This is a genomic window from Allomuricauda sp. MMSF_3307, from assembly GCF_030733585.1.
GTDB lineage: Bacteria > Bacteroidota > Bacteroidia > Flavobacteriales > Flavobacteriaceae > Flagellimonas.
Map to the genome: position 1 here is coordinate 1 of NZ_JASHIQ010000006.1, position 115,343 is coordinate 115,343.

Sequence of the window (115,343 nt, forward strand, 5' to 3'; positions counted from 1 at the left end):
ATGGTACTGCCACACCAGGTGGGAGAGTAGGTCGCCGCCTTCCTTGAAGCCCCTCACACAACGTGAGGGGCTTTTTTTGTTTTTGGATTCTTAGCATTTAGATCCAACAAGGGACCGTTATCAGCCCATAAAAAAACTCCTCGCAGCACAAGGCCTTGAGGAGTTAGCAAGTTTAGTTGAGATTTATGTGAGTTTTTACACTCGGGGTAAATCACCTTCCCCTTTTAACGGTAAATCGGATGTTCCCATAAGGTATTTGTCCACGTAGTGAGCCGCTTGCCTTCCCTCAGAGATGGCCCAAACAATTAAGGATTGCCCTCTTCTTTGGTCACCGGCCACAAATACGCCAGGAACATTGGTTTTATAATCTGCCGCAGAAGCTTTAATATTGGTTCGTGCATCCATTTCAAGATGAAGTTGGTCGGCTATGGTGGTTTCAGAACCTGTGAAGCCCAAAGCCAATAGCACCAAATCGCACTCCCATTCTTTTTCTGTGCCTTCTACTTCTTTTAATACCGGTCTTTGACCTGGTTGCTTGATCCATTCCACTTCCGCAGTTACCAAGCTTTTCAAATTGCCATCATTATCGGTATTGAATCTTTTGGTAGAAATGCTAAATACACGGTCAGCTCCTTCTTTGTGCGACGAACTTGTTCGTAAACGCATTGGCCAAAAGGGCCAAGGCTGTCCCTTTGGCCGTTCGGTAGTTCCTTTCGGCATAATTTCAAAATTGGTCACAGAAATGGCACCTTGTCTAATGGAAGTTCCGATACAATCCGAACCTGTGTCACCACCACCAATTACGATGACTTTTTTGTCTTTTGCCGAGATTTCTTCTCCTTGATACGGTATTCCGTCCACTTTTCGATTGTTTTGTGGTAAAAAATCCATGGCTTGTACCACTCCCTTGGCATCGGAGCCGGGAATGGGAAGGTTGCGCCTTACCGTGGCCCCACCACAAAGAACAATGGAATCAAAATCTTGTTGAAGTTGTTCGGCCGTAACATCCACACCGACATGAATGCCTGTTTTGAATTCGATGCCTTCTTGTTCCATGATTTCCAATCGTCGGTCGATAATACTTTTCTCCATTTTAAAATCAGGAATCCCATAGCGGAGCAGGCCGCCCGGTTTCTCATCCCTTTCGAATACAGTAACATTATGACCTGCGCGGTTCAATTGTTGTGCTGCCGCCAATCCTGCCGGTCCAGAACCTACTACGGCCACTTTTTTGTCCGTTCGTTTTACAGGGATAATGGGTTTAACCCAACCGTTTTTGAATGCGGTCTCTACAATGTTCTTTTCGATATTCTCAATGGATACCGGGTCTTCATTGATGCCCAATACGCACGATTCTTCACAGGGAGCGGGACACAACCTACCGGTGAATTCCGGGAAATTATTGGTTGAGTGCAGTATCTCAGCAGCTTGCTGCCATTTGCCTTTATAAACGGCGTCGTTAAAATCGGGGATAAGGTTTCCCAGCGGACAGCCACTATGGCAAAATGGGATACCACAATCCATGCAGCGAGCCCCCTGATCTTTTAATTCGGACTCTTTTAGCGGTTTGGTAAACTCCTTATAGTTTTTGATGCGTTCTTCGACAGGGGCATATGCTTCATCCTTTCTGTCAAATTCCATAAATCCTGTAATCTTTCCCATGTCTCCAATTATAAGGTTTGCAATTTTTCTTCTTCCAATCGTATCAGTGCTTGTCGGAATTCTTCCGGGAACACTTTTATGAACTTAGGAAGGCAATTTTCCCAATCTTCAAGAATACGCTGTGCCAATGGACTCAAGGTCGCATTGTAATGGTTCTCTATTAGGTCCTTCAGTTGTTGGATATCGTTATCCTCATCAACCGGAAGCAGATTCAAGTGATCTCCGTTGCAGTTACTTCTAAAGGAATTGTCTTTATCAAATACATAAGCAATTCCACCGCTCATTCCGGCACCAAAATTTCTTCCTACGGAACCTAAGATCACAGCAACACCACCCGTCATATATTCGCAACCGTGGTCACCGATTCCTTCCACGACCGCTTTGGCCCCGGAGTTTCTCACACAGAAACGTTCTCCCGCTTTACCGTTGATGTATGCCTCGCCCGAGGTGGCACCGTAAAGGGTTACGTTTCCAGTGATTACATTTTCTTCGGGTTTTATGGTTGATTTGAACGGAACTTTAATGACCAATTTTGCTCCAGAAAGTCCTTTCCCAAGATAGTCGTTGGTATTTCCATTAACCACCATGGTAAGTCCTTTGGTGGCAAAGGCACCGAAGCTCTGGCCGGCAGAACCGGTAAAATTCAGTTTCAGGGTGTTTTCCGGTAATCCTTCCTCCCCATAGATTTTTGAGATTTCATTGCTGATAATGGCACCAACGGCCCTATCTGTATTTTTGATGGGGAAATCCAATGTGGTTTTCTCCTTACGGAAAAGAGCAGGGTGCGCCTTTCCAATAATATCAAACTCTATGGATTTACTGATGTCGTGTACCTGCTTTTCTGTATTGTACAGTTTTGTTTCCTCGGGGACGTCGATGCGGTACAGAATGGGAGTAAGGTCAATTCCAGCGGCCTTGTAATGTTCAATGGCTTTTTTACGGTCCAGCTTTTGCACTTGGCCCACCATCTCGTTCAAGGTCCTAAAGCCTAGTTTGGCCATGATCTCACGCAATTCTTGAGCTACGAAGTACATATAGTTGACCACGTGTTCTGGCTTGCCTTCAAACTTTTTACGCAGCTCAGGGTTCTGGGTTGCAATTCCTACGGGGCAGGTATTTAAGTGGCAAACACGCATCATAATACAGCCCGAAGCTACGAGGGGCGCTGTGGCAAATCCAAATTCTTCAGCTCCCAACAAGCAGGCGATGGCCACATCCCTTCCCGTTTTTAATTGTCCGTCACATTCCAAAACCACCCTGTTTCGCAAATCGTTCAGCACCAAGGTCTGCTGCGCTTCGGCAATTCCTAGTTCCCAAGGTAAGCCAGCGTGCTTTAAGGAAGTCAATGGCGATGCCCCGGTACCTCCATCGAATCCGGAAATGAGTATGACATCGGCCTTCGCCTTGGCAACCCCGGCTGCTACCGTACCTACACCTACTTCTGAAACCAATTTGACGTTGATACGTGCATCCCGGTTGGCAGATTTTAGGTCGTAGATCAATTGTGACAAATCTTCAATGGAATAAATGTCGTGGTGCGGGGGAGGGGAAATCAATCCTACGTAAGGGGTTGAATTTCGTGTTTTGGCAATCGCCGGATTGACTTTTGGTCCGGGCAATTGCCCACCCTCACCTGGTTTGGCCCCTTGGGCCATTTTTATCTGGATTTCCTGGGCGCTTGTCAAATAGTTGGAGGTGACCCCAAATCGACCCGACGCCACTTGTTTTATGGCACTGTTCTTCCAGTCGCCGGTTTGACTTTTATAGAAACGAGCCGAATCCTCCCCACCTTCACCTGAATTGCTCTTTCCTCCAATCCGGTTCATGGCAACCGCAAGATTTTCATGTGCTTCTTGACTAATACTTCCGTAGGACATCGCCCCCGTTTTGAACCTTTTGACGATTTCCGTCCAAGGCTCCACTTCTTCAATGGGAATGGGGTCGTAGTTCGAAAAATCGAACAGTCCACGGATGGTCATTAGGTTTTTGGATTGCTCATTGACCAATTTGGAATACTCCTTATAAGTTTCCGGCTCGTTGTTGCGTACCGATTTTTGAAGCATGGCGACACTTAATGGATTGAACATGTGCTTCTCACCATTTCTTCTCCAACGGTACTCTCCGCCCACCTCAAGATCTAGATTGGCTGCTATATCCTGCGATAGGAATGCTTTTTTATGGCGTTTGGTAACTTCTTTCTCTATTTCGTACAGTCCGATTCCCTGGATTCGGGTAGGGGTATTGGGGAAATATTTGTCCACCACGGTGGTGTTGATCCCAATACACTCGAACAATTGGGAACCGCGGTATGAGTTAAGGGTAGAGATACCAATTTTGTTCATCACCTTTAGGATACCCTTACCTACGGCCTTGTTGTAATTTTTGACGGCTTCCTCAAAAGTGTAATCGGTGATATTGTTCTCTTCAATTTGTTCCCCAATAATCTCGTTGACCAAGTAAGGATTGATGGCACTTGCACCAAAACCAAAAAGGAGTGCGAAGTGGTGAACTTCCCGAGGCTCGGCCGATTCAATAATGATGCTCAATTTGGAGCGTTTGCCAAACTTACGCAGTCCGCTGTTCACATGCGAACAAGCCAAAAGGGCAGGAATCGCTGCCATTTCGGTGCTGACCATTCTATCCGATAGTATAATAATGTTGGCGTCATCATCAATGGCCTGTATGGCTTGTTGTAGGATGTTATCCAGTGCTTCTTCCAATCCATTGTGTCCTTTTTGGATTTCATATAGCATGGGAATGGAGACTACTTTGTAGTCGGGACTGGCATCGTAGTTTTTGATTTTATCCAAATCTTCCTTGGAGATCACCGGGTTCTGGATTTTCAATTTACGGCAATGCAGTTCCGAAAAGTCGAAAATATTATGGTCGCTCCCCAAGGTCAGGCTAATATCGGTAATCAATTCCTCACGAATACCATCTAAAGGCGGATTGGTTACCTGGGCAAAGAGTTGCTTAAAGTAATTGTAGATCAATTGAGGACGTTCGGACAACACGGCAATGGGTGTATCCGACCCCATGGAGCCTATGGGTTCTTTCCCATTTTCGGCCATTGGCATTATAATGGTGTTGATATCCTCTTGGGTATAGCCAAAAGCAGTTCTTCTGGTTTTAAGCGGAAATTCGCCGAAGAATACGGGACAATCATTATATGGGATATCTTTCAAATGCACCAAATTGTCCTTCAGCCATTTTTTATACGGATGTTTTTTGGCAATACGCTCCTTGATTTCTTCATCGTTCACGATTCTGCCTTCTTCCATGTTTACCAAGAACATTTTACCTGGCTCCAACCTTCCATGGAATTCAATATCTTCTGGCTCGAGCTCTACCACCCCTGTTTCTGAAGACATGATGACATAACCTTTTTTGGTCACGGAGTATCTTGATGGACGAAGACCGTTTCTATCCAGTACCGCACCGATGTAGTTGCCATCGGTAAATGGAATGGAAGCGGGTCCGTCCCATGGCTCCATCAGGCAGGAGTTATATTCGTAAAAGGCGCGCTTGGCCTCGGACATATCTGGGTTCTTCTCCCATGCTTCTGGTACGAGCATCATCATCACCTCCGGTAATGAACGCCCTGTCATCAACAATAACTCCACCACCATGTCCATGCTGGCGGAATCGGATTTTCCGGGCAGCACCACGGGAAGAATCTTTTTGATGTCCTCACCGAACCATTCACTTTCCATCAATTCCTCACGGGAGCGCATGCGTGAGACATTTCCCCGTAGGGTGTTGATTTCTCCATTGTGGCACATATATCTAAAAGGTTGTGCCAAATCCCAGTTTGGGAAGGTGTTGGTGGAAAATCGTTGGTGCACCAAAGCCAATCGGGTCACAACCCTTGGGTCCAACAGGTCTTCGTAATACCTGCTGATGTCCTTGGGAACCAGTAGTCCTTTAAAAATGATGATTTTTGTGGATAAACTGGGAAGGTAGAAAAATTCACTTTCCGACAGTTTACTATTTATAATGGTATGCTCGGTGATTTTCCGTGCAATGAAAAGTTTGAGATTAAATTGGAATTCATCCAAATCCTCACTTTTTCCAACAAAGACTTGCATCACGTAGGGCTCGGTTTCCGCGGCAATTCTTCCGGGAACGGAACGATTGACGGGTACGTGTCGCCATCCTAACAGTTGAAGCCCTTGTTTGGCGATGTTTTCCTCAAAAACTTTGATGCAGAAATCGCGCTGGTTTTCTTTTTGTGGTAGAAATACGTTTCCTACGGCATATTCCCCAGCTTCGGGTAGGTCAAATGCACACGCATCCTTAAAAAAGGCATGGGGGATATCGATAAGAATACCTGCACCATCACCAGTTTTACCATCTGCGCTTACAGCCCCACGGTGTTCCAATTTATCGAGAATCTCTAGGGCCTTATGTATGATGTCATTCGATTTGATGCCCTTTAGGCTACAAATAAAGCCCGCACCGCAATTGTCATGTTCAAATTCTGGTAGATATAAACCTTGTTTCTTCAATCCCATCATTAACGTATTTGCTCAAAAATATCAAAATCAATGAAGAAACAATAAGGTTTTGGTTGATTATCAGATAAATAATCAACGTTATTTCATAAAGGTTAAAAAAAATTCAATTTAGGAAATATAGGAAAGTTAAATTATCATTCTCTCAAATTCGCCGTTCAAATGAAGGTCTTCCCTTTTCGTTGTGATGGGGGTATGGTTCTTTTTTAGAATTTTAAGGAAGATGTCAGTCAAAAAATAGGGTCGAGTTGACGAATGGGTAGTGTTGATAAAAAACAACCCCCTCTTTTGGGAGGGGGTACTGATTTTTAATCGGCTATGATGCTTCTGGAAATAACAATTTTCTGTATTTCAGAAGTGCCTTCGTATATCTGGGTTATTTTTGCGTCACGCATCAATCGCTCTACATGGTAATCCTTTACGTAGCCATTACCTCCGTGTATCTGTACGGCTTCGATAGCGGTTTCCATGGCAACTTCAGAAGCATAAAGCTTGGCCATTGCACCAGAAAGCGTATAATCGTTCCCATTGTCTTTGTCCCAAGCGGATTGATACACCAAATGGCGGGCCGCCTGAATTTTGGTATGCATGTCTGCCAGTTTAAAGGCAATGGCCTGGTGATTGGCAATTTCAGTACCAAATGCTTTCCGTTCTTTGGCATATTTTAGGGCCAATTCGTAGGCTCCCGCCGCAATTCCAAGGGCTTGTGCGGCAATACCTATTCGTCCTCCGGCCAAGGTTTTCATGGCAAACTTAAAGCCAAAGCCGTCTTCTCCGATGCGGTTTTCCTTGGGTACTTTAACATCATTGAACATAAGAGAGTGGGTATCGCTGCCTCGGATTCCCAATTTGTTTTCCTTGGGGCCGATATCAAAACCTTCCATGCCTTTCTCAACAATCAGGGCATTTATACCACGATGTCCCTTGTCCCGGTCCGTTTGGGCGATAACCAAGTAGACTTCGGCTATGTTGCCGTTGGTGATCCAGTTTTTGGTTCCGTTTAGTATATAATGGTCTCCCTTGTCAATGGCCGTTGTTTTTTGTGATGTGGCATCACTTCCCGCTTCAGGCTCCGATAGACAGAATGCTCCGATGATTTCTCCAGTGGCTAAGCGGGTCAAATATTTTTGTTTTTGTTCCTCAGTTCCATAGGTTTCGAGTCCCCAGCAAACCAAAGAATTGTTTACCGACACCATTACAGAGGCGGAGGCATCAATCTTGGATAGTTCTTCCATGGCCAAGACATAGGAAAGGGTTCCAAGGCCGCTTCCTCCATATTTCTCATTCACCATCATCCCCATAAAGCCGAGTTCTCCCATTTTTTGAACAAGTTCCCAAGGAAATGTCTGGGTTTCGTCGCGTTCGATGACCCCTGGCAAAAGTTCGTTTTGGGCAAAATCTTTGGCCGCCTGTTGTATCATTAACTGTTCTTCGGAAAGTGTAAAATCCATAAAACTGAATAATATTTAAAAACTACCTACAAATATAATCTTCCGGTATCAAATTTCTATGGATTGATGTCGATAAATGCGAATTTTTGAATTTTAAGAAAACGTTTTGAGTTCAGGATCTTCGGTTTTAGATATTTTTATACCAATTAGATTATGCGGAAAAATTCATTTTGAATATCTTTAGCCGCACAGATAACTGCTCAAAACATAATTCCTTAATTAAACCAAACTTAACATGGAAACCCTTTTAGTTGTCATTTTTGTAATTGGATATTTGGCAATTACCCTCGAACATAATTTAAAAATAGACAAATTGATTCCTGCTTTGGCCATGATGGCCATCTTGTGGGCGTTGATGGCTTTCGGGATAGACGGCTTCAGTACGTGGTTCGATTCTGGTAACCACTCCCTGTTGGAAAACTTTGGAGCCTTTGGTCACGAAGAGAAAATGGAATTGATGGAGGAGACCCTTTTGCACCATTTGGGAAAGACTTCCGAAATTTTGGTGTTCCTGTTGGGTGCCATGACCATTGTTGAAATCATTGATTACTTTGACGGGTTCGCTACCATAAAATCATTTGTAAAAACAAGGAGCAAGAAAAAAATTCTTTGGATTTTCTCTTTCTTGGCTTTTATCCTTTCTGCTATTATAGACAACCTTACTGCGACCATCGTGCTTATTTCCATTCTTCAAAAGATAGTGAAGGACAGGGAAGTGCGAATCTGGTACGCCGGTCTAATCATTATTGCCGCTAATGCTGGTGGTGCGTGGTCGCCCATCGGTGATGTTACCACGACCATGCTGTGGATCGGGGATAAAGTTTCTACGGCCATGCTCATCGAACATTTGTTAATACCATCATTGGTCTGTATGCTCATCCCATCTTTCATCGCCTCCTTTTTGCCCGCCTTTAAAGGAGAGATAGATATGGAAGAAGAAGATGGCGCTCAATCAAAATTTGGACCTAGAATGCTCTATTTGGGTCTTGGGGCGATCGTTTTTGTACCCATTTTTAAAACCGTGACCCACTTGCCGCCCTATGTAGGAATGATGTTATCTTTGGCTGTAGTCGCAACATTTGCAGAAATCTACAGTAATAAGAAAATCGCTATTTCCAGTTTGGATCAAGAAAGCGATGCCCACGCCTCCCACAGTCCGGTACATAGCGCGTTGACCAAAATTGAATTGCCTAGTATTTTGTTCTTCTTGGGTATTTTGATGGCAGTTGCTGCCTTGGAGTCCTTGGGGCTTCTGTTCAACTTCGCCGAAGGATTGAAGCAAGGTATGCCTTTAATGGGAACGGAAATGGCTGGAACACGGGTGTCCGATTTAGTGGTAATTCTATTAGGTGTCGGATCCGCCATTATTGACAACGTACCTTTGGTGGCAGCAAGTTTGGGAATGTTCTCCGAACCCATGGATGATCAACTGTGGCATTTTATCGCTTACTCCGCTGGAACAGGTGGAAGTATGTTGATCATCGGTTCTGCGGCTGGCGTTGTTGCTATGGGAATGGAGAAAATTGATTTCTTCTGGTACCTCAAAAAAATATCGTGGTTGGCCTTTGTAGGTTTTATCGCTGGAGCAATTTGCTACATGGGTATGCGATATTTGTTCTAAAAGATACTTTAGTTCAAAAATCTCCGTTATACTTGCATAATAAATTGGGGATTTTATATGAATATTTTTCAAGAAGTAACGGAAGGTGCTGAAGCAGCTGCTTCAATTTCCGAGGAAAAAACCTTGTCCGTAATCGACCTTATCGTAAATGGGGGAACAGGAAGCGTTATCATTATCATGGTGCTTTTTGTTCTTCTTTTTGTTGCTATGTACATCTATTTTGAACGGATTTTTGCCATAAAGGCGGCCTCTAAGATAGATAAGAATTTCATGAACCAGATTCGCGACCATATCAGCAATGGTAAACTGGAAGCTGCCACCTTGTTGTGTGCCCAAACGGATTCTCCCGTAGCGCGACTCATCGAAAAAGGGGTTGCGCGAATAGGCAAGCCTTTGGACGACATCAACACCTCTATCGAAAATGCAGGTACCCTTGAGGTGTACAAACTCGAAAAGAATGTGAGTGTTCTGGCCACCGTGGCAGGTGCTGCACCCATGATCGGTTTCTTGGGAACCGTTATCGGTATGATCTTGGCGTTTCACGAGATGGCAAGTAGCGGAGGACAAGCCGAAATGGGCTCTCTAGCATCTGGTATTTACACCGCCATGACCACCACAGTAGCAGGTCTTATCGTGGGTATCATCGCCTATATCGGCTATAACCACTTGGTGAATCGAACCGACAAGGTAGTGCACCAAATGGAAGCCAATGCGGTGGAGTTCCTGGATTTGTTGAACGAACCCATATAAACCCTCTGCCATGAAACTAAAGGGAAGAAATAAGATAAGCCCTGAATTCAGCATGTCGTCCATGACGGACATTGTGTTCCTGTTGTTGGTATTTTTCATGCTGACCTCCAATGCTCCAAATGCGTTGGATTTGTTGTTGCCAAAGGCAAAGGGCAAATCGACCAATACACAGAATGTTTCGGTGACCATCAATAAAGACCTGCAATATTTTGTGAACAACGAGCAGATCAACAAAGAATACATTGAAATTGAATTAAAAAAGGCACTTGAAGGTCAAGAAAAGCCTACCATCATCCTAAGGGCAGAAGAAAACGTGGCCATCAAAGAAGCGGTCAACGTTATGGATATTGCCAACAGGAACAGTTATAAGGTTATCTTGGCAGTGCGGCCAAAATAATGTCCTTTTTAGATACGAGACACAAGAAAAAATCCTTTACGCTCACTACACTTTTGTTGAGCGCATTGCTGCTATTGCTTTTTTATATTGGACTGACCTATCTCGACCCACCCATTGAAAATGGTATCGCTGTTAATTTCGGTACCATGGAATTTGGAAGTGGTGAGGTGCAGCCCACGGAAAGAGTACGTTCCGAACCCAGGGAAGTGGAAAGGCAGCCTGAGGAGCCTCAAGAGCAAGTAGAGCCTGTGCAGCCTGAGCAAACGGTTGTGGAAGAAGCACCCGTGGAAGAGGTACTTACCAGCAACGATGAGGAGACCATCAAAATAAAACAACGAGAGGAAGCACAGCGAAAAGCTGAAGAAGAGGCCAAAAAAGCCAAGGCAGAAGCGGAACGTATTGCCCGTGAAAAACGGGAAGCCGAGGAACGCAAACGACAAGAACAGGAGGCCAAAAAGAAAAGCGTGGATGCTTTGATCGGGGGAATTGGAAAATCGGAAGGAACCACAACAGGCGGTGAAGGTGACGATGACAAAGCTGGGGATAAAGGCCAGCCTGATGGCGACCCATACGCCACTTCGTACTACGGTGCACCTGGAAGCGGTAGTGGTACTGGTGGTTACGGCCTTAATGGTCGATCGTTGGCCAACCAAGGAAAAGTACAACAGGAATGCAATGAGGAAGGTAGAGTAGTGGTAAGGATTGTGGTGGATAGAAATGGAAAGGTAATCCAAGCTCAGCCGGGAGTAAAGGGGACCACCAATAATGCGCCATGCCTTTTGGAACCTGCCCGTAAAACGGCGCTTCTTCATCGTTGGAATTCCGATGCGAATGCACCGGCCCAGCAAATCGGATTTGTGGTCGTCAACTTTAAATTGGGACAGTAGTGACCTATAAGGAGACGTTGGACTGGATGTTCGGACAGCTTCCGATGTACCAGCAAAAAGGTGCAGTAGCCTTGAACGCAAAGCTGGACAACATTATCCATTTTTGTAATGTGTTGGAAAATCCGCAGGATAAATTCAAGAGTATCCATGTGGCGGGTACCAATGGAAAGGGTTCCAGTAGCCATATGTTGGCGTCCATTCTTCAGGAGGCAGGCTACAAGGTCGGACTTTATACTTCGCCCCACCTCAAGGATTTTAGGGAACGTATTAAAATCGATGGAGAGGTAGTCAGTAAAAAATTTGTAAAGGGGTTTATAGCGAAGTACCGATCCTTTTTTGAATACAACAAGCTGTCGTTTTTTGAAATGACCGTTGGGATGGCGTTCAGCTATTTTGAAGAGGAAAAGGTGGACATTGCAGTAATTGAGGTCGGGTTGGGCGGCCGTTTGGACTCTACCAATATCATTACGCCCGAAGTGGCGCTCATTACCAACATAGGAATGGACCACACTCAGTTTTTGGGGGATACCTTGGAAAAAATTGCGTTGGAAAAGGCTGGGGTGATTAAATCAAATGTTCCCGTGGTAATCAGCGAAACCCAAGCTGAGACCAAAATGATCTTTAACCTGATTGCCCATCAGCTCAAATCCAATATTGTGTTTGCCGATGCGGAACCAGTCCTCGGGTACCAAACGGATTTGTTGGGCGATTATCAGCAAAGGAACATTAATGGGGTCGTTGCCTGTATCCATCAACTGAAAAATTTTGAAGTTCCGGAAGCGGCCATTTCAAAAGGCTTACAAAATGTGGTAAAGAACACCGGGCTCATGGGGAGATGGCAGGTGTTGCAACAGCATCCTTTAGTGGTTTGTGATACGGCCCATAACAAGGAAGGACTGCAATTGGTCCTGAAACAGGTGGAAAAACAGTCTTTTGAAAAACTCCATGTGGTATTAGGTTTTGTGAAGGACAAGGATATAAGGTCGGTACTGACCCTTTTTCCAAAAGATGCCCACTATTACTTTGTAAAGCCATCCATCCCTCGCGGTATGGAAGCCGCCCAACTAAGGGAACTAGCAGAAGAACAAGGACTTAAGGGGAAGGTTTGCAAGTCGGTAAACAAGGGTTTGAAGAAGGCATTGAAAAATGCTAACGAACAGGACATGATCTACGTTGGGGGAAGTACTTTTGTGGTGGCTGAAGTAGTGTGATTTTTTTTCATCTTTTTATTTTTTAAATCAAAAACTGTGTTATATTTGCACTCCCATTTAGCAAATTGAATGGGCGCTTAGCTCAGTTGGTTCAGAGCACCTCGTTTACACCGAGGGGGTCGGGGGTTCGAATCCCTCAGCGCCCACTTTTAGAGTTTAAATAAAAACAAAACCTTGCATATCTTATTGATTTGCAAGGTTTTGACGTTTTGGGCCTTTATTTAAATTGGTTTGATTTGATATGTTTTGGTTTGCAATTCGGTTAGTAAATTTTTTTGTGAAAAGTGTTAACCGAATAAGCCTGTAAATTACTATATTACAGCAACTTAGTATTTGACTTTCGTAGGTGATTTTCGTTCAATTTAACACAAAACCTATGAGAACTCGGTCTACATTTTCAATCAGTTTTTGGATAAGCACCGCCCGGAGGAATGACGGAACCGCGAAGATTTATGCACGTATTACCGTTGATTCACAACGAGTTAACATGAGCCTTAAATACACCATTCCTGCAGAAAGTTGGGACCGAAAAGGATCGAGGGTTCTGGGGCGCACAACGGAAGCGCAAGAAATCAACGCCTATCTGATGGAGGTCGAAACCGAACTTTTTCAGTGCTATCGTGAATTACGATCCAAAACAACCCACATTACGCCGCAAATGGTCAAGGCGAAGTATTTTGGGGAGGATGAGAACCAAATGACGTTAACGTCCCTATTTGAATACCATAACCTCCATGGCGCACATAATCTAGGTAAAGCGACCCTGAGCCATTATAAAACCACCCAGAAGTATTTATTGGGATATCTGAAGAAGCACTATAAAAGTGATGATTACAGATTGTCACAGCTCAACCATCAGTTTGTTGTAGGTTTCGAGACCTACTTGCGAAAACTACACCCTATTCACCATCATGGTAGACTTTCGAACAACGGAGCAATGAAGCATATCCAACGTTTGAGAAAGATGGTCAGAATGGCTGTAAACAATGAATGGATAGAAAAATATCCCTTTCAAAAATTTAAGATTAGGATGGAGAAAAAGGAAAGGGATTTTTTGACCTTGGAAGAATTACGAAAAATTCAGGATTTCCAAACCAAAATTGAACGGTTACGAATTGTAAAAGACTTATTTGTTTTTAGTTGCTACACGGGCATTGCCTATTGTGATATAATGAACCTAAATGAGGACAATCTCGTATTGGGTATCGATGGAAAGCATTGGATAAGTACAAAAAGACAAAAGACCAAGAACAGCTTCAAGCTGCCTTTAATGGGACCAGTATTGTCGATTGTGAAGAGATATCACTATCATCCGAAAAGACGCACAGATAAATTATTCCCAAAGATTTCCAATCAAAAATTAAATAGCTATCTGAAAGAGATTGCGGATGCATGCCATATCAATAAACACATAACTTTCCATATGGCCAGGCATACGTTCGCTACTACCATTACATTAAGCAACGGGGTTCCTATTGAAACTGTTTCCAAAATATTGGGACATTCAGAATTGGCCACGACTCAGATTTATGCGCGGGTCTTGGATAAAAAAATCAGTGAGGATATGAGTGGTTTGGAATCAATTCTAGAATCAAAATTCTCAGATTCAATTGATGATAGCGAGAAGTTTGGTAACTCCGTCTTTTAACCAAGAGAACTCATTACAAAGATCCAGGTGCCAAAACTATCGAAGATTTTTAGTCCCAATCTTACCCAGACTTTTGCGCTTGGTTCCTATCGGGTTTTTGTAGTGTTCGAGAAGATAAGGGTTGAGCAAAAAACTGATAGGGCGCAATCTACAACCTGCTTTGGCAAAAGTTTTCTATTTAGCGTCGCCTTGGCGACACTAAGTTGAAAAGCAAGAGGATAGCGCGCTAAAGCGGCGCTATGATTCATTTTCCTTCGGAAAAGCCCTGTTTATAAGGGGTTTTGCAAAGCATTGATTTTAGGAACTATGGTGTTGGTTGTTGCAAAATTGCTTGGAGTGCCTATAAACATTGAACAAAATTGTAACAATTGAGCCCTTTAAACCAAGTATTATGGACGATTTTAGAGCAGTACGGATAAAGAAAAGGACACTTTCCAGATTTAAGGTCTTTTCAAGAAAAGTGGGCAAGAGTTATTCGCATACCTTGGATATGATCATGGACTTTTTTGAGTGGCATGGCTTTTTGCCATCGGAACGGTTTGAAAAAAGCATTGGTCAAGAGATCATTAAAAACAGGAAACGGACGGATGCGGTCATTGCGATCATTAGGGATATTGAAAAGAACCAGACCCTGCCCACCATTGGCATGATGCAGGCTTTGTTTGACCAGGAATTGGACAATGAAGATGATGGGGATGATTTTCTTGACGAAATGATCGAAAGGAATCCACCAAAGCCGTACCCGGTGTTTGATGGAGAGGTCACTGTCCCCAGAATCAAGTATGATCGGTTGGAGGAAAAGGCGGCCTCGCTCCAAGCGGATTTAAAGGATGTCCTTGAAAAGGTAAAGGTGGTCAAGGGAAACTTTGGAAAGAGCTATCTGAAGCTTGAAATAACGGAAGGGCTGTTGGAACGATATAGACGTGAAGCAAACAAGCCTTTGGATTACCTTAAAGGATGAACAGCATGTTTTCAATAGAAAGACAGGATTGCCTCGCTCAGTAGTATTAGTTTGGTAAGTTTTGGGACGCTTGCAGCGCGAAACTTGGTTTCGCTCGCTTTTTTCTGGATTTCGATTTGGTAGCTGGGGATTTTAAGGCACAACTATGATGAAATTTTGGAAATATAAGTAGTTCTATTTATAGGAAGTCCGTATCATGTATTTATCAAAGTAACCCGTTCTGTTTTCATTGAGTTGAACTTCTCTTTAAATGTTTTTTCATTCCAGGATTGAATTTTTTAAAACATATTCCTCAATCCAATTTCTCATTTCTGTTTGTGATAATCCTACCAGGGTACCTGGGTGATAAAGGGTTTTAATAGTTTCTTTGTCAAAAGAATTCAATTCTTCCGCTCTGGCCACGGAACACATGAAGCTAATATTTCCATTGTCGCAATAAGAATTTGATGCATGACCCAGTCCTAGAATATGACCTAGTTCATGGATAAAGAGACTTCTATTTGGTCTACCCAGCCATACACGCCCTCTAGTGATATAATTATTTGAACTCCAATTATATAGTGCATATCCTTCAAAGTTGGTGTCAACAACCAAGTTGTACATATCGGGCCATATTTGTTCAATTGATGATGGCGGACCTAATATTATATGTACATTGGACTGGTTAAGATTTTCAACAGGTAGAATACTTGCTCCATCGGTAATCAGAGTGTTCAGTTCTTCAAGATAGTTCTCTATCCTTAATTGAAGATCGCTGGAAATTTCACCTTCAATGAATACCTTAATTTCATTTTGCCATTTTGTGCTAAGTGAGTTGCCATTTGAGGTTGGAGATAAGTTGAAGGTGGAAAAAATATATTCATTCACAAAATCTCGTTGCAAATTAGTTAACTGATCATAATTGGTTGGAGGTTCATTAACTGTTTCATCTTTGTTGCATGAAAAGGAAAGTATGATCAAACTAAACATGAATACTTGTTGAAAAACTTTGCGTGCTTTCATCATTATTATGTTAAATTCTACAATTATTTGTATTTAGCAAATAGTAATTCTTCGAGATAATTTGTTGGGCCCATAAAAAGGTTAGCTGTTATTCTTTATCGGGAGTGATGAACCTTTTGTAGCCTTACTTTTCTTAGAATATTCCTAAAATTCATAAAATTATAATTAATGGTATCTATTTTTTGGGAAAGGATACAATAAATCTAGATTCTTTGATAATCGGTTGTTTTTTTGAGCTCTTTAATTAAAGCAGAAGGAAGTACTCCGGTTCTTTTTTTGAACGCGGCATTAAAGGACTCCTTACTTTTGAATCCTATTTCATTCGCTATACCTTGGATTGAGTATTTTCTTAATTGTGAATCATTTTGTAGTCTTTCAAGAACATAATCAATTCTTAAATCATTGATATAAGTCGTAAAATTTTTTTGATAATGGACGTTTATGATTTTAGATAAATACGTTGTGTTGGTTTTCAGTTTCTTGGCAAGATTGATAGCCGTACAATCAATTCTTAAATAATACTCTTTTTCCTCCAGCTTATGGAGTCTTTTAATTATCCTTTTTATTTCTTCATCATGTATGTTTAATGCAATCTTTTCCCGCTTTACCACTTGCCTCTGACTCTTAATCTCAGCTACAAGCCTATTTAATTTTTTTTTTTGTCTTTTCTTGAAAAAGAGGATAACACCAATAAAAGAAATCAAGGACCCAGAAATGAACGCTATCAAATAAAAACGCTGTTCGGCCCTTTGCTCACTAAGTACACTGACCTCCTCGTTATACTTGGCCAATTCAGTATTCTTAAGATTCAAATTGACCGAATTGTTTAAATCCATTTGTCCGTTAAGGGATTCCATATGTAAATCAAAGTAATAATCAGATTTTTTTGAGTTACCCAATTGAAGATGGGATTTATATAAATACTTATATAAGTCATTGTGGAACAGACCTAAGCGTTCATTGTTCTTAATCCTTACAGTATCTATGGACTCAAAGGAAGCAATGGCTTTTTTGAAATTACCCTCGTGGTAGCTCACAAGACCCTGGAGATATAATTTCGCATATTCTCGAAAAGGCCTTTTAAACACCTCAGGAATGGAATCTTGAATAATGAGCAACCTTTTATTTGCAGATTCAATGTCATTTTCAAGAAGATTTATTTCCAGTTCATTGACCATATATCTGTATCTGGAAACATCCGAATACCCTCCCTCAATTGTGTCCAAGACAGATTTAGCCATTTGATTATACGTCTTGGCAGCGTCTATTCTATTTACCTGAATATAAATATCGGCTACATCCAGACAAGTGTTCTCATAATTGCCTCCCCATTCCTTATATGCATTATAATCCGGTGTTTTTATGATGCCTTTTAACATCAATAGATTTTTCTTGTAAAAGTCAAGTGCATTGTCAAAATCTCTGGTTAATTTATAATATTCTGCAATGTCGTTATAGTATTTACATTGCCATATTTTACTTCCTATTTCTTGGGCAATTTCCAAAGCGTTAAAAATATTCTCAATTATTCTTGGATCGTCCAAGCCATTCAACATCCTTAGGTAGTTGTTTTTCAAATGGTAACTTTTCAGCAATTCTACTTTGAGATTGTTGGTTTTTGCCACTGAGAAAAGTGTATCGGTATATTCAACGACTTTTAACGTATCGTTGAATCTATAATAGTATGATGTTAAGTTATGGTAACCCTCCCACAGATTTTTCGGGTTACCTTCATTGATGGATTCGGAGATGTAAGCATTGATGAAAACTTTAGTCTTGACACTATCAGAAAAAAAATATTTTCTAATAGAGTCCGTATAATAAATGTCTTCCTTGTGTTCCTCTTGTGACCAAACGAAACAATGCAATGAAAATATGATTGAAAGTTTTAGAACGTTCTTAAGCATCTATAAAGAATAAACTTGATACTGTTTTACAACAATTTTTTTGCCTTTTGGGTTGGTCTAATTTAAAAGTGAGGTGTCTTGCGCTAACAGGAATTTTCAAAAATAACCTTTTCTAACACTTATTTACCAATAAAAAGGGTAAGGATATAAGCCAGCATATGGTTTAAATATATTTGATAAGGTGAGTATAATCCAGCTTTATCTTGATATCAAATAACAAGTGATGGACAGAAATGAAATTTCTTTTATTAGCCATTCATATATCCACAAAACTCACAATAACTTTTTTAAAGACCCAATCAGGCAAGTTCGTGTATTCAAACTCCTTGTGAAAACATAAAGAGCCCAATTTTATAAAAATAAGCGTCCTTATCCCTAAGGAAATCAATTAAACGGCTGTTGGGTCAACATATGTACCTTTCCCACTTACATTATTGAAAACACTAGCAATGATAGCGTTAGGTTATAGCACAAAAAAAAGGAAAAGAATTGATTAACTACTACCATATTTTTAATCTTACAGTCTTGAAAACAACACATAACCGCTAATAGAGGAGTTCTAATAATATTTTGGACTAGTGGCATTGCCATCTATTTCATCCATGACTGATTAGTCCATTGCTTTAATGAGAGGTTGATTCACCTTTCTCTAAAATGACTGATTAGCTTGAGTCGAAAATGCTATTGGATACCCTTAGCATTCCGAATTTGAGAAAGCGAATGCCGAAGTCGTATAGAGATGTTGGCTGTCATGTATTTTGATACTTGATTGTTAACCCATACCCAATAGGAAAATCATGAATAGTTAAATTGGGGTGAGGCGGATGGTCCATCTCTTTTTGCGAAGAATTATTGAGTATTTGAAGCCGGTTTTTAATATGTCATTGATAGACTGAAATAATTTTTATGAAATTGGAATTTCTCCACATGAGTCTAAAATGAGCCCGTCAAGTATATAATTGAACAGGGCATATCTTCAAGTAAAACTTAATAACGTTTTATACTCGAAATTAAACAAGAGGGCTTGTTTTATCTTTTTACAACAAATTATCGGTTTTTATGGCACATCCGATAAAACATTGAATAATCCAAGTTAAACATCCCATTCTTTGTGGTGCAATTGTAAAGGTAGGGTGGTGAGAAGCCTTACTAAAAATCACAGAATAACAATCCATTTAGTTTTGTTTTCATTTATTGATTTTTTGAATTAGCCAAAAAACGGTGTTCTTCCGCCCTCCTTTCTCAATTGTTTATTTCTAACTAAAACCTCAAAATTTATGAAACAGAAACTCAGACTTCTGTCTCTTTTGTTTGTAGTTGCTATAAGTGGGCAAACATTTGGGCAGGAAAAAAACATTACAGGTAATGTAACGGACTCGGCAGGTCTACCCTTACCTGGGGTCAACATTGTGGTTGAAGGTACCTCCACAGGTACCCAAACAGACTTTGATGGAAATTACGCCATCATGGTAAGTCAGGGCCAGACCTTGTTGTTCACCTATATTGGCCAAAAAGTTGAACGGAGATTGGTCGGTGCCAGCAGTGTTATCAACGTTCAAATGGAAGAAGATGCTCAGGCCCTGGAAGAGGTGGTTGTTACCGCCCAAGGTATCAAACGGGAGAAAAAAGCACTAGGATATTCAGTGACCTCTGTTGGAGCTGATCAAATCCAAAACCGGTCCGAAGGGGATGTTGCCAGGGTTCTTAATGGCAAGGCTGCAGGTGTCCAGATTACCTCAGCAGGTGGAACCTCTGGTTCTGGTACCAACGTAACCATTAGGGGTTTCAGTTCCTTTAGCGGCAGTAACCAGGCGCTTTTCATTGTTGATGGAGTGCCTTTCAGTAATGATAATAACTCACCAGGAAGTATCGACGGTAATTCAACAGATGACTTCTTGGATGGTAATCCTGCTCCTTCACGTTTCTTGGACTTGGATCCCAACAACATCGCCAATGTGGAAGTGTTGAAGGGTCTTGCCGCGACCACCTTATACGGTACGTTGGGACGGAACGGGGTTATCCTGATTACAACAAAAGCAGGAGCTGGAGAGCCAGGCCCAAAGAAAACGGAAATTACCGTGAGCCAATCCTTTTTCTCCAACGAGTTCGCATCCATGCCTGATTACCAATCCCAATACGGAAACGGTTTTGACCAATCCTTCGGGTGGTTCTTCAGTAATTGGGGGCCAAGTTTCGATCGTGATGGTGTTTCCGGTTGGGGAAATCAGCCTGCTATTGATGACCAGGGCACCTTGTTGCACCCTTATGCATCTTCTGCATTCTTGAACCCTGATGGACCCAATACAGGTACAAGTGCCTTGGCACAGCAGTTTGCCAACCAAAGGTACGATTGGAAACCTTACAATTCCGTTGAAGAATTCATGCGTCCAGGTAGAACTTTGAACACTTCCGTGAACATTGCAGGAGCTTCAGAGGACGGGAACACTACCTTCAATGCTAACATCGGTTATTTGGACGAGGAAGGATTTACCCCAGGTAACTCCCTTAACCGTTTTAACTTTTCCGTTGGAGGAAAATCCAAGCTTTCCAACAAATTTACGGTCCAAGCTACAGCCAACTATGCAAGGAGTGATGTAAAATCACCTCCTGTTGCTGCCAGTAGGGGTAACGGTACTTTGGGCCTTTCGGTGTTTTCTAACATTTTGTGGACACCGCGAAGTGTGGACCTGATGGGACTGCCTTTTGAGCAGCCCGAGGACGGTTCCAGTATTTATTACCGTAACGGTAACGATATCATCAACCCACGATGGGTGGCCAAGAATGTTACCTATAACAACTTGACCAACAGGTTCAACTTCAATGCTTCCTTGAACTACGAGATCAATGAGAACCTAGGGTTGACCTGGAGGACCGGTCTTGATTACTATAACGAAAGAAACGTGAACTCCTCCAACAGAGGCGGGGTTGAATTTACCGATGCTATTTTCGGGTTCTTAAACACGTACGACAATAACAATACGATTTGGGACCACTATGTTGCTCTAAACGGTAACTACGATATTTCCGAAAAGATCGGTGTGACCTTTATCGCCGGTGCCAATGCCCGTTCCGATTTCTTTGATAGACAGGGGGTTGCCAGTACGGGACAGATCGTGTTCGGTATTAAGAGACACTTCAACTACGAAAACCAGTTGCCCATCCAGTTCTCACAAAAGAGAAACATTGTGGGACTATTGGGCCAGGTGTCCTTTGATTACGACAACATGTTGTTCCTGAACTTGAATACCAGAACGGATTGGGTATCCAACTTGGTGACCGAAAATAGAAGCTTGACCTATCCTGGGGTAAGTGTCTCTTTCTTGCCTACAGCGGCCTTCAGCGGTCTACAGTCCGAAAACGGTCTGAACTACTTGAAACTGAGAGCCGGTTACGCAACTTCTGCCAACTTCCCAACGGGTTACCCAACAGTGAGCGTGGTAGAGCAGACTACCCAAGTTTTCGGTGAAGGTGGTGAGATCACGACCAACCAGGTGGACAACTTTAGGGCAAATCCAGACCTTAAACCAGAGCTTTTGAAAGAGTTCGAGGTGGGTATCGAGTCACGCTTCTGGCAAAATAGGGTTTCTTTTGATTTCACTTACTATGACAGAAGAACGGATGACTTAATCGTAAGCCAACCACTTCCTCCATCCACAGGATTTACCTTGACCCAGTCCAACATCGGACAGATCAGCAATAAAGGTATCGAGGCCGATTTGGGCATAGACATCTTTAGAGGTGGTCAGGATGGTTTCAATTGGAACTCAAGAATGAACTTCTTCGCCAATGAGGAAGTCGTTGAGGAGCAGGAAGAGGATATCATTTTCTACGCTGGAAGTACCGCACTGTTCGTGGGTGCGAACGCTGCCATTAAAGGAGAGTCCTTGGGTACCATTGTGGGTACTGCCGTAGGTCGTGATGCAGATGGTAATTTTCAAGTAAACAACGGTGGTAACTACGTCATCGTGGAGCAGGACAATGAGGGCAATGTGCCAATCATTGGGGATGCGATTCCAGATTACACTATGAACTTCTTCAACAACCTTTCTTATAAGAACTGGAGCCTTGGTTTCCAAATCCAGCATGTGAAAGGTGGGGACGTCATGTCGAGCACCATTGCCTCCCTATTGGGACGTGGTCTGATCACAGAGACCCTGGACAGGGAAAACACCTATATATTGCCAGGTGTGAACCAGACAACTGGGGAGCCCAATAATAGGCAGATCAACAACTCTACGTACTATTTCAACAACTTGTTGTTCGGTCCAGCGGAGTTGAAGGTCTATGATGCATCCGTAATCCGTTTGCAGGAAGTGTCCTTGTCCTACTCCTTCCCCAAGAAGTTCTTGGACAAAACGCCATTTGGAGCACTAACGCTTACCGCACAGGGATTCAATTTATGGTATGATGCCTACAACACTCCTGACGGAGCGAACTTTGATCCCAATGTGGCCGGTATCGGTATCGGAAACGGCCGTGGTTTCGACTTCTTGAACGGACCATCGCAGCGTAGGTATGGATTCACCGTAAGGGCATCGTTCTAATAAAAATTGTTAATGATATAGCATTATGAAAAAATACTTAAAACATATTTCAATGGTTTTGTTCGCGGGCCTCACATTCACCGCCTGTGAAACGACCGATCTGGACTTAAGGGTAAGTCCAAACGATCTTGCTGCCGATCAGGCAGCCCCCAACCTCTTGTTAAATTCCATACAGTTGGCCTATGCCTCCAATATGGATGACATCAGCGATCTGGGAGCAGAACTCACCCGTATCGATTATATGTTCGGTAGGGATTATTTCAACAACTATCCAGGGGACACTTTCAATCAAATATGGGCGCGAACGTACAGTAGTGGTTTAAGCGATGCCAATGATCCCATTGATGGATCAATTTCCATTGGAATGTTTACCAACATTAACACCTTGGAAAGCATTGATGCTGAAAGCGATACCGATTATTCGTTCCATGTGGGAGTGGCCAAAACGCTTCAAGCGCATATGTTGATGCTCTTAGTGGATTATTTGGGCGAGGCGGCTTTTAGCCAATTTGGAAACCCTGATGAATTTCCCGCACCCGCCTTGGATGATGGTGCATCCGTTTATGCTGCAGCTTTAGGGTTGTTGGACGAGGCCGAAGCGCTACTTTCTGGAGAACCTTTGTCCCTTGGGGCCACCGATCTTTTTTACGGTGGAGACACCACCAAGTGGTTGAAATTGGTGAACACCATAAGGTTGAAGGCATATATGACCACAGATGATGCGGCCAATTTCAATGCCGTTATTGCTGGAGGTAATTTCATCGCTACCGCAGATGACGATTTTGAGTTCCAGTACGGGGCCAGCGAACTGCAGCCCGATACACGTCATCCCGACTACGCTCAAGACTATACGCCATCAGGAGCAGGCATTTATCAGTCCAACTGGTTGATGGAGTTGATGTTGAACAATGATGATCCCCGTATCCGTTACTATTTCTACAGGCAGACTGATGCTACTCCAGGAGCTGACGCACCAGCCAACGAAGAGACGTTGGTTTGTTCCTTGGCGGTTCCGCCCCAGCATTATCTGGACGGTGGTTTCACATACTGTAGTGTACCTAATGGTTATTGGGGCAGATCGCACGGAAACGATGAGGGAACCCCTCCAGACAACTTTTTCAGAACTGCCGTTGGGGTATATCCTGCAGCGGGTAGGTTCGATGACAACAGTTTTGGAACTGTTGGTCTGGGAAGAGGTGGTGCCGGTGCCGGTATAGAGCCCATTATCCTATCGTCCTACGTGGATTTCTGGAGGGGAATGATGGCCGCCAACGATGCCGATCGCGCTAGTTTCTTGGAAAGTGGACTCGAAAAATCCATTGCCAAGGTACAATCCTTTGGATCTTTGGACGGTAATGCAGATTTGTCCTTTGAGCCCAATGAAACTTCAGTTACCCAATATATTGATGGCATAGTAGCAGATTTCAATGCGGCCTCCGGGGATGACAAGGAGAACATCTTTGCAGAACAGTACTTTGTTACTTTGTACGGTGGTGCTACCGAGGCCTATAATTACTATAGGAAAACAGGATATCCCACTACCGTTCTGCCAAACTGGGAACTGGATCCAGGACCGTTCCCAAGAACTTTCCTGTACCCGCAGAACGAGGTGATTACCAATCCTTCGCTTACGCAGAAACAAACAATGACGCAGCAGGTATTCTGGGATACCAATCCGGCAAGTCCAACTTTTCCACCTGCCAACTAAAAATTTAAAAGATATAATATGAAAAATTGGTTTAAATATATAACTATACTATTCGCAGGATCAGCACTGTTGGTCACATCTTGCGAGGACAGCGATATGGTCGTTGATCAGGTGGTCGACGGCACCGAAAGGGGTGCTATCTTGAGAACCGTGTCCATTGACCAGAACGAAATCATTTTCGACTTGAACAATCAGGTCCTTATAGATGGGGGTTTTTCTACAACGGTGGAAGTTCAAGATACTGAAGACGGTGGGCTTCTTTCTGAAATTGAAGTGTACGTGGGCTTCCGCGACAATACTTCCGGTGGTGCCGACAGCAAGGCCGAAGTATTACTTGAGACAATACCAGCTTCTGAGGGTGTTACTGGCGAGTTTGGATTCCCCCGTTTTACATTCTCCGCTGGGTTCGAAGAATTGCAGTCAGCCCTCGGATTACCAGGAGACGCATTTTTTGGTGGCGACACATTCACTGTTCGCTTTGAATTGGTTCTTACGGATGGAAGAAGATATTCCTTTGAAGATAACACAGGGACATTGACAGGGTCATTCTTCAGCTCGCCGTTTCTTTACAATGCGAACGTAGTTTGTTTTGTCCCAGATGGATACTTTGAAGGGGAATATTCCATTACCCAAACCACTGGTTCCGCCCCGTTTGGAATTGGAGACGCATTTACCCAGCCCACCGTAACTGTTGAAGCTCCATCCATGACTTCGAGGACTATTGCTTTCAGTTATGATCCGGGAGGATTTGAATCTTCGTATGAGTTTACATTTGACTTGATCTGTGGCGAGATACAGAACTTTTCAGGTGCAATTACTTCCGGGAGTTTAGGATGTGATGGAACTAGTATAGGACAGACCGGAATTGCAAACGTGGAATATGATGTAAATGATGATTCTTCATTTACTATTGTGATAGAAGATTTCAATCCTTCAGGTGGATGTGGGGCAGCATACGAGGCTTCTTTGACATTTACAAAGCTTTAAATAGAATTGAAGGTTTGGTATTCACAGATAAAAGCGCTCTTGATGTTATCATTAAGAGCGCTTTTTTTAACTAAGGCTAGATTATGCTATTAATAACAACTATTCTATAATGTTCCAGAACTAACGAACCGGTACTCATGCATAATATTGGGTTTTCATTGATAAAGGACAGCAAATTTGATATGAATTAAAGCGACGTGATTCACTTGAACATATTTTTTCATCAATGAATAATCTTTACTCATTTTTTCAATCATGATAGGAATAGGTCACAAGTAGTTGTATACAAAAACTTTAGAATTTCAGCATCTTTTCAAAAACGATAATTATGAAAAACACACTATTAATCCTACTAGCATTAGGAATTTCATATTCTTGTAAAAATGGCGTTGATTCTAACCCCAATACTGAATTGATTGGAAAATGGAAATTGATAGAAGTTTATGTTGACCCAGGAGATGGAAGCGGTACATTCAGCTCTGTTAAAAGTAATAAAACCATAACGTTTAAAAATGACCGTACAATAACCTCAAATGGAAATTTGTGCGATATGTCAATTAATTCAGACAGTCAAACTTCAGGAACTTACTCAAACGCTCGAATGAGTTTTAATTCTGCTGATTGTAACAATCCTACCTATGATTTTACATTTGAACAGAATGGTAATGTTTTGATCATAAATTATCCTTGCTTTGAAGCTTGTCAAGCGAAATATATAAAGGAATAAAAACAGTGTGTAACCATGGCTCCTTTAAGTAATTGGGGTGATAAAACTTAATAGAACGTACTCGTTTTAAATCTAACAGTTTTAATCATGGAAACTCTATATGTGAGAATAGCGTTTCTTTGTGAGAGGATCAAAATAGTTTTACCTCAAGGATTAATTTGTATATAAATTAGTGAAGACTAAAATTTAAAACATAAAGAAACACTGGAAAATTTGTAATCCGACTCACCTTAAATCGATAAAATGAGGTAATATGGTTTTGGGACTAACAAAGTAGTTAGGATGAGATTCTGGAAGCTGTGAACGCCCAAAATGAATAGTTAGTCCCCGTCTGTAAAAACAGGTCTTATAACAAAGGCCCTTACAGTTTAAAATAAATCTATGAACAAATCAACAAGAATACTGCTGATTGCCATTGGAACATTATGTATTTTGGCCGGAGTTATTTCGTATCTGAAAAGAAATGATGTATCTGAGGTCATATCTGCCTTTGTGATTGGGAGTTCTATTTTAGGAGCTGTTTTTATGGACAAACGAGAATGATCATTTTAGAATATCACGGCAATGTTCTTCATTTTTATTTGACAACAAAGCATTTGATTGCATCGATAAATAAATGGGGTTACGACAAGATTTTTCAAATCACGTGTTGTCAAGCTTCTGATGATTTACAGGGTTCAAGTTTTTGGGGAACTTTCCAAACTTTTAACAAATGAAAGGCATGCCAAAGAATACTCGATTCGATTAAGCCATAGATATCTAAAGGGAAAAAAGGGGTGTAAGCTGAAGTACGTCAGAAATAGGTATTAGTTTAATTTCATTCTGACAGCGTTATGAACAAATAACAAAAATCAGTATTCGAGAAGAATGTACTTAATCAGTTTATGTCCATACTAGAACCAGTATATTTAGCCTCAAGAAACATCAATAAGAAATGTGCATACCCTTTGCACAATTGGAGTCTTACCATTCCACAACTTTATAAGGACTATCTCATAAAGTGTGTAAATAGAAAATTAGCGGGGGCATGCCCCCGCTAATTTTTTGTCTAATTTTAAATATTTTCACATTATGAAGAAAGAAGAATTGTTCAACGACGATTTCCTGAAGCAGTTCAAATCGGGAGACGAGCTCAACGGTTTTCTCAAGGAACTCCAGAAACGCGGCATCGAGAAGATGCTGGAAGGGGAACTGGACGGCCACTTGGATTACGAGAGGCACCAGCGCTCATCCAATGCCAACAAGCGCAACGGACACTCCAAAAAGAAAGTGAGGACCTCCTTCGGGGAGTCCGAGATATCCGTTCCCAGGGACAGGGATGCCAGTTTCAACCCCATGGTCGTCCCCAAACGGGGCAACATGGTGGACGGCATCGAGAACATCATCGTGTCCCTATATGCCAAGGGCATGTCGGTCAGCGACATAGAGGAGCAGATACGGGAGGCCTACGGCTTTGAGGTATCCACTTCCACCATATCGAGGATCACCGAAAAGGTGGCGGAAGATATCGTTGCCTGGCAGAACCGCCCCTTGGAACCGGTCTATCTGATCGTGTGGATGGACGGTATCGTCTTCAAGGTCAGGGAATCCTCCAAGGTAATCAACAAGACCGTCTACGTGGCCGTGGGCCTGCGAAGGGACGGTAAAAAAGAAGTGCTCGGCCTATGGCTGGGCAAGAACGAATCGGCCGCCTTCTGGATGTCGGTGCTCACCGATATGAAGGCCCGTGGCACCGAGGACATCCTGATCACCGCCACCGACAACCTGAACGGGTTTACCGACACCATCAAAAACGTCTTCCCCGAGTCCAGGACCCAGATATGCGTGGTGCACCAGATACGCAATGCCTGTCGCTATGTGGTATGGAAGGACAAGAAGGCCTTCACCGCGGACATGAAGGGCATCTACAATGCACCCAACGAGAAAGCGGCAAAGGCCGCCCTAGGGGACTTCGCCAAAAAATGGGAGGGCAAGTACTCCTATGCCATAAAGAGCTGGAGGGACAACTGGGAGGACCTTACCGTGTTCTACGAATTCCCCGTCGAGATACGGAAGATCATATATACCACCAACCTTATAGAGAACCTGAACGGGAAGATCAGGAAGTACACAAAGAACAAGCTTTCCTTCCCCACCGACGATGCGGTGATGAAATCCGTATATTTGGCCACAAGGGAGGCCACAAAGAAGTGGTCCATGCCCATAAGGAACTGGGGAATCATCCTGAACCAGTTCCTAACGATCTATGAAAAAAGGGTCAGACTCTAACAAAGTCCAACCCCCGTTATTTTCAACTTACACACTTATTGGGATAGTGTCACTTTATATTACATTTGGCTAGAGCATGCTCCTAACGTTAAATGCAAATTTCTTTGGGCTACTCCAAAACAACTTGAATTAACAAAAGGAGTGTAATTTACAATCCACTAAATAGTTTATAAATAAGCTTCTTCATGAATTTTGTTAACTGTACTGGAACTAATAGTTAACTGTTTTTTATGAGTACTAATTTGCTTCTTCATTACGCAAATATTCTGCTGATTTTCACATCGATATTTTTTGCATTCTTCTTACTTTATGTAAAATCAAGCAATAAGATCGGGAACATCCTTCTTTCCATTTTTCTAATAATAAGAACTATAGACATACTTCCATCTACTTTTTCTTTTTTGGAATTAACCCCAGTTATTGATGTCTTAAGAATGGATATTGGTGCATTTTTTCAAGCCCCATTACTATTTTTATTTACATTATCAATAATCTATTCAGATTTTAAGCTTTCATCAAAACATCTTGTTTTATTAATTCCATTTCTTGTTAATACAGTAATATTATTTCCTAGATTTTATTTGGAAAATGAAGGTGAACAGCTTTTATTCTATAATAATTACACAAATAAGTGGGAAGGTAAATTATCCTATGTTCTGGCTCATTTTCAAAATATAGTCTATATCATCGTTACCTTTGTTTTGCTCCACAGGTACAAAAAATTATTATTAGAAAACTATTCCAAGAGTACGGAGACAAATTATAGCTGGCTGTTTCAAATGAATATGATTTGTCTGCTTTTGTTCATTTTTGCACTGGTAAAAAACATATATCGTTTTGGAAGTCATTTTGGTTTTATCTCAACCTTGAGACTTTCAACTTCTATAATAATGCTAGGATTTACTTGCTGGTTAATTTTTAAAGCATTGAATGCCCCTAAATTATTTAGGGGCATTTCTTCAAATTTGCAACTGGCGTCTGCATTACCTTCAAACCATGCTAATCCTGAATTGGGATATTTTTATGATGTAAAAGCAGAACTTAAAAAATTTATGTTGGAGAAGGAACCTTATTTAGATCCTGATTTAACAATAAAGAGTCTTGCCCATCAAATGAAAATGGAACAAAGAGAACTGTCTGTTTTGATAAACACCGAACTTAATATGAATTTCTATGAGTTCATCAATCTATATCGTATAGACAAAGCGAAAGCATTATTAAAAGATGAGAAATTTTTAAAGCTCACAATCCTTGAAATATTATATCAAGTAGGATATAACTCCAAATCCTCATTTAATACTGCTTTCAAAAAGACAACAGGAATTACACCCTCGGCATACCGAAAAAAGTTCCATAAAAAAGAGTTCGAATAAATTATTCGGTCGTTTAATCCAGTTTTATAATTGTTTTTTGCTATAAACTTTCCTTAACAATTATGAAGCTTTACAAATCAGTTGAACTAGTTTTTTTTGTATTAATCTCATTTACCTGCTGCGCTCAAGAGCAAAAACAAGAGATTAGTGGTAATTCCAATTTAGAAATAAGCGGCAAGAAAATATCTGAGATTTTATCATTTTTTCCTCCCGATGAACCTGGAGGAACTTTCCTCGTTACACAAAATGGAGAGCATATAGCTTCCGCGGCAATTGGCAAGAGCAACCTTGAATTGGGTGCAGATATGCGGCTGGATAATGTTCTCAACATAGCATCCGTAACGAAGCCTTTTACCGCAGTGGCAATTTTCACTTTAATTGAAAAGGGGAAACTTTCCTTAAAAGATAAGGTCACAAATATTGTCCCGGGTTTTCCAAAAGAGGGAAAAGACATTACAATAGGGCATTTGTTATCTCATAGCTCTGGAATGGAATATAAGAATGATGAAGAGCAACGAAACGACTTTAAAAGAGCAATAAAACAAAGAGAGGGAATCGACTCCAATTTTGTACAAAAATATTTCACGGAGGAAAAGTTTAATGCTGTACCTGGGTATAAATTTGATTATAACAACGTTGCCTATCAACTACTTGGATATATCATAGAAATTATTTCAGGAAAAACATACGGAGACTATCTGAACGAAATATTTTTTGAACCCTTAAACATGAAAAACACTATGTTGGAGAGTTCAATAAAAGTTATTGAAAATAGAGCAACTGGCTACGATTCTTTTAATGGAAACAATTATCAAATTAGAAAAGTACATAGTGATGATTCCTATTTTTATTCGGCTGGTGGACTTATGTCAAATGTTGAAGATTTATCTATTTGGTATGAAGCCCTAATGGATTATAAAATAATAAGTAAACTTAATCTAGAAAAACTAACTACGCCTGTTAGGTACAATGATGGCACTTACGCAGGGAATGGGTATGGGTTTTTCACAGGGAATTTAAATGGGCATGATTATGTTCTTCATGATGGGCTAGGTTGGGGCTACGGCTCGATAATATTATATTTTCCAGAATCAAAACTTTTTATCGCACATTTAAGAAATTGTGGTTATTGTAGATATGATATGGGGTTATCTTATAGTGCGCCAATCAGAATCGCATCAGCGATATTAAAATCAGAGTATTTGAATAAGAAGTATCCCCCAAAGACAATTTTGCAAGAATATGTTGGTAAATATCAATCTCCCCTCGCCAAGGAAAGTAAAACTATAATCGAAAAGGACAATATGCTTTATTGCAAAAGTAATAGATTTGGATTATTACCATTGATGTGTATTGAAGAGAACATTTTTTTTGTAGAAAGAAATAATGAAACAATTACTTTTAAAAAGGATTCCAAGAATGATATTGAATTGATTTCTAATAGGGGGATTCCAATCATCTTCAATAAATTTTAATAAATAAAAAAACCAAATTATGAATAAAACCAATACTTGGACCTAGTGTGAAACCTGAATGACTACATTGCCCCTTTTATGCCCTTGATCAACGTAGTTGTGGGCCTTTACCATTTCATCGAATTGGTATACCCTGTCTATCACAGAAATGATTTCTTTTCTCTCCGCCATTTTTTTGATTTGATTGAGATGCTTATCGGTTTCTTTGGTCATCATCTTAACGGAAACAAAACAACCGCTGCGTTTAAGGATTTTTTGAACTTTACTTCTTTTCAGTTTTCCTACGGCATCAAATATAATATCAAACTTGTGCGGAAATAAGGCCACATCTTCTTTTAAGTAGTCAATCATGTATTGGGCACCTAGGCTTTTTACCATAGGTATGTTTGCCCCACTGCATACCCCTGTTACCTGTGCATTATAATAGCTGGCCAACTGAACCGCATAGGTTCCAACACTTCCGGAAGCTCCGTATACCAAAATGTTCTGTTTAGAGGATATATTTGCTTTTTTCAATAAAAAAAGGGCGGTCATCGCCCCAATAGGAAGTGCAGCAGATTCAAGATGACTTAAATTTAAAGGTTTTTTAGCAACAACACCATGTTTCCAATTTTGAGAAATACAAACATACTCGGCGTATGAACCTTCCTTGAGCATTGTGGTTGTTCCAAACACCTCATCACCTAACTTAAACGCATCTACCTTTTTCCCCACTTTTTCGACAATTCCCGAAAACTCATGTCCCAAGGTTTTCTTTTTTGGTCGAAATAGACCAAACACAATTCTGGCGGGAAGCCAATAAAGTATTGGAAAGTCCGAACTCCTGAGTCGGACATCTCCGGCACAAACTGAGGTGCATTTTACCTTAATTAGTATTTCGTTGGGCTTTGGTTTTGGTTTTTCGAGTTTTGCTAGTTTGAGGACTTCGGGGGGGGCCATAGCCCTTATAAATATATGCTTTCAAGTCTATTCTATTTCAGTTGTTAAAGTTAGCTCTCGCAATACGATAGCTTTTGATAAATATGTTCCTGTGCAACCTTCTTTTAAATAAAATGAGTTGGTTTTTGTATAACATAACCCTTGTACGCCCAAGAAAAAAGGAAGTGTTTTTACCATTAGAAGTATACACAACGTACGTTAACACTGAGCAAAGTCAAATCAAGCTCAAATCAAATTTTCTAAATTATTAATTTATAATCAATAATAGTTGAGACCCTCTGTAAATGTAAACACAAAAGCTTTCCTTCCTGACTGACGATGCGGTGATGAAATCCGTATATTTATCAACAAGGGAGGCCACCAAGAAATGGTCCATGCCCATCAGGAACTGGGGCATAATTTTAAACCAGTTCCTTACGATGTATGAAAAAAGGGTAAGGCTATAGTAAAGTCAACCCCCCGTTATTTTCAACTTACACACTTACTGTGATAGTGTATAAAAAGACTTGTTTTTTGACTCACTTCTTTGTTGTGCACTCTGTTTTATTTATTCCTCTTGCGTTTTTCGACAAACAAAAATCTGTTTTTCCGATTTGTCATTAAATGGTTCTTGTTCAAAATTTCCAAACTTATGTTGAATTGTAAACCCAAACCATTTCAAATAGGCATTTAATTCTTGAGGAAAATACATTCTCATATCCAATTTTTGTGTTGAATGAAATTTTTCGTTAATAAAGTAATGCCACTCAATTCGATTAATTTGAGTTTTGCTTTCATACTTCATAGTTTGTTCAATGATTACATTTCGCTCATCTATTGTTTTATATTCAGCAATTTTATTCCTCGTTTTTTCAGCTTCCGTTATGTATTGGATATTCGGGTTGTAACAGTCAAAAATAAAAAATCCATCATCTTTTAAATGCTTGTTAACCACTTTCAATGTATCAAACAGGTCTTGATTTTGATATAAATGATGAATAGAGTTAAATGGAATAAAAACTACGTCATATTTGTTAGTTAAATCCAAAGTTCTCACATCTGCTTCAATAAAATGAATTTCCAATTTTTCATTTTTTGCTTTTGTTTTAGCTTGTTCCAACATTGACTTTGAGTTATCAACTCCAACGATTTTAAACCCGTCTTTTGCCAAGGGTATTGTTAATCTACCAGAACCACAACAAAGCTCGAGAATTTCAGCATTTTCAACTTTTGACATCCAATCTTTGTAAAATTGCAAATCAGAAAGAAAGGTGTTCAGGCCGTCATATATGTTAGCATCATAAATTAAATCGCCAACTTGATATTCAATATTTGTTGTGTTTTCCAAATTTTAGTTTATTAGTTTTTGATAATGAATTCTACATGAGTCAATTTTTCAACAATATGTTTTTCTTATATAGTGCATAAGGTTGTTGTATGACGTTTTTATTCAACTTTTATTTTTAGCCATTCTTCATAAGTGACAACTCGTTTTTCTTCATCAGATTTAGTCTCTCCAGGGAGTATTCCTATGAATTCAAGATAATGTCCATCTGGGTCGCTAAAATATATAGAGATCGCTGGCACCCAACAAAAAACCATAGGCTTTTCATTGTCGTCTTGTAAAAAATTCCAGAAGTTTAAGTTGTGTGATTTTAAAAAATCAATAGATTCAGTTATTACCCATTCAGGGTCACATTCAAAAGCGAAATGTCTCAAGTCTATTTCCTCCTTTGGTTTTTCCCATAATCCGAGCATGGCTTGTTTATCTTCTCCAATCCAGAAAAAAGCCGCTCTTCTTTCAGCTTCAAATCGGCATTGTTTTAATCCAAGAATTTTATTATAAAATTCTACGGATTTTTCTAAATTTTCAACGTACAAATGTGTTTCGTATAGTCCCTTAATCATGTCAATTTTGTTAAAGTATTAAATTGGGTTTTTAAATTAGGAAATTATTTTTTTGGTAAAATTTCTGAACTTACATAAAACTCTGCTAGATGCCTTGGCATTTTAAAAATTCTCATTAAATCGCAAACGCCATCTTCATCATTACAGACCCAAGTCCCGTCGTGGTCAACGTAGCCTAATTCTTCTACATCTATTGTAATGGGGATTAATTCGCCATAATCATCATAATAACATTCAAACAAGGCCTCATCAGCTCTGATGCGTTTATCATAATAGTACTTTGATGTGCCATTTCAATAAGGCGTTTCATGCACTACATCTTCTGTAAAGCTGGACCTGATAACGTTTTTATCAGAATCAAAAACTTCGTTACGTATTGATTTTAGCTCATTATTGTCGTAATGGTATAATTTTTCATGTCTAAATACTCCTAAATATTCTCGTACACCAATTACAACCTTTACGTTTTCAAACCCTAACCGATCAAGTATGGCTTTACGACTTTGATGATTTTCAACAAAAATCACATACTCATCCAGCTTATCATTTAAATAGAACTCTCGAATTTTATATGTTCCTTCAAGTTCTTTTGGGTTTATGAAGTACTCGTCTGTTTTTAGCACAATTTCCTTAATTACAGTGTCTTGCTCATTCTTGTAAATTATTCTTTTCATCAATTTCCCATTTTAAATGGACAGATTTATGGTATTTGTTAGTTCTTCTGTTAGCGTTTAGTAGTTAATATTTTATTCCAAAAAAAGTAAATTACAGCAAAGCCTACACCTGTATTTAGAAGTAGTAGCATGGCTAACACTACATCAGATGAAATGTAAACAGCGAGATGTGGTTTAATTAATACTGTAACTCCAATACTGAATACAAAGGAAATAATACTTGTAATTATTCTTTTTTTCATGCCATTTATTTATGATTTAAAACGTCATTCAACAGTTTCCAAACCACTATTTACTTTCTTAAATACAACAGGCTCTTTCTGAGAATACAGTTTTAAATTTGAAATTACGCCATTTAAGTCGTTACAAAATTCTACAGTAAACTCAGGATTAAACTCACCGACAAAATCTTCGGTGCCTTTTAGGTAAAATGAATTAAAGTTTAAATGCGCCAATTGAAATCTGTAGGTTGGAAAAACGGCAAATAGCTTATTTTGCTCAAAAACAACGTCAATTTCACCATATCCCTCAGCGTAGTATTTACCAACGAATTCTTTCAATGCATTAATGGGTTTTTTAGCATTGTTCAATTCCAAATCTTCTGTTATAGATTGGTAAATATCATCTACCTTCACAGGAAAGTCAAAATCCGGAAGATTCATCAATTTTCTGGAAATGTAATCTGAAATGGCATAAGGCAAAAGTGAGCTTTTTTGGTTTGTTAACACAACAACGCCAATACCTTCAAATGGATACAGGTCCATAACAGAGCTAAACCCCATTGTATTTCCTCCATGACGGACTCTGTAAATGCCATTCCAAGCTCTTAGTCGCCAACCATAGCCTTCCCCATATAAAAATGCATCTTTTTCGTATACCTCGCTTTTTATGTTTTGAAGGCTCGTTGCCTTTCTGACATATTCTTTAGGAAGGACTTGATAGTCTTTAAAAACACCATGATTTAACCATGCTATCATCCAATTGGATAAATCTTTTGCAGAGCTTTTTATGGCGCCGGCAGGTGCGTAAGAATAGTAATTTTCATAAGGTACGTTTAGAATTTTGTCTTCAAACATGGCATAGCCTTTTGCATAATTATTCGACTTTAGCATGTCATCTACTGTAGTGTAAGACGAATGCATTTGAAGCGGTTTAAAAAAGGCTTCTTTTATGTTATCGTCCCAGCTATTTTGAGTTACCTGTTCAACAATGGTTCCTGCTATGGTATAACCGATATTGCTATATAGATAACTATTTTTAATTTCACCTTGTGGCTTTAGGTATTTCAATCGTTGAACAGTCTTTAGCTTGTCGTTTTCCGGAAACATAACAATAGAAGCGCCATGATTTCCAATACCACTTCTGTGACTTAATAGGTCGCCAATGGTAATAAGGTTATTCATTTTTTCATTATAAAACTGAAAATGAGGTATGTATAAAGCAGGTTTGTCAGACAAAGACAGTTGTTGGGAAGATTCAAGGAACCCTAATAACCCGGCTGTAAAAGCTTTTGTCATAGACGCGATGTGAAACGCTGTGTTTTCGTCTGCAAGCAGTTTATTCTCCAAATCCCGATATCCAAAACCCTTAGAATAAATCAGCTCATTACCTTTGACCACTGCGACCGATAATCCAACAGCTTTGTATTGGTGCATCAGTCGATTTATTTCATCGTCAATCCCATTTAAATTATGGTTCTCCTTTTGCCCATAACCTACTAAACTTACGAGTAATACAAGTACAAACAATCTAAAGTTCATTTTGATTTTATTTTGAATTGGCCACAAAAATGAAAAATTGATTGTTGAAAAGTGTCCGACAAAAAAAAGTCGAACCATTTTTACCTTGATTTAAGAGGTTGCGCAGTCTTTTCTATATTGGGTAGGGGTACTCCCAGTCGCCTTTTTAAATGCTGTATAAAATGATGATTTTGAATTAAAGCCTACTTGGTAAAGTATTTCAAGGATTGTCTTGTCTGCACATTCGGGATTTGCTAAAATTGATTTTGCTTCATTGATCCGATATGTGTTGACAAAATCAAAAAAATGCTTTCCCAAATAATGATTGATCAAAATTGAGAGTTCTTTTTCTGGCATCTGTAATTGGTTAGCCAACCTCTCGAGATTAAGTTCATAATCCATGTAGGGCTTTTGGTTTTCCATAAAGACTTTAAGACGTATAAGTTGCTCCTCATACTTGCCAGAATCTGGATGAACCAAGTTTTTGTTTAATTCAGATTTTATAGGCTTAAGGGTAGATTTAATTCCAGTGAAAAGATCTGGGTTATGAAGCGCCCTTAAAGTAAACCAGGTGATAATGACAAGAACATATAAGCCTATCCAAATATCCATATTAATTTGGTTATTGGTTGTGTCCCCAAAAGTTTTGGCTACCACAAAAACATGGCCCACGGTCGATAACACTGCAAATTGAAAGAGCCATTTGAATATCTTGGAATCTGGTCGAGCATAGTTTTCATAATAGATATCACGGTGCCTTTTTAGTGTAATAAAAATAGCTCCCATGTAAAAAAACCATTGCACCTCTCCAAATATCTCATAGACCTTTACGCTGGATTCCGAGAAATCGGTTACATGGAAAAGCAAAACAAAGGCTATAAAGGGTACTGCATGTAGTGTGTGGACAACTCTAAACTTCAGGTCGAAATAACACACGGACAAAGCATAGAAGTAAAACAATGGCATTTGGAGCAGGGCAGATGCCATTTTCAAGTTAACCAAAACGGGGAATTGGGAAATATAGTCCCATATAAAAAAGCCTGTAAAATCAAATGCCATGACCAGTAGCATTGAACCCAAAAGGTAATTGGAAGTTTTTGCCCTACTTTTTACTGTAAAAAGGAAAAATGAAAGCAGGAGTATCAAAAAAAACGAAATCCTACCCAAACTACCAACAATATCAATACTATTTTCCAAGATATTTGCTTTACCTAAATCTTCTGGATTTAGAGGTATATTTATCGCCTATTTTGTTAGTTTGTTTTAGGCTTTTTTGAAAATCCAAAAAACGTTAACCCATTTTGGGTCCATTTGGTGATTCTGCAGATTCGAACACCCACCAATTCGCTTTTTAACCTACAAATATAAGGAATCGGGCACCTTTATTTTAATTGAAATGCTTGGTCTTTAAGAATTGAAATCTCTAGTATTGTCCTTCACTTCCTTGTGGACAAAGAACAGGTTTTTGGGCTTTCATCATTTTTCACTGTTCTTATTAACACGTGGCCTTAAATAAATGTATTTCCTGTCCTTTGCAAAAAACAGATTGAACCTGGTTAAGATATCAGCCCCTAAAATGTTCATTTTTTGGTTTCCTATCCCTCCATCAAAGAACCCGATATTTATGTCCATATATCTTGTATCTAATCTTGTTTGGATATAACTAATACTAGCGATTCGCTCAATGTATTCTTGCACTTGAATGGATGACTATCTTATGAACTTTAAAGAAGTATACTGAACAAGCTAAAGCCAATTTTAAGACTATTTACCGTCAATAAGGCGAAGAGTATAGTCCATAACACGATCATCATTGTTAAGGTAGTCCGTAATATTTTCGGTCACATAATGGTCCGGCATGATTCCCCTCTCATCTGGAAAGCTATCTGCTGAGGAGATGTGGGTATATCTGCCAACATAGTAGAAAACTTCTGTGTTTGTTAGTTTGTAAGGTCTCTGGCCTCCAGTACAAAAATGATTGCCTCCCAACTCTTCTCCAATTATGGTGGCCAGCTTTCGTTGCTTAACAAAAGACAATATATGTCCAGTGGTCGATCCCCCTTCACCATCTATCAAGAAATACGTATTCCCCTTAAAACGATTGTCATTAGGCGTAAAGGTCTGACCAGCCACATTGGAACCTTCCGACACCTTTTTATAGACGAACGGTTTGTCAACCAAATGCTGTAAAAGGTAAACGCCTGTGTTACCTGGGCCGCCGCCATTACTGCGCATATCCACAATTAGATGTTCTATCTTTTGTTCGTTGATTTTTCGAAAACTATCATCAATAAACTTTTTATAAATAGCAAATCGATTTCCGTAATAAGCTCCAGTATTTATGATTGTCAAAACTGCAGTATTAGATTCAAGGAAATCCAAGCATAAGTCTTTACTGTCGCATAAGTTGGTTGCGTAATGTCTCTTTGCCGGTTCATATCTAGGAAGTTGATTTAGCTCTACCGCAGTTTTACCCCCTTTAAAGCTAACCAAATATGTCGGTGGAAATCCTAAGGCATATGCTATATAAGCCGTTCCGTATGAGTTATAATTATACTTTTTACTGGTTTCAATATGACCTTGAGAAGAAATATGCCGATAAATTTCTTCCTGAAGTTTTTCCGCACTTGCACCATTTATTGTTAGAATTTCGGCACCTGCAGTAACATCAGTATTTATCAAAGGGTCTGTGACAAAAAGCTTTTTGCCTATAAATCTTGTTTCCAAAGGAAATCGAAGTTCGACCGGTAGCATTTCAGATTCTTGATTGAAATATCCCAATCCAGAATGTATACAATTAATATTTGCAACCAATTCACTGCAATGCCAGATAAATTCCCCATAAGTTGTTTCATTTGTTATTAGGTCTTTTTTTTGTTCCAAAACACGCCAAAAATCGGCTTTGGACATAAATTTGTATGGATGGGGATTAGCAGTGGTCAGTTTTAATGCGAGCTCATCCAAATCTTCTAAGTACTCATTTTTGCTATATTTTTTATAAAATTTATTACGGTCCCTATTCTCGTTTTCGATACTTACAATCACCCTATCTGCATTGTCATTATCCGGATTAAGCGCTAAGGATTTCTTATAATTTTTTAAGGCTAGATTTTGATTGCCGTTAATCAAATAAGCCTCTCCCAGGCTATCATATGCATTTGCCGATGTTGGAAACTCCGAAACCAAAAGAGTGAAAATTTTTATCGCATCCTCGACACGACCATCATTTAATAATCGGTACCCTAAATTGTTCAGTTCGTTTTCGTCTTCAAAATTATAATCTTCAGGACTATTGGTTTTGAGTTCATGATAATATGAAATCGCTGCATCTATATCATCATAATGAGATTCAACGAGCACATGGTTAATTGAATTTTGGTCTTGTGACTTGCAACTAAGTGCCATTAAACAAATGATTAGAAAAATAAGAGGTTTAATATTGTGCATTAGATTTAAATTTTTTTGGACAATGATATAGTCTTTTTCAATAATTTTTCTCCACAACATGGACAATTAAGTACTGATTTTGAAATAAGAACAAAATCAAGACTGTGGAATATTGACTTGTCACCTTTTAAAACAAGATTTTTAAGGCCTGTGTTCATTTAAATTTTTGAATATAAAAATCAATGGGATTAAAGCTTGCAACCAAATATTGTAATTTTTGGAGCGATATTGATATTCACCGTGATTATAAAAACCATACCATTTCCCATTTTCCATTTCTTATTAGGGACTTGTGGACACACTGTAGTATTGATTTTTTTTAATTTACCCATGAAAAGAAAAAATATTCAATCAAGTATTTGCTGATAATGCAACCAGATGTATGACCTAATGTTTCATAGAAAAACTGGGAATGTATCTGTTGAAGTAATTCCTTAAGAAGATATACTTAGCCAGCTAATCTTCGAAATTTTGCAGGAGTTGTACCTATTTGACTTTTGAAAGCCTTGTAAAATGCGGATTTCGAATTAAAGCCAGACAAGTTGCCGATGGCTTCAATAGTGTAGTGTTGGTTTGTTAGCATCAATGTCTTTGCCTCTTCAACCCTATAGGCATTAATAAACTCTGTAAAGTTTTGACCCAAATTCTCGTTGAGCAACCGCGATAAGTTATGAGGTGTGCTGTCCAATTTTTCGGCAAGGTCTGCGACTTTCAGAAAAGGATCTGTATATAACTTTTCCCTTTTCATTAGAGCATTCAGTTTTGCCACAAACTCCTTCGATTCCCTCGAATCATGCCTTGTTTTTCTGATATTTCGCTTAGTAAAAACCTTTGTAATCATTTTTCTCTTTAGTTGAAAAAAGAGCAAAAAAGCGTAAAACAAACCAGAAAAGATAATTGAACCGGCAATAAAGTATTCAAATTCAATAATTGAAAGACATAGCCATACCATCAAGTTTGCTATCAGAAAATATAATAGCCAATTCTTCAAAAATGTTCTCCTTTTACCCTGTAAGGAGGGATTGACTGCTACATAGACTGACAACAGAATGTAAATAAGCCATTGTATATTGATGATGGGTAAAATAGTTGTTTTATTCAATTCAGGGTAATTTCGAAAAGGGAACATAACGATTAAGAAGATAACTATGCAGCACCATACGATAAGATGGGACTTCCAAATCTTTCTCCAACGAGAAAAGGGAACTGCTATTGCCGCAACGTAATTAAAAAGAGTAGGACCAATAAAAAGAAAAAAAGCTGGTCCTGATTGTAGGAACCATATTGGCTCATTGGTAGAGAAAGAATAAAACAACGACTTAAGAACCCTTAAACTCAAAATTAAGAGGTAAATACCAAAAAATCTGTTGACATAAGTTGCGTATGACTTACTGAAGAGGAAATAGAACGCCAAAATAAAGCTGTTAAAAAGGCCAACAGCACCAAAGAAGAATAAGATTTGATATACGTAATTCACCGAATCAAATATAGAATATTACTTTAAACTGCAGGGTTCCTTCCGATGGTCCAGATAGCTTGGCTCTACTAATTCAGAAACAAATCGGTATGTGAATTGGGCGAAAGCTTGTCAAGTTTATGATATTCGCTCATAATCAATGGCTTATTATTAGTCCGAGGCAAATAAAAATGTTATTCGATTCTCAATTGATCACATGACTCGGTATAAGGAAGTTTAAGTTTCCGTGATTATTTCAAATTGGCAATAGACTATAGTTATTGATAAAAATCTATTGTTTATAGAGCATGGTTTGAGAGATACTTTTTGAGAACACCTAGTTAATAGTACAAATTGATCAATGTGTGTCCTAGCTAGATAAGGTTTTAACGGAGCTCCAAATCTTTAAAATAAAAAAAACTTCATAGTTGTAACCTTATCCTCTCGAGAACCATCATAGATATAGAACTTTAAGAATATAAACCATGGATAATTTTATGATCGGGCCAGGTATAGTATTAGTGGCCCTATTTGTAGCAGCAGGATACACTGTTTATTTTTTTGTAAAAGCCTCACATTTGGAGCGGATGGCCAAAATAGAAAAAGGTATTGATACCAACCTTCCCGCTAATAAACGCTATTTAGAACTAAAAATGGGAATGCTTATGGTGGGTATTTCATTTGGTTTACTGTTAGCATACTTCGTTGAGAAAACATTCAAAATGGATGAAGTGGTCTTTTACCCATCCTTTATGCTTCTATTTGGCGGCTTAAGTCTGATTGCCTCCTTTTTTTGGTCGAAGCGTATGGAGAAAAACAAATAGTTCTCCATGGATGCTCATTACATAAATGAGGTTTTAAATGGGAACACCAATGCTTTTAGTTATTTCATAAGAACCTACCAGAACAAAGCCTTTGGGGTGGCCATTGCAATCGTAAAGGATAAAGATAATGCAAAGGATATTGTACAGGACAGTTTTATTACAGCCTATTCCTCATTGTCGAACTTTCGCAACGAAGCAAAATTCTCCACTTGGTTATATCGCATAGTCGTGAATAAAGCCTTGTTGTTTGTAAATCGGGAAAAGCGAATGGATGAGGTACTACTTGAATATTCCTTATCCAATAAGGACGAAGCAACGATGAATAATGCCTTAGTCCAAATGGAAAAAGAGGAAATAAAAAAACTGATATCGAGGATATTCAAAAAGATATCTCCCAAAGAGGCATTAATCCTGCAATTATTTTATATCGACGACCTTACCATTACTGAAATTGAAGCCATAACAGCGTACACCAAGTCCAATATTAAGGTCCTGCTACACCGTGGGAGAGCCAGCTTTTATAATAAACTAATGGATCAAAGAACTAAAGAATTTTATAAAAATGGAGACTGAAGACAACTTAAAGAAAATCTTGGGAAAACTAGACTTGGTAAACGACCCTATTGACATTGAAAGGGATGTTTTAAAGGCAATAACCGAGAACGAAATTTCAAAAAACAAAATAGCGGACTATAAGTCTAGAGGAGTTAAGGCCTTGAAAATATCTGCGTTTTTAATCATACTTCTTGGAATGCTATTGAGCATGTCAAGCAGTCTGCGTTCACTTGAACACTCAATCGCCACATACTCCTCCGTCATTTTAGTATTGATTATCCTTTTTATTCAGCTTGAAATAGGAGGAACAAAAGTATTCGATAACCAGTAAAACAATTCAAAATGAAAAAAACACTATTATATATCAGTATAATACTACTTTGTAGTTGTAGTACAGGCTCTGAAAACCAAACAGCCAAAAAAATTAAAGACATTGAAGACAAATTGGAGACCATGTCCAAACAGGTGGGATATAGCGGTACTGTTTTAATTGCAGAGAGTGAAGAAATAGTGCTTGAAAAGGCTTATGGATTTGCAAATTTAGCTCATCAAGTACCCAACAAGATAAATACCAAGTTTGGAATTGCATCCATGGGTAAAATGTTTACGGCGGTTGCCATCATGCAATTAATGGAACAGAAAAAGCTAAATCTTCAAAATAGAGTAGGGGAATTACTGCCTGATTACCCTAATGTCACTGTTAGAGATAGTGTTACCGTAGAACAGCTACTTGTCCATACATCGGGACTAACGGATTTTTTCAATGAAAAATTTGAATATCGTGCCAAACACACTGTACGAACAATCGATGACTATTTCAATCTGTTTAAGGAAGATGACTTGCTGTTTTCCCCGGGGAGCCAATTTAGCTACAGTAATGCTGGTTATATCGTCCTAGGGATGATCATTGAAAATCTAACTGGGGAGACCTACTATGATTACGTAAAAAAGAACATTTTCGATAAAGCTGGAATGAAAAATACAGGTAACTACGAAACCGATAAATCTATCGAAAATCTTGCTGAAGGATATATTAAGAAAGATGTTGATGGTATCTGGACCATTAGCACTTATATGAAGGGGGCTAGAGGCAGTTCTGCGGGAGGAGCCTATTCTACTGCAGGAGATTTGTTAAAGTTTGCACTCGCATTAAAGAACCACAAGCTATTAACGGAAGAAAGCCTAAACTTGATGATTTCTGATCATAATAAGCATGGTTATGGCTATGGTTTTAGTCTTAATGAGTTCAATGGTATAGAAGTTTACGGTCACAATGGGGGAGCCCATGGCGTGTCAGGGGAATTGGATATTTACCGTGATATGGACTACATCGTAGTCACACTTTCCAATAAGGGGGCATTAGATGGATGGGTAGATGTCAGAAGTATGATACGCGAAGTACTTGCCGGGTCGACTGAGGAAACGAATAGATATTTAGGCTCCAAAGAGTTAATCGATATCTATGAATCAGAAGGTTTTGATGCTGCCATGGCTAAGCTAAAGAGTATGGAAGGTAATATTTCTGATAAATATCTGATGGACGCTGCCAACAAATATCGTGAAGCCAAGGATTATCAGAAAGCCATTGATTTACTCGAAATTCTCGTTACCGGAATTCCCGATTCGTGGTATTGTTTCAGTATTCTTGCGGATACCTACCTAGAGGCTGGGAATAAAACAAAGGCCATAGAGAATTACCACAAAAGTTTGGAACTGGATTCAAACAATCAATGGGCAATAGAAAAATTGGAGACGCTTGAATAAATAAAGCCCTGAATTGATTTTTTTTATTCCAAATACGAGGGAAAACAACCTTTTATAAAAGAAACGTGTTTGAACGACTCAATTGATATTAATTTCCAATAAGCCTGTTCAACTCCGAGCAAAGACTCTCCATTATTGTTGGACATTTAATAAACACTGCAACAAAAAGTATTTAGATGTATTTCTATAAATACACCTAAAACTTGTAACCTTCTTGGAATGGAATTAATCATAAGAGCATAACCATAATTATAAGAACTATGACTGAGAATATCAATGGACTTAAAAATATTTTTCTTTTGCTGATGACAGCAACATTTTGGATGTTCGCTACAAAACTGAATAATTCAATAGGAAAGCTGATGACAAAGGACACAAAAGACATCAGAGTTCCTAAGGCAGCCCTTCTATTTACCCTCATGATGTTCGCTTCTTTGGTATCCATACAGGCACAAATATCGTCCGGACAAATCGACAGTATTGTGAATACGGCCATGGGCACAATGGATAATACTGTGGGTTTTGCAATTGGTGTGGTCAAGGATGGCCAAATTGTCCATGTAAAAGGTTATGGGGCAACATCGGTCGATTCTAAAACTGCTGTTACGGCCGATACTCCCTTTGGTATTGCTTCCAACTCCAAAGCCTTTACTTCAGCAGCTTTGGCAATTTTGGTGGACCAGGGAAAAATAAATTGGGAAGATAAGGTCATCGACTACATCCCGGAATTCAAAATGTACAATGATTATGTCACCAACAATTTCAATGTACAGGACCTTTTGACCCACCGCAGTGGCCTGGGCCTGGGTGCAGGAGATCTAATGATTTTTCCGGAAGGCTCTAATTTTACTATTGACGATGTATTGTCCGCCTTCCAATACTTTGAGCCCACTACGGCCTTTAGAACCCAGTTTGACTATGATAATCTGTTATACCTGATAGCTGGAGAGCTTACGGCGAGGGTAACGGGGAAAACTTGGGAGACATTTGTAGCAGAGGAGATTTTGGAGCCCTTGGAAATGACAAATGCATATGCGAGTTATGATTCGGCCATAAAAAATACGAATGTGGCGGTAGCTCATGCTTTCGATGGTCAATCGGTAAATCCCATTCACCAAGCTACAACTGATATGGCCACCAATACGAGTCAAAAAATGAACGGCGCGGCCGGTGGCGTATGGGCAAGCGCCAACGACATGTGCAAATGGATGTTGATGCATTTGAACGAGGGAAAGTATGGCTCGAATTTGAATAAAACCCTATTCTCCGAGGCGCAACAACAGGAAATGTGGCGCATGCATACCCCGATCAACAAACAGCAAGACCCAAGGTCTCCTTTTAAGGTTCATTTTTCAGGGTATGGTTTGGGATGGTTTTTATCAGATTTCAATGGGTTTTTCAAAGTGGAACACTCAGGGCTGATTGCGGGCATGTCTTCAGAGGTCACGCTGATACCTGAACTTGAATTGGGAATCGTGGTTTTGAACAATTCGGAAGGTGCAGGTTTCTTAAACGGATTGATGGGCTTTATACTGTTGGATGAATATTTGAAATTAGAATCGGGCATCAATTGGTTGGAAATGGCCAAAGGTGTGCAACAGGGAGGACAGCAAATGGGGGACCCGGATGCTGAAAAAGTATGGGCTCAGGTCAAAGCGAAACAAGAAATTGAGGTTGAAAAGGAAAACTATGTTGGAATTTATGAAGACGACTGGTTTGGAAAGGTCGAAATTTTCGATAAGGATGGAGAATTATGGTTCAAGTCCTATAAGTCACCCAGATTAAACGGTAAAATGCAACTCTATGATGAAAATACTTTTGCCATACGATGGGAGTATCAAGATATGAAGGCCGATGCTTTTGCCCTATTTTCAATGGATGAAAACGGAAAGGCCCAAGCGATTAAAATGAAAGGTATTTCTAGGTTTATTGATTTTAGTTTTGACTTTCAGGATTTGGATTTGAGAAGGATTTCTCGAAAAAAATAGAGTTCCAATAGAAACAGGTGTGTATTGCTTATACTAAAAAGCCACATCAATCAGGGATTTATGTAGCTTTTTCTTATTTTCCCCAAGGAATTATATCGGCAGATTCACATTAAACTTTCCTGCCAACGAATTACATAAGGTTCTATTCAGCAATGTTTTCACAAATCAGTAGTCGTGCTTAAATAGCCGTATAAATGTTTGTTTTGGTCTTTGAATAACCTACGAATCGTCGGAATCAGGAGATTCCTGATAAGTCAATATCACAAAAATGCATAAGTTGAGTTTTATTAAGAGCATGGGATTGAATTCTTTAAGTAATACTGTACAAAAAGTCCTTCTTTTCGTATTACTTCTTTCCTACATTTCTATATTTTCACAGTTACAAGACAGTAAGAACTCGCCTTATCGAGACTCAATTGTTAAATATTGGCATACTGATAGTACAAGGGCCAAGTTTTTTATCGAAGAATACATTTCCATTTCAAGACAGCATAATGAAGCAAAACAGCTTTTTAAGGCCTATCATGCTATGGCTGCCTTCTACTTCGAACGGATGGATACCTTAAAAATCATCGAATGTACTGACACTTTAATGGCAATAGCAAAAAGGAACAATTTAAAGATTGAAATCCTCAAGGCCTATCATTTAAAAAACAATACCTTGATTATGACCGAAGGATTCGGGAACCAGGCAATATTTGATAATATTTACAAGGCCTTAAAAATTAGCAGACAGTTGAAAAGTACAGTTTGGGAATGTAAGTTTTATGATGATTTAGCGGAATACTATGAAATATCTGGCGACTTTGAACAAGCCGTAAATTACCATAAAAAGAATTTGCTTTTATTGCAAAGGATATCGAATTCGGAAGATTACGCAAAGTACAAGATATGGGGTGGAAGCATTGAAAAAACCTACTTGGAACTTTCTGACATTTATATTGACTTGAAAGATGTAGATGCGGCCATAAACTATATGCACTTGGCCAAAAACGTTTTAGACTCCACAGAAGGAAATTATCATGATGATTATCGTCTAAGAAATAAGATTAATGAACTGGAAATCAATTTACTAGATAACAAAACTAAACTGGCAAAAGGAAACCTAAGAGAAGCGTTAAAATTGATTCCTGAGCACTACAAGCAAGCTTTTAGTGACTATACTAAGAATTATTACTATGGATTAATTAGCTATCAAGAGGAAAACTTTCATAAAGCCATCGATTATCTGAGTGCCATTGACTCGTTACGAATCAATTCCGAAGAACGAATGGGTCTTTTCCGCAATGATTATTACAAAATCCTCTACAAATCATATTTAAAGGTGAACGATTTGGAAAAGGCAGACTACTATTTTGAAAAACATTTAGCCTCGATTCAGGGTCAAATGGATATCAACAACAAGGTAAACTCGAATTTTAAGGAATTGGAAGTATCCCAATATAACGAGGAAGTGAAAGCCTTAAAGAAAGAAGGTTCGAAACAGCGTTTTGTTTTATTATCCCTTTCGTTTACTACATTGCTGCTGACTGTTTTAGCGGTAATTCTATTTAAAAGAAAGCAAAAAAAAGAAAAAGAAAAGTTGGACTTACTCTTAGAACAGATTTCAAGTAAGAGGACACAAAAAAAATCAATGTCGTATTCTCTGAGAATAAACGATAGTGAGATGGACAGAATTATATCTGAGATCAACAAACTTGAAGATGACAAATATTATCTTAAAAATGACTGTACGCTTTCAAATCTTGCAAAGAAATTAAAAACAAACACGACCTATTTGTCAAAAATATTTAATACTCACTACCAAAAGAGATTCAACACCTATATAAATGACCTGAGAATTGATTTTATTATCGATAAATTAAATAGGGATAGCCAATTTAGGAATTATACTATTAAATCCTTGGCAAATGAGGTTGGTTTTAAAAGTAAAGAATCATTTAACGCAGCGTTCAAAAAACGAACAGGTGTTCTTCCATCTGCCCTAATAAAGAAACTGTCGACAGATTAAGACGAGCATTCTGTTGGTTTTGGAATATCCTTGCATCTAAACACAATTTTCTTCGACAGAAGGGAGTCAAGTAATCTTTAATATAAAAGATCATTCCTAAACACTTCATGTAAGCATTATTTGTTTGATTTTCAAACCATTAGTGTTGCTTAAATTTATGAAAATGAGTGCCTAACTTTTTTACTTTATAGATTTTTATTGGTTATTGAGGCAAAGGAACTATTAAATCGAGATGTTTTCATGGATTTTATGGATGTGATGAGTCGTTGTGTTCTAAAAAAATAGACCCTTTGGTTGAATTAAAAATTGAAAATCAGGGTGAGGCTATTTTTTTAGCTGATCTTTTGGAGATTTACTTAACCGAGCAATTGGCATTCACCAATATTGATTTGCCAAAAAATACAATTTGTAGCAAATCATTTGTAATGTAAGTGCAAAAGATTTTCAAATGTCTAGAATGACAATTGTAGTAATCGATACTAGGTATGGAAACTTTGGTAAATTGATTTAAGCCCGGCTGTTGGTTTAATAGTTTGTTAATTAAATTATTCTGTAGGTGTATTGTCCATATGATAAGAACCTAGTTAAGAAAGAGTCGAATGGATAGCATGTATCTCAACATTTTACTTTTATTTATTGCCTCCGTTTTGGTGTCCATTTTGTTAGTGTTGACATTGTTGTTGGTGAGGGTCTATAGGGGGTCTGTAATGGATAAAAATTCAAATTCCAAACCACAGCCACGAAAAACCATCTTGGAATCTAACAACATGTATAGCCGAAACGGTATTTCCAAGAATGTCGCAAGTGAATTTAAAGACATCATTATTGAAAAAATGAAAGTAGGTGAGCATTATATCAACCCTGATTTTAAACTCAGGGACTTAGCTAAATTGGTTTCATTATCTAAACACCAAACTTCCCTTGTTTTGAATCAAGAACTTCAAATGGATTTCAATTCTTTCATAAATAGTTTAAGAATTGAAAAGGCCAAAGAAGTTCTTGCCAACAATAAAAGGATACAAATTGGCGAGGTGATGTACCAAGTAGGATTCAATAACTCAACAACATTCAATCGAGCTTTTAAAAAAAACACTAATCTTACACCTAGAGAATTTGTGGCTCTTGTAGAAAAACAGAAATTGAGGGAAGAGGGGAAAAAAGTACCGGATTTTCGAATTGCAAGAAACAACTTTAAGATTGCAGAGGAGTGCTAATCAATTATCTCTTTTTAAGAAAGGCAATTAGAATTTTATGGAAGCATTCGTCAGCCTTACTTTTAAACCGTTAAAAATCCGTTCCAAAAGTATCTAAAAGCAATTTGATAACATTCTTGTTCTCTTTCGCATTATTTGTGAATTCACCTTATTTAAACTCCAGAACGTCATTATGTTTAACGGAATGTCAGTAACAAGCTAAATCACTCATATAGAAATGAAAAAAGATTTCACTATTGAAAATTGTGACAAGGATGATATAAAGAAAATCATTGACGGAATTAATGAATACAACTTGAGTAAAGTTCCAGCAGTTGCTGACGTCTGGACTCCTTTGGAGTTTGTAGCTAAGAATGGTAAAGGAATCGAAATTGGCGGAATATTGGCTGGTATTGGATATTGGAATGGTCTTGAGATAAAAATTCTATGGGTAAAAGAGCAGTACCGAAAAAAGGGAATAGGAACTAAAATTTTAAAACACGTAGAAAAAATAGCCACTGACAAAGGAGCAAAAATTTCAATATTGGATACGTTTGATTTCCAAGCTGAGATTTTTTATCTTAAAAATGGATATAAACCAATCGGTGAGATAAAAGGTTTTCCAAAGGGGCATAGACGAATATATTTCTCGAAAAATTTACAAGTAAATTAAGCCAGTTGCTAACAATGTATTTAACCTGCTGGGGCAGTCATGAATTCAAGATTTTTGCTTTCTTTTGGTAAGTTTGTTCAAGCCAAAAGAAAGTGCATCGACCTCGCCCACAAATGATATATGCAATATGTTTGGATGGGTTTTGAAAGTCTCTGTCCCTTTCCAAGTTGGTGCCTTTTTCCTTTTAGTGATTATAGCCTTTCTAAAAATCTATGGATTTTATATTGACGGTTATTCGAGGGGGGGTGTTTAATTTTTATTGTTTAATTTTGAATTACACGAAAGGCGAATGCGTTAAGTGGTCTGTAATTCGGTTAGCAGTTAAAGCATAAGCAAGGATAAACTCTGTAAATATAAGGGTTAACAGGGAAGGTTCGAATCCCTCAGCGCCCACCTAGTAAAAAACCTTCGATTTTTCGAAGGTTTTTTTGTTTTAAGACCTGGCCAAGGATTTTTTCTTTACTCTTTTAAGACTCGCTAATGATTCTCTTTCCTTTGTAGAAGCCCATATTGAGTCGGTTTGTTAAAAATTGATTTTTATGGGCAATTCCATTTTGTTGAAAAAATAATGAAGTAACGGCATTTGTAGTGGCATTTGCCTCGCTCGGTAGTATTAGTTAAGGGGAAGCTTTCAGCGCGAAAACTTTGTTTTACTTGCTTTCTTATCGATTTCAGATTTTTGATTAGGTTTTTTAAAGGCGCCGTTTAATTGAACTTTCAGTATAAAACGAGTTAAGAGTTTACTTTTTCGGTACGCTTAATTGGCTTACCATTTAGATCTTTTTTTACCCCTAAGATGAAGTTTGGTTTATCATGACCAATTGACCACTATTCCATCCTTTTACCGAAAATTGAATTTTTAATAAATAGAAAATTCCTACATTTATAAAAATTAAAACAAGCAATTCCGACAGTAACTTGTTATATGCATTTATACTCAAACAGGTTGACGTAAATAGCTCATGATATACCACCTTTCATTAAAGCCGAATTGAAAATTTAAATCAATAAAAATCTTAATGGCAGGAAATATAAGACCGAGTTGTGCCATGATTCGGATAGGCAACCACTATGTTTTTAGCTGAATATTCACCATAATCAATTAAATCTTTAAATCGAATGCGCAATACCATCCTTTTAACATGTATCTTCTTATTTTTCCAAACCATTCATTCCCAGTATGAAAATGGCTATATCGTAACCGCAAATGGGGAAAACAAATTTGGATTAATCAAAAACCAAAATTGGAACAATAACCCTGAAAGAATATACTTTAAAACAAATCCGGAAACACCTGAACAAGTTATAGAAATATCAAGACTCACCAAATTTGGCATAGGAAACGATATCAAGTTCGTCATTAGCGAAGTGGACTTGGATTTGAGTTCAGATAAAATTGGTAACCTGACCAGAGATAAAAAGCCAATATTTGAAAAAAAATCCATAGCACTTAGAAAATTGATCGAGGGCACGATTTCTTTGTTTGAGTATCAATTTTCAAATGGAACCAGATTTTATGTTAAAAAGGCGGATGGAGATTTTGAAGCATTGGTTTTTAAAAAGTATTTGGTGTCGGGAAATCGTGTTGGTATCAATGAGCACTATAAACAACAATTGAGTCTTTTGTTTTCTGATAAGAGTAGTGAACTGCAAAAGGATTTGGAACGATTGAGCTATTCAAGAAAATCACTCTCCAAAATAATCTCTAAGTACAACCTATTGAGCAATTCCAACAGCATTAGTTACACCGAGAAAATAAGGAGTAAGGCCAAGTTGCACATTACCGTATTCGGGGGTTTGGAACAAACCAGTGTGAGTTATCAATTTCCCAATGTTGCCACATTAAATCCTTCATTTGACGACATATCAAGATCAATATTGGGAGCAGAGTTGGAATTATTGGTGTTAAACAACAAGTTGGGCATATTTTCCGGTTATAGTATCAAGTCAGAGGTTTCAGAATCTGTAGTCATCCAAACTTCAGTGGAAGACATTACCCAAACAGCTACGCTTTCTTTTAACAATAACACGGTCTTTTTTGGTGCTAGAGGCTATATTCCAACAGTTAAAAATTTAAATCTGGTTATTAATGCAGGGATTACAGTAGAAACTGTGAACAACTTTTCATTAACCTTTGATTTATCATTAATTGAGGAGAATTTTAAAAGGAATAGCGGATCAGAATTTTTTGGAATTGGATTAGAGTATAAAAAGGTGTTTGCAGAAGCGCGCTTTTTCAGTAACAGAATGTTCGCGGAAAATGTTTCGAACAGTGTTTCTGTTGACAATTCAAACGTGAATTTTAGGCTGGGATATAAAATACTTTGATGTTGAGCCCTATGATGGAATGTCAATCAGTGGGCAGTGTGTATCAAATTTTAATCAACAACCATACAATATCTAATATCAATGCGAAAACTATTTTTTCTTTCCCTACTAATAACCATTTCTTGCAATAATAATGATAGTGAATCAAGCCCGGTGGATATGGGGTTTATAGAAAGCTTTGTCAATCAGGATAGTGAAATTTTAATTGAACCCATTTCAAAATTCAATCTTGATTATGAAATTTCTTCCGCGACCTCTCGGGGTTACATATTTGAACCAATGTTTGATATGGAAATCACGGATATTGGCGGTATTATGGCTGCCACAGGTAGTTATGAGATTGAACTTTTTCAACTTGAGGGGGATTCAAGCTACATAAGAGACCTTTCTCCACTATATACTTTCAATATATCAATCACTAAGGTTGGGGAATTCCAGTTCCAATCATTAAATAATGCATTGGTACTTGAGGCAAATAAAAGATATTTACTTAAATATTTTGATGAAAATCATGACTCAGTATATGATATTCTAGTTCCTGAAAAATATAAGGGTGAGTTCTTTGTTCAACCACAAAAAATAGGTGACCTAAATTTGGAATATGTGTATTATGCATATCATATATCTTCGGAATTGACTGGGGGGAATGAATTCGTGCAGGAGGGAGTCTTCTCGAATAATAAATTATTCTTACGAGGCGTACCTGACTTTAAGTATCAAATAAAAAAATAATTCCACCAAGTAAAAACCTTCGATTTTTCGAAGGTTTTTTTGTTTTTAGACCTGACCAAAAATTCTCCTATTTCTTCAAACTGCTTTTGCGAACTAAGGTATTTTCAAAACCTAAAGCACTGGTTTATTCCTTACATTTACTGTAAAAGATTTGCTAGAGGTGTTGTCTACAGGAAAAGAATGCTCTCCGAAACACCAGGACATCAAGGATTTTAAATGACAGACCAACAATATGACGTTATTATCGTAGGAGGTGGTTTGGCCGGGTTGACCAGTGCCATTCACTTGGCAAAACATCAGTTTCGGGTACTGATTATCGAAAAAGACAGTTTTCCCAAGCATAAGGTCTGCGGGGAGTATATTTCCAATGAAGTTTTGCCCTATCTAAACTATCTTGGTTTTGATCCCTTTCAATTCGGTGCCCAGCGCATTACCGACTTTGAGCTCACTACACACAACAATAAAGTGATTAAGGCAAAATTACCGTTGGGCGGATTCGGTATCAGTAGGTACGAAATGGATCATCAGCTATATCGACTAGCGGTTCAGCAAGGTGTTTCGGTGGTCCAAGACACAGTGGTCGATGTCCTTTTTAAGGATGATATATTTCAGGTTCAAACCAAAAAGGGTCAAAGTTTCACTTCAAAAATCACCTTGGGCACCTTTGGCAAGCGGTCCAATCTGGATATAAAGTTCCAACGTGCGTTCATCCAAGAAAAATCTCCATATTTGGCCGTGAAAACCCATGTGTCAGGAGATTTTCCGAACAATAAGGTGGCACTGCATAACTTTAAGGGAGGCTATTGCGGTGTTTCCAAGGTGGAGAAGAATCACATCAACCTTTGTTATATCACTAGTTACGTCGCTTTCAAAACCTACAAAGATATCGATGACTTCCAAGATCAGGTCTTATTTCAAAACAAGGCGCTCAAGGAGGTTTTTCAACATTCAACCCCCGAATTTGAACAACCCCTGACCATTAGCCAAATTTCTTTTGCGACCAAAAACCCCATCGAAAACCATATGATCATGTGCGGTGATTCGGCAGGTATGATTCATCCGCTATGCGGCAACGGCATGGCCATGGCCATCCGGAGTGCACAATTGGCATCTGATCTTATTATTCCCTATCTTCAAAAGAAAATTGCAACAAGGTCCGCATTGGAGCGAGCGTATGCCAAGGCATGGAAAAGAACATTCCGTTTTAGGTTAAAAGTTGGGCATTTTATTGCCTATTTGTTCAGACAGGATTGGCTCGCACCAAAAATACTCTTAGTTTTAAGAGCCGTACCTTTTTTGCTCCCGTCAATCATTAGGATGACACACGGAAAACCGATGAAAACTCAATGAGCCTGTTTGTAGATACCACTTCGAGGAGCAATGACGCAGAATTAATGGACGATTTTTCCATGAAGGGCGAATTGCTCCGTGATACCTTGGATAAGCTCGGCACCATAAATAAATGGTTGGGCGGCAATCGTGTGACCTTGAATGGTCTTCGCCAACTATTGGAACATCAACCCAAGGAAAAGGTGTACACCATTGTTGACATAGGATGCAGTCATGGAGATATTTTGAGGTTGATAGCGGATTATGGGCGAAAGCATGACTACTCCTTCCGGCTGATCGGGATTGATGCCAATCAAGATGCGATTGATTATGCGAAGGAATTATCGGAGGCTTATAATGAACTGTCGTTTAGGAAGCTGGACGTTTTTTCCGAAGCGTTCCAAGCCATGGAGTACGATATTGTCCTCTCCACCCTCTTTCTGCACCATTTGGATGAGACCGAAATTCGATCGCTGTTGCAGCTGATGTCCACCAAGGCTAAATTAGGGGTGGTCGTTAACGACCTGCATCGAAATCGATTGGCGTATGGCTTGTTCAAATTATTGGGAACGGTAATATCGAACCACATGATCGTGCAGGACGGATTGACGTCCATTTTGCGGGCCTTCAAGCGCAAGGAAATCGAACAGATATCAGATCAACTCAATCTAAACTCAAAAATTAGTTGGAAATGGGCTTTCCGCTACCAATGGCTAATTAAACCCTAAATGGCAGTAAAAATAACATCCGTTGCAAAGCAACTACCAAAATATAGCAGGGAAACCAAGGACATTTTACCATACGTTGAACTTTGGCTCGAAGGACAGGAGGAGCGTTTTAAACGGAAAGTCCTTAAGATCTTTGAGAACGCCGCGGTGGATAAGCGCTATTCCATTATGGCGCCCGAAGAGGTTTTTTTAAAGACCTCGTTCGAAGAAAAAAACGACATTTATGTGCGAGAATCCATAAAATTGGCAGAAAAGAGCTTGTTGAAGGCGTTGGACAAGGCCCAATTAAAGCCAACGGATTTGGACTACATCATCACGGTGAGCTGCACGGGCATTATGATTCCCTCTTTGGATGCTTATTTGATCAATCGTTTAAAACTGAAACAGGATATTGTTCGGCTGCCTGTGACCGAAATGGGATGCGCTGCGGGAATTTCTGGGATTTTGTACGCCAAGAATTTTTTAAAGGCCAATCCCAACAAGCGGGCCGCAGTAATTGCTGTGGAATCCCCGACAGCAACCTTTCAATTGGATGATTATTCGATGGCCAATATTGTAAGCGCGGCCATCTTTGGTGATGGATGTGCCAGTGTCATTCTGTCCTCCCATGAAAATGAGGAAGGGCCAGAAATCAAGGATGAGGCGATGTATCATTTTTTTGATGCAGAGCATATGATGGGATTTAAACTTCGGAACACGGGCCTACAAATGGTTTTGGACCCATCCGTTCCACAGACCATTACGGATCATTTCCCAAAGATCATTCATCCTTTTTTGGAACAAAACGGACTGACCATTGAACATATTGATCATTTGGTGTTTCACCCCGGGGGAAAAAAGATAGTCCAAACCGTAGAAGATCTGTTCGGTGCCTTGGGGAAAAATATCGATGACACCAAAGAGGTTTTGAGATTGTACGGAAATATGAGCAGTGCCACGGTACTGTATGTGTTGGAACGATTTATGGACAGAAAATTGCCCAAAGGGGACAAGGGCATCATGCTGAGTTTTGGACCTGGGTTTTCTGCGCAACGAATTTTATTGGAGTGGTAAGATGAAAGAATTTACAGATACAAATTATTGGGCTTTAATCCTCGGAGGCAGTAGCGGACTGGGGTTGGCAACGGCAAAGAAATTAGCCCAACACGGCATGAACATCTGCATTGTGTACCGTGGTCCCCGAATACAGGAGGAAGCCATTCAAAAGGAATTTGAAACAATAGTGCAGGAAGGTGTTCAATTCAAGGCCTTTAACTCGGATGCCTTTAATCCGCAGAAAAGGGAGACCTTGATCCAAGATTTGAAAACGGTTTTGGGGACTCAACAAAAAATTCGTGTTATGGTGCACAGTGTGGCCAAGGGCAACCTCAAACCCATGGTGTCAAAAGGGGAACCGGAGCTTAAGCACGATGATTTTACCTTGACCATCCAAGCGATGGGGATAAGTTTGTACGATTGGACCAAATCGATTTTTGAGGCTGATTTGTTTGCCACTGACGCCCGAATCATCAGTTTTACCAGCGAAGGCAATTCCAAAGCCTGGCGTAGCTATGCGGCCGTTTCGGCAGCCAAGGTTACCCTCGAGGCCATTAGTAGAAATATGGCGTTGGAGTTTGCACCCTTCGGTATCAAGGTCAACTGTATTCAAGCAGGGGTTACGGACACCACTTCCTTGCGCATGATTCCCGGGAGCGATCAAATCATAAAACATACCTTAAAACGAAATCCGAATAAACGGTTGACCACTCCTGAAGATGTGGCTAATGCAGTGTATTTATTAACGAAAGACGAAGCCGCTTGGATCACGGGAACGGTGATTCCTGTGGATGGTGGCGAACATTTGGTGTAACATGGAGGCGGAAGAAATCATAGCATTATTGCCATATCAATCCCCATTTTTGTTTGTGGACGGGATTACGGCCATTTCTGAACATTACATCACGGGGCACTATACCTTTAAAAAGGATGAATTCTTCTATAAAGGCCATTTTAAGAACAACCCCATTACTCCAGGAGTGATTATTACGGAGTGTATGGCGCAAATAGGTTTGGTTTGTTTGGGAGTGTATTTGATTAAGGATGAATTGGGCAATGAACAAAAACCACAAATTGCCTTAACCTCCCATCAAATGGATTTTTATTTACCCGTATTGCCCGGACAAAAGGTTGTTGTACACTCGGAAAAGGAGGTGTTTCGTTTCAACAAGTTAAAATGTAAGGTAAAAATGCTGAACGAGAAGGAGGAGCTTGTCGCAAGAGGTATAATTTCAGGAATGTTGAAGGTATGAAGCATCGCGTTGTCATCACAGGATTGGGAGTAGTTGCACCAAACGGTGTTGGTATTCCACAGTTCACGGAAGCGATTAAAAATGGAACTTCCGGTATCTCATTCCATCCACAATTAAAAGAACTCAACTTTTCTTGCCAAATTGGAGGCATCCCACATATCACTGAGGAATTGAAATCCGATTATTTTACGGAATTGCAGCTAAGGGGCTTTAATAGTTCTGGTATTTTATATGGTTGCATTGCAGGTGTGGATGCATGGAAAGATGCTGGATTGGAGGTTCACCCAGCAAGCGAACTGGATTATGGCTCTGGGCTCATTTTTGGAACGGGAACATCGGGTGTGGATAAATTTAGGGAGGCCATTTACCAATTGGATGACGGAAATGTAAGACGATTGGGCAGTACCGTGGTGCTGCAGACCATGGGCAGTGGCGTTAGTGCGTATTTGGGAGGTATGATGGGGCTGGGAAATCAGGTCACTACCAACTCGTCGGCGTGTACTACGGGAACCGAAGCAGTTTTAATGGGATACGACCGTATTGCCCACGGAAGGGCCAAGCGCATGCTGGTAGGCAGTTGCAGCGACCATGGGCCTTACGTTTGGGGAGGTTTTGATGCCATGCGGGTGATGACCTACAAGCATAATGATGAACCGGAAAAAGGTTCCAGGCCCATGAGTGGCTCGGCATCCGGTTTTGTGCCCGGAAGTGGGGCAGGGGCACTGGTGTTGGAATCTTTGGAATCTGCAATGGAACGTGGTGCAACGATTTATGCTGAAGTTCTGGGGGGTGAGGTCAACTCAGGAGGGCAACGCCAAGGGGGGACGTTAACGGCACCCAATGCAGAAGCCGTGCAACGCTGCATAAAAAACGCCCTTGCTCATTCGGAGGTAAACCCAAATGAAGTGGATGCCATCAACGGACATCTTACCGCCACTGCTAAAGACCCTTTGGAAATTGAAAACTGGACCAAGGCATTGGGTAGAAAGGGTGAGGATTTTCCCTTTATCAATTCCACCAAATCCTTGATCGGGCATTGCTTGGCCGCGGCAGGCGCTATTGAATGTGTGGCCAGTATCCTTCAGATAAAGGAACAGTTTTTGGCGCCGAACATCAATTGTGACGACCTCCACGAGGATATCAAGGGAATGATTGCCACTTCCAAAGTGCCTACCCAAACCCTACATCACAAAGTTGAGGTGGTGGCCAAGGCCAGTTTTGGTTTTGGCGATGTAAATGCCTGTGTTTTATTTAAGCGATTTATACCTTAACTTACCGATTAAAAAGCTATGGACAGAGAACAACTCATTATCAAATTAAAACCCATCATTAAGCCATATATCCAAGATGAAGAAGCTTTCAAGAACTTGTCCGAGGATACAGATTTTGTGAATGATCTTAAAATCAACTCGGCCAATTTAGTGGACATTATCTTGGATATTGAGGACGAATTTGATATCCGGTTGGAAAACGAGGATATGGAACAAATGCTGGATGTAAAGTCGGCCATGAACATTGTCACCTCCAAAATAGGGAAGTAATGGTGGGCAACGACCTTGTTGATTTAAATGAAGCGCGGCGCACTTCTAATTGGCAACGTCCTCGATACTTGGACAAAATCTTTACCTCAAACGAACAGGGATACATTAAGGGTGCCGAAAATCCCTTTCTAATGGTCTGGCGGTTATGGAGTATGAAAGAGGCTGCCTATAAACTATATACCCAAATATATCCCAGCCGATTCTACAATCCTTTGGGGTTCGAATGCGAGGTCACCTATCAGTCGGGATTGGTCAAATTCAAGGACTTTCTATGTTATGTTGAAACCAAGGAGACACTCCATTACATTCTCTCCGAAGCGAGGTTGAATCCACAAAGCTTAGGATCTGCCATCATAAAGTTCAAATGTACGGGACAAAGGGAGCAAAGTGAAGAACTAAAGACAAGGCTCCTCCATGGTGTTGATGATTCCTATCAACTAAAAAAGAACAAAATGGGAGTTCCGTCATTGACCAATGGGAAACAACTACTTTCTGTAAGCCTTACCCATCATGGAAGTTATGGGGCTTTTGTTATCGACCATTGTTTCAGAAATGGCGATGAAAGCATAGGAAATGAGGCTATCTAAAAGCAGTTTACCTGTCAGTTCGAGCGCCCGCCTGCGGCAGGCAGGCAGTCAAGGATTTAAGGTTTATGTGTTGATAATCAAAATCTTACTCTGCAATCTACCAAACAAAGTTCAAATATTACCGCATTTTAGATAGCCTCATGAGTCTTTAAATGGAAATGGATTCCCCAATATCAGGCAGCATCAGTTTTTTGCCCTTCTTGTCGAAATGTTCCACGGCCTTGGTTTTGTCAATTTTGATGGGAGGAAAGGTATCGTAGTGGCATCCGATAATTTGATTGCATTGGACAAAATTACTGGCAATGGTTGCATCTTCGTATCCCATGGTAAAATTATCGCCAATGGGCAAGATAGCGATGTTCAGTTTGGGACAGGTCATGGGTATCAATTCCATATCCTTGGTCAAGGCCGTATCGCCCGCATGGTAGATGCAATGGGAGTCATCATAGAGCACAAAACCGCCAGGATTTCCACCGTTGCTTCCGTCGGGCAGCATGCTCGAATGGATAGCGCTTACATATTTTACCGTTCCAAAATCGAAGGCATACTTTCCGCCATGGTTCATTCCATGTCCGTCAATCCCCTTTTCCGCGAACCAGCTGACCACTTCAAAGTTGGAAACCAACTTCGCCTTTGGGTTGTTCTTTGCAATGGTCTCCACATCGAGTACATGGTCTTGGTGCCCATGGGTCACAAAAATATAATCGACCTTTAAGCTGTTGATGTCAATTTCCTTGGCCATTTCGTTGCCAGAGATAAAGGGGTCGAACAGAATTGTTTTTCCGTTCATTTCAATTAAAAAGGAAGCATGGCCCAAATAGGTGATTTTCATATGATTTTATTTTTAGATATTGTTTGATGTGTTTAAGCCTCAAAAATTTTAGCGATTTGCCTAAAGTTAGGAATTACGCGTCTCAATTTCAATGCAAAATGAAACAGATTGCTACTCTTGAAGAATTTTTTGGCTCCCTAATTTGGATTGCAGAAAAAGGGTTTAACTTTGCAGCATGATTGCGACAATTTGCAGAAAAGCCCATTTTAACGCTGCCCATAGGCTCCACAATCCCAAGTGGAGCAAGGAAAAGAACATAGAAGTGTTCGGGAAATGCAACAGCCCAAGCTTTCACGGTCATAATTTTGACCTTGAGGTACGAATTAAGGGTGAAGTGGACCCCGATACTGGTTTTGTTATGGATTTGGCTGATTTGGGTGCTTTGATCAAGGATGAGGTAGAGGAGCGTTTTGATCACAAAAACTTGAACGAGGATTGCCCAGAGTTTGAAAATTTGCTCCCGACCACGGAATATTTCGTTAAAGTAATCTACGATATTCTAAAGCCGAAGCTTAAAAAAGGGCAATTGTTGCATATTACCCTGCATGAGACATCAAAGAACTCCGCAGAGTATGGAGATTGGGATTAATTTCCGATATTGCAGCCCGATTTTAATGGGATATTAGCTCAGTTGGTTTAGAGCGCTGCCTTGACAGGGCAGAGGTCACTGGTTCGAATCCAGTATATCCCACTTTTCTTTTCTATAGCAAATCCAATACTCGCTCCAAAGCCATTCCCCTAGAACCTTTTATCAAAACGGCTCCTTTTTCCAAAGGATTTCTTTGGAGATACTTTTTTAAATCATCAAAAGAAGGGAATGTGGGCAGCGACGTTTCGGTGGCATGAAAATTTTCGCCCACCAAATACGCTTGATCAAACTGGAATTTCTCTACCATATCCGCAATCGTCTGATGTTCTTCCTTCGCGGTATTGCCCAATTCGAACATGTCCCCCAAAATAAGGACTTTTTTGTCCGCGGCCATCAACACAAAATTCTCCAATGCAGCTTTCATGCTTGTGGGATTGGCGTTATAGGCATCCAACACAATATCATAACCGTTTTTGGATAGGATTTGCGAGCGATTGTTTTGAGGGGAATAGAGTTCCAGGGCCTGTTTGATAGCTTCCAAGGGAACATTGAAATATTTTCCGATCAGAATGGCGGCACAGCAATTGGTGAAATTATACTTGCCGATGAGTTGGGTCTGTATGGGCATGCCCTCTACTTGGATGGATACGTAGGGGTTTGCGCCCAGATATTGTATGTTGTAATAGGTGGGGTCGGTTGTGCTGAAACCAATTTTTTTGGTATAGTGTTGTAGTTTTTCTTTCTGGATGGGGTCGTCGGCATTGAGAAAAATGAATTTATTGTCGGCCATTAAATGGGCGTAAAGCTCGCTTTTTCCCCGAATCACCCCTTCCACGCCGCCAAAACCTTCAAGATGGGCCTTGCCAAAATTGGTGATATACCCAAAATCGGGCTGTGCGATACTGCTCAATAGTTCGATTTCTCCTTGGTGATTGGCCCCCATCTCCACAATGGCGATTTCGGTGTCGTTTTGAATGGAAAGCAAGGTCAAGGGAACCCCAATGTGATTGTTGAGGTTGCCTTTGGTGGCAACGGTTCTGTATTTTTTGGAGAGCACGGCATTGATAAGCTCCTTGGTAGTGGTCTTCCCATTACTGCCCGTCAACGATAAAATCTTCGCCTTGGACTGTTTCCTGTGGAATTGGGCCAGTTGCTGCAATGTGTTCAATACATCATCAAAAACGATGCATCGGTCACCGGCGAAGGATTCTTCGTCAATGACAACGTAAGCGGCTCCCTTTTTAAGAGCTTCCTGCGCAAAGGCGTTACCGTTAAAATTTGGGCCTTTTAAGGCAAAAAACAGACAGTTTTCGGTGATTTTCCGTGTGTCCGTACAAATTGTGGGATGCTCCAAAAATAGAGCGTGTAACTCTTCCAATGTCATAAATCGAAGATAAAAAAAAAGCCCCGACCTTTTGGGCCGGGGCTTTTAAAATGATCTCATAATTTATCTTGCCTTCTTGTGACGTACTGTTTTGTTGGATCTTGATTTTGATCCCACTCTGGACATGGCACATCTAAAGCCAATATCGTCGGTTGCCATATACTGTGGCAAATATCTACGTTGTGCAGGATCTAACCAGTAGGCCCTGTCTCTCCAAGAACCACCTTTGTACACGCGAACCTCGTTGTTGATCAGTGAAGTCCTGTAGTTGGATTCATCATATTGACGAACCAATTCACCATCTTCGTTACGTTCTACCTTGTGTTTAGGGGCATCGTACATTCTTTGGTTGTCGTCCTCATCCGCAAAACGGCTAAAGAATCTGGAGGAACCTGGGTCACCATCCCTAAATCCACGGTTATCGCTCTTATCGAAATTGGTTCTCAAATAAGTTTCCTCCTCAGTTACCGGTACTTCCTTGATTTCTCCGGGAAGGTTGATGGCTACAATTTTTCCGTTGGGCAGTGTATCGTAAACAATTTTGTCTTCCAAGATTTCAACTTTTCCATCTTCACCGATTGCCTTTTTCATGAAGACGTTACCGCGGTAATAGTTGAAATCGCTGATTTCGTCATCCACAATAGGACGATAGACGTCGGCCACCCACTCGTTTACGTTTCCGGCCATGTCGTACAATCCAAAATCGTTGGGCTTGTATGATTTTACTTGCGCAGTAATGTCGGCGCCGTCATCGGACCATCCTGCAATACCGCCGTAATCTCCTTTTCCTTGTTTGAAGTTGGCCAATTGGTCTCCACGACCTACGCGTTGTCCATTACGGGTGTAGTCACCTTCCCAAGGATATTTTTTTCTACCTCTATAGTTGTTGTACTCCCTGGTCCCCACAAGTGCTTGTGCGGCATATTCCCATTCCGTTTCCGTAGGAAGTCTATATTCTGGCATAATCACACCGCTGCTTCTTTTGGCAAAGGTGTTGATGGAATCTCTTTTTTGTTTTCCTTGCAAGGAATCAATTTGACCACCATAAACAGATTCTGGATTGTTCAGGTAAGCCTCTGTACTAAAGGTGCCATTGATTTCGCCGTTCAATACTTTGTATTTGGCATCTTCGGCAAGGTATCCTTCCCTTTCCAACATCACCTCGTTCACCCTATCGGTTCTCCATTCGGCATATTGGGTCGCTTGAACCCAGTTTACGCCCACTACAGGATATTCCGCATAGGCAGGGTGCCTTAGGTAGTTATTGGTCATGGTTTCGTTAAAGCCCAATCGGTTTCTCCATACCAAAGTGTCAGGAAGAGCTCCTTCATAAATATTGGCATATGTTGGATTGTCGGGAGGGTAAACCTCTTTCAAATAATCCAAGTACTCCAAATACATTACGTTGGTAACCTCGGTTTCGTCCATATAAAAAGATTGGACGTGCTGTTGCGTCGGTGTATTGTTCCAATCATGCATTACATCATCTTGGACTTTACCTTTGGTGAACGTTCCACCCTCTACAAATACGGTCCCTGGAGGCGTTTCTTGCTCCTTGAAGTCAGAATTGTATTGAAATCCGCCTTCTTTGGCATTGATTTTCCATCCAGTGGCTCTGGAAACATTCTTGGATGAAGAAGAGTTTTTACAACTGGAAAAACCTCCCATTACAACGGCGCAAGAAAGTACAACTTTGATTAAGTGTTTTTTCATAATTTGGGCTTAAGTACTTTAAAACCTGTGCTTTTCAATTCAGGTAATTTAGTCTTGTTTTGATTTTTTTAAACCTTCGATGGCATTAGAACGATGTTTTCACCATTATATTTTGTGCTCATCAAATATTTCTGGCCATGCCTCATTTCTGAACATGCCACATCTTTGTAACGGTGTTTGTCACTAATTAGTATGGAAAGGATGCTTTTTAACGGATTGGAAAAGTTGCAGGTGTGGTTTATTACCTTTTAACCAAAATACTGATGTTTTGGACGATTAACATTAAAATTATGTATCGAGATATAAGATTTTTGTCAAAACACCGTTTAATTTGTACTGTTTCAAAAACTTTAATTGAAACGAGGACTAGACGAATTGCTAAAATTTTAGAATGAAAAAGTTATTAATCGTGGTTGCTTTCCTTGTAATTGCACCACAGCTTAGCGCTCAACAAGAAAGAGCAATCACCACAGCTGTTCCCTTTTTGACCATTGCGGCTGATGCAAGGGCCTCTGGTATGGGAGATATGGGTGTTGCCACTTCTTTCGATGTGTATTCCCAACAATGGAACCCTGCCAAATATGCATTTGCTGACCGTAAAATGGGAATCGGGGCCAGTTATACCCCGTATTTGGAAAGTATCGTGAACGATGTTTCCTTGTTGAACGCCAACTTTTACAACAAATTGAACGATCGAAGCGCATTTGCCTTTGGCTTGCGCTATTTTGGTTTGGGTGAAATCGAACTACGACAAACCTTTGACCAAACAGCGACCATTGTTAAGCCCAACGAATTTGCGTTGGACGGTTCGTACGCCCTAAAATTGAGCCAATCCTTTTCCATGGCCGTAGCTGGACGTTTTATCAGTTCTAATTTAAGGTTTCAGGACGGTACGCAAGACTCTCAAGCTGCCAATTCTTTTGCGGTTGACGTGGCCGGTTTTTACCGTTCCCCAGAAATCGCATATCAAAACTTTGATGGCCGTTGGAGAGCAGGTTTCAATATTTCCAATTTGGGTGGTTCCATCCAATACGATGAGGGCGGACAGGAGAACTTTTTGCCCACCAACCTTAAATTTGGAGGCGGCTTCGATTTTATTTTCGATCAAGACAATATATTGGCCATCAACACGGAGTTTAACAAACTATTGGTGCCGACGCCAAGGGATTTCAATGGTGACGGACAAATTACCATTGAGGACAATGATGAATACCAACAAATCGGATTCTTTAGTGGAATTTTTGAGTCGTTTGGGGACGCGCCCGGTGGATTCAGCGAAGAGTTGAAGGAAGTAACATGGGCTCTGGGAGCTGAGTACCGCTTTAGGGAAGCTTTTATGTTGCGTAGTGGTTATTTTAACGAGAGCGAGGAAAAAGGTTCAAGAAAATTCTTTACGCTTGGGGCCGGATTTAAGTACAAAACAGCACAAATCGACCTTTCCTATCTCTTCTCCACCTCACAAGTTAGAAACCCATTGGAAAACACCTTGCGATTCTCGCTTAGGTTCGATATCGGTGAGGAGTTTTACAACGACTAAAAGCATAGCAAAATACATAACATAAGAAAACCTGTCCTCGGACAGGTTTTCTTATTTTTGGAATACACGCGACAGTACATGAAAAAAAAGAAAATTGCTTTTGATCTGCTCATCTTCGATACGCTATCAGACTTGTCACAAAACGACCAAAAATTGTTAAAGGATGCCATAACGGCCCGCTCCGATGCCTACGCACCCTATTCCAAGTTCAAGGTTGGCGCGGCAGTACTTTTGGAAAATGGCGAAGTCGTTATAGGCAATAATCAGGAAAATGCTTCCTATCCTTCGGGACTTTGTGCGGAAAGGGTAGCGGTTTTTCAGGCAGGCGCCAGATATCCAGGAGTTCCAATTCTAGCAATAGCCATCAGTACATTGCCCTCGCTGAAAGCGGATGCGATTCCTGCTGCGCCTTGCGGTAACTGTAGGCAATCCATTGTCGAATACGAGCAGAGGCAACAGTCGCCCATATCCCTCATTATGGGCTCGGAAAAAGGCCCCATTTACAAATGTAGCTCCATGGGCGATATACTGCCCTTGGTCTTCGATGGCTCATTTTTGAATGATTCTTAATTCAAATCTTTTTCCAAAACAGATATATATGTATTTTTGCTGTCCCCGACCACAGGGGAAATTCATTTAATACTACTGTAGATGAAAAAAATCACCAAAGAAGTTTACCTTAAATGGTATGAGGACATGTTTTTCTGGAGGAAATTCGAGGATAAACTTGCCGCTGTGTATATTCAACAAAAAGTAAGAGGGTTTCTTCACCTGTACAATGGTCAGGAAGCCGTTTTGGCAGGTGCGCTTCATGCCATGGACCTTGAAAAGGACCGTATGATCACTGCTTATCGAAACCACGTCCAGCCGATAGGTATGGGAGTGGACCCAAGAAAAGTTATGGCGGAACTGTATGGAAAAGTAACAGGTACTTCCAAAGGAATGGGAGGTTCCATGCACATATTCTCCAAAGAACACCGCTTTTATGGTGGACACGGTATCGTAGGGGGACAAATCCCTCTAGGAGCCGGTTTGGCGTTTGCCGACAAATATTTTAAAAGGGATTCTGTAACCCTTTGTTATATGGGTGATGGTGCTGTAAGACAGGGTTCGCTGCACGAAGCCTTTAACTTGGCCATGTTGTGGCAATTGCCCGTAGTATTTGTGTGTGAGAACAATGGTTATGCTATGGGAACTTCAGTAGCGCGTACATCACACTCCACAGATATCTGGAAATTGGGTCTTGGTTATGAGATGCCATGTGGACCTGTGGACGGAATGGACCCTGCCATTGTGGCCAAGGAAATGGATAAAGCCATTGAGCGTGCCAGAACAGGGGGCGGTCCAACCTTCTTGGAGATGAAAACCTACAGGTATCGCGGTCACTCCATGTCGGATGCGCAGCATTACAGAACAAAAGAAGAAGTAGAAGAGTATAAAAAGATAGACCCAATCACTCAGGTAAAAGACGTCATCCTTGAGAAAGGTTATGCCACCGAAGACGACCTTAAGAAGATTGACAAGAAGGTGAAGGATTTGGTGAAAGAGTGCGAGAAATTTGCCGAAGAGTCGGACTTCCCTCCATTGGAGCAATTGTACGACACGGTTTACGAGCAAGAGGACTATCCATTTTTACAACATAAATTATAATTAGATGGCAGAAGTAATCAACATGCCTAGATTGAGCGATACCATGGAAGAAGGAACCGTGGCGAAATGGCTCAAGAACGTAGGGGACAAAGTCGAAGAAGGGGATATTTTGGCCGAAATCGAAACCGATAAGGCCACTATGGAATTTGAATCTTTCCATCAAGGAACATTACTCCATATCGGAATACAGGAAGGAGAAGGAGCCCCGGTTGATTCACTTTTGGCCATTATTGGAGAAGAAGGAGAAGATATTTCCGGTCTGTTGAATGGTAGTGCAGAGGGTGGTTCAAGCGCATCCGAAGAAGAAAAGGATGCCGAGCCCGAAGCAGAAGAGAGTTTAGCTGACGACAATAGCGACGAGGCCGCCGAGATTCCTGATGGAGTGGAAATCGTGACCATGCCCCGTTTGAGTGATACCATGGAAGAAGGAACCGTGGCCAGCTGGTTGAAAAATGTAGGGGACAAAGTCGAAGAAGGCGATATTTTGGCCGAAATCGAAACGGATAAGGCGACCATGGAGTTCGAATCGTTTTACGCAGGAACTTTGTTGCACATCGGAATCCAAGAGGGCGAAGGAGCTCCGGTCGATTCACTTTTGGCCATAATTGGCCCAGAAGGAACCGATGTGGATGCCGTGCTGAAAGCTCAATCATCCGGTGGTGCCAAGAGCAAGCCTAAAAAAGAGGCTTCCAAGGAAGAAGAAGCATTAACAACTGAGGATTCTTCTCAAAAAGAAGCAACGACAACTACCGCACATGACGGTCAGCGCATATTTGCCTCACCTTTGGCCAAAAAGATTGCCGATGAGAAAGGCATCAACCTGGCCGATGTAAAAGGTACGGGCGATAATGGTAGAATTGTCAAAAAAGATATAGAAAACTTCAAGCCTTCGGCACAGCCAGCTGCACCAGCTACATCCGATAAAGCCGCAGAAACTGCTGCGCCGGTAGCTCCAGTGAACTTGCCTGTGGGAGAGGAAAGTGTGGAAGAAGTGAAAAACTCCACCATGCGCAAGGTGATAGCCAAGCGTTTGGGCGAGTCCAAATTTACGGCGCCACATTACTATCTTACCATCGAGGTGGATATGGACAATGCAAAAGCATCCCGTGCGCAAATCAATAATTTGCCGGATACCAAGGTTTCGTTCAACGATATGGTATTGAAAGCATGTGCCATGGCCCTTAAAAAGCACCCTCAAGTAAACACGACTTGGAATGGCGACACTACCATTTACAAGCATCATGTGCACATGGGCGTAGCCGTAGCCGTGGATGAAGGTTTGGTGGTTCCCGTAATCAAGTTTGCAGACCAGATGACCTTGAGTCAATTGGGAAGTTCCGTAAAAGATTTGGCAGGTAGGGCAAGAAGCAAGAAAATCAAGCCAGAAGAAATGGAAGGAAGTACCTTCACGGTTTCTAATTTAGGTATGTTTGGCATTCAGGAGTTTACTTCCATTATCAATCAGCCTAACTCGGCCATTTTATCTGTCGGAGCCATTGTAGAGAAACCCGTTGTGAAAAATGGGGAAATCGTCGTGGGAAGTACCATGAAAGTTACTTTGGCCTGTGACCACAGAACCGTTGATGGTGCTACTGGAGCCCAGTTCCTTGAAACTTTGAGGGCATACTTGGAAAATCCAGTGACCATGTTGGCATAGACATTCCATAACTTATACATAGAAAGCATCCTTTTCGGGATGCTTTTTTTATCTTTAGAATATTCAAAAAACAACAGGAATGAAACTATTGTATTCTATTTTTGCCGCACTGATCATGGTAAGTTGCGGCTCTGGTCAAATGACCCAAACCCCTTTTGCTCCAACTACTGCCGAACGTATTGGTGAAATGATGAACTACTTGGCAAGCAACGACCTTAAGGGTAGGGAAGCGGGAAGCGAAGGCATTGAAATGGCAGCTGTTTATATCGAGAATTACTTCAAGTCGTACGGACTTACCCCTTATTTTGAAAGTTACAGGGACACCCTTTCCAATTTTCAAAAGCCATCTTATAATCTAGTGGGTATGATAGAGGGTAATGATCCGGAGTTAAAAGATGAATTTATTTTGATTGGCGCGCACTATGACCATATTGGAGTTGTAAATCCCGAAAATGGTGACGCCATAGCCAATGGGGCCAACGACAATACCTCTGGAACCATTAGTGTTTTGGAAATGGCCCGTTATTTTGGGACACAGAAAACCAATAAGCGCAGCCTTATTTTTGTCCTGTTCAGTGCCGAAGAAAAAGGCTTGTTGGGATCAAAGCATTTGGCCAAGAAGCTGAAAGAAGAGGGGTTGAATCTCTACACCATGCTCAATTTTGAAATGACAGGGGTGCCCATGCAGGACAAAGATTATTTAATGTACATCACAGGATATGAAATGTCCAATTTGGCAGAGGTCAGTAACACCTATGCCGGAGAAAATCTGGTTGGGTTTCTGCCCACTGCAAAGGAGTTCAATCTGTATCAGCGGTCGGATAATTTTCCGTTTCATCAAGAGTTTGGTGTGCCTTCGCATACCTTCTGCACGTTTGATTTCACCAATTTCGCTTATTACCACAAACCGGGGGATGAAGCGGGGTTAATGGATTTTGAACACATGTCTACTGTGGTGAACAAAACCATTCCGGTCATAGAAAAAATAGCCAACGCAGCCAATCAAGAAATTAAGTTAAACTAAGTTTAAAGTATCACATCGAGCTTCTGGCGGATGTATGGGCAGACAGGTAAGGTGTGAAGGTTTTTACAGATTCAGGATTTCTCGGGAATCATAAATGCAATAACATATGGCCAATATCATAATAACAGGAACGAGTAGGGGAATAGGATTTGAACTGGTTAAGCTTTTTGCGCGGGAAGGACATCAAGTGTTGGCCTTGTCCCGTAATGAAGCACCGGTAAAGAAGCTCAATTTGCCCAATGTGGACTCCTTTCCCTTTGATTTGGGCAATCCAAAGGACTATCAAAAGCTATTGGGCTTTTTGGAAGATTGGCATGTGGTGGACGTACTAATTAATAATGCAGGCAGCTTGCTGAACAAGCCATTTTCTGAAACGACTAGGGAAGAATTTGAAAGGGTTTACAAAGTAAATGTCTTTGGTGTGGCCGAAATGACAAGAGCCGTTTTGCCTATGATGGGTCAGGAAGGGCATGTGGTAACGGTGAGCTCCATGGGTGGCGTGCAGGGCAGCATGAAGTTTCCGGGACTATCCGCATACAGTTCCAGCAAAGGGGCCGTGATTACGCTAACCGAACTGTTGGCCGAGGAGTACAAAGAAACCGGACCCAGTTTTAATGTGTTGGCCTTGGGCGCGGTACAGACCGAAATGTTGGAGGAAGCCTTTCCAGGGTACAAAGCCCCTGTCACCGCCTTAGAGATGGCGACCTACATCAAGGATTTTGCATTGACAGGGCAAAAACTCTACAACGGCAAGTTGTTGCAGGTAAGCAATAGTACGCCGTAGGGATTGATTACTGTGCTTTTCAACAGACGGGCACCCAGAATTCATTTTCCAAAATGAATTCTTTAAATGAAACGGGTTTAGGTCGATCACCTTTAGATTTAATCTCAAACTTTCCTTTTTCCTTGTTCCATTTCATCATAACTGACGTAAAATCTAAATCTGAATAAACATCGTACGCATTTTTTAGTAGGAGTAGCGTTTCGGTTAGTTTATTCAATGATTTGATGCGATTTGAAGAAGCCTTCCCGAGAACATTTTGTTCGATGTATGTTCTGTCGTTTGGGTTGATACTGTCATAGTCTTTGTTCAATAAATGTTTTAAAGTTTTGTCATCATTGATTTTAGTCACCATGTGCTTTAGATTTTGAATGAATACCGGAGCGATGGCGTTTTTTTCCTTCCCTAGATTGTATTCTGAATAATTATAAGTAATCAAGGAATTTTCCTCTGGTTTTAAAATCCCAAAGGGAATTAGTTTTAAGGTGAATTTGGTGTCAGTTCCAAATCTTGGTATCTCCACATCCAAGAAAAAAACAGCATACTTGGATTTTATGAGTGCTGGACTTTTGGTAAAAACACGAATATCAAAACTATCAGGTAGGATCAAGGCCAAATCTTTGTTGGATGAGATTGACTTTCGCCAGTCACAAGAGGATTCTTCTTTTTGGAGGAAGGTGTATCCTCCATGAATGTCCCGGTAAGCCCCAACAGTTGAGCTGCAAGTACATCCGCAAGTAGGGTAGCTGCCCCATATTTTTAAGTATCCGTTTTTGGAGTCATCAATCTTGTTAAAATCAAGTTTTTCACCATTGTCGGTGTCATCAAGTAAGGCTTGACAATCTTTAACCCGTTCCCACAATTGATGGGATAACGATTCTCCCTGAGCGGATACCCACGTAGAACCTAAGACCATAAGGCTGCATATCAAGAACCTCATTTTTCTTATTTTCTTCCAATCCTCCCGATCATCTTTCATAAGCTTTTTTTGATTGCTCAGTTTGTTTTGCTCAAAAAGTTCCTTCCTTTTCAAGTACAACCAAAAAATCCTTGCATACTTTTCGGTCGGGGGTGCATCAGTGTCAAGATTTTGGCAAAACTCCTCCTGTTTTTTGGTCAGTGGTGTCAAAGTGCCATCGTAAAGGGCATTCATCCATGCACCGAACTCATTTAATATTTCGTATTCTTCGGGTGTTAAAACCGGTCGCATAAAAGAGCACTCAATTTTTAACTTTCTGAAGGCCATATGATCTTTTACAGTATTCATAGGTGTCTATTTTTTAAGATTTGGGTTAAAACGTTCTAAAGATGTTAAATTTGGACCAAAGTTTAGGTGCCCAATTGACGGATGCCCGTTTTCAATTGACGAATGATGGAAATGACCCTTCAAAAATATCTTCCAGAGCTTGCAGTGACTCCTTGTTTTGAATTGATCAAAACCCATGGGGTGCACTTGAAAATTGTGAATCATCGGGTTACACGGCACGGGGATTACCGCAGATTGCCCAACGGACTGCACCTAATTACCGTTAATGCTTCACTCAACAAATATCGATTCTTGATTACGCTCGTCCACGAAATCGCGCATTTGGTGGCCTTTGAAAGTTACGGTCGTCGAATAAAACCGCACGGAATGGAGTGGAAGCGTACCTTTCAGCATTTAATGGTGCCCTTTATTCGACCAGAAGTATTTCCGTCACAATTGTTGCCCATCATAGCGAACCATTTTAAAAACCCAAAGGCGAGCAGTAGCACGGATGCAAGGCTCTCGATTGCGTTAAAAGCTTTTGATGAGCAGGAACGGGAACATCATTATGTGTATGAGTTGCCAACAGGAAGTGTTTTTAGGTTGTACAATGGTCGATTATTCAAAAAAGGGAACAAAAAAGTAAAGCGATACGAATGCGTGGAATTGTCCACCGGCAGAGTATATTTGTTTCAACCGAATGCCGAAGTGGAGTTGGTTGAATAAACCATCCGTAATGAAAAATCAAAATGGATTCCTGCCTGCGCAGGAATGGAAGAACATATACAAATGAACAAGAATTATTACGCCGTATTGATGGCCGGGGGAGTGGGTTCCCGGTTTTGGCCCGTGAGTACATCTGCCAACCCTAAGCAGTTTCACGATATGTTGGGAACGGGAAAAACCTTGATTCAAAAGACCTTTGATCGTTTGAACCGATTTATTCCAACTGAAAACATTTTAATCCTCACCAATGAGCTTTACAACGATTTGGTATTGGAGCAATTGCCCATGGTGAAACAGGATCAAGTGGTGTTGGAACCTGCCATGCGCAATACCGCACCCTGCATCTTGTATGCATCACTCAAGATTCAGAAAATGAATCCTAATGCCGTTATGATCGTGGCTCCAAGCGATCATTGGATAGAGGATGAGGGGGCTTTTGAAAATGACGTGATTGCCTGCTTTGATAAATGCCAACAGGAACAAGCGCTATGCACCTTGGGCATACAGCCAACCTTCCCCAATACCGGCTTTGGCTACATCGAATTTGAAAAAGGAAGTGACGACAACCTGAAAAAGGTGTCTCAGTTCCGTGAAAAACCAGATTATGAAACTGCAAAGGAATTCTTGGCGCAAGGAAACTTTTTGTGGAATGCCGGAATTTTTATGTGGAGCGTGGAAACCATCGTGAATGCTTTCAAGAAATATCAGCCCGATCAATATGCATTGTTTGAAAAAGGGATTTCTACCTACAACACAGCAAAGGAGACGGCCTTTATTCAAGAAAACTATGCCAAGGCAGAAAACATATCCATAGATTACGCTATCTTGGAACAATCCAAATCTATTTACACTTTGCCTGCCACCTTCGATTGGAACGATCTGGGGACTTGGGGCGCATTGTATGATAAATTGGATAAGGACCCAAATGAGAATGCAGTCGTGAATGCCAAAGTACTTTTGGAAAACGCCAAGGGCAATATGATTCGTACGCCTAAGGATAAAGTGGTCGTAGTGGATGGTCTGGAAGATTATATCATTGTGGATAAAGAAGATGTACTTTTGATTTATCCAAAGGATAAACAACAGGATATAAAAAAGGTGTTGAACCAGGTAAAGGGTTCGTTTGGGGACCAGTTTGCATAATACATGAGTGAAGATCAAAAACCAGTGGACACCTCTCCTGGTCAGGATAGCGGGGATGAGGTAAAAAAGGATTTTAAGGGACTGTTGGGGAGTGTACGCAAGTTCCTCTCCGATTTATTGGAAATCCGCTCCAATACGGATGCGGCAGCCACCAAGGAATCCATTATAGCGGATATCCCTTTTAAAGGGCATACCTCTTGGATTTTGGTGTGTTCCATTTTTATTGCATCCATTGGGTTGAATGCCAACTCTACCGCAGTGGTAATTGGAGCGATGCTTATCTCCCCATTGATGGGTCCCATTTTGGGGATGGGCATGTCGTTGGCCATCAATGACATCGATACGTTGCGGCGATCGCTTAAAAACTTTACGGTCATGGTCACCTTAAGTGTCATCACCGCATTTTTGTTTTTCTACCTTTTTCCTTTAAGGGATGAATCCTCCGAGTTGCTCGCCCGTACCAAGCCCGATATTCGGGATGTACTCATTGCATTTTTTGGTGGACTTGCCCTGGTGATTGCACGTGCTAAAAAGGGTACCATCGCGAGTGTTATTTTCGGTGTGGCGATTGCTACGGCCCTGATGCCCCCGCTCTGTACGGTCGGTTTTGGATTGGCCATTGGGAAGCCATGGTATGCTGCAGGGGCCATGTATCTGTTTATCATCAACACCATATTTATAGGTTTGGCCACTTTCTTGGTCATCAAGTTTTTACGGTTTCCCATGGTACGCTATGCCAATTCTCATCGGAGAAGGCTTATCGCACGTTTGGCCTCCATTACTGGTATTTTGGTGATGATTCCCGCTGGGTTCACTTTCTATAATGTGTTCCAAGAATCCCTTTTTATGAAACAGGCCCAAAGTTTTTTGCAGGAAACCGTGGAAATTTATCAATTTGAGGGTGCTGGAAGGTATGTGGACAATCTGACCAAATTGGAATATGTGGATGATGGAACTTCGTTGATTGAAGTGGTATTTATGGGGGATGAGGCCGTTCCGGAGAATGTCGTCAACACTTGGCGCACACAAAAAAACCAGTACAATAGGCTCAAGGATGCCGAGTTGCACATTATTCAAGGGGGGAAGGACGATTCTGAGGAGAAGTTCAACTACGTGAGCGAACTGTACGAAAAGAACAAGGCCGAACTCTTGAACAAGGATGAACAGATCAGGTTATTGGAGGAAGAATTGGCCAGCTTGACCAAGAACGCTGGCAAACAGATTCCATTTCAGAATATTAGCGCGGAGGCCAAGGCCAACTATCAAAATATTGAGTCCTTGGGATTTTCCTACCAGCTACGTACCGATTTCAAAAAGGTGGATACTATTCCGGTTTTTGAAGTGGATTGGAAGAACGGCGTCAGTGCTTCCCAAAAGCAGGCCGACACCAAAAAGATGTTAGCTTGGCTAAAACTTCGTTTGCAGGATAGCACCTTGGTCATCAAAGAGGCCAACTGATTTGTTTTGATACCTTCAAACTAGTTACGCTCTTCAATGTACATCTGCCGTACCTTTTTAAACAGCTCGGAAGAGTAAACGAAGTTTGTCACGGCCTCATTATCCGTCTTGAAAATTTCCTTGTTCGTGCCTTCCCATTCCTTAAGGCCATTTTTTAGGAAAATAATCTTTTCCCCGATTTCCATCACAGAGTTCATATCGTGTGTATTGATCACGGTAGTGATGTCGTATTCTTGGGTGATTTCTTGGATAAGGTTATCAATCAGCATGGCCGTTTTGGGGTCAAGTCCAGAATTGGGCTCATCGCAGAACAGATATTTGGGGTTCATTACAATGGCACGGGCTATGGCCACCCTTTTTTGCATTCCCCCGGAAATTTCCGCAGGATATCGTTTATGGGCATCAACCAGATTGACCCGTTTCAGCACAAAATCCACACGATCTTGTTTTTCGGACTGCGATTGATTGGTGAACATATCCAAAGGGAACATCACGTTGCCTTCCACCGTCATGGAATCAAAAAGGGCACTGCCTTGGAAAACCATGCCCATTTCTTGCCTCAAATTTCTTCGTTCCTTTATGGAAAGTTCGGAATAGCAATTGCCGTTGTAGTAAATATTGCCTTCATCGGGCTCAAAAAGGCCTAGCAGACATTTGATAAAAACGGTTTTACCCGATCCACTCTGTCCAATGATCAAGTTGGTCTTCCCTTTTTCGAACTCTGTGGAAATACCTTTTAATACGTGGTTGTCCCCGAAGGATTTGTGTATGTTTTCTACCTGTATCATTAGCCCAGCAACAATTGCGTTAGTACATAATTCGCTATAATGATCACCACACTGGTCCATACAAAGGAGGTGGTACTGGCTTTTCCAACCTCAAGTGCACCCCCTGTCATGTAAAATCCATGGTAGGAGGGTACCGTTGCTATCACAAAGGCAAACACGACCGATTTGATGAATGCATAGGTCACGTGGTACGAATCAAAATCCATTTGTAGTCCCTGTATAAAATCCCCACTTGGTGCAAAACCACCAAATACTGCGGCGACCCATCCGCCCAAAATACCCACAAACATGGAAATAGCAACCGCGAAGGGGTACATCATCGTGGCAATAATTTTTGGAAAAACAAGGTAGTTCAATGAGTTGATGCCCATAACCTCTAGGGCGTCAATCTGTTCGGTAACCCGCATGGTTCCAATACTAGAGGTGATGTAGGAGCCCACTTTACCGGCCATGATGATGGAGGTAAAGGTCGGGGCAAATTCCAAAATAACCGATTGCCTGGTCGCAAATCCTATCAAACTTTTTGGAAGTAGGGGATTGTTCAGGTTGAGTGCGGTCTGTATGGTAACAACACCTCCAATAAAAAAGGAGATGAAGATGATGATGCCCATGGCCCCAAAAATCAACTCATCAATTTCCTTGAGGATCAAGGTCTTCATGATGCGCCACTTGGTAGGTTTTTTAAATACTTCCCAAACCATGATGAAGTATTTTCCAATCGCTGCTAGGTATTTCATGCGTTTAATGGACTTGAGGTGATAAAAATAAGAATATTGTGGAGCATTTAACCTTCATTTAAATTTTTAAACGGCAGAAATCAATAGTTTTGTCCTTATTTGAATAAATCCTTTTATGAGAACGACCAACCTTATCCTTTCCGTTTTGGCTTTGAGTATGATCAGTCTAACCTATGGCCAACGAAGAAAAAATACTGCCCCAGAACCGCAACCTGCTCCAATTGCACATCAGCCTAAATTGGTGGTCGGTATTGTGGTGGACCAAATGCGCTACGATTATCTCACCCGTTTTTGGAATCAATATGGGGAGGGCGGTTTTAAACGGTTGGTAAACGAAGGTTTCAATTGTAAAAACAACCATTTTAACTATGCGCCTACCAGTACGGGGCCTGGACATACCTCTGTTTACACGGGAACGACCCCCGCGGTACATGGGATTATCGGTAACGATTGGTTCGACAAGGAATTGGGAAAAGACGTCTATTGTGCAGGCGATGATGCCTATGAATCTGTGGGTACTACATCGGATTTGGGAAAAATGTCGCCGCACCGAATGTTGACCACCACCATTACCGATCAATTGCGGTTACATACCCAGATGCGTGGGAAGGTAATCGGTGTTGCCTTGAAGGATAGAGGGGCCATACTGCCTGCAGGACATACCGCCAATGCGGCCTATTGGTTTGAAGGAGGTGAAACCGGAAATTGGATTACCAGTTCCTATTATATGGATGAATTGCCACAATGGGTAGCCGATTTTAACGCTTCCGATAAGGTTGAGGCATACAAAAAGCCTTGGACTACCCTAAAACCGATTGAAACTTATGTTGAAAGTGGACTGGATGCCAACAATTATGAAGGATTGCAGAAGGGTGAAACCAGTAATGCCTTTCCACATGATTTACCGGCCATTTGGGACCAAAACGGTCAGTTCGATTTGATCAGGAGAAGCCCCTATGGAAATAGCATCACGGCCGATTTTGCCTTGGCCGCTTTGGAAGGAGAGGATTTGGGAGCGGATACCATAACCGATTTCTTGGCCATCAGTTTTTCAAGCACGGATTATGTAGGTCACTTTTTTGGAGTGAATTCCAAAGAAATCCAGGATACCTACATTAGACTAGACCAAGATTTGGAAAGAATTTTATCGACTTTGGACGAAAAAGTGGGCAAAGGTGAATACACCGTTTTTCTGACCGCCGATCACGCGGCGATTCACGTTCCTTCTTTTTTGATGGATGCAAAGATTCCCGCCGGATATTTGGATATGGGCGGCATGCGTGAAAAGTTCAATACATTTCTTCAATACACTTATGGGACCACCGATGTGGTGAGAGATCTATCCAATTATCAATTGTTTTTGGACCATACCATTCTGGCCAATTTGGATATCGATCTGGATGATGCCCAAGAGGCCATCGCCAAAGAACTACTTTCTTATGAGGGAATTGCCCAGGTATATACAGGGCATCAAATGTGGGAGAATGAGTATACCAAGGGGATTCCATACATTTTGCAAAATGGGTATAACCAAAAACGTTCCGGGGATGTGCTCTTGGTGCCCAATGTAGGCTTTATCTCTTACAGCCGAACAGGTTCCACCCATGGTTCCCCACAGATTTATGATACCCATGTCCCCCTTTTATTATATGGGAAAGGCATTCAACAGGGAAGTACGGTAAACCGCACGGAGATTTCCGATATAGCCCCTACCATTGCCACTTTATTGGGAATCGCTTTCCCAAATGGTACAACTGGGCAACCTATTGGCGAGGTGTTGAAATTTAACTAAAAACGGTAAAGGAATCCATTATTTTCTATCCACAATCAATTTTTTGACAATTCTTTCGCCCATTTCATCATAATAGATGAGGAAGTAGATGCCATTGGCAAGTGACTGGATATTTAGTTGATTCGTGTTAAACTTACGCAATACAAGTCTTTTGTTGACATCATAGATTTCGACCAAGAATTGATATTTGTCCCACTTTTCAATATAAATGAAATCATTTGCTGGATTGGGGTAAATGTATAGGTAGTCTTTAGCGTTTCCTGCTGATACAGATGTTTCAGGTTTTGTTGGGGTAACCTCAATCAAGCCATCACAGTTTTCGTCCACATCATTGTCGAAGATTTCTTCTGCATTTGGATTGATGTTGGCGTTGTTGTCATCGCAGTCCTCCGCATTGTTGAATCCATCCCCATCCAAATCATCATCCAAAGTGGCGGGGTCGCAATCATCGTCAAGGCCGTTGTAAGGAACCTCTTCAGCGTTGGGATTAACACCGGCATTGTTGTCGTCACAGTCCTGTGCATTGTTGAATCCGTCTCCATCCAAATCATCATCAGGTGTCGCAGGGTTACAATCGTCGTCGATTCCGTTGTAAGGTATCTCGTTGGTACCCGGATTGATGTCAACATTGTTATCGTCACAGTCATCCATGTTGTTGAAACCATCTCCATCGAAGTCATCATTTAGTGTGGCAGGGTTGCAGTCATTGTCGATACCGTTGTATGGAATCTCTTCGGCGTTGGGATTAACACTGGCATTTTCATCGTCACAGTCCTGCGCATTGTTGAATCCGTCTCCATCCAAATCGTCATCTGGTGTCGCAGGGTTACAATCGTCATCCATGCCATTGTATGGAATCTCTTCGGCATTTGGATTGATATTGGAATTGTTGTCATCGCAATCCTCCACGTTGCTGAAACCATCTCCATCGAGGTCATCATCAGGTGTGGCAGGGTTGCAGTCATCGTCGATACCGTTGTATGGAATCTCGTTTGAGCCTGGGTTGATATTGGCATTGTTGTCATCGCAATCCTCCACGTTGCTGAAACCATCTCCATCGAGGTCATCATCTAGAGTGGCGGGATTACAGTCGTCGTCGATTCCGTTGTAGGGTATCTCGTTGGTACCCGGATTGATGTCAACATTGTTATCGTCACAGTCATCCATGTTGTTGAAACCATCTCCATCGAGGTCATCATCGGGGGTCACGGGGTTACAATCGTCGTCGATGCCATTGTAGGGTATCTCGTCAGCATTTGGATTGATATTGGCATTGTTGTCATCGCAATCCTCCACGTTGTTGAATCCGTCTCCATCTAAATCATCATCAGGTGTCGTAGGGTTACAATCGTCGTCGATTCCGTTGTAGGGTATCTCGTCTGAGTTGGGGTTGACATCAGCATTTTCATCGTCACAGTCCTGCGCATTGTTGAATCCGTCTCCATCCAAATCGTCATCTGGTGTCGCAGGGTTACAATCGTCATCCATGCCATTGTATGGAATCTCTTCGGCATTTGGATTGATATTGGAATTGTTGTCATCGCAATCCTCCACGTTGCTGAAACCATCTCCATCGAGGTCATCATCAGGTGTGGCAGGGTTGCAATCGTCGTCGATGTCATTGTAGGGTATCTCGTCGGCATTTGGATTGATATTGGCATTGTTGTCATCGCAATCCTCCACGTTGTTGAATCCGTCTCCATCCAAATCATCATCAGGTGTCGTAGGGTTACAATCGTCGTCGATTCCGTTGTAGGGTATCTCGTCTGAGTTGGGGTTGACATCAGCATTTTCATCGTCACAGTCCTGCGCATTGTTGAATCCGTCTCCATCCAAATCGTCATCTGGTGTCGCAGGGTTACAATCGTCATCCATGCCATTGTATGGAATCTCTTCGGCATTTGGATTGATATTGGAATTATTGTCATCGCAATCCTCCACGTTGCTGAAACCATCTCCATCGAGGTCATCATCTGGTGTGGCAGGGTCACAATCGTCATCGATACCGTTGTATGGAATCTCGTTTGTGTTAGGATTGATGTTGGCATTAAAATCATCACAGTCCAAATTGGACAGGACACCATCACCATCAAAGTCGATAACACCAAACCCATAATGTAAGCTGAGATATTCTATAAGGCTAGTAGCCACAGCATCAACAAAAAGAGCACTGCTTTCAGCATCAAAGCGCACATCTTGATTGATTTCAATCTGTATGCCATCAATATTTCCGGAATTTAATCGTGACCCATGTATCCATACATTATACCCACCATTAAAATAAGGTTCACCTTCCTTCGGAAAGGGGTCTGCAGCACTTGGTACGGTGGGGAAGCCTTTATCATGAAACAAATTTCCTAAACTTAGTCCTCCCCTTATGAGCTGTACATGGGTCATTTCACCGACTTTCTCATAAACCAAGGTTTTGATACTGTTGCGATTCATAAAGGTAGTAGTGTTCAAAACCTCGTCCGCTTGACGAAGTTCATGCCCGGTTAGGGTATAACCTAGTTCAACCCTTTCAATATCGTGGGCATGTCCATGGATGTCGATAAAAAGACCTCTGCCAAAGTCTTGGATAATCTTGTTCTTGGCATCCGCAATATAAGCGTGGTAATTGTCAAAAGCTTCTTGAATGATAGGGTTGTTGTCGTTGTCATCCTCATTCTTATTGCGGTTGGCATCAAACTTTATTCGAGCTAATCGATTGATGACCACAAAAGGGTAATGCCCTGTTTTGTTAAAGTAGGCTTGAGCCATTGCCCTTCCCATTTCTTGGGTGTCAGTGTCGTTGCCATATACACAATTGGGACAAGATCTATCTGGAATTTCATCCGGTTTTAAATCACCGTCATGAGGGATGGAAAGAATTACTGGATGATTTCCATAAATATATTCTATATAATTGTTACCATTTGGGAAATAACTCTGTCCCGGTATTTGCGCATGGGAATACCAGTTTACACCGATAAGCGCTAAAGCGAACGGTAAGACCTTTGTAATGTGATGAAACCATTTCATAGCATAACCTTTTTTTAGAACTATATAGGCGTTCTATGTATTGAACAACTACTTTTTTGGGTTATGCTGAATACTGATTTAAAGATACAATGGTTTGAATATAAAATGTGCAGTGAATTGACGGATGGGCCTTTTGAATTGACGGATGAGCCCTAAAATGGGGTTGTGTAGTTGGATTTGATGACCACTGTAAAAATATTCGATGGATTAAATAGGTAATTAACTACGAATAAGCAACTTATAGTCGGAGGTTGACTATTGGATTTTGGACCAAATTCCTTTCCATCGATATGTTCTGATGAATTTGCCTTCTTTTTTGGAAACATATTTCCCCTGTCCCTGGATTAAGGCCTTTAAAAAACCCCATACCGCTTGGAGGTATAAATTGGGACTTTTGGCCTGCCAAGCCATTTTTAAGACTGCAATTTTGGTCAGTAAAAGCCCATATCTCATCCGATACATCGCTTCTCCTTTGGATTGATAGTTTTTGCTGCTATACCCATGGCCTGTGGGCCGTAGATGTTTCACCTTGAGTTCGGGCAGGGTTACGGTATCAAAATCATGGTATCGGGCCAAAAGTGTGTCGACTGTGTCCCATCCCACCCCTGGACGTAAACCACCAATCTTTTGGAAACAGGCTTTGTGATACAGTTTAATGGGGCCTCGGATATGGTTTTTGTTGGCAATGTCCTCATACTTCCATTGGTCCCCATTTTGAACGAACAATAATCCCGAACACATCCCTAGTTTCCAATTGGCCTGAAACTGGTTCACCATGTTGTCAAAATAGTTGGGAGGAAGTACGATATCGGCATCTAACTTGCCAATGAGATCATAGGCCGAAACGTGTTTCAATCCAAAATTAAAGGTATCCACCACCTTTTTGCCCGGAATGTGCTCATCCGTCGATTTGCGTTGAAGGGCTTTTATCCATTCGTGCCTTTTGGCATAGTCCTGTGCAATGGCAAAGGTTGTATCGGAAGAATTATCGTCCACCACAATTAATTCATTGGGCAGATAGGTCTGATTCACAAAGGAATCGAGGCACTCCTCCAAGAAAGCTGCTTCGTTGTGGGCCGGGATGATAATACTGATGCGCATGGGCTAAAATCTCAAAAGCTAAACGGGAACTCACCAATTAGGTTGTGCTTCGCTCGGCGTACACAATATAATATCGATTGGTAAAAAAGCGAAGTAGGGGACGAAAGCCCAACTTTTTCGTGGGATTGGTCCATTTGGCGGAGTCCTTTATTGTCCAACCCGCTTTTTCCAAAAGCCAATCAAACTGCCAATCTTCAAATTCATGGTAATGACGGTCCCAAGGGTCTGTTTTACTGCGATAGGCAGGGGAAAACCATAAACGCATCGGAATACTGGCGACCAATTTGTTGGCTTTTATCTCTTTCAAAATATTGAAGGGAGCGACCAAATGCTCAAAAATTTCAAAGGCGGTTACCACATCCGCATCCGAATTCGCGGCTTTTTTAAAATCGATATCCAAATCCTCACCTTTGGTGTTGGTTACTTGGTATCCGTTGGATTTCATGATTTCTGAAAAGGGGTTCTCAACACCTAAATCCAAAATGGTTTCGGAAGGGTCGATGTGCTTTTTCAAAAAGGCTAAAGTATGTCTGTAGCGCTTATTGGGAAAGTTGTTTTCGTACATGGGCTAAAATTCCAAAAAACAAATAACAAATCCCAACTAAGTTTGCGTTTAGTGAGATGCTATTAAGGCAATTTGGTTCATTTTAAGCACTTGAAGCGGGATTTCAATATCTGTAAACAATCGCATTTACGTTCATGCCAGCCCCAACGCTTGCAAAGATGACCACATCTCCTTTTTCCACATGATGGTTCGGAAGTTTGCCTTTCAACACCAGGTCAAATAGTGTTGGTACCGTGGCTACGGAACTGTTTCCCAAATCCTGTATGCTCATGGGCATCACGTTTTCGGGTATTTCCTTACCATATATTTTGTAGAACCTTTTAATAATGGCCTCATCCATTTTTTCGTTGGCTTGATGGATAAAAATTTTCTTTACCTCATCGATACTTACTCCGCTGTCATCCAAACAAGCTGCCATGGCCTTGGGCACGTTAATACAGGCAAACTCGTATATTTTCCTGCCTTGCATTTTGATGTATCGCGTGTCTTCAGAGGCCTCTGGACTATTGGATTTGTCGAAATACAGATAATAGGCTTCTTCGTTGGCGTAAGTGACGGATGCGTGTGACAGGATTTCGCCGTGTGGCGGATTGGCCTCTACGATGGCAGCACCGGCGCCATCAGAAAAGATCATACTATCCCTGTCATGATGGTCCACGACCCTCGAAAGGGTTTCTCCTCCAATGACCAGACATTTTTTGGCCATGCCACTTTTAATGAAAGCATTGGCATGAATCAGCCCCTCTATCCAACCGGGACAGCCAAAAATAAGGTCGTAGGCTACGCATTTTGGGTTCTGTATGCGCAATAAGTGTTTCACCCTTGTGGCCAAACTGGGCAAGGTGTCTCCTTGTATTTTACCATGGGTAAGGTCGCCAAAGTTGTGGGCGAAGATAATGTAGTCCAACTCCTCCTTATCCACTCCAGCGTTGGAAATAGCTTCCTCAGCGGCCAAGTAGCCGAGGTCGGATGTTTTTAGCTCGGGTTTGGCATACCTGCGGTTGGCGATTCCGGTAATGGCTTGAAATTTTTCGATGATTACATTGTTCTGTTGCTCAAATGCAGTTCCATCCGTCTCCATGAATTGATGATGCAAGAAATCTTCATTCTTGGTCACGATGGACGGGATATAACTTCCAATGCCTGTAATACCGATTTTCATGAGTTGTTGAGGTTTTAATGAATACAAGTTAATGTATGCTACAATCAATTACTATGCATGCATAGTATATTTTACAATATCCAAAAGATAACCCATATCTCGCTGGATACGAAAAAAGCCTTGGTCTATTTTTAAGATCAAGGCTTTTTATCAAGGTTTATAATGGTTTTTACGCTTCTACGTAATCTTCAATGGGTGCACAAGTGCACATTAAATTACGATCCCCAAACGCTTCATCTGTCCTTCTGATGCTCGGCCAAAATTTGTTTTCGGCCACATAAGGCAGCGGGAAAGCGGCCTTTTCGCGACTATAAGGATGGCTCCAAGAGTCGCTGGTCAGCATGGCGAGGGTATGCGGAGCGTTTTTGAGTACGTTGTCCGTCTCGTTGGCAGAAACTTCGTCAATTTCCGCTCGGATGGACAAGAGTGCATCACAAAAACGATCCAATTCGGCCAAACTTTCGCTTTCGGTCGGTTCTATCATCATAGTTCCGGCCACAGGGAAAGAAACTGTAGGGGCATGAAAACCATAATCGATAAGCCGTTTGGCGATATCCGTTACTTCAATGCCATTCGCTTTAAAAGGTCTACAGTCGATGATCATTTCGTGGGCAGCGCGTCCGCGCTCACCCGTATAGAGCACATCAAACTTACCTTTTAGGCGGTCTTTGATGTAATTGGCATTCAAAATTGCGGCTTCTGTTGCTTTGGTAAGTCCTTCACCACCCAACATTTTGATGTATCCGTACGAGATCAGGCATACCAAGGAACTTCCCCAAGGTGCTGCGGATATGGCTGTAATCGCTTTTTCCCCTCCTGTTTTGATCACAGGGTTGGTGGGCAAAAAGGGCTTTAACTGCTCGGCCACACAAATGGGACCTACGCCTGGGCCACCACCTCCGTGAGGAATGGCAAAGGTTTTGTGCAGGTTAAGGTGACATACATCGGCCCCAATGGTCGCTGGATTGGTGAGTCCAACCTGAGCGTTCATGTTGGCACCGTCCATATAGACTTGTCCACCATTGTCGTGGATGAGTTTGGTGATTTGCCTAATGGATGACTCAAAAACACCATGCGTGGACGGGTATGTGACCATCAAAGCAGCAAGATTATCGGCATATTTGTTGGCTTTTTCTTCCAAATCCGCCATGTCGATGTTTCCTTTCTCATCGGTTTTGGTCACCACTACTTGCATGCCTGCCATTACGGCCGACGCTGGATTGGTTCCATGCGCCGAGGATGGAATCAAACAAATGTTTCGATGCCCTTCCCCTCGGGATTCATGATAAGCACGTATTACCATAAGTCCGGCATATTCGCCCTGTGCCCCTGAGTTGGGTTGCAGGGAAGTAGCCGCAAAACCGGTGATGACATTCAATTGTTCTTCCAATGATGTAAGCACTTCTTGATAGCCTTGGGCCTGATCAATAGGCGCAAAGGGATGAATATTGCCCCATTCTGGCCAGCTTAATGGCAACATTTCGGAAGCAGCGTTCAGCTTCATGGTACAACTGCCCAAAGAAATCATGGAGTGGTTCAACGCCAAATCCTTTCGCTCCAATTTTTTGATGTAGCGCATCAACTCTGTTTCCGAATGATAGGAATTAAAGACTTCGTGCTGCATAAATGGAGCCTGTCTTTGCAGAGATTGTGGTATCGATTTTTCGGAAGAAGTGTTATCGATTTGTGCGTGGAAATCTTTGCTCGATTCATTTCCGTTTGGTGTAGCCTCCTTATAACTCGAAAAAACCTTGATTAATTTTAGCATATCATCATTTGAGATAGCTTCATTAAAGGAGATGGACACATGATTATGGTCAATGTAGTTTAAATTGATCTCGACATGTTCCGCAATTTTTCTGAGTATATCAACATTATCAATCTTAACTTTCAAAGTGTCAAAAAAGCCAGTATTAAGCTGATTAAGGCCCAAATGTTTTAAAACCTTATCGAAGGCCCTTGCCTTTTGGTGAACACTATTGGCAATATATTTTAAACCATCCGGTCCATGGAATACAGCATACATTCCAGCCATTACGGCCAAGAGCACCTGAGCCGTACAAATGTTGGAGGTTGCCTTGTCCCTTTTAATGTGCTGCTCCCTTGTTTGGAGCGCCATCCGCAGGGCCGGGTTGCCATCGGTGTCTTTGGTAATTCCGATGATCCTACCGGGAATATTTCGCTTATAGGCTTCTTTAGTGGCGAAGAAGGCCGCGTGTGGTCCACCATAACCCAATGGGATTCCGAAACGTTGTGTGGTCCCCACTACGGCATCCACCCCCCATTCCCCTGGAGGAGTGAGCATCACCAAACTCAGGATATCTGCGGCAACGGCCACTTTAATGTCCTTGGCTTTGGCTTTCTCCACGAAAGATGCATAGTCATTTACCTGACCGTGCTTCCCGGGATATTGCAAGAGCGCAGCGTAAAAATCCGATGAAAAATCGAACGCTTCGTGGTCTCCAATAACCAATTCAATGCCCAAAGGAATCGCACGTGTTTCCAACAAGCTCAGGGTTTGGGGAAGTATCTCTTCAGAAACAAAGAATTTTACCGCACCATCCTTTTTCTGTTGGCGGCTACGAAGCTCGAACAACATGCTCATCGCTTCGGCAGCTGCGGTACTTTCGTCCAAAAGCGAAGCATTGGCAATTTCCATACCTGTCAGGTCGGCGACCATGGTCTGGAAGTTCAGGAGGGCCTCCAATCTACCTTGGGCAATCTCGGCCTGGTATGGCGTATAGGCGGTATACCATCCTGGATTTTCAAGAATATTTCTTTTGATGACCGAAGGTGTTAGCGACTCATGATACCCTAGACCAATGTAACTCTTAAAAACCTTGTTCTTTTTGGCCAACGCATGCAGATGGTTCAGGAACTCGTGTTCGCTGATGCCTTGCGGAAGGTCCAATGGTTTTTTAAGCTTGATGTCATCGGGAATGGTCTCGTAAATGAGCTGTTCCACACTTTCCACCCCAATGGTTTCGAGCATGTGGGGCAAGTCTCTTTCTGTGATGCCAATGTGCCTGGCAGCAAAAACCTCTGTGTTCATGTTCAATCCAATAAAGTGCACAAAATTAGGGATTAATTCGATGAAAATGGTCAATTTTGATGGTGGATGGCGCAAAGTTGTTAACCACCAATTAACCTAGGGCCAACGGATTGGGATTTTACCGCATGAGAACCTTAAAAGCACTGTTTGATTTTTATTTGGATGCCAGTATTCACGTGGCCATAGCAGTGATTTCCTTGACAGGTGTTACCTTTTATTTGTTGGACAGTTCGTTGGATTTACATCTGTTGGGATTCATTTTTTGCAGTGTGATCGTTTGCTATAATTTTATCAAGTACGGGGTAGAGGCCTATAAATACCTTATTGTGTCCAATGCCTATCACAGGATTATCCAAATCTTCAGTTTTGTGTGCTTTGTATTTGCCCTTTATTTTTTGTTCCATTTGGATAGTAACATTTGGTGGGCTACGGCCGTTTTGGGTGTCTTGTCCGCCCTTTACGCAGTACCTCTTTTGCCGAGGGCCAAGAATTTACGGAACTTGGCCGGACTAAAAATCTACATCGTGGCCTTTGTATGGGCAGGTTTCTCTGTTTTGTTGCCCGTTCTAGATGCCAATGTACCGTTGGACTGGGATTTCTCGGTCACCTTCATTCAAAGAATGATATTGGTTTTGGTATTGATTCTGCCTTTTGAAATCCGAGATCTGCAATGGGATGATCGCAGTTTGAGAACCTTGCCCCAGGTTTTGGGCGAGCGAGCCACACGACGTTTGGGAATGGGCCTTACGCTTATCTTCTTTTTGCTTACCTTTTTGAAGGATACACTGCATCCTTTGGAGGCGGAGCTGCAATCCGTGATCTGTGTGATACTTTTGGTGATGTTGGCTTCGCATCAGCGGATGAAATCCAAGTACTTTGTAATGTTTTGGGTGGAAGCCATCCCTATTTTTTGGTTTTGCCTATTTTGGTGGGCAGAACGCTTTGTGGCCTAAATTTTTTCTTCGAGGTCCCTTTTCATTTTCTTTTTGTCCTCGTCAGATAGCATGGTAAGTCCGGCCTTATCGCACAATGAGGTAAGTTCACTGTTCTTTTTGGAGTACAATTGGCAGGTTTTGCAATAGAGCAAATGCACGCGCAGTTTAATGATATCCCACCAACTTGCCTCTTTATATTGGGATTTGTCACAAATACTAGATGCCTCTTTACACGAAATCTTCATACCTAAAACCAGTTTTCATTTAAACAACCCATAAGTGCCGTTCTCGCCCTGTGGATCATCACCCAGAGGTTGGACGGATTTATGTCCAGTTCATTACACACATCTTCGGTACTCATCCCTTGGATTGTTTTCAATTTGAAGACCAATGCCTGTTTTTGGGGCAGTTTGGTGATACAATCCTGTATGGCCAGTCCCAATTCCTCATTCTCAAGGATATTGTCGCCATCCTTGCTAAAAGGATCGGCTACTTGCTGCTCCAGCCAATCGCCTTCGGCATCCGAATCGGAGCTGTAGTTGATGCGTACCTCGGCCTTGCCCTTTTTTGAATTTATCTTTCGGTAATGATCGATTACTTTTCGCTTAAGGATGGAAACCAACCAAGTGCGTTCCGCAGCGTCCCCTTTGAAGTTTTTGGCCGAGTTCAAACCTGCAAAAAAGGTTTCCTGTACCAAATCCTTTGCGATTTCTGCATCGCTTACGCGCGAGACCGCATAGTTGAACAGGTAATCCGCGTATTGGTCTACCCAGTTGTCCGGTTGAAGTTTATGTTTGGCCATTTTCGTATCGAATTACCAAATGTAATGGTTTTTGGATACCAAATCCATGTTTGGCTGGAATTAGACGTATAAAAGGTCTCAGTCTAACAGCCAAGTAAAGGTTTAACATAGGTTTTTGATTTATCCGCTACAAACACTTCACAATTTGGCTATGATTTCCTTGATGTCCTTGGAGTTCAATGGCTTGATCAAATAATCTGAGATTTCCTCGAACCGTTTGGCCTTTTTAATGTCCTTGGGATCCATGGAAGAGGAAACCATATACACCTTGATGGACTTTTTTAAACTGGGAAGCAGCTCCGCAAACTCCTCCATGAACTGAAAACCGTCCATAACAGGCATGTTGATGTCCAGAAAAATGATATCCGGTAGCTTATCCTGTTCATTCTGATGGACAACAATGTATTCCAACGCTTCTGCACCATCGGCAAAGGTACTCGTGGATTGGACTGCCGGAATGCTTCTCAGCGTTACTTTGATCGTAAATTGATAGATATCATCATCATCGACCACAAAGACATTGACTGGTTTCATAATCATCAACAGTTATAGATTAATAAAAAAAGAAGTGCCTTTGCCTTCTTCGCTCTTGGCCCAAATTTTACCGCCCATGGCATCCACTTGGGCCTTTGTTATAAATAACCCAACACCTTTGGCATCATCATTTCTGTGGAAAACCTTGCTGAAGCCAAACAATTTGTGCCCGTTCTTTTTAAGATTGATTCCCGAACCGTTGTCCCTAAATTCCAGTTGCACCGTTCCATCGATCATTTTGGATTGAACAACTATTTCGGGAGCGCGGTCTTTTGCCTTGTATTTTAAGGAATTACTGATGAGGTTGATGAAAATACTTTCCAAATAGACCTTGTTGTACATCACGGTAGGAGCCTCGGAAAAATCAGAGGTAATAACCGCTTCGGTCTTTAAAATCTCGGCCGCGAGCATTTCTTTTGTCCGTTCCAGGGTTTTATCAAAATGACATTTTTCAAGGGCTTGTTGCGAACTTTTTTTAATGAGCAAGGACTCCACAAGGGTGTCCAAGGTCCATGTGAGATGGTTGGTCACCGATTCTATTTTTTCGATGATCATCTCCTTGGTTTCGGAATCGCTTTCCGTTTTGTAAATGTCGAGCAGCGCACTAAGGTTGCTGACGGGCGACCTCAAATTGTGCGATGTGATTTGATTGAACTCTTCCAACTGCCGATTTTGTGCTTTTAGTCGCTTGGCCGATTCCTTTAGACTCTTATTGGTTTCCAAAATTCGGTGAGCGGCCTGTTTTTGAACCGTAATATCTCGGAGCGCAATGGATACCAGAAGTCCTTCTGAGGTTTCCAGAGGGCTGAGTGTAACTTGGACTGGGATTTGAAAACCTGATTTGTTGTGTACGAAAAAATCCAGATCGGCAGGAAGCCCGGTATGTTTGGGGGCTTTAAAGAAGTTTACGGCATAGTATTCCATGGTATCCCAAAGTCGGTTGGGAACAAGAACGGTGACATGCTTGTCAATAAGTTCTGATGATTTGTAGCCGAACATTTTCTCTGCCTGCTTGTTGATCAATTGGATAATACCGTTTCGATCTACAATGACCATGGTGTCCGGGGCAGAGTCCAATAGCCCCCTAAACTTGATTTCCGACATGCGCTGCTCGGTAATATCTTGGGTGGTACCGATCATTTTAATGACCTCGCCTTGCGGATTCATGATAAGTTCACCAATCAGCTCTACGGTCCGTATGCTGCCATCTTTATGTACGATACGGTGCATGAATTTTCGAAACCGTTTCTCGGCGATAAACTCTTGGGCATTTTCCCGAAACTCTTTCCGGTCATCGGGGTGTATCGCTTCGATAACGCGCTCAAAATGGATAGGAGTCCCTATTTCCAACCCAAAAATGCGATAAAGGTTGTCGGACCACAGGATATTGTCGGCCACGATATCCCATTCCCAATAACCAATTTGAGCCAGTTGTTCCGCTAAATTGAGTTGTTGGATTTTTTTGGTAAGCTCTATCTTGGTCTGTTTTCTTTCTGTAATATCTTGAAGAAAACCGAATAGTTTTACACAAACCCCATTTTCCATTTTTGGTTGCCCAACATTACGGACATACTTGATGTTGCCTTTGGCGGTTACCACCTCCATGTCCAAATCATAAGGCTCTCCCTTTGCGATGGCATTTTGCATGGCATCACGGGCCATATCCCTGTAGTGCCCTTCATTAAAAAAGGAGGCAAGATTATCCAAGGACGGGACAAAGTCGTCGGGAACTTCGGTGATGTCGCGGGTAACATCGCTCCAATAAATTTGATTGGTGGCGACGTTCAGCTCATAGATACCGATTTTGGCTAGTTTGATGGTTTCCGCAAACAAACTGTCTGTTCCAAAATCCTCAATGTCCCAATTTTTCATATACTTCGGGGTTGGTTATAACAAAGCAAGCCTTGATTATTTATGGGAACTTTCAAGCTTTATGGGTCAGGTAATGCAATTTTCTTAAAAAGATACTAAATTTCCCTCACTTTCCTAATGGTAATTCCAAATTGTGGTCATCTACCTTTTTATTTGGCTAGCAATCCTGCCCGCTCCAACAAGGCATCAATGCTTGGTTCGGCTCCCCTAAATTTTATGTACAGTTCCATCGGGTTTTCGGTGCCTCCTTTGGAAAGCACGAACTCCTTGAACTTATTGGCAACCGTTTTACTGAAAATTCCATTTTCCTTAAAGTAGGCAAAAGCGTCCGCATCCAATACCTCTGCCCACTTGTAACTGTAGTAGCCGGATGAATACCCACCTTGAAAAATATGGGCGAATGATGTGCTCATGCACGTTTCCGGTGTTTTTGGGAACAGATCGGTGCTTTCGAACGCGGCATCTTCAAAGGCTTTTACATCTGTTATGTTTGATGGGTCGCCGCCATGCCAGGCCATGTCCAGCAATCCAAAGCTCAATTGGCGAACAGTGGCCATCCCTTCTTGGAATGTGGCGGATTCCTTTATTTTCTCCACCAGTTCCATAGGAATCAATTCACCGGTTTCGTAGTGATGGGCAAAGAGTTCCAAGGCTTCTTTTTCGTAGCACCAATTTTCCATCACCTGACTTGGCAACTCCACAAAGTCCCAGTACACAGACGTTCCCGATAGGCTAGGATAGGTGGTGTTGGCCAACATGCCGTGCAGCGCATGTCCGAATTCATGGAATAGCGTGGTGACCTCGTTGAAGGTAAGCAATGATGGTTTTGAGCTGGTTGGCTTGGTAAAATTACAGACATTGGAAATATGTGGCCTGTTGTTTTTACCATGGAATATGTATTGTGGTTTGTAACTGGTCATCCAAGCGCCACCTCGTTTTCCTGGCCTTGGGTGGAAATCGGCATAAAACAGGGAGATAAAGTTTCCATTTTCGTACACTTCAAAGGTTTTTACTTCTTGGTGATACTTGTCTACATGGTCTACTTCCTTGAAGGTGAGTCCAAAGAGATTTTCCGCAACCTTGAAAACCCCGTTGATTACATTTTCGAGCTTGAAATAGGGTTTTAGCTTTTCATCGTCCAAATTGAAGAGTTTTTGTTTCAACTTTTCGGAATAGTAGGCACTGTCCCATTTTTCCAAACGGTCGATATGGTCCAACTCCTTGGCAAAGGCTTCCAGTTCGGCAAACTCACGTTCTGCGGCAGGTTTGGCTTTTTCCAATAGTTCGTTGAGAAATTCCTGTACTTTTTCGGGGGTTTCCGCCATACGCTCTTCAAGCACAAAGTGGGCATGGGTGGTATATCCCAATAAATTGGCTCTTTCGTGGCGTAGGTTCACGATTCGCTTTACATTCTCCTGATTGTCCAGCTCGTCACCGTGAAACCCTTTGCTTCCGAAGGCCATGGACAGTTTCTTTCGCAACTCCCTGTTTTTGGCATATTTCATAAAAGGGATGTAGCTTGGGTAGTCCAAAGTGATCAACCAACCCTCTTTGCCCTTGGATTCTGCCAGTTGGGCAGCAGCTTCCTTGGTGCCATCCGGAAGTCCGTCCACATCCTTTTCATCCGTAAGCAACATTTCGTATTTGTTGGTCTCCGCCAAAACATTTTCACCAAAGGTGAGTTTCAGTTTGGCAAGCTCCGTATCGATTTCCCGAAGGCGTTTTTTGTTCTCTTCGGTTAAATTGGCCCCGTTCCGGCTAAAATTTTTGTACTTCTTTTCAAGTAGTGTCCGTTGCTCTGTGGTCAGGTCCAACGAATCACGTTGCTCATAAACCGTTTTGATGCGTGCAAAAAGACCTTCGTTCAAGGTAATGTCATTGCTGAATTCGGATAGCCATGGCGATACCTCTTGCGCTATTTTCTGGATTTCTTCGTTGGTCTCTGCCGAGTTTAGGTTAAAAAAGATACTAGAAATACGGTCGAGTTGATATCCAGCAAAATCCAAAGCTTCCAAAGTATTTTCAAAAGTGGGGCCTTCTGTATTGGCTACGATGGCATCGATTTCTTTTTTGGCATCTTCGATGGCTTGAAGAAAGGCCGGTTTAAAATGTTCGTTCTTTATTTTGGAAAATGGTGCCTCATCAAAAGGCTCCAATAATGGATTGTTCATAGTTGTTGTTCTACTCTTTGTTCTTTAAATAGGTTACGGCCCAATCGCTTATCAAAAATCCAAATCCGATGATGGAGGATAATCCCGCAACGGTGAGGGCAGCGAAGCTTTTTGCTTTGGCACCGCTTGTCATTTTGTTCATGGCGGCCATGGCTTCATCGGAATACTCGTTCAAATCCACAAAACCATTGCCGTTCAGATCATATTTTTGGGCATAACTGGAAATAAATTGCCAGCGTATTTCCACATAGATCAATATGGCTGCATATAGGAAGAAAACCAAAAGACCACTTTTCCAAAGTCCTTTGATATAGGGGTTGCTTACTTTTTTCAGCGTGAAGCCAAAAAAGGCTACGGCACAAATCCCTACCAAAATGCCAATTTGGTTGAAGTTCATGAGCTATGGGTTGCTACTTAGTAATTTTTCTGTACCTCTTCGGCACCTTTGATTACTTTCTCCTTGAGTCCCTCTTTGTAGGCGATAATGTTTTCCATAATCTGGCTGTTGGAGCTTCCTATGATCTGTGCGGCGAGGATTCCAGCGTTTTTTGCACCGTTCAAGGCTACTGTGGCCACGGGAACTCCACCGGGCATTTGTAGGATGGATAACACGGAATCCCAGCCATCTATGGAATTACTGCTTTTTACGGGAACGCCTATAACTGGCAATGGCGATAAGGATGCCACCATTCCGGGCAGGTGAGCAGCCCCACCGGCACCGGCAATAATGGCCGAATAGCCATTGGTGTGCGCGCTTTTGCTAAAACTGAACAGTTTTTCGGGGGTGCGGTGGGCAGATACGATGTCTACATCCACTTGTACTCCCAATTCCTTCAATATATCGATGGCGTCTTGCATAACGGGAAGGTCGCTTGTGCTTCCCATGATTACGGCTACTTTGCTCATATCTTATTTGCTTATCACTTTTATGGTTTCCTTTACTTGCTGAGCCACTTCCCTGGCCCTGGCCATATTCTCGTCCACGATGGTTACGTGACCCATTTTGCGGAAAGGACGGGTCTGTTTTTTACCGTAAATGTGCGGGGTTACTCCATCCATTTCCAATATTTTTTCAATGTTTTCGTAGACCACATCACCGGTATGGCCTTCGGCTCCCACCAAATTAACCATAATTCCGGCGACTTTACTGTCCGTTTTTCCTAGTGGCAAGCCTAAAATGGCCCTGATGTGCTGTTCAAATTGGTTGGTGTAGCCTGCTTCAATACTGTAATGGCCACTGTTGTGCGGTCTTGGGGCCGATTCGTTCACCAAAATTTGGTCGTCTTGGGTCTGGAACATTTCTACGGCCAATAGGCCAACGTGTTTCATGTGCTCCGAAACTTTTAATGCGATCTCCCTAGCTTTTTGGGCCACTTCGTCATCAATCCGAGCGGGACAGATTACGTATTCCACTTGATTTGCCTCTGGATGAAACTCCATTTCCACCACAGGGTACGTTACGACCTCACCTTTGGTGTTTCGTGCCACGATAACGGCCAATTCGTTTTTAAAGTCGATCATTTGCTCGGCAATGCACTCCACATTGGGTAGGTCTTTTAGATCTTCCATGGTTCGAACAACCTTAACCCCTTGGCCATCATAGCCAAATTGGGCACTTTTCCATACAAAGGGCAAGGAAAGCCCTCCGTTCAGAATACTGTCCTCAATTTCGGAGGTGTAGGCAAATCGGGTGAAAGGTGCCGTTGGGATACCATGGTCCGTATAAAACAATTTTTGTACGGCCTTATTCTGTATGGTTCTCAAGGTTTTTGTGGGGGGGTAGACCTTGATTCCCTCGTGTTCCAATTTTTCAAGTGCGTTTACGTTGACGTTTTCAATTTCGATGGTCAGCACGTCTACATCCTTACCAAAGGCATAAACGGCATCAAAATCCATCAAACTGCCCTGTACAAATTCATTGCAGGCTATTTTGCAGGGTGCTTCGGCCGAGGCATCCATAACTTTGGTCTGTACGTCCCATTTCCGGGTTTCGTAGAGCATCATTTTGCCCAATTGTCCGCCACCTAAAATTCCCAGTTTAAAGTCAGAAGAGAAAAATTGCATCGATCTGTATATTGAATGTGGGCAAAAATACATGAAATCCACGAGGGTATAAAAGATGTAGGGGCTTAGGAGTGCTAAAAATAGTATCTTTGCCAACCTGACCATAACTTGAGAACATTGATCAAACTCCACGACAAGAATTTTAAGCCGTATTTAAAGGAAGAGCAAATCCTTGCTGCCATTGATAAAATGGCCAAGGAGATTGCGGCCGATTACAAGGATGAAACACCCTTGTTTGTGGGTGTGCTCAATGGTGCCTTTATGTTTGTGTCCGATTTTTTGAAGGCCTATCAACACCCATGCGAAGTTTCCTTTGTGCGGTTGAGTTCCTATCAGGGACTTACCTCAACGGGCATTGTGGAAACGCTGTTGGATGTGCCCGATGAACTGGAAGGAAAGAGTGTCATTATTTTGGAAGATGTGGTGGATACGGGACGAACCTTGAAACAGTTGGTTCATCTCTTTTCCAACAAGAATGTAAAGGAGTTCAAAATCGGGACCCTTTTTTATAAATCGGATATTTACAACGGGGAATACGCCATCGATTATGTGGGTCTGGAAATCCCCGATCACTTTATAGTGGGATATGGACTGGATTACAATGAACTGGGCCGTAACCTTAGAGAAGTTTACCAATTAAATCAAACAGATATGATCAACCTAGTGCTTTTTGGAAAGCCAGGAGCAGGAAAAGGAACCCAAGCAGGTTTCCTTAAGGAAAAGTACAATCTAAAACACATTTCCACGGGGGATGTGTTCCGTTTCAATATTAAAAATGGGACCGAACTCGGTACCTTGGCAAAATCCTATATCGATAAAGGAGAATTGGTGCCAGATGAGGTGACCATCGATATGCTCAAGGACGAGGTGGAGAAAAACCCGGATGCGGCAGGTTTTATTTTTGATGGCTTCCCGCGAACTGCGGCCCAGGCACAGGCGTTGGACAATTTCTTGGAGTCCAAGGACATGAAAGTAAACGCAACCATTGCCCTGGAAGCAGAGGATGATATTTTGGTGGAACGTTTATTGGAACGTGGCAAGAGCAGCGGACGCTCCGATGATCAGGACGAGAGCAAGATCCGCAACCGTTTTGATGAATACAATGAAAAAACGGCACCGCTCAAAGCCTACTACGAAGCACAGGGAAAATTCCACTCCGTAAATGGAATAGGGGATATCCAAGATATTACCGAACGTTTGAGCAAGGTAATCGACTCCCTGTAGTTGATTTCCACAACGATTTTTTAGTTTAGCATATGACCGAAGGAAATTTTGTCGATTATGTAAAGGTGCACATTGCTTCCGGAAACGGGGGGAAGGGTTCTGCACATTTACGTCGCGAAAAATATGTGGCCAAAGGAGGCCCGGATGGAGGTGATGGTGGTCGAGGAGGTCATGTCATAATCAAAGGGAACAAAAACTTGTGGACCTTGGTCCATTTTAAGTTCCAAAAACATTTTAAGGCCGGTCACGGAGAGCATGGCAGCAAAAGCCGAAGCACTGGGGCCGATGGTGAGGATGTGTACTTGGAAGTGCCGTTGGGTACCGTGGTACGCGATACCGAAACCAACGAAATCCTTTTTGAGATTACCGAGGACGGTGAGGAGAAGGTGGTGCTCGAAGGCGGTATGGGCGGATTGGGAAACTGGCATTTTAAGAGTGCCACCAATCAAACCCCGAGATACGCACAGCCCGGAATCAAAGGGCAGGAAGGTCACCTCACTTTGGAATTGAAGGTGTTGGCCGATGTTGGTCTGGTGGGCTTTCCCAACGCTGGAAAATCCACGTTACTTTCGGTAATGACCTCTGCCAAACCAAAAATTGCCAATTACGAATTTACTACCCTAAAGCCCAACTTGGGCATTGTGGAATATCGGGACTTCCAAAGTTTTGTGATGGCCGATATTCCCGGAATCATCGAAGGGGCGGCCGAAGGCAAAGGCCTTGGACACTATTTTCTGCGGCATATTGAGCGCAATGCCACCTTGTTGTTCTTGATTCCGGCCGACAGCAAGGACATCAGCCAAGAATACAATATCCTTTTGGACGAGCTGAGACGGTACAATCCTGAATTGCTGGACAAGGAACGTTTAGTGGCCGTATCCAAGTGCGATATGTTGGACCAAGAACTCATCGAGGAAATGGACGCCGACATGAAGGACGATTTTAAGGATGTTCCCTACATGTTCATCTCTTCCGTTAGCGGTTTGGGGATTCAGCAGCTCAAGGATAGGCTTTGGAAGCTGTTGAACGAATAATATCGTTTCTTCGGGGACTTCATCAATTTATTGATTATTTTTAGGAGAACCCAAAAGTCTTAAGATGCGAACTGTTCTACCCATAATGTTGGTGCTTTTATTGGCATCCTGTAGCTCTGTCAGGGTGAATTATGATTACGACAAAACCATCGATTTTTCAGGATACACGACCTACAATTACTACCCGGATATGAAATCGGGCCTAAGCCAGTTGGACGAAAGACGATTGCTACGAGCCTTGGATTCCACTTTAAAATCGCGAGGATATCGTTTGGCCGAAGAGCCCGAGCTGTTCGTTAATATCATTAGCGATGAGTACAGGGGCGCTCCCAACAACAATGTTGGTGTGGGCATTGGCGGTACGGGACGAAACGTAGGTGGGGGTATTTCTGTTGGATTGCCTCTGGGCGGGTCCAATTGGAAACGCAGCATTCAGTTTGACTTGGTGGATGCCCAGCGTGATGCCCTTATTTGGCAAGCGACTTCAGAAAGCGGGCTCCGCGACAATGCATCGCCCAGTGTTCGTGAAGAACAGCTCCGAGCGGTAGTGAAGAAGGTGTTTTCCAAGTTCCCTCCAAAAGTGAAATAGAACAAAATCAGCTATTTACGATTTTTTTAAGACCCATTTACAGGGTTTTTACCGTTCGGTGGGTCAAAATGACCACTTGTCATAAATCATTTCTACAAACAAGGATGGTCCATTACTTTAGCATCATCAAAACATCTTAAAACCGAACAATCATGATAGCACTTGCCAAATTGATCATAACACTTTTAGTTAGTATCATTCTATAATCCGCGAGGACCTCGCATCAAAACATCACTATGAAAAAGTTTACAACACATCAGAAAGTAGTCTTCATCATTGGAATCGTAGGCGTTGTCACTGCCTTTATCGGCAAGGTAAATGGTTGGGAATACATGGAGTTTTTCCCCATTTTCTACGCAAGCACGAGTATGATTTGGATTTCATTCATTTCCAACAAAAAATCGTGCCGCAAAGCTTTGAAAAGCAAGGAGGCACAAAACTCCTAACTACTCCGCACCAATCTAGTTTAATGTATATTTGAGCCATTCGTGCTCTAAAGGATGGAATTAAGTTCGCGCAAACGCAATATTGCATTTTGGACCCTACAATTATTGGGATGGGGGTTTATTAATGCCATTTCAATTTTGGTTCCTCACAACCTTAGTTGGGAACTGACCGTTTTTTCGGTCGTTGTGGGTATTTTTATCGGAGTATTCAGCACCTCTATACTACGATGGTATCTCAAAAAAAATGTTCATTTTGATTCTTTTGGAGGGAAGGAAGTCCTCAAAATCATAGTATCCATTTTGTTGGCCGCTCTATTATTTGGGCTATTGAATTTCTTGTCTGGATACCTCTACTTTAAGTTTGGTCCGGAACTGACAGAAACCGAACTGAAGATGTTTGAAGGATATGACAAGATTTTGATCCAAGTGTTGAACTCTTTGTTTTTGGTAGGAGCATGGACCATAACTTACTTGGTCATCAAATTGCTCTTAAAACTGAATCAGAACCGAATAGAACGTTTGGAGCTGAACACCACCCTGAAACAGGCGCAACTAAATACGCTAAAAGGACAAATCAACCCCCATTTTATGTTCAATAGCCTCAACAACATCCGGGGCTTGATGCTCGAGGATGTGGACCGCTCTCGGGAAATGCTGACCAAACTCTCCGAAATCCTTCGGTATTCGTTGACGAAGAACAACGTCAACGACATCCCCGTTCGGGAGGAGGTGGAAGTGGTGGACAATTATATCGACCTGTCCAAAATCCAGTTTGAGGACCGTTTGGAGTTTGTAAAACAGATTGAAGAGAACACCCTGGACCTACGGATTCCTCCAATGATCATTCAATTGTTGATCGAAAACGCCGCCAAACACGGTATTTCCAATCTAAAGCATGGTGGACGGATTGTTTTGTCTATTTTTAGAAAGGATGAACGGCTACATATTGAAGTGCGGAACACGGGAAAACTTCAGATGACCCAAGATTCCACCCAATTGGGCTTGAAGAATATTGAACAACGATTAAAATTATTGTATGCAGATCAGGCATCCTTTACCTTGAAAGAAATCTCCGATGAGGTTGTGGCAGAAATCAAAATCCCCATGGAATGAACATTAGGGCAATGATAGTGGAAGACTCCAGATTGGCCCGGAACGAGCTAAAGGAACTCATCAAACTACATGATGATTTGGAGCTCGTTGGGGAGGCGGCCAATGTGGACGATGGGGTGGAACTGATAGAAAAGGAAACTCCCGACCTATTGTTTTTGGATATCAATATGCCCGAAAAAAATGGCTTTGATCTCTTGGAGCTCTTGGATGAAGTTCCCATTACCGTGTTTACCACGGCCTATGATGAGTATGCCATTAAATCCTTTGAGTACAATGCGTTGGATTACTTGCTGAAACCCGTGAGCAATAAACGTTTTGATATGGCTTTGGAAAAGGTGCGTGAAAAATTGGCCTCCAAAACCACGGAATCGACCACGGCTAAAAGGCTCACGGCAAACAGTCAGATTTTCATCAAAGATGGAGAGTCGTGCTGGTTGGTGAAGATTGGAGATATTTCCATGTTCGAAATCGTTGGGAATTATACGCGGGTGTTCTTTGAGGACAAAAAGCCCATGCTCTACAAATCGCTCAACCAGGTGGAGGAAAAACTACCGGAGGATGCTTTTTTTAGGGCGAATCGGCAACAGATTGTCAACACGGACTATATTGAAAATGTGGTGCCATGGTTCAATGGCAAGTTGAAACTCACCATGAAGAATGGGGAAGAGGTAGAGGTTTCCCGCAGGCAATCCTACATTTTTAAGGATAAAATGAGTTTGTAAAAAAAGCCTCTGGTAAAACCAAAGGCTTCGAAAACGTTTAGGCCCTCAACAGGTCTTTGTACCTATCCTTATATCCTACCAATACCAAGATATTGAGGATCAACAGTCCCAAAGCGGGTCCGATGTTGCCCATATCCAGAGTGGCATGAAAAAGCACGGCATTCACGGATACACTCATCAGCACCAAGGCCATTAAGGCACCATACTTGTTGAAAATAAGCGCAAGTCCCGCTAAAATTTCCACAATGGCCACCAATTGGATGGTGTAGGTGGAGGATAGCCCCCCAAAATAGTTCATCGCCGGTTCGGACATTTCACCTCCAGCGGGAATAAAATTGAGAAATTTGTTCAATCCGAATATGAGGACAAAAAGCCCCAAGAGGATACGGATTCCCAAAAACACTTTAGAGTTCATAGGGTTAATGATTTATTGGTTACTACATAAAAGTACCTAAAAAACAAATAGCTATGATTTTCTTGGTCAAGTTATTTTGCTGAAAATGAGTGGGTTTGGAGTGGTTTTAGTGTTCCGCCAGCAATCGGGATATGGGGTTCCTGTAAGAACGACTACCTGTTCCGATGCCAAGAAGGTGTCTAAATAGCCAAAACCCTTTGAGTTGTAAATTCGTTTTAGGGGTACTCGTTCTTCCATGTTGCTGCGAACATCTTTTGGGGCGCCACCCTTATTTCCATTTTTTTGGAGTTTGGTTGTGCCGTAGGTGCGTTTCACCTCCCATATTTTCCCAAAATCGGGAACAGACCTACTAACATGATTATATTCTTTTTAGGCAAAAAAGTAGTATGTTTATTACAAATATGTAGGGATATAAGGAATTGTCTTTGTATCCAGTAGTTGGGCTTCATGCAAAAATGACCTCTTACATTAAATGAAAATTTATCTGACTGACCAAAAAAAGAACTTTGAACGACATCTCAACGACTTGAGAACAAAGTCTGTCATGGAGTACGATAAAAATCGGTTGACTAAGAAAATCTCAATAATTGAAATCGAAACAGAAAAGATTGACTTTCATGCCCTTTTTGACTATAAAATCTTTCCCGTGAACATCATGACTCATTTGACAGAGTGGAAATTGAATAATAGAGAAATGAAAGTCGGAGACACAATTGTTCAACAAGTATACATTCCACCGACAAGGATTTTCTCACAAAAAATTGTTTTCGGAGTTAGAATTAGTGAAATCATTGACGAACCTTCAAAAAAGGGTTTTAGCTATGAGACATTAGACGGACACGTTGAAAAAGGAGTTTCGACTTTCACCTTAGAACAGACAAACGAAAAGACCGTTTTCAAAATCATGACCTATTCAGCCCCAGGAAATTTTTTGACCCGAGCATTAGGACCAATTTTTTCGAGACCATATCAGAAGTACTCGACCGAAGAAGCATTGAAAAATGTAAAACGACAAATAGAAAAAAGCACGAAAGCCCAACAACGGCTATAGCAAATGCGGGCTGACTGCTTAAAAATAAAGATATTACAACTAAATAAGTTTACGGTAGGCGGACAAGAAAACGGTTTCAAAAACCCGCACTTGCCATAGCCAAACCGTTGATGGCAATATCCCTTCGGGAACGCAAAACCATGCACGCCCTGCGCTCCCCTTTTGCTGATTGCGATTGGGTATAGCTTGGAAAAATTACCAATTTTTGGTAATTTCGGATAAAAGTGTGAGTTATGAGTAAAAACACATCCATATCCCTTGGAAATTATTTTGACCAATTTGTGAGTAACCAAGTTTCAGCCGGAAGGTATAAAAACGTAAGTGAAGTAATCAGGGCCGGACTTCGACTATTAGAGCATGAAGAAAGTAAAGCTCTTGCTTTGAGAAATGCAATACAGGAAGGAATTGACAGCGGAATTGCTCACGATTTTGACCCAGAAAAACATCTTCAGGAATTAAAGGCCAGACGTAAAAAGAATGGCTAAATATGAACTGACCCATAAAGCAGTTGAGGATTTAACTCGAATTTGGGAATACACAACTGAAAAGTGGTCTGAGCAACAAGCTGATAGCTATTATAACCTACTATTAAACAGTTGCCAAGACATTGCAAACAATCCTGAGTTGGGAAAAAACTACGATGATATCACCAAAGACTTATTCGGGCTTAAAACAAGTCGACATATCATTTTTTATCGAAAACGAATCAACCAACCGATTGAGATTACGAGAATTTTACACGGACAAATGGATTTGAAAAACAGAATAACTGAATAGAAATACTACGCCCAACAATGCATCCTTTGAAAGGCCCTATGGGTCCTTACTTTACAACGATTTTAGGAGTCCGCCATCAATCGGGATATTGGTTCCCGTGATAAAGGCCGCCTGTTCCGATGCCAAGAAGGCAACCAAATAGCCATATTCCTTTGGGTCGCCAATCCGTTTTACGGGTACTTGCTCTTCCATATTGGAGCGGACTTCATCCGGGGAAACACCCATTTTTTCCGCTTTTTTGGAGTTCAGTTGCGCAATCCGGTCCGTATCAAAATAACCTGTTAGAGTGCTGTTTACCGTAATGCCGTCTTTGGCCACATCGTAAGCCAAACTCTTGGCCCATGTGACCACTGCTGCTCTAATGGTATTGGAAAGCGCCAAGTAGTTCAGCGGTTCCTTAACTGATATGGAAGCAATGTTAATGATGCGCCCCCAATGTTGCTCCTGCATGTGTTTTAGGGCCAGTTCCGTAGTGTACACCACCGACTTGAACAGTAAATCGAAGGCATTTTGATAATCATCCACTTTCTTTTCCAGCGCACCGCCGCCTTCGGGCCCCTGCGTATTGTTGACCAAAATATCCACCGTATTGGTCTCGAAATACGCCCTTATTTTGGCTTTATAGGCTTCAAAATCGGTAAAATCCACCGAAAGGAATTGGTGTTGTTGTCCTTGGGAGCTGTCCATTTCCTCAATGAGCTCCTGCATCCGCCCTTCGCTGCGCGCCATCAGTGTCACACTCGCGCCACTGGCAGCCAATTGTTTTGCTATGGCTGCGCCAATCCCTTTGCTGCTTCCGCCAACAAGGGCCTTTTTTCCTTGGAGTGAAATATTCATCGGTACTCTTCTCTTACGGGACTAAAAATATCCATTAGTTTACAGGGTGTCAACGCCTTTCCGCTATGGGGCACATTGGATGGGATAATGACCACATCACCCGGGTGGTAGGTGCCTGTTTTTCCATTCAAGGTAAACTCAAAAGTGCCCTCTACTACGTGCATGATCTGTTCGTGGTCGTGCTGATGTTCGGGCACCTCCGCATGTTGGTCCACATCCCAAAATACCCAGCTCATCCGTTCGCCATGAACTAATTTTCCGTGGTATCCGGGCATGATTTCCCTTGGTTCAATTTCTGATAGGTTCATTTGTTTCTGATTTTAGGACCAATATAAAGATTAATAGGCAGCCTCCCTATTTGCAATGGCATCGGCAATGGTTATTTTTGCGGTTCAAAACACAAAAGATGCAGGTACATTTTATTGGAATGGGGGAGGTCAATATGTTTAATTTGGCCGTGGCCCTGCATAAAAATGGAACAGTGGTAACGGGCAGCGACGAGGTTTTTGACGAATCCCTAAAGACCATGATGGAGGAACAAGGATTATTGTCCAAGGGTGATGGCTGGTTTTCCGATAGTATCCATGCCCAATTGGATGCCGTAGTGATAGGTTCCAAGGTACAGGTGGACAACCCAGAAATGGTTAAGGCGCAAGAACTGGGCCTGCCCTTATTCTCTTTCCCTGATTTTCTTTATGAACAGGCCAAATACAAAACACGGGTGGTGATTGCCGGTTCTCAACATCATGGCACCGTCACCAAAATGATTCTGCATGCATTGGAATATAATGATGTGGCGGTGGATTATGTGACCGAAACTTCCAGCGGTATACATCTTAGCAAAGAGAATGATTTTATCCTGATCGAGGCAAATAATCAGGTATCGTCTTCCTTGGATGCCACGCCCCAATTCCAGAAATACATTCCGAACATTGCCTTATTGAGCGATATCGCCACCTCAGAAGCGGTTGATTCAGAGCAATTTGCCTATTTTGTGGATAGTGTGGTCAAAGGGGGGAGTATTACTTACAACGATGAGGATGTGGTGGTAAAGGAACTGGTCGAAACCTCGGAGAATCCCATTCGTAAATTTCCCTACGCCACTCCAGCCTATCAAGAGGAAGATGGTGAAATCTTTCTGGAAACGCCTGATGGCGAGTTGCCCCTGGAAATTTCTGGTCTTGATAATCTTAGAAGCATGGCAGGTGCCAAATGGATTTGCCAACAGATGGGGGTGGATGAGGTCGAGTTTTATGAGGCCATGTCCACGTTTCAATAACCATCAGACTCCAAACTGTCGCAAATGGTGGTCTAGGTGTTTGTACTGCATCTGTCCCCACTGTTCTGCTGTAAAGGAACCGAACGCTGGGTGTGGATCCCATTCTTTTTTATCCTTTTCTTGGTGAAAATCACTTATAAGGCCAACCAAAATCTCCTTTTCTGCAGCGAAATCCTTATCACCTTCCACCTTAAAGCTTTTGGCGGTCGGCAGATTTTGTTTCCACGGCTTATCGTTGTACAGGCTTTTCTTGAAAAATTTGCCCATTACCTTCAGCATCAGGCTGGGTTTGTTCTTCGGATTGTGCCTTCCCAATCCTATTTTTAAGGGATACTGGCAATGGTGCAGCATTTGGCCCACTTGCATTTTTCCCCACTGCCGTTCCGAAGATTCCGATAGCTGGTCGATTCGCGATAAAATTTCTTCGTAGGCTTCCGTGTTGAAAATCGATTTCATATCCAAGGATTTATATTGAAATTTACATAAAATTATTCTCCTATCTTTAGACCATGCAAGAAAAACTAGCTTCCTTTTCCATAAAAAACTGGGCCGACGACGACAGGCCGCGGGAGAAATTGGTACAGAAAGGGAGTTTTGTGCTTTCCGATGCCGAACTGATAGCCATCTTGATCGGTTCCGGTAGTAGGGATGAGAGTGCAGTGGAGCTTTCCAAACGTATTTTGGCTTCGGTGGACAATAATTTGAACGAGCTGGGCAAACTTTCCGTCAACCAATTGATGCGCTTTAAGGGCATTGGTGAAGCCAAGGCCGTAAGTATCGCGGCAGCCTTGGAAGTCGGAAGACGCAGACGACTGGAGGATACCTCAAAAATTGTCAAGATACAGAGTAGCCATGATGTTTTTGAACTGCTATATCCATTGATCGGCGAGCTTCCGCACGAAGAGTTCTGGATTGTATATCTCAACAATTCCAACAAGGTCATCCATAAATCGCAATTGAGCAAAGGGGGCATTACAGGAACTTTGGTCGATGTGCGATTGGTGCTGAAACAAGCCTTGGAGCTTGGCGCAGTGGGAATCATTTTGGCGCACAACCATCCTTCGGGAACCTTAAAACCCAGTGCTGCCGACAAAAAAATCACACAAAAACTAAAAACAGCTTCCGAAGCTTTGGATATTCAAGTGTTGGACCATCTCATCTTGGCCCAAAATGAATACCTCAGTTTTGCGGATAAAGGAATTTTGTAGCCTATGTTGTTGATATTCACCCATAAGGTAACCAATCGTTTGACCTATACGGCCAAGCACCTCTTTGAGCGGATCTTGGGAGTGGAAATGGGATTTACCACAAAGGTGGAGGACTTCATCAAGCACAATGGTCCAAAAATGACCTATTCCAAACAACCGTTACAGAACGAATTTTTTATCCGAAGTAATGATCTGTTGTTTGAACAAGGTATCAATGATTTGGAAATCAAGGTATCTGACTGGGATGGGATTCCCTGTTTTTTTGCTTCTGGAGAGAAAAGTACCGTCCCTTTTGATATTTTTTCGGCCAGCTTTTTCCTTTTGAGCCGGTATGAGGAATATTTGCCCCATGTCAAGGATAGTGTGGGCCGTTTTCCTGTGAAGGAGAGCATTGCCTACCAGCACGATTTTTTGGAACTTCCCGTGGTCGACCTTTGGGCGTATAAGCTTTTGGAAGCACTTCAAGATCGTTTTCCCGATCTGGAGACCAAGGAGAAGTCATACAGTTTTACCTCCATTATCAATGTGACCACATCGCATGCCTATGCCATGCGGGGCATATCACGAACATTGGGCGGTTTTTTGTTGGATTTGGGCAATTTTCGGTTTCGTGAGGTTTGGGAACGCTTTTCCGTGTTGCTGCGGATCAAAAAAGACCCTTACGATAATTTCTTTGATCTGGTGGAAATCCATAAGAAATTCCCCATCAAAACCATGTTCTTCTTTCAATTTGCCAAGCATTCGGCGCATGACAAGAACGTTGCCACCACCAATAACAGGTTTCGCTACCTGATTAAATCCATTGCCGACTATAGTATCGTATCGCTGAGCACTTCCTTTGTGTCCACATCCGACAAGAATGTGCTTCGGGAAGAGAAAAAGCAATTGGGCAACTTGATCAATAGGCCCATAAGCTACGCACGGCTTCGTTATAACAAGGTAAATGTTCCTGCGACCTACCGCAATTTGGTGGAAACCGAGTTTACCGATGATTTTTCCATGGGATATACCCACGAAATCGGGTTTAGGGCAGGTACCTGTACCCCATTTTATTTTTATGACATCAATACCGAGGTGCGACAACCGATAAAAATCCATCCCTTTGCCATGCATGATTATGCATTGGTCAAGTACAAGACCAAGGAAGAGGTTTTTGAGAAAATGGACCGGGTGTATCGTTTGGTAAAACAGGTGAAGGGAGATTTTGTTTTGGTTTTTTCCAACGAACTGTTGGGAGGAAAACAACCTTTGGATTGGATGCAACTGTATCAATCCATGTTAAAGCGTTACTATGTTTGAGCACCCCATCACCGATATCTTTTTTGACTTGGACCATACCCTTTGGGATTTTGAGAAAAACTCTGCACTTACCTTTGCCAAGATTTTGGTGGACAATAAGGTAGATATTGATTTGGATGGATTTTTGGAAGTGTATGCTCCCATCAACCTACAAATGTGGGCACTCTACCGCAATAATGGAATCAGCAAGTCCGAGCTGAGGTACCAGCGGTTGAAGCAGACTTTTGATACCCTACATGTTCAAGTTTCGGACGAGGTCATCCATGTGTTGGCGCACGATTATATTGCGCATTTGTCCTCCTATACCCATTTGCTGCCCAACACGGTTCAAACCTTGGATTATCTTTTTCCCAAATACAAGTTGCACATCATTACCAATGGTTTTCAAGAAGTGCAGGAAAAAAAGTTAAAGGGAAGTCAAATCCATCATTATTTTCAAAAAATTGTCGATTCCGAAATGGCGGGCGTCAAAAAGCCAGACCCCTATATTTTTGAACTGGCCTTGGAAATGGCAGAGGTCAATCCCAAAAACTCTCTGATGATAGGGGACAACCTGGAAGCGGATATTTTGGGAGCAAAGGCCATGGGGATGCAGGTATTGCACTATAATTTTCACAAAGAGCCCGATCATGGTGAATCCATCATCATTAACGATTTGATTGAAATAAAAAGCATTTTATAGAGTTATATGTAAGTGGTTAACCGCATTATTTGACACTAGAAAATGCTTTCAGCTATGAAAAGATTGCTCTATGGCGTAGTTCTGCTCGCGGGTTTCCTTTGCGTACCAACTTCTTGTACCGAGGAACAGGACTTCAGTCAAATCGATGATTTGTCCATTACCCCTGTCTTGGCATCAGGACTCTTTTATCTGGAATCCGATGAGGCCACCATTAATTCGGGAAGTTCCGGAGGCCCTTTTTATACGCGGGAGGTCATTTTTGAAGCCTTCAGCCAAGACTACGTGGCAGAGCGTTTACTGGAGGGAACCATCACCTACGAGATGGAGAATACCACCAGCAAGCCCGTTCGAGTATTGATCGAGTTTTTGAATGCAGGCGGAACTGTTTTGGATATGGAAGTACTCGATATATCGGCAGAACCTTCAGGTTTGGTTACAAGGGATGTGTTCTATGGACCAGGGGGGAAGAGTTTGGATATTCTCGTCAACACAGAGCGCTTACGAATTTCTGCGCTTAATTTGGGTGACACCTCCAGTACTTCCCCAGTGGATGATCCCAAAATCATTTTAAGATCAGGGGCCGAATTTTTATTTGAGTTAAAATGAGAATAGTGTCCCGAATACTTTTTTTTGTACTGCTGTGCAACCTCATGGCTACAGCTCAGAACAAACAATTGCTTTACGATTTCAATGAAATTCCGCAGTCCTTGATGGTGAATCCCGGGGTGAAGACATCCCAAAAATGGCATGCTGGCTTGCCTGTGTTGTCAGGTCTAGCTTTTCAAGCAGCCACAAGCGGCGTTACCGTCAATGATTTGTTCGCCAACGATGGGGTAGACTTTACCACCAAGGTGAGGGAACGCCTCTTGGATGTGATGAGCGACAGGGACGATTTTAGTTCCACTAGTCAAATAGAGGGCATTACCGTAGGTTTTAGGGGACGCAACAGACCGGATACCTACTATTCCTTTGGAATGTACGGGGAAATGGACATCATTTCCTATTGGCCCAAGGATTTGGCCATCTTGGCGTTCGAGGGCAACGGAGGGAACAATATTGGACGAAGTTTTGATCTTGGAGATTTGAATCTTAGGGGAGAAATGGTCAATGTCTTCCATTTTGGTATCAACAAAAAAATAGACAACAGCCTCACGATAGGAGGAAGGGCCAAAATCTACTCCAGTATCTTCCAGTTTCAATCCATTCGTAACTCCGGTTCCTTTGTTACCAGACCTGGACAGAACAATGTTTACGAAAGTGCCATCAGTGCCGACATGCAGTTGCAAACAGCCGGTATAAGAGGTTTTTATGATATTGCTGAAGAAGATACCGGAACAACACAACGGGATGTGGCCAGTTTGTTTACCGAAAGGGTACTTTTTGGTGGCAATTTGGGGCTAGGACTCGATTTTGGCTTCAGTTACAATCTGAATCCACAGACCACTATTACCGGAAGTATCTTGGATGTCGGATTTATTAGCAACACCAAGGATGTTTGGAACTACACCCTAAGCGGCAATACGACTACCGAGGGAATCACTGTCTTTCTCCCAGACGACATCGACGATGTGAACAATGATCTTTGGCAAGAACTTCTGGACGAGATTGAGGAGGCCTTGCCTTATGGAGAGAATGATTCGGGCTATATCTCGTGGAGACCCGTAAAGGTATACGGGTCAGTCCGCTACGATTTTGGCGAGGGCGGACGTAGTTCGGTATTCGACAATTGCGGATGTGGCGTTAATGTTGGGGGCGGAAGCAATAGAGACTATTACAGGAATAGCGTAGGCGGCCAGTTGTTTATGATCAAACGGCCCAAGGGGGTACAAGCCGCACTAACCGGGTTTTATCAACGGCGATTTGGCAGGGTACTTTCTTTGAAAACTACCTACACTATCGATAAATATACCTTTACCAACCTTGGTTTGGGCGCCAATCTACAGCTAGGCCCGGTCAACTTTTATGTCTTGGCGGACAATCTATTGAGCTATTCCAATATTGCCGATAGCCACTATGCTTCTTTACAGTTCGGATTTAATATTATATCTTGGAACAATAATTGAGTATAGTTCTGTATGAAATCGAAAGTCACATACATTTTATGGTTAGCCTTGATGTTCGGAGGTGCAGTAAATGCACAGCTGAATGATTACAAATACATTATTGTTCCCAAAAAATTTGAGGAGTTCAGGTCCGAAAATCAATATCAGACCAGCACCCTGATCAAGTATTATTTTGAGGAAAATGGATTTAACGCCATCTATGATGATGAAATGCCCGTGGATCTGGCTGCGGATAAGTGCTTGGGTCTAACAGCGGACTTGATTGATGAATCCACCATGTTCTCTACAAAACTGTCCATTGCACTTATAGATTGTAAAAATCAAGAAGTGTTCCGATCGCTGGAAGCAAAAAACCGTATAAAGGAGTACAAGGAGGCGTACCGGGATGCCATCCAGAATACCTTTGTCTCATTTACAGGATTGAACTATGCCTATGAGCCCAAAGAAGAAGTTGAGGAGCCCGCAACCATAGTGGTAAGTTTTCGCGATGATGTAAAATCAGTGAAGGAGGAATCCACGGAACACGTATTGGAGCAAAAAGCAACTACTGAAGAGCAAGTGTATAAAAGCATTGAACCAAAACCTACGGACATCGTCAGGGAAACAAGCCCCAGTATAGCCGAAGAAAATGTTGATCTTCCAGAAGGCATGTTATATGCACAGCCCATAGCAAATGGATATCAGCTGGTGGATAGCACGCCCAAAGTGGTGCTCCGACTGGAATCCACTTCAATGGATAAGGTGTTCATCACGACCTATCAGGGTAACAATGCCGTAGTTTTTGAAAAGGACGGAAAGTGGTTGATGGAGTATTCCGATAATGGGCAAAAGGTCCAGAAAGAACTGCAGATCAAATTTTAAAGATCGTACTTGTCCTTCCATCTCTTTTTTAGGAAATCCCGCATGGCATTTTCCCTTGGATTATTACCTGGCCTGTAAAACGTAGTACCCGAAATCTCATCGGGCAGAAACTCAAAGTCCACAAAATTATTTTCATGATTGTGCGCATAATCGTAGCCTTTGCCATAACCCAAGTCCTTCATTAATTTGGTCGGAGCATTTCGGATGGCCATGGGTACGGAAAGATCGCCGGTCTGTCGAACGGTCTGTTGTGCCTCGTTGATGGCCATGTAACTGGCATTGCTCTTTGGGGAACTTGCCAAATAGGTCGCACACTGGCTCAGGATAATCCGCGCTTCAGGAAAACCGATGGTGGTAACGGACTGGAAGGTGGTGTTGGCCAATACCAAGGCCGTAGGGTTGGCGTTCCCGATGTCTTCCGAAGCCAAAATGATCATCCTTCTGGCAATGAATTTCACATCCTCGCCACCCTCTATCATTCTGGCCAACCAATATACCGCCGCATTGGGGTCACTGCCCCGGATACTTTTGATAAAGGCAGAGATGATATCATAATGCTGTTCGCCGGTTTTATCGTAGAGCACCGTATTCTTTTGAACTTTGCTCAACACCAGATCATTGGTGATGCTGATCTTGGCTCCACTTTCTGAATTGATCAAAAGCTCGAAAATATTGAGCAATTTTCGGCCATCTCCGCCCGAAAGTCGCAATAGGGCCTCTGTTTCCTTAAGTTCAATCTGTTTTTTGGATAGTTGGACATCTGTTTGGATAGCACGCTCCAAAAGGGCTACCAGATCCTCTTTTCCGAACGGATTTAGGGTGTAGACCTGACATCTCGACAAAAGTGCCGGGATGACTTCAAAACTTGGGTTCTCCGTAGTGGCACCAATAAGGGTTACCCATCCCTTTTCCACGGCGCCCAGCAGCGAATCTTGTTGGGATTTGCTGAACCGATGGATCTCGTCAATAAAAAGAATGGGATTTTTTGAGGTGAACAGGCCACCACTCTGCTTTGCCTTCTCGATGACCTCGCGTACATCTTTTACCCCGCTGCTAATAGCGCTCAAAGTGTAAAATGGACGTTGGCTCTCGGAGGCAATAATGTTGGCCAAGGTGGTTTTGCCCGTTCCCGGTGGCCCCCAAAAAATAAGAGATGGGATAATACCGTTCTTGATTTGGTTGGTAAGCGCACCTTCCTTGCCCACTAGATGTTGTTGACTGATGTAGTCCTCCAAGGTTTTGGGACGTATGCGTTCTGCCAAAGGTTCGTTCATACCTCAAAAATAGTATAAATTTGATGGTATCATGTGCTTGTATTACAAAGGATTTTACGGCGGTACCTGACAAATTGTAACAGTGTATGGGTATGGCCGGATGTTTGATTTAGGGTTGATATGCATTCAGATTCATTTAAATTTTCCAATGCGGTAGTGCTGGCGCCACTGGTGGCCATTCTCTCTATTTGGGTCGTGTTCTGGGTCGAGGTCCAATTGGGCATCAACCTGAACGATTATGGAATCTATCCCAGAAGACTGTCTGGTCTTAGAGGGGTATTTTTTAGTCCGTTTATCCACAGCTCTATTGAACATCTGTACAACAATACCATTCCGTTGGCGGTATTGACCGCTTTTCTGTTTTATTTTTATCAGAGTGCGGCTTTAAGGGTGCTTTTATTTGGAACCTTGCTCTCAGGTTTGCTCACTTGGGCCATTGCCCGTCCATCTTACCATATCGGTGCCAGTGGGGTTATCTATCTTTTGGCCAGTTTTATTTTTTTTAAGGGCATTTTGGCCAAAAATTATAGGCTCGTGGCTTTGTCCTTGGTTGTTGTCTTTATTTACGGGAGTATGATCTGGTATATTTTTCCGGTAAAAGATGGCATTTCGTGGGAAGGACATTTATCGGGATTTGTGACGGGGCTCGTGTTTGCCTTGGTGACCAAGGTCAGGGTTCCTGAAGTGCGCAAATATGCTTGGGAACACGATGATTACAATGAAGCCGATGACCCCTTTCTACAACATTTTGACGAGCACGGTAATTTTATTGAAACCAAACCCGAAGAGACCGAGCAAAACATTGAAATCAAATACCATTACAAGGCTTCGGATGAGGATTAATGGCACATTCGGAATTAAAATATTAGAGACAATGATAGCCCTGTTGGAACCTTTTTCGTGACGTCGGTTGTTGCTGAATCCTTCATCAGGACTCTTATACTTGTGCAGTAATACCTAGATTGTTATTTGTCGATTTTATTGCGATATTTTTTATTTATCGTACCAAGAGGTTTTATGTACGGCAAGTGGACCATTGTTGGTGGTGTTTACCAGAATTGTCTCATCGTTTGTATTGGTGATCAACTCGATGCTCTTAACATTTCCTTCCATAAAAAGCCCCGAATTCTGATGAGGTACGTTGATGTAGCCATCGATACCATTTGAAAGTAAGATTACACCCGATAGGGCGTCCAATCGTGGCGTTTCCACCTCTGTTTCGTAAATGTTTCCTACGGCGACGATATCCTCGTAACCATCGTTATTAAGGTCTGCCACTGCACAATTCAAAATAGGAATGGTTTGACCAGAAATGGGGAGCCGTTGTTTTTCAAAAACAAGATCGCCTTTGTTGATTAACACTATGGATTGGAGCTCGGTTGCACTGCTTTCATATGAAGAGCTTAATTTTTCCCCATAAATATCCACCAGGCTGGCATTGGCGAATTCGGAATATGTTTCAAATTTTTCTTTGATAAACGGCATTTGCTGGGAAGAACATTCTCTACCACGAACAGGTACGTAGGTTCCCTTATATTTTTTGCTCAGCACTATATCGGTGGTACCATTTTCATCAAAATCTGTAGCATACACCTTGAACGGTTTTTCTTTGGATGCTTTAAACTTGATGTTGAGGCCAACATTTCCTACTACATAATCCGGAAGGTTATCGTTGTTGACATCGGTTTCTGTTACGGAGAACCACCATCCTTTTTCACTGAGCATTGCATCTTCTTTTGCCATATTTGTAAAGGTGCCTTGATGGTTAACGAAAACACCGATGCCGGTCCATTCACCCACTGCTATGAAATCGGGCCATCCATCGTTATTTACATCTGTGGTCTGAATATCATTGACTATACCAAAGTCTTGGAATTCGGGTGCCACCTCTTGAGTGACATCTACCAATTCACCATCTCTGTTTTCAAATAGCACTGAAGCTTGTGGTATAGGATATTGTTTGGGAACCACTCGGTTTCCAACTAGAATATCGTTGTCTCCATCTTGGTCGAAGTCGATAATGCTCACGGACTTTCCATTCTTAGGAAATGCAGAGAGTGATTCGCTTTGCAGTTTAGAGAATTGCCCTTTTCCGTCGTTTATGTAGATTCTATCCATGTGATAGGAAGAATACTCGGCGAATTCATTTCCACCACTTACCACAAAAAGATCTAAATCGGTGTCACCATCAAAATCAAAAAAGATGGACTCCATATCCTCATGGTGTGCATCCTTTTGAAGTGCGGGTGAGTTTATATTGACAAATCCCTCGCTTGACTGAATATAAAGTTGTCCAGGCTGTCCTGCAGCACCTCCTACATGGATGTCCTCCAGCCCATCTCCGTTAATGTCACCTT

The 115,343-nt window shown here is 41.6% G+C and carries 101 protein-coding genes, 2 tRNA genes and 1 pseudogene (1 of these 104 running past the window's edge); 66 read left to right on the top strand and 38 right to left on the bottom strand.

Annotated elements, in window-relative coordinates:
- Window positions 1-195 precede the first annotated feature (195 nt).
- From RBB12_RS14110 to RBB12_RS14120, 3 genes are all read right to left on the bottom strand, one after another.
- Entirely contained in the window at window positions 196-1,662 is a 1,467-nt protein-coding gene (locus tag RBB12_RS14110) for a glutamate synthase subunit beta (protein ID WP_306014665.1), read from the bottom strand.
- An 8-nt stretch (window positions 1,663-1,670) separates the two neighbouring features.
- Window positions 1,671-6,176 carry a glutamate synthase large subunit gene (gltB, locus tag RBB12_RS14115; RefSeq protein ID WP_306014664.1) on the bottom strand — a complete coding sequence of 1,502 codons (4,506 nt, stop codon included), beginning with the start codon at window positions 6,174-6,176 and terminating at the stop codon, window positions 1,671-1,673.
- 308 nt (window positions 6,177-6,484) lie between these two features.
- Window positions 6,485-7,627: an acyl-CoA dehydrogenase gene (locus RBB12_RS14120; RefSeq protein WP_179384554.1), complete on the bottom strand. Its 1,143-nt coding sequence runs from the start codon at window positions 7,625-7,627 to the stop codon at window positions 6,485-6,487.
- Window positions 7,628-7,862: 235 nt separating this feature from the next.
- On the opposite strand from RBB12_RS14120, the gene nhaD reads away from it, so the two are divergent.
- The 9 genes from nhaD (at window position 7,863) to RBB12_RS14160 (ending at window position 15,102) form a co-directional block, all read left to right on the top strand.
- Window positions 7,863-9,248, top strand: a complete 1,386-nt coding sequence (nhaD, locus tag RBB12_RS14125) for a sodium:proton antiporter NhaD (protein WP_306014663.1) — start codon at window positions 7,863-7,865, stop codon at window positions 9,246-9,248.
- Window positions 9,249-9,305: 57 nt separating this feature from the next.
- Entirely contained in the window at window positions 9,306-9,998 is a 693-nt protein-coding gene (locus RBB12_RS14130; RefSeq protein WP_127140661.1) for a MotA/TolQ/ExbB proton channel family protein, read from the top strand.
- 10 nt (window positions 9,999-10,008) lie between these two features.
- Window positions 10,009-10,395: an ExbD/TolR family protein gene (locus RBB12_RS14135; RefSeq protein ID WP_127140660.1), complete on the top strand. Its 387-nt coding sequence runs from the start codon at window positions 10,009-10,011 to the stop codon at window positions 10,393-10,395.
- The gene (locus tag RBB12_RS14140; protein ID WP_306014662.1) at window positions 10,395-11,282 is read left to right on the top strand and encodes an energy transducer TonB; all 888 of its coding nucleotides are present in this window, start codon (window positions 10,395-10,397) and stop codon (window positions 11,280-11,282) included. Before RBB12_RS14135 ends, RBB12_RS14140 begins: the two co-directional genes overlap by 1 nt.
- Window positions 11,282-12,493, top strand: coding sequence for a bifunctional folylpolyglutamate synthase/dihydrofolate synthase (locus RBB12_RS14145; RefSeq protein ID WP_306014661.1), 1,212 nt, complete (start codon window positions 11,282-11,284; stop codon window positions 12,491-12,493). The genes RBB12_RS14140 and RBB12_RS14145 overlap by 1 nt, the downstream gene beginning before the upstream one ends.
- Before the next feature lie 71 nt (window positions 12,494-12,564).
- A tRNA-Val gene (locus tag RBB12_RS14150) sits at window positions 12,565-12,639 on the top strand.
- A gap of 230 nt (window positions 12,640-12,869) precedes the next feature.
- Window positions 12,870-14,141, top strand: a complete 1,272-nt coding sequence (locus RBB12_RS14155) for a site-specific integrase (RefSeq protein WP_306014660.1) — start codon at window positions 12,870-12,872, stop codon at window positions 14,139-14,141.
- Between the two features lie 246 nt (window positions 14,142-14,387).
- Complete coding sequence (locus tag RBB12_RS16135; protein ID WP_409557914.1) at window positions 14,388-14,513, top strand: hypothetical protein; 126 nt, start codon at window positions 14,388-14,390, stop codon at window positions 14,511-14,513.
- 19 nt (window positions 14,514-14,532) lie between these two features.
- On the top strand, window positions 14,533-15,102 hold the full coding sequence (locus RBB12_RS14160; RefSeq protein WP_306014659.1) for a BfmA/BtgA family mobilization protein: 570 nt from the start codon (window positions 14,533-14,535) through the stop codon (window positions 15,100-15,102).
- A gap of 258 nt (window positions 15,103-15,360) precedes the next feature.
- Here RBB12_RS14160 and RBB12_RS14165 read toward each other — a convergent pair whose 3' ends face one another.
- Together RBB12_RS14165 and RBB12_RS14170 are read right to left on the bottom strand one after the other, a co-directional pair.
- Complete coding sequence (locus RBB12_RS14165; RefSeq protein WP_306014658.1) at window positions 15,361-16,104, bottom strand: hypothetical protein; 744 nt, start codon at window positions 16,102-16,104, stop codon at window positions 15,361-15,363.
- Window positions 16,105-16,307: 203 nt separating this feature from the next.
- Window positions 16,308-18,011, bottom strand: coding sequence for an AraC family transcriptional regulator (locus RBB12_RS14170; protein ID WP_306026681.1), 1,704 nt, complete (start codon window positions 18,009-18,011; stop codon window positions 16,308-16,310).
- 1,277 nt (window positions 18,012-19,288) lie between these two features.
- Between RBB12_RS14170 and RBB12_RS14175 the strand changes: the two genes are divergently transcribed.
- The 8 genes from RBB12_RS14175 (at window position 19,289) to RBB12_RS14210 (ending at window position 31,093) form a co-directional block, all read left to right on the top strand.
- A complete protein-coding gene (locus RBB12_RS14175) occupies window positions 19,289-22,555 on the top strand; it encodes a SusC/RagA family TonB-linked outer membrane protein (protein WP_306014656.1) in 3,267 nt (1,088 codons plus the stop codon).
- 52 nt (window positions 22,556-22,607) lie between these two features.
- The gene (locus tag RBB12_RS14180) at window positions 22,608-24,263 is read left to right on the top strand and encodes a SusD/RagB family nutrient-binding outer membrane lipoprotein (RefSeq protein ID WP_306014655.1); all 1,656 of its coding nucleotides are present in this window, start codon (window positions 22,608-22,610) and stop codon (window positions 24,261-24,263) included.
- 18 nt (window positions 24,264-24,281) lie between these two features.
- On the top strand, window positions 24,282-25,250 hold the full coding sequence (locus RBB12_RS14185; RefSeq protein ID WP_306014654.1) for a hypothetical protein: 969 nt from the start codon (window positions 24,282-24,284) through the stop codon (window positions 25,248-25,250).
- 328 nt (window positions 25,251-25,578) lie between these two features.
- Entirely contained in the window at window positions 25,579-25,977 is a 399-nt protein-coding gene (locus RBB12_RS14190; RefSeq protein ID WP_306014653.1) for a lipocalin family protein, read from the top strand.
- A gap of 381 nt (window positions 25,978-26,358) precedes the next feature.
- Window positions 26,359-26,520: a hypothetical protein gene (locus RBB12_RS14195; RefSeq protein ID WP_306014652.1), complete on the top strand. Its 162-nt coding sequence runs from the start codon at window positions 26,359-26,361 to the stop codon at window positions 26,518-26,520.
- 528 nt (window positions 26,521-27,048) lie between these two features.
- Window positions 27,049-28,245 carry an IS256 family transposase gene (locus tag RBB12_RS14200; protein ID WP_306014651.1) on the top strand — a complete coding sequence of 399 codons (1,197 nt, stop codon included), beginning with the start codon at window positions 27,049-27,051 and terminating at the stop codon, window positions 28,243-28,245.
- Window positions 28,246-28,475: 230 nt separating this feature from the next.
- Window positions 28,476-29,618 carry an AraC family transcriptional regulator gene (locus RBB12_RS14205; RefSeq protein WP_306014650.1) on the top strand — a complete coding sequence of 381 codons (1,143 nt, stop codon included), beginning with the start codon at window positions 28,476-28,478 and terminating at the stop codon, window positions 29,616-29,618.
- Window positions 29,619-29,680: 62 nt separating this feature from the next.
- Window positions 29,681-31,093 carry a serine hydrolase domain-containing protein gene (locus RBB12_RS14210; RefSeq protein WP_306014649.1) on the top strand — a complete coding sequence of 471 codons (1,413 nt, stop codon included), beginning with the start codon at window positions 29,681-29,683 and terminating at the stop codon, window positions 31,091-31,093.
- A gap of 42 nt (window positions 31,094-31,135) precedes the next feature.
- Here RBB12_RS14210 and RBB12_RS14215 read toward each other — a convergent pair whose 3' ends face one another.
- On the bottom strand, window positions 31,136-32,032 hold the full coding sequence (locus RBB12_RS14215; RefSeq protein WP_306014648.1) for an NAD(P)-dependent alcohol dehydrogenase: 897 nt from the start codon (window positions 32,030-32,032) through the stop codon (window positions 31,136-31,138).
- 296 nt (window positions 32,033-32,328) lie between these two features.
- On the opposite strand from RBB12_RS14215, the pseudogene RBB12_RS14220 reads away from it, so the two are divergent.
- Window positions 32,329-32,478 (top strand): annotated as a pseudogene (locus tag RBB12_RS14220) (IS256 family transposase); the annotation flags it as partial.
- A 101-nt stretch (window positions 32,479-32,579) separates the two neighbouring features.
- Here the strand turns inward: RBB12_RS14220 and RBB12_RS14225 are convergent.
- From RBB12_RS14225 to RBB12_RS14255, 7 genes are all read right to left on the bottom strand, one after another.
- Complete coding sequence (locus RBB12_RS14225; protein WP_306014647.1) at window positions 32,580-33,359, bottom strand: class I SAM-dependent methyltransferase; 780 nt, start codon at window positions 33,357-33,359, stop codon at window positions 32,580-32,582.
- A 98-nt stretch (window positions 33,360-33,457) separates the two neighbouring features.
- A complete protein-coding gene (locus tag RBB12_RS14230) occupies window positions 33,458-33,919 on the bottom strand; it encodes a VOC family protein (RefSeq protein WP_306014646.1) in 462 nt (153 codons plus the stop codon).
- A gap of 293 nt (window positions 33,920-34,212) precedes the next feature.
- A complete protein-coding gene (locus RBB12_RS14235) occupies window positions 34,213-34,593 on the bottom strand; it encodes a hypothetical protein (RefSeq protein WP_306014645.1) in 381 nt (126 codons plus the stop codon).
- Between the two features lie 266 nt (window positions 34,594-34,859).
- Window positions 34,860-36,353, bottom strand: a complete 1,494-nt coding sequence (locus RBB12_RS14240; protein WP_306014644.1) for a serine hydrolase domain-containing protein — start codon at window positions 36,351-36,353, stop codon at window positions 34,860-34,862.
- A gap of 90 nt (window positions 36,354-36,443) precedes the next feature.
- The gene (locus tag RBB12_RS14245) at window positions 36,444-37,529 is read right to left on the bottom strand and encodes an AraC family transcriptional regulator (protein ID WP_306014643.1); all 1,086 of its coding nucleotides are present in this window, start codon (window positions 37,527-37,529) and stop codon (window positions 36,444-36,446) included.
- Window positions 37,530-38,096: 567 nt separating this feature from the next.
- Window positions 38,097-39,779, bottom strand: a complete 1,683-nt coding sequence (locus RBB12_RS14250; RefSeq protein ID WP_306026677.1) for a S41 family peptidase — start codon at window positions 39,777-39,779, stop codon at window positions 38,097-38,099.
- 448 nt (window positions 39,780-40,227) lie between these two features.
- The gene (locus RBB12_RS14255; RefSeq protein WP_306014642.1) at window positions 40,228-40,881 is read right to left on the bottom strand and encodes an AraC family transcriptional regulator; all 654 of its coding nucleotides are present in this window, start codon (window positions 40,879-40,881) and stop codon (window positions 40,228-40,230) included.
- Window positions 40,882-41,720: 839 nt separating this feature from the next.
- On the opposite strand from RBB12_RS14255, the gene RBB12_RS14260 reads away from it, so the two are divergent.
- The 18 genes from RBB12_RS14260 (at window position 41,721) to RBB12_RS14345 (ending at window position 59,776) form a co-directional block, all read left to right on the top strand.
- Window positions 41,721-42,059: a DUF6249 domain-containing protein gene (locus RBB12_RS14260; RefSeq protein WP_306014641.1), complete on the top strand. Its 339-nt coding sequence runs from the start codon at window positions 41,721-41,723 to the stop codon at window positions 42,057-42,059.
- Window positions 42,060-42,065: 6 nt separating this feature from the next.
- On the top strand, window positions 42,066-42,632 hold the full coding sequence (locus RBB12_RS14265; RefSeq protein ID WP_306014640.1) for an RNA polymerase sigma factor: 567 nt from the start codon (window positions 42,066-42,068) through the stop codon (window positions 42,630-42,632).
- The gene (locus tag RBB12_RS14270; protein WP_306014639.1) at window positions 42,622-42,945 is read left to right on the top strand and encodes a hypothetical protein; all 324 of its coding nucleotides are present in this window, start codon (window positions 42,622-42,624) and stop codon (window positions 42,943-42,945) included. The genes RBB12_RS14265 and RBB12_RS14270 overlap by 11 nt, the downstream gene beginning before the upstream one ends.
- An 11-nt stretch (window positions 42,946-42,956) precedes the next feature.
- On the top strand, window positions 42,957-44,378 hold the full coding sequence (locus RBB12_RS14275) for a serine hydrolase (protein ID WP_306014638.1): 1,422 nt from the start codon (window positions 42,957-42,959) through the stop codon (window positions 44,376-44,378).
- Between the two features lie 362 nt (window positions 44,379-44,740).
- On the top strand, window positions 44,741-46,366 hold the full coding sequence (locus RBB12_RS14280) for a serine hydrolase (protein WP_306014637.1): 1,626 nt from the start codon (window positions 44,741-44,743) through the stop codon (window positions 46,364-46,366).
- Window positions 46,367-46,634: 268 nt separating this feature from the next.
- Window positions 46,635-48,377: a helix-turn-helix domain-containing protein gene (locus RBB12_RS14285; RefSeq protein ID WP_306026676.1), complete on the top strand. Its 1,743-nt coding sequence runs from the start codon at window positions 46,635-46,637 to the stop codon at window positions 48,375-48,377.
- Window positions 48,378-49,084: 707 nt separating this feature from the next.
- Window positions 49,085-49,591: an AraC family transcriptional regulator gene (locus RBB12_RS14290; protein WP_306014635.1), complete on the top strand. Its 507-nt coding sequence runs from the start codon at window positions 49,085-49,087 to the stop codon at window positions 49,589-49,591.
- Window positions 49,592-49,808: 217 nt separating this feature from the next.
- Window positions 49,809-50,243: a GNAT family N-acetyltransferase gene (locus tag RBB12_RS14295; RefSeq protein WP_306014634.1), complete on the top strand. Its 435-nt coding sequence runs from the start codon at window positions 49,809-49,811 to the stop codon at window positions 50,241-50,243.
- Between the two features lie 1,119 nt (window positions 50,244-51,362).
- Window positions 51,363-52,571 (top strand): hypothetical protein, encoded by a 1,209-nt coding sequence (locus tag RBB12_RS14300; RefSeq protein WP_306014633.1) that lies wholly within the window; start codon window positions 51,363-51,365, stop codon window positions 52,569-52,571.
- Window positions 52,572-52,652: 81 nt separating this feature from the next.
- Window positions 52,653-53,303, top strand: coding sequence for a hypothetical protein (locus tag RBB12_RS14305; protein ID WP_306014632.1), 651 nt, complete (start codon window positions 52,653-52,655; stop codon window positions 53,301-53,303).
- Between the two features lie 216 nt (window positions 53,304-53,519).
- Window positions 53,520-54,653 (top strand): NAD(P)/FAD-dependent oxidoreductase, encoded by a 1,134-nt coding sequence (locus tag RBB12_RS14310; RefSeq protein WP_306014631.1) that lies wholly within the window; start codon window positions 53,520-53,522, stop codon window positions 54,651-54,653.
- On the top strand, window positions 54,650-55,360 hold the full coding sequence (locus tag RBB12_RS14315) for a methyltransferase domain-containing protein (protein ID WP_306014630.1): 711 nt from the start codon (window positions 54,650-54,652) through the stop codon (window positions 55,358-55,360). The genes RBB12_RS14310 and RBB12_RS14315 overlap by 4 nt, the downstream gene beginning before the upstream one ends.
- The gene (locus RBB12_RS14320) at window positions 55,361-56,413 is read left to right on the top strand and encodes a type III polyketide synthase (protein WP_306014629.1); all 1,053 of its coding nucleotides are present in this window, start codon (window positions 55,361-55,363) and stop codon (window positions 56,411-56,413) included. It abuts the gene before it with no gap.
- A 1-nt stretch (window position 56,414) separates the two neighbouring features.
- A complete protein-coding gene (locus RBB12_RS14325; RefSeq protein ID WP_306014628.1) occupies window positions 56,415-57,209 on the top strand; it encodes an enoyl-ACP reductase in 795 nt (264 codons plus the stop codon).
- 1 nt (window position 57,210) lies between these two features.
- Window positions 57,211-57,648 (top strand): 3-hydroxyacyl-ACP dehydratase FabZ family protein, encoded by a 438-nt coding sequence (locus tag RBB12_RS14330; RefSeq protein ID WP_306014627.1) that lies wholly within the window; start codon window positions 57,211-57,213, stop codon window positions 57,646-57,648.
- On the top strand, window positions 57,645-58,919 hold the full coding sequence (locus RBB12_RS14335; RefSeq protein ID WP_306014626.1) for a beta-ketoacyl-[acyl-carrier-protein] synthase family protein: 1,275 nt from the start codon (window positions 57,645-57,647) through the stop codon (window positions 58,917-58,919). The genes RBB12_RS14330 and RBB12_RS14335 overlap by 4 nt, the downstream gene beginning before the upstream one ends.
- 18 nt (window positions 58,920-58,937) lie before the next feature.
- On the top strand, window positions 58,938-59,189 hold the full coding sequence (locus RBB12_RS14340) for an acyl carrier protein (protein WP_306014625.1): 252 nt from the start codon (window positions 58,938-58,940) through the stop codon (window positions 59,187-59,189).
- Complete coding sequence (locus RBB12_RS14345; protein ID WP_306014624.1) at window positions 59,189-59,776, top strand: 4'-phosphopantetheinyl transferase superfamily protein; 588 nt, start codon at window positions 59,189-59,191, stop codon at window positions 59,774-59,776. Before RBB12_RS14340 ends, RBB12_RS14345 begins: the two co-directional genes overlap by 1 nt.
- 148 nt (window positions 59,777-59,924) lie before the next feature.
- On the opposite strand, the gene RBB12_RS14350 is transcribed toward RBB12_RS14345, so the two are convergent.
- Complete coding sequence (locus tag RBB12_RS14350; RefSeq protein ID WP_306014623.1) at window positions 59,925-60,608, bottom strand: metal-dependent hydrolase; 684 nt, start codon at window positions 60,606-60,608, stop codon at window positions 59,925-59,927.
- 175 nt (window positions 60,609-60,783) lie between these two features.
- Here RBB12_RS14350 and RBB12_RS14355 point away from each other — a divergent pair, with 175 nt between their 5' ends.
- Together RBB12_RS14355 and RBB12_RS14360 are read left to right on the top strand one after the other, a co-directional pair.
- Window positions 60,784-61,197, top strand: coding sequence for a 6-carboxytetrahydropterin synthase (locus RBB12_RS14355; RefSeq protein WP_179384539.1), 414 nt, complete (start codon window positions 60,784-60,786; stop codon window positions 61,195-61,197).
- Between the two features lie 27 nt (window positions 61,198-61,224).
- A tRNA-Val gene (locus tag RBB12_RS14360) sits at window positions 61,225-61,299 on the top strand.
- A 10-nt stretch (window positions 61,300-61,309) separates the two neighbouring features.
- Here RBB12_RS14360 and murF read toward each other — a convergent pair.
- Window positions 61,310-62,581 carry a UDP-N-acetylmuramoyl-tripeptide--D-alanyl-D-alanine ligase gene (murF, locus tag RBB12_RS14365; protein WP_306014622.1) on the bottom strand — a complete coding sequence of 424 codons (1,272 nt, stop codon included), beginning with the start codon at window positions 62,579-62,581 and terminating at the stop codon, window positions 61,310-61,312.
- Between the two features lie 63 nt (window positions 62,582-62,644).
- Window positions 62,645-64,294: a gliding motility lipoprotein GldJ gene (gene gldJ, locus RBB12_RS14370; RefSeq protein WP_293282694.1), complete on the bottom strand. Its 1,650-nt coding sequence runs from the start codon at window positions 64,292-64,294 to the stop codon at window positions 62,645-62,647.
- 391 nt (window positions 64,295-64,685) lie between these two features.
- Between gldJ and porV the strand changes: the two genes are divergently transcribed.
- The 6 genes from porV to RBB12_RS14400 all read left to right on the top strand — a co-directional run bounded on the left by porV (window position 64,686) and on the right by RBB12_RS14400 (window position 70,946).
- Window positions 64,686-65,831: a type IX secretion system outer membrane channel protein PorV gene (gene porV / locus RBB12_RS14375; protein ID WP_306014621.1), complete on the top strand. Its 1,146-nt coding sequence runs from the start codon at window positions 64,686-64,688 to the stop codon at window positions 65,829-65,831.
- A gap of 78 nt (window positions 65,832-65,909) precedes the next feature.
- The gene (locus RBB12_RS14380) at window positions 65,910-66,401 is read left to right on the top strand and encodes a cytidine deaminase (protein WP_306014620.1); all 492 of its coding nucleotides are present in this window, start codon (window positions 65,910-65,912) and stop codon (window positions 66,399-66,401) included.
- An 81-nt stretch (window positions 66,402-66,482) separates the two neighbouring features.
- Entirely contained in the window at window positions 66,483-67,481 is a 999-nt protein-coding gene (pdhA, locus tag RBB12_RS14385) for a pyruvate dehydrogenase (acetyl-transferring) E1 component subunit alpha (protein WP_127140643.1), read from the top strand.
- A gap of 4 nt (window positions 67,482-67,485) precedes the next feature.
- Entirely contained in the window at window positions 67,486-69,138 is a 1,653-nt protein-coding gene (locus RBB12_RS14390) for a pyruvate dehydrogenase complex dihydrolipoamide acetyltransferase (protein ID WP_306014619.1), read from the top strand.
- 79 nt (window positions 69,139-69,217) lie between these two features.
- A complete protein-coding gene (locus tag RBB12_RS14395; RefSeq protein WP_306014618.1) occupies window positions 69,218-70,162 on the top strand; it encodes a M28 family metallopeptidase in 945 nt (314 codons plus the stop codon).
- Between the two features lie 106 nt (window positions 70,163-70,268).
- Entirely contained in the window at window positions 70,269-70,946 is a 678-nt protein-coding gene (locus RBB12_RS14400) for an SDR family NAD(P)-dependent oxidoreductase (RefSeq protein WP_306014617.1), read from the top strand.
- A gap of 19 nt (window positions 70,947-70,965) precedes the next feature.
- Here the strand turns inward: RBB12_RS14400 and maoP are convergent, their stop codons facing one another.
- Window positions 70,966-72,210: a DUF413 domain-containing protein gene (gene maoP / locus RBB12_RS14405; RefSeq protein ID WP_306014616.1), complete on the bottom strand. Its 1,245-nt coding sequence runs from the start codon at window positions 72,208-72,210 to the stop codon at window positions 70,966-70,968.
- 105 nt (window positions 72,211-72,315) lie between these two features.
- Between maoP and RBB12_RS14410 the strand changes: the two genes are divergently transcribed.
- From RBB12_RS14410 to RBB12_RS14420, 3 genes are all read left to right on the top strand, one after another.
- Window positions 72,316-72,915 (top strand): SprT-like domain-containing protein, encoded by a 600-nt coding sequence (locus tag RBB12_RS14410; RefSeq protein WP_306014615.1) that lies wholly within the window; start codon window positions 72,316-72,318, stop codon window positions 72,913-72,915.
- A 63-nt stretch (window positions 72,916-72,978) separates the two neighbouring features.
- Window positions 72,979-74,058, top strand: coding sequence for a mannose-1-phosphate guanylyltransferase (locus RBB12_RS14415; protein WP_306014614.1), 1,080 nt, complete (start codon window positions 72,979-72,981; stop codon window positions 74,056-74,058).
- Window positions 74,059-74,061: 3 nt separating this feature from the next.
- Complete coding sequence (locus tag RBB12_RS14420; protein WP_306014613.1) at window positions 74,062-75,516, top strand: DUF389 domain-containing protein; 1,455 nt, start codon at window positions 74,062-74,064, stop codon at window positions 75,514-75,516.
- 20 nt (window positions 75,517-75,536) lie between these two features.
- Here the strand turns inward: RBB12_RS14420 and RBB12_RS14425 are convergent, their stop codons facing one another.
- On the bottom strand, window positions 75,537-76,304 hold the full coding sequence (locus tag RBB12_RS14425; protein ID WP_179384527.1) for an ABC transporter ATP-binding protein: 768 nt from the start codon (window positions 76,302-76,304) through the stop codon (window positions 75,537-75,539).
- Window positions 76,304-77,041, bottom strand: a complete 738-nt coding sequence (locus RBB12_RS14430) for an MlaE family ABC transporter permease (protein WP_179384526.1) — start codon at window positions 77,039-77,041, stop codon at window positions 76,304-76,306. The genes RBB12_RS14425 and RBB12_RS14430 overlap by 1 nt, the downstream gene beginning before the upstream one ends.
- A gap of 115 nt (window positions 77,042-77,156) precedes the next feature.
- Between RBB12_RS14430 and pafA the strand changes: the two genes are divergently transcribed.
- On the top strand, window positions 77,157-78,833 hold the full coding sequence (gene pafA / locus RBB12_RS14435) for an alkaline phosphatase PafA (RefSeq protein ID WP_306014612.1): 1,677 nt from the start codon (window positions 77,157-77,159) through the stop codon (window positions 78,831-78,833).
- A gap of 18 nt (window positions 78,834-78,851) precedes the next feature.
- Here the strand turns inward: pafA and RBB12_RS14440 are convergent, their stop codons facing one another.
- The 5 genes from RBB12_RS14440 to gcvP form a co-directional block, all read right to left on the bottom strand.
- Window positions 78,852-81,854 carry a MopE-related protein gene (locus RBB12_RS14440; protein WP_306026753.1) on the bottom strand — a complete coding sequence of 1,001 codons (3,003 nt, stop codon included), beginning with the start codon at window positions 81,852-81,854 and terminating at the stop codon, window positions 78,852-78,854.
- A gap of 255 nt (window positions 81,855-82,109) precedes the next feature.
- Window positions 82,110-82,955: a glycosyltransferase gene (locus tag RBB12_RS14445; RefSeq protein ID WP_306014537.1), complete on the bottom strand. Its 846-nt coding sequence runs from the start codon at window positions 82,953-82,955 to the stop codon at window positions 82,110-82,112.
- A 37-nt stretch (window positions 82,956-82,992) separates the two neighbouring features.
- Window positions 82,993-83,520, bottom strand: coding sequence for a methyltransferase (locus RBB12_RS14450; protein WP_306014536.1), 528 nt, complete (start codon window positions 83,518-83,520; stop codon window positions 82,993-82,995).
- 103 nt (window positions 83,521-83,623) lie between these two features.
- A complete protein-coding gene (locus RBB12_RS14455) occupies window positions 83,624-84,682 on the bottom strand; it encodes a 3-oxoacyl-ACP synthase III family protein (protein ID WP_306014535.1) in 1,059 nt (352 codons plus the stop codon).
- 169 nt (window positions 84,683-84,851) lie between these two features.
- Window positions 84,852-87,734 (bottom strand): aminomethyl-transferring glycine dehydrogenase, encoded by a 2,883-nt coding sequence (gene gcvP / locus RBB12_RS14460; protein WP_306014534.1) that lies wholly within the window; start codon window positions 87,732-87,734, stop codon window positions 84,852-84,854.
- A 125-nt stretch (window positions 87,735-87,859) separates the two neighbouring features.
- Between gcvP and RBB12_RS14465 the strand changes: the two genes are divergently transcribed.
- Window positions 87,860-88,687: a hypothetical protein gene (locus RBB12_RS14465; RefSeq protein ID WP_306014533.1), complete on the top strand. Its 828-nt coding sequence runs from the start codon at window positions 87,860-87,862 to the stop codon at window positions 88,685-88,687.
- Here the strand turns inward: RBB12_RS14465 and RBB12_RS14470 are convergent.
- The 8 genes from RBB12_RS14470 to RBB12_RS14505 all read right to left on the bottom strand — a co-directional run bounded on the left by RBB12_RS14470 (window position 88,684) and on the right by RBB12_RS14505 (window position 96,112).
- Window positions 88,684-88,914: a hypothetical protein gene (locus tag RBB12_RS14470; protein ID WP_293289694.1), complete on the bottom strand. Its 231-nt coding sequence runs from the start codon at window positions 88,912-88,914 to the stop codon at window positions 88,684-88,686. The genes RBB12_RS14465 and RBB12_RS14470 overlap by 4 nt on opposite strands.
- A gap of 2 nt (window positions 88,915-88,916) precedes the next feature.
- A complete protein-coding gene (locus RBB12_RS14475) occupies window positions 88,917-89,471 on the bottom strand; it encodes a sigma-70 family RNA polymerase sigma factor (RefSeq protein WP_179384516.1) in 555 nt (184 codons plus the stop codon).
- 138 nt (window positions 89,472-89,609) lie between these two features.
- Entirely contained in the window at window positions 89,610-90,005 is a 396-nt protein-coding gene (locus RBB12_RS14480) for a response regulator (protein WP_306014532.1), read from the bottom strand.
- A gap of 12 nt (window positions 90,006-90,017) precedes the next feature.
- Window positions 90,018-91,877 (bottom strand): PAS domain S-box protein, encoded by a 1,860-nt coding sequence (locus RBB12_RS14485; RefSeq protein WP_306014531.1) that lies wholly within the window; start codon window positions 91,875-91,877, stop codon window positions 90,018-90,020.
- 149 nt (window positions 91,878-92,026) lie between these two features.
- Window positions 92,027-94,048, bottom strand: a complete 2,022-nt coding sequence (locus tag RBB12_RS14490; RefSeq protein ID WP_306014530.1) for a M3 family metallopeptidase — start codon at window positions 94,046-94,048, stop codon at window positions 92,027-92,029.
- A 10-nt stretch (window positions 94,049-94,058) separates the two neighbouring features.
- On the bottom strand, window positions 94,059-94,445 hold the full coding sequence (locus RBB12_RS14495; protein WP_179384512.1) for a hypothetical protein: 387 nt from the start codon (window positions 94,443-94,445) through the stop codon (window positions 94,059-94,061).
- 17 nt (window positions 94,446-94,462) lie between these two features.
- A complete protein-coding gene (gene purE, locus RBB12_RS14500; protein ID WP_306014529.1) occupies window positions 94,463-94,954 on the bottom strand; it encodes a 5-(carboxyamino)imidazole ribonucleotide mutase in 492 nt (163 codons plus the stop codon).
- 3 nt (window positions 94,955-94,957) lie between these two features.
- Entirely contained in the window at window positions 94,958-96,112 is a 1,155-nt protein-coding gene (locus tag RBB12_RS14505; protein ID WP_293282745.1) for a 5-(carboxyamino)imidazole ribonucleotide synthase, read from the bottom strand.
- 117 nt (window positions 96,113-96,229) lie between these two features.
- On the opposite strand from RBB12_RS14505, the gene RBB12_RS14510 reads away from it, so the two are divergent.
- The 6 genes from RBB12_RS14510 (at window position 96,230) to RBB12_RS14535 (ending at window position 101,240) form a co-directional block, all read left to right on the top strand.
- Complete coding sequence (locus tag RBB12_RS14510; protein WP_306014543.1) at window positions 96,230-97,336, top strand: adenylate kinase; 1,107 nt, start codon at window positions 96,230-96,232, stop codon at window positions 97,334-97,336.
- Window positions 97,337-97,368: 32 nt separating this feature from the next.
- Window positions 97,369-98,370 carry a GTPase ObgE gene (obgE, locus tag RBB12_RS14515; protein WP_179384509.1) on the top strand — a complete coding sequence of 334 codons (1,002 nt, stop codon included), beginning with the start codon at window positions 97,369-97,371 and terminating at the stop codon, window positions 98,368-98,370.
- 64 nt (window positions 98,371-98,434) lie between these two features.
- Window positions 98,435-98,959: a DUF4136 domain-containing protein gene (locus tag RBB12_RS14520; protein ID WP_179384508.1), complete on the top strand. Its 525-nt coding sequence runs from the start codon at window positions 98,435-98,437 to the stop codon at window positions 98,957-98,959.
- Window positions 98,960-99,195: 236 nt separating this feature from the next.
- Window positions 99,196-99,405: a hypothetical protein gene (locus RBB12_RS14525; RefSeq protein ID WP_306014528.1), complete on the top strand. Its 210-nt coding sequence runs from the start codon at window positions 99,196-99,198 to the stop codon at window positions 99,403-99,405.
- 54 nt (window positions 99,406-99,459) lie between these two features.
- Window positions 99,460-100,518 (top strand): sensor histidine kinase, encoded by a 1,059-nt coding sequence (locus RBB12_RS14530; RefSeq protein WP_306014527.1) that lies wholly within the window; start codon window positions 99,460-99,462, stop codon window positions 100,516-100,518.
- Complete coding sequence (locus tag RBB12_RS14535) at window positions 100,515-101,240, top strand: LytTR family DNA-binding domain-containing protein (protein WP_306014526.1); 726 nt, start codon at window positions 100,515-100,517, stop codon at window positions 101,238-101,240. The genes RBB12_RS14530 and RBB12_RS14535 overlap by 4 nt, the downstream gene beginning before the upstream one ends.
- A 37-nt stretch (window positions 101,241-101,277) precedes the next feature.
- On the opposite strand, the gene RBB12_RS14540 is transcribed toward RBB12_RS14535, so the two are convergent.
- Window positions 101,278-101,655, bottom strand: a complete 378-nt coding sequence (locus RBB12_RS14540; protein ID WP_127140115.1) for a DoxX family membrane protein — start codon at window positions 101,653-101,655, stop codon at window positions 101,278-101,280.
- Between the two features lie 544 nt (window positions 101,656-102,199).
- Here RBB12_RS14540 and RBB12_RS14545 point away from each other — a divergent pair.
- From RBB12_RS14545 to RBB12_RS14555, 3 genes are all read left to right on the top strand, one after another.
- Window positions 102,200-102,706 carry a DUF1990 family protein gene (locus tag RBB12_RS14545; protein ID WP_306014525.1) on the top strand — a complete coding sequence of 169 codons (507 nt, stop codon included), beginning with the start codon at window positions 102,200-102,202 and terminating at the stop codon, window positions 102,704-102,706.
- Window positions 102,707-102,939: 233 nt separating this feature from the next.
- Window positions 102,940-103,191 (top strand): type II toxin-antitoxin system ParD family antitoxin, encoded by a 252-nt coding sequence (locus RBB12_RS14550; protein ID WP_293282760.1) that lies wholly within the window; start codon window positions 102,940-102,942, stop codon window positions 103,189-103,191.
- Complete coding sequence (locus tag RBB12_RS14555) at window positions 103,184-103,483, top strand: type II toxin-antitoxin system RelE/ParE family toxin (RefSeq protein WP_306014524.1); 300 nt, start codon at window positions 103,184-103,186, stop codon at window positions 103,481-103,483. Before RBB12_RS14550 ends, RBB12_RS14555 begins: the two co-directional genes overlap by 8 nt.
- A 51-nt stretch (window positions 103,484-103,534) precedes the next feature.
- Here the strand turns inward: RBB12_RS14555 and RBB12_RS14560 are convergent, their stop codons facing one another.
- Together RBB12_RS14560 and RBB12_RS14565 are read right to left on the bottom strand one after the other, a co-directional pair.
- On the bottom strand, window positions 103,535-104,320 hold the full coding sequence (locus RBB12_RS14560) for an SDR family oxidoreductase (protein WP_306014523.1): 786 nt from the start codon (window positions 104,318-104,320) through the stop codon (window positions 103,535-103,537).
- Window positions 104,317-104,628, bottom strand: coding sequence for a cupin domain-containing protein (locus RBB12_RS14565; RefSeq protein ID WP_306014522.1), 312 nt, complete (start codon window positions 104,626-104,628; stop codon window positions 104,317-104,319). The genes RBB12_RS14560 and RBB12_RS14565 overlap by 4 nt, the downstream gene beginning before the upstream one ends.
- A gap of 98 nt (window positions 104,629-104,726) precedes the next feature.
- Here RBB12_RS14565 and RBB12_RS14570 point away from each other — a divergent pair, with 98 nt between their 5' ends.
- Window positions 104,727-105,599, top strand: a complete 873-nt coding sequence (locus RBB12_RS14570) for a Mur ligase domain-containing protein (protein WP_306014521.1) — start codon at window positions 104,727-104,729, stop codon at window positions 105,597-105,599.
- Window positions 105,600-105,602: 3 nt separating this feature from the next.
- Here the strand turns inward: RBB12_RS14570 and RBB12_RS14575 are convergent, their stop codons facing one another.
- Window positions 105,603-106,055: a DUF1569 domain-containing protein gene (locus RBB12_RS14575; RefSeq protein ID WP_306014520.1), complete on the bottom strand. Its 453-nt coding sequence runs from the start codon at window positions 106,053-106,055 to the stop codon at window positions 105,603-105,605.
- A gap of 53 nt (window positions 106,056-106,108) precedes the next feature.
- On the opposite strand from RBB12_RS14575, the gene radC reads away from it, so the two are divergent.
- From radC to RBB12_RS14605, 6 genes are read left to right on the top strand one after another with little or no spacing between them, the layout of a single operon-like run.
- Window positions 106,109-106,807: a RadC family protein gene (gene radC / locus RBB12_RS14580; protein ID WP_179384495.1), complete on the top strand. Its 699-nt coding sequence runs from the start codon at window positions 106,109-106,111 to the stop codon at window positions 106,805-106,807.
- Between the two features lie 3 nt (window positions 106,808-106,810).
- On the top strand, window positions 106,811-108,106 hold the full coding sequence (locus RBB12_RS14585; RefSeq protein WP_306014519.1) for a polysaccharide deacetylase family protein: 1,296 nt from the start codon (window positions 106,811-106,813) through the stop codon (window positions 108,104-108,106).
- Window positions 108,099-108,788 carry a YjjG family noncanonical pyrimidine nucleotidase gene (locus tag RBB12_RS14590; protein WP_306014518.1) on the top strand — a complete coding sequence of 230 codons (690 nt, stop codon included), beginning with the start codon at window positions 108,099-108,101 and terminating at the stop codon, window positions 108,786-108,788. The genes RBB12_RS14585 and RBB12_RS14590 overlap by 8 nt, the downstream gene beginning before the upstream one ends.
- A gap of 54 nt (window positions 108,789-108,842) precedes the next feature.
- A complete protein-coding gene (locus RBB12_RS14595) occupies window positions 108,843-109,394 on the top strand; it encodes a hypothetical protein (RefSeq protein ID WP_293282777.1) in 552 nt (183 codons plus the stop codon).
- Window positions 109,391-110,851, top strand: a complete 1,461-nt coding sequence (locus tag RBB12_RS14600) for a DUF5723 family protein (protein ID WP_306014517.1) — start codon at window positions 109,391-109,393, stop codon at window positions 110,849-110,851. Before RBB12_RS14595 ends, RBB12_RS14600 begins: the two co-directional genes overlap by 4 nt.
- Window positions 110,852-110,863: 12 nt before the next feature.
- On the top strand, window positions 110,864-111,712 hold the full coding sequence (locus RBB12_RS14605; RefSeq protein WP_306014516.1) for a hypothetical protein: 849 nt from the start codon (window positions 110,864-110,866) through the stop codon (window positions 111,710-111,712).
- Here RBB12_RS14605 and RBB12_RS14610 read toward each other — a convergent pair.
- The gene (locus RBB12_RS14610) at window positions 111,709-112,986 is read right to left on the bottom strand and encodes a replication-associated recombination protein A (protein WP_179384489.1); all 1,278 of its coding nucleotides are present in this window, start codon (window positions 112,984-112,986) and stop codon (window positions 111,709-111,711) included. The two genes, RBB12_RS14605 and RBB12_RS14610, sit on opposite strands and share 4 nt — an antisense overlap.
- A 120-nt stretch (window positions 112,987-113,106) precedes the next feature.
- On the opposite strand from RBB12_RS14610, the gene RBB12_RS14615 reads away from it, so the two are divergent.
- Complete coding sequence (locus RBB12_RS14615) at window positions 113,107-113,829, top strand: rhomboid family intramembrane serine protease (protein WP_306014515.1); 723 nt, start codon at window positions 113,107-113,109, stop codon at window positions 113,827-113,829.
- 150 nt (window positions 113,830-113,979) lie between these two features.
- Here RBB12_RS14615 and RBB12_RS14620 read toward each other — a convergent pair whose 3' ends face one another.
- On the bottom strand, window positions 113,980-115,343 hold the end of the coding sequence (locus RBB12_RS14620; protein ID WP_306014514.1) for a VCBS repeat-containing protein. 1,984 nt of this gene lie beyond the right edge of the window; only the last 1,364 of its 3,348 coding nucleotides appear in the window; its start codon lies beyond the right edge, outside the window; its stop codon occupies window positions 113,980-113,982.

Excerpts from the sequence above, each read along its gene's own strand:
- RBB12_RS14110 (WP_306014665.1), bottom strand. The coding sequence starts at position 1,662 with ATGGGAAAGATTACAGGATTTATGGAATTTGACAGAAAGGATGAAGCA.
- gltB (WP_306014664.1), bottom strand. The coding sequence starts at position 6,176 with ATGGGATTGAAGAAACAAGGTTTATATCTACCAGAATTTGAACATGAC.
- RBB12_RS14120 (WP_179384554.1), bottom strand. The coding sequence starts at position 7,627 with ATGGATTTTACACTTTCCGAAGAACAGTTAATGATACAACAGGCGGCC.
- nhaD (WP_306014663.1), top strand. The coding sequence starts at position 7,863 with ATGGAAACCCTTTTAGTTGTCATTTTTGTAATTGGATATTTGGCAATT.
- RBB12_RS14130 (WP_127140661.1), top strand. The coding sequence starts at position 9,306 with ATGAATATTTTTCAAGAAGTAACGGAAGGTGCTGAAGCAGCTGCTTCA.
- RBB12_RS14135 (WP_127140660.1), top strand. The coding sequence starts at position 10,009 with ATGAAACTAAAGGGAAGAAATAAGATAAGCCCTGAATTCAGCATGTCG.
- RBB12_RS14140 (WP_306014662.1), top strand. The coding sequence starts at position 10,395 with ATGTCCTTTTTAGATACGAGACACAAGAAAAAATCCTTTACGCTCACT.
- RBB12_RS14155 (WP_306014660.1), top strand. The coding sequence starts at position 12,870 with ATGAGAACTCGGTCTACATTTTCAATCAGTTTTTGGATAAGCACCGCC.
- RBB12_RS14160 (WP_306014659.1), top strand. The coding sequence starts at position 14,533 with ATGGACGATTTTAGAGCAGTACGGATAAAGAAAAGGACACTTTCCAGA.
- RBB12_RS14165 (WP_306014658.1), bottom strand. The coding sequence starts at position 16,104 with ATGAAAGCACGCAAAGTTTTTCAACAAGTATTCATGTTTAGTTTGATC.
- RBB12_RS14170 (WP_306026681.1), bottom strand. The coding sequence starts at position 18,011 with ATGCTTAAGAACGTTCTAAAACTTTCAATCATATTTTCATTGCATTGT.
- RBB12_RS14175 (WP_306014656.1), top strand. The coding sequence starts at position 19,289 with ATGAAACAGAAACTCAGACTTCTGTCTCTTTTGTTTGTAGTTGCTATA.
- RBB12_RS14180 (WP_306014655.1), top strand. The coding sequence starts at position 22,608 with ATGGTTTTGTTCGCGGGCCTCACATTCACCGCCTGTGAAACGACCGAT.
- RBB12_RS14185 (WP_306014654.1), top strand. The coding sequence starts at position 24,282 with ATGAAAAATTGGTTTAAATATATAACTATACTATTCGCAGGATCAGCA.
- RBB12_RS14190 (WP_306014653.1), top strand. The coding sequence starts at position 25,579 with ATGAAAAACACACTATTAATCCTACTAGCATTAGGAATTTCATATTCT.
- RBB12_RS14195 (WP_306014652.1), top strand. The coding sequence starts at position 26,359 with ATGAACAAATCAACAAGAATACTGCTGATTGCCATTGGAACATTATGT.
- RBB12_RS14200 (WP_306014651.1), top strand. The coding sequence starts at position 27,049 with ATGAAGAAAGAAGAATTGTTCAACGACGATTTCCTGAAGCAGTTCAAA.
- RBB12_RS14205 (WP_306014650.1), top strand. The coding sequence starts at position 28,476 with ATGAGTACTAATTTGCTTCTTCATTACGCAAATATTCTGCTGATTTTC.
- RBB12_RS14210 (WP_306014649.1), top strand. The coding sequence starts at position 29,681 with ATGAAGCTTTACAAATCAGTTGAACTAGTTTTTTTTGTATTAATCTCA.
- RBB12_RS14215 (WP_306014648.1), bottom strand. The coding sequence starts at position 32,032 with ATGGCCCCCCCCGAAGTCCTCAAACTAGCAAAACTCGAAAAACCAAAA.
- RBB12_RS14230 (WP_306014646.1), bottom strand. The coding sequence starts at position 33,919 with ATGATTAAGGGACTATACGAAACACATTTGTACGTTGAAAATTTAGAA.
- RBB12_RS14235 (WP_306014645.1), bottom strand. The coding sequence starts at position 34,593 with ATGAAAAGAATAATTTACAAGAATGAGCAAGACACTGTAATTAAGGAA.
- RBB12_RS14240 (WP_306014644.1), bottom strand. The coding sequence starts at position 36,353 with ATGAACTTTAGATTGTTTGTACTTGTATTACTCGTAAGTTTAGTAGGT.
- RBB12_RS14250 (WP_306026677.1), bottom strand. The coding sequence starts at position 39,779 with ATGCACAATATTAAACCTCTTATTTTTCTAATCATTTGTTTAATGGCA.
- RBB12_RS14260 (WP_306014641.1), top strand. The coding sequence starts at position 41,721 with ATGGATAATTTTATGATCGGGCCAGGTATAGTATTAGTGGCCCTATTT.
- RBB12_RS14265 (WP_306014640.1), top strand. The coding sequence starts at position 42,066 with ATGGATGCTCATTACATAAATGAGGTTTTAAATGGGAACACCAATGCT.
- RBB12_RS14270 (WP_306014639.1), top strand. The coding sequence starts at position 42,622 with ATGGAGACTGAAGACAACTTAAAGAAAATCTTGGGAAAACTAGACTTG.
- RBB12_RS14275 (WP_306014638.1), top strand. The coding sequence starts at position 42,957 with ATGAAAAAAACACTATTATATATCAGTATAATACTACTTTGTAGTTGT.
- RBB12_RS14280 (WP_306014637.1), top strand. The coding sequence starts at position 44,741 with ATGACAAAGGACACAAAAGACATCAGAGTTCCTAAGGCAGCCCTTCTA.
- RBB12_RS14285 (WP_306026676.1), top strand. The coding sequence starts at position 46,635 with ATGCATAAGTTGAGTTTTATTAAGAGCATGGGATTGAATTCTTTAAGT.
- RBB12_RS14290 (WP_306014635.1), top strand. The coding sequence starts at position 49,085 with ATGGATAAAAATTCAAATTCCAAACCACAGCCACGAAAAACCATCTTG.
- RBB12_RS14295 (WP_306014634.1), top strand. The coding sequence starts at position 49,809 with ATGAAAAAAGATTTCACTATTGAAAATTGTGACAAGGATGATATAAAG.
- RBB12_RS14300 (WP_306014633.1), top strand. The coding sequence starts at position 51,363 with ATGCGCAATACCATCCTTTTAACATGTATCTTCTTATTTTTCCAAACC.
- RBB12_RS14305 (WP_306014632.1), top strand. The coding sequence starts at position 52,653 with ATGCGAAAACTATTTTTTCTTTCCCTACTAATAACCATTTCTTGCAAT.
- RBB12_RS14310 (WP_306014631.1), top strand. The coding sequence starts at position 53,520 with ATGACAGACCAACAATATGACGTTATTATCGTAGGAGGTGGTTTGGCC.
- RBB12_RS14315 (WP_306014630.1), top strand. The coding sequence starts at position 54,650 with ATGAGCCTGTTTGTAGATACCACTTCGAGGAGCAATGACGCAGAATTA.
- RBB12_RS14320 (WP_306014629.1), top strand. The coding sequence starts at position 55,361 with ATGGCAGTAAAAATAACATCCGTTGCAAAGCAACTACCAAAATATAGC.
- RBB12_RS14325 (WP_306014628.1), top strand. The coding sequence starts at position 56,415 with ATGAAAGAATTTACAGATACAAATTATTGGGCTTTAATCCTCGGAGGC.
- RBB12_RS14330 (WP_306014627.1), top strand. The coding sequence starts at position 57,211 with ATGGAGGCGGAAGAAATCATAGCATTATTGCCATATCAATCCCCATTT.
- RBB12_RS14335 (WP_306014626.1), top strand. The coding sequence starts at position 57,645 with ATGAAGCATCGCGTTGTCATCACAGGATTGGGAGTAGTTGCACCAAAC.
- RBB12_RS14340 (WP_306014625.1), top strand. The coding sequence starts at position 58,938 with ATGGACAGAGAACAACTCATTATCAAATTAAAACCCATCATTAAGCCA.
- RBB12_RS14345 (WP_306014624.1), top strand. The coding sequence starts at position 59,189 with ATGGTGGGCAACGACCTTGTTGATTTAAATGAAGCGCGGCGCACTTCT.
- RBB12_RS14350 (WP_306014623.1), bottom strand. The coding sequence starts at position 60,608 with ATGAAAATCACCTATTTGGGCCATGCTTCCTTTTTAATTGAAATGAAC.
- RBB12_RS14355 (WP_179384539.1), top strand. The coding sequence starts at position 60,784 with ATGATTGCGACAATTTGCAGAAAAGCCCATTTTAACGCTGCCCATAGG.
- murF (WP_306014622.1), bottom strand. The coding sequence starts at position 62,581 with ATGACATTGGAAGAGTTACACGCTCTATTTTTGGAGCATCCCACAATT.
- gldJ (WP_293282694.1), bottom strand. The coding sequence starts at position 64,294 with ATGAAAAAACACTTAATCAAAGTTGTACTTTCTTGCGCCGTTGTAATG.
- porV (WP_306014621.1), top strand. The coding sequence starts at position 64,686 with ATGAAAAAGTTATTAATCGTGGTTGCTTTCCTTGTAATTGCACCACAG.
- RBB12_RS14380 (WP_306014620.1), top strand. The coding sequence starts at position 65,910 with ATGAAAAAAAAGAAAATTGCTTTTGATCTGCTCATCTTCGATACGCTA.
- pdhA (WP_127140643.1), top strand. The coding sequence starts at position 66,483 with ATGAAAAAAATCACCAAAGAAGTTTACCTTAAATGGTATGAGGACATG.
- RBB12_RS14390 (WP_306014619.1), top strand. The coding sequence starts at position 67,486 with ATGGCAGAAGTAATCAACATGCCTAGATTGAGCGATACCATGGAAGAA.
- RBB12_RS14395 (WP_306014618.1), top strand. The coding sequence starts at position 69,218 with ATGAAACTATTGTATTCTATTTTTGCCGCACTGATCATGGTAAGTTGC.
- RBB12_RS14400 (WP_306014617.1), top strand. The coding sequence starts at position 70,269 with ATGGCCAATATCATAATAACAGGAACGAGTAGGGGAATAGGATTTGAA.
- maoP (WP_306014616.1), bottom strand. The coding sequence starts at position 72,210 with ATGAATACTGTAAAAGATCATATGGCCTTCAGAAAGTTAAAAATTGAG.
- RBB12_RS14410 (WP_306014615.1), top strand. The coding sequence starts at position 72,316 with ATGGAAATGACCCTTCAAAAATATCTTCCAGAGCTTGCAGTGACTCCT.
- RBB12_RS14415 (WP_306014614.1), top strand. The coding sequence starts at position 72,979 with ATGAACAAGAATTATTACGCCGTATTGATGGCCGGGGGAGTGGGTTCC.
- RBB12_RS14420 (WP_306014613.1), top strand. The coding sequence starts at position 74,062 with ATGAGTGAAGATCAAAAACCAGTGGACACCTCTCCTGGTCAGGATAGC.
- RBB12_RS14425 (WP_179384527.1), bottom strand. The coding sequence starts at position 76,304 with ATGATACAGGTAGAAAACATACACAAATCCTTCGGGGACAACCACGTA.
- RBB12_RS14430 (WP_179384526.1), bottom strand. The coding sequence starts at position 77,041 with ATGAAATACCTAGCAGCGATTGGAAAATACTTCATCATGGTTTGGGAA.
- pafA (WP_306014612.1), top strand. The coding sequence starts at position 77,157 with ATGAGAACGACCAACCTTATCCTTTCCGTTTTGGCTTTGAGTATGATC.
- RBB12_RS14440 (WP_306026753.1), bottom strand. The coding sequence starts at position 81,854 with ATGAAATGGTTTCATCACATTACAAAGGTCTTACCGTTCGCTTTAGCG.
- RBB12_RS14445 (WP_306014537.1), bottom strand. The coding sequence starts at position 82,955 with ATGCGCATCAGTATTATCATCCCGGCCCACAACGAAGCAGCTTTCTTG.
- RBB12_RS14450 (WP_306014536.1), bottom strand. The coding sequence starts at position 83,520 with ATGTACGAAAACAACTTTCCCAATAAGCGCTACAGACATACTTTAGCC.
- RBB12_RS14455 (WP_306014535.1), bottom strand. The coding sequence starts at position 84,682 with ATGAAAATCGGTATTACAGGCATTGGAAGTTATATCCCGTCCATCGTG.
- gcvP (WP_306014534.1), bottom strand. The coding sequence starts at position 87,734 with ATGAACACAGAGGTTTTTGCTGCCAGGCACATTGGCATCACAGAAAGA.
- RBB12_RS14465 (WP_306014533.1), top strand. The coding sequence starts at position 87,860 with ATGAGAACCTTAAAAGCACTGTTTGATTTTTATTTGGATGCCAGTATT.
- RBB12_RS14470 (WP_293289694.1), bottom strand. The coding sequence starts at position 88,914 with ATGAAGATTTCGTGTAAAGAGGCATCTAGTATTTGTGACAAATCCCAA.
- RBB12_RS14475 (WP_179384516.1), bottom strand. The coding sequence starts at position 89,471 with ATGGCCAAACATAAACTTCAACCGGACAACTGGGTAGACCAATACGCG.
- RBB12_RS14480 (WP_306014532.1), bottom strand. The coding sequence starts at position 90,005 with ATGAAACCAGTCAATGTCTTTGTGGTCGATGATGATGATATCTATCAA.
- RBB12_RS14485 (WP_306014531.1), bottom strand. The coding sequence starts at position 91,877 with ATGAAAAATTGGGACATTGAGGATTTTGGAACAGACAGTTTGTTTGCG.
- RBB12_RS14490 (WP_306014530.1), bottom strand. The coding sequence starts at position 94,048 with ATGAACAATCCATTATTGGAGCCTTTTGATGAGGCACCATTTTCCAAA.
- RBB12_RS14495 (WP_179384512.1), bottom strand. The coding sequence starts at position 94,445 with ATGAACTTCAACCAAATTGGCATTTTGGTAGGGATTTGTGCCGTAGCC.
- purE (WP_306014529.1), bottom strand. The coding sequence starts at position 94,954 with ATGAGCAAAGTAGCCGTAATCATGGGAAGCACAAGCGACCTTCCCGTT.
- RBB12_RS14505 (WP_293282745.1), bottom strand. The coding sequence starts at position 96,112 with ATGCAATTTTTCTCTTCTGACTTTAAACTGGGAATTTTAGGTGGCGGA.
- obgE (WP_179384509.1), top strand. The coding sequence starts at position 97,369 with ATGACCGAAGGAAATTTTGTCGATTATGTAAAGGTGCACATTGCTTCC.
- RBB12_RS14520 (WP_179384508.1), top strand. The coding sequence starts at position 98,435 with ATGCGAACTGTTCTACCCATAATGTTGGTGCTTTTATTGGCATCCTGT.
- RBB12_RS14525 (WP_306014528.1), top strand. The coding sequence starts at position 99,196 with ATGAAAAAGTTTACAACACATCAGAAAGTAGTCTTCATCATTGGAATC.
- RBB12_RS14530 (WP_306014527.1), top strand. The coding sequence starts at position 99,460 with ATGGAATTAAGTTCGCGCAAACGCAATATTGCATTTTGGACCCTACAA.
- RBB12_RS14535 (WP_306014526.1), top strand. The coding sequence starts at position 100,515 with ATGAACATTAGGGCAATGATAGTGGAAGACTCCAGATTGGCCCGGAAC.
- RBB12_RS14540 (WP_127140115.1), bottom strand. The coding sequence starts at position 101,655 with ATGAACTCTAAAGTGTTTTTGGGAATCCGTATCCTCTTGGGGCTTTTT.
- RBB12_RS14545 (WP_306014525.1), top strand. The coding sequence starts at position 102,200 with ATGGAGTACGATAAAAATCGGTTGACTAAGAAAATCTCAATAATTGAA.
- RBB12_RS14550 (WP_293282760.1), top strand. The coding sequence starts at position 102,940 with ATGAGTAAAAACACATCCATATCCCTTGGAAATTATTTTGACCAATTT.
- RBB12_RS14555 (WP_306014524.1), top strand. The coding sequence starts at position 103,184 with ATGGCTAAATATGAACTGACCCATAAAGCAGTTGAGGATTTAACTCGA.
- RBB12_RS14560 (WP_306014523.1), bottom strand. The coding sequence starts at position 104,320 with ATGAATATTTCACTCCAAGGAAAAAAGGCCCTTGTTGGCGGAAGCAGC.
- RBB12_RS14565 (WP_306014522.1), bottom strand. The coding sequence starts at position 104,628 with ATGAACCTATCAGAAATTGAACCAAGGGAAATCATGCCCGGATACCAC.
- RBB12_RS14570 (WP_306014521.1), top strand. The coding sequence starts at position 104,727 with ATGCAGGTACATTTTATTGGAATGGGGGAGGTCAATATGTTTAATTTG.
- RBB12_RS14575 (WP_306014520.1), bottom strand. The coding sequence starts at position 106,055 with ATGAAATCGATTTTCAACACGGAAGCCTACGAAGAAATTTTATCGCGA.
- radC (WP_179384495.1), top strand. The coding sequence starts at position 106,109 with ATGCAAGAAAAACTAGCTTCCTTTTCCATAAAAAACTGGGCCGACGAC.
- RBB12_RS14585 (WP_306014519.1), top strand. The coding sequence starts at position 106,811 with ATGTTGTTGATATTCACCCATAAGGTAACCAATCGTTTGACCTATACG.
- RBB12_RS14590 (WP_306014518.1), top strand. The coding sequence starts at position 108,099 with ATGTTTGAGCACCCCATCACCGATATCTTTTTTGACTTGGACCATACC.
- RBB12_RS14595 (WP_293282777.1), top strand. The coding sequence starts at position 108,843 with ATGAAAAGATTGCTCTATGGCGTAGTTCTGCTCGCGGGTTTCCTTTGC.
- RBB12_RS14600 (WP_306014517.1), top strand. The coding sequence starts at position 109,391 with ATGAGAATAGTGTCCCGAATACTTTTTTTTGTACTGCTGTGCAACCTC.
- RBB12_RS14605 (WP_306014516.1), top strand. The coding sequence starts at position 110,864 with ATGAAATCGAAAGTCACATACATTTTATGGTTAGCCTTGATGTTCGGA.
- RBB12_RS14610 (WP_179384489.1), bottom strand. The coding sequence starts at position 112,986 with ATGAACGAACCTTTGGCAGAACGCATACGTCCCAAAACCTTGGAGGAC.
- RBB12_RS14615 (WP_306014515.1), top strand. The coding sequence starts at position 113,107 with ATGCATTCAGATTCATTTAAATTTTCCAATGCGGTAGTGCTGGCGCCA.